Raw genomic sequence first — 115,343 nt, forward strand, 5'->3', positions numbered from 1 at the left:
TGCGTTCCCGATCTTTGCCGCGAAGGCGGCAGGCGTCAGGTACCCCAGGCTCGAAGGTCACGCGTTCGACGTATGTGGATCTGCTCCAGGAGGGAAATTGCGGCTTTCTTCTGAGATTTATGTGCGCGCGCAGGAACGCGCCCGACCACCGCTCTCGAAGAACACTTAGGAAACTCGTGTCAGTCCACGCACCTATCATGGATTTATTGACGAGTGCCGAGGGACCGTCATAAAGAATCATTGCGGCAAGCAGCCTTGCGTCGAGCCCTACTGATAATGGGCTTAGATGGCACCTCTCCTCGCAAATTTGCGTTCAGTTTTTCGCACTGGCTTGTTCCTGAAGGGAATAAAGATTGAGGCAAGAATGACCATACGCGCGTCGCGCCTAGATGCGATGTCCGACGACGAGTTGCTGCGCTTACGCTTCTGCGACTTGCCGCTGCGTCTTAATGGGTCAGCCGTGCAGCAGCGTGCGAAGGCGGTCTTCGATGAGCTCGAAGATCGCGACATTTTCTTCAGGCCATCCATCTGGATCGCTGACGAATGGTACAATCCCGATGAGGTGGTTGGCTTTGCTGTACCGTTTTATCTCTTGCATCCAAGACTGGTTCGCCTAGAGCGAAAGATGATGTTGGAGGCCGAGGGAGTGGCCATCAACGAAGCTCTCAGCATCATTCGCCATGAAACCGGACACGCCATCGACGAAGCATTTCAACTGCGAAAATTGCCCGAATATCGAAAAGTATTTGGTAGTCCCGACCGGGCATATCCGACCGACTACGTTGCCGATTCTGATAGTCGTAGTTACGTCCACCACCTCAACGCTTGGTATGCACAGTCCCATCCGGTTGAGGACTTTGCAGAGACGTTTGCGGTTTGGCTGAAGTCGAAACGAGGCTGGCGTCGTAAGTATCGCGACTGGGCTGCGCTTGCGAAGTTGGAGCTTGTGGACGAGTGGATGCACGAACGCCGGAAAGTCGAACCAGTGATCAAGCCGCGGCGTATTGCAAACGAGCTAAAATGCTCGACTCGGACACTCGCAGAGCACTATGAACAAAAGCGTGACTTCTATGCGATAGATGCAGAAGACGAGTTCGACAGTGCGCTCCGCCGGATTTTTCAACCGTCTCGTCAACAATATCGCAGTCGAAGACGGCCTTCGGCGGCCAGTCTTTTGGCATCACATCGCACGCGCTTACGTCGTCGCACGGCCCAACCGCTCGGTGTACCGGCTTATGTTGTCGATCAGGTCCTGCGCCAGTTCATGTACAGGGCCCGCATTCTGAATTTGAAGCAAACCCAGCCCGAGGCCGAAACGATCTCCAAGCTCTTCCGTCTTGTGACACGCGCTACCGTCGCAATTATTCGAAATGGCCCAAGGTTGCCGCTATGACCGCCATACGGAAAATGAAAAAAAAGCTGAGGGTCATTCTTCTGGCAGATGAGAGATTATTGCCAACTGGCGATCTCTCGCAGTTCAGCGACAAGCAACAGCTATTGCGAAAAACCGAATTCAATGTGAAGGAGGCGATTGAATCACTTGGACATGAACTCATAGCTGTTGGTGTTTCAGACGATCTTTCGACGATCCGCGGTGCGATCGACGCGCACCGGCCTGACATCGTATTCAACCTAGCCGAGGAGTTTAGCGGCATCGGGCATTTTGATCAGCACGTTGTAAGTTTCCTGGAACTGCTGCATCAACCCTACACAGGTTGCAATCCGCGCGGCCTCACTATTGCTCGTGATAAGGCTTTGACGAAAAAAATTCTGGCTTATGACGGCTTTAATGTTCCGGAATTTGCGATCTTCCCAATGAAGCGGGCGACAAAGCGACCGCGAACACTTGGCTTCCCGTTGTTTGTAAAGTCACTCTCGGAGGAAGGATCAGTCGGCATATCGAGTGCATCAATCGTTTGGGACGACTCAAAGTTGATGGAACGGGTGGCTTACGTTCATCGTACGGCCGGGACTGCTGCACTGGCAGAGCAATACATTGAGGGCCGGGAAATGTACGTTGGCGTGATGGGCAATGAGCGTGTCACTGTTCTTCCGGTATGGGAGTTCTTTCTAGAGAAAAAGCCTGAGGGGGCGCCCTTGATCGCAACAGACCGCGGCAAATGGGATCCAGACTATCAGGAGCAGGTTGGCGCGGTGACCGGCCCAGCAGAGATCAGCGATAAACTAGCAGCCAAACTGCAGAAGTTGTCCCGCGAAATATACCGCCTTCTTGGACTGAGTGGCTACGCCCGGTTGGATTTTCGCGTCACGCCCTCTGAAGAAGCATTCCTTCTAGAAGCCAACCCAAACCCGCAAATTGGACGTGATGATGAATTTGCCAGTTCGGCAGAGCATGCTGGCATCGGATATCCTGAATTAATCGAACAGCTCATCCGCTACGGCATGAACTTTAATCAGGAACGAATGATCATTTGAGATTAGGCAGCGGACTTGAATTGCTCCATGGGGGTAACGTTGTCGGCAAGGCGCGTGAGATCATCGAGGTCAAGGATGATGATACCGGTGATGCGATTTTCGCGCGGCAGTATACCATCTGCCGATCGAAACAGCTGAGGAAAAGTTTTCAATGACTTCAAGCCTTGCAGGCGAGGATCTGCCCCCCGTAGCCGGCAATGGCATTTGGACCGACGCATTCTGCTTAAGGGCGGACTTATAATAACGACTGCCGCTTTGACTGGCGGTACGGCGGCGGCAGAAGAAACCGCGAAAAGGTCCCTTGATCCAGCTAATCCACCTTGGTTGCACAAGCCCGGACAGCCGTTCTCGATTTACGGCAAGCCGTCGAGATTCGAAAATGAAACCATTCGTCCCATAGGCGCGAACAGCTGCTTTGAGACGGCTTGCGGCGTGAAGGACTGGAGGCTCCGGGTCAGGTTGGGTTGAGATTTAAGCTGCGGATTTGAAGTGGTCAATCTGCGGTGTTGGATTGTCTCTCGCTTGATCTTCTCCCTCATGGTCAGGATTTTGCGACCGCGCCCGAAGTACACGTCGGCCGGCGTCAGATTGCCCAGGCTCTCGTGGTAGCGGGCGTGGTTGTAGTGTTCGACGAAGCGATGCACGGCGTGCTCGATAGCAGGATGCGGTTTTTCAAGGTCTGATGCCAGCGCTCGATCTTGCCTTGCGTCTGCGGATGGTTCGGGGCACCACGCACATGCCCATGCCGTTTCCGTCGAGCCATTCGGCAAGTTCGGCAGAGACATAGCTCGAGCCGTTGTCGCTCAACAGCCGCGGCTTGTGCACGACGCGGGCGTTGTCGCAGCCTGACGCGGCCAGCGCCAGCTGCAGCGTATCCGTGACGTCCTCGGCCTTCATCGTCGCGCACAGCTTCCAGGCGATGATGTAACGCGAGAAGTCGTCGAGGATCGTCGACAGATAGAACCACCCCCAGCCGATGACCTTCAGATACGTGAAGTCGGTCTGCCAGAGCTGGTTGGGCGCGGTCGTCTTGTCGCGGAACTCGTCCGCTGCCTTGATGACGATGAAGGCCGGACTGGTGATCAGGTCGTGGGCCTTCAAGAGCCGATACACGGAGGCCTCGGACACGTAATATTTGCGCGTGTGTCAATTGCAACGTGCTACAGAGTATTTCTAGAAACCGAAAGGCAAACAAATTGGCAAATCCAAAGTACAGAATTGGCCAGATGGTCGACTTCAATCCAGCACGCCCCACGCTTCCTGCCTCGATCCGCGAGTACAAAGTACTGAAGCTACTGCCTCGGGACCGAGGAGAGCAGGAGTATCGCATCAAGTCATCTACCGAAGTCTACGAGCGGATAGCAAAGGAATCAGAGCTATCCCCTCATTCCTAACAGCAGCTCGTCGCAACTGATCCGTGCCATCCAGAACCACTGAAGCGGCGATCACCTCAAACAGATGATTGGACTTGTGGTTGGATAACGGCTACGGTGTTCGATAGTCACGCCGTATTTGACCGGGTTGCTCTTTCGAAAGAGACATAGCTCGAAAACATCGAGTCCCTCGCGTCGTTGAACTGCATCAAGCGCTAAAATCTAGAAATGTTCCGGCAAACCGATGTGGATGCTGGCGACCTAAGGCCGTTCGGTCAAGCCTGCATCTGGAGTTGACGATGAACGCACCCTGAAAGAGGCCAGGTCAGGTTCAGTGAATTCGCCCGAGCTAAGGAAATAATCAATGTCTTTGTCAGTGTCCCATCAGGTTATTCACGTCAGTCGCACATCCAGTGGAGCATGGGCTGTAACGGGTCAACGCCAGTACTCTTATAAGAACCCGAAGGATTTTCGCGTGAAGTCTCACGCAGTTGCTTATGCCCGCGCCCTCGCTTGGTCGCGCCGATCCCTCCTCTTAGTAGACAACGATTTTGGCATGCCTGTTTGCCAGTCCCGTGCAAGCATGACCTATCCAATTCGTCTCGATTAAACGTAGCGATTTGCAGGAGTACCCGAGATGAGTCCGAAAGACGTCAAATTCGGCCGCGACGCGCGCGATCGAATGTTACGGGGCGTTGAGATCCTTGCCTATGCAGTCAGTGCGACGCTCGGGCCTAAGGGACGCAACGTTGTCATTGCTAAATCCTTTGGCGCGCCGCGCATCACCAAAGACGGTGTGACGGTAGCCAAGGAGATTGAGCTCGAAGACAAATTCGAGAACATGGGCGCGCAGATGCTAAAGGAAGTCGCCTCTAAGACATCTGAAGTGGCCGGCGATGGCACCACAACCGCAACCGTCCTCGCTCATGCAATAATGAGAGAAGGCGCCAAGTCAGTCGCTGCCGGCGCTAATCCAATGGACCTCAAGCGGGGTATTGATCTGGCCGTGTCGGCCGTCGTTTCGGATCTCAAGGTCAAGGCTAAGAAGGTGACCTCCAACGACGAGATCGCCCAGGTTGGAACCATTTCGGCGAACGGGGACGCTGAAATTGGCGCCAGAATTGCGGAAGCGATGAAAAAAGTCGGCAATGAGGGAGTGATTACGGTCGAGGAATCAAAAAGCCTCGAGACTCAGCTCGATGTCGTCGAGGGCATGCAGTTCGACCGCGGCTATCTCTCGCCTTATTTCATCACCAATTCGGAAAAGATGACGGTCGAACTTGAAGACCCCTACGTTCTGGTTCACGAAAAGAAGCTTTCGGGTCTCCAACCCATCCTTCCCTTGCTCGAAGCCATCGTTCAGACGGGCAAGCCGATCTTGATAATCTCCGAGGATGTTGAGGGCGAAGCGCTTGCAACTCTCGTGGTGAATAAGCTGCGTGGCGGACTAAAGGTAGCCGCCGTCAAGGCCCCCGGCTTCGGCGATCGCCGAAAGGCCATGCTTGAGGACATCGCGATCCTCACGGCCGGCACCGTGATCTCTGAAGACCTCGGCATCAAGCTTGAGACCGTGACGCTCAACATGCTCGGACGTGCCAAGAGAGTGACGATCGATAAGGAGAACACAACGCTGGTAGACGGAGCCGGCAAGAAGACTGATATCGAAGCTCGCGTGAAGCAGATCAAAGCCCAGATCGAAGACACGACGTCGGATTATGACCGAGAGAAGTTGCAGGAGCGTTTGGCGAAGCTTGCAGGAGGAGTGGCCGTTATCAAGGTTGGCGGAGCGACTGAGGTCGAGGTGAAGGAACGTAAGGATCGCGTCGACGACGCGCTGCACGCCACCCGCGCAGCCGTTGAAGAGGGCATCGTTCCGGGCGGCGGCGTGGCGCTCCTTCGTTCCATCAAGGCACTTGAAACGCTTGAATCTGACAACGAGGATCAAAAGGTCGGAATCCAGATTGTGCGGAAGGCGCTCCAGGCCCCGGCCCGCCAGATCTTCGAAAATGCCGGTGAGGATGGTTCGGTTATTGTCGGCAAGATTCTCGAGAACGCCAAGTATGCCTACGGCTACAACGCCCAGTCGGGCCAGTATGGTGACCTAGTTGCCGAGGGCGTGATAGATCCGGCCAAGGTCGCACGTTGCGCGCTACAGGACGCGGCCTCTATCGCAGGCCTGCTTGTGACGACAGAGGCGATGGTTGCCGAGTTGCCGCAGTCGGAGGCTGGCTCCGCGCAGCCACAAATGGGCGGTGGAGGCATGGGTTTCTGAGCCGAGACCCACGGGTAAAGCGGCAGAAACGTCCTGCTTGGCAAATGCAATTAATGAACTGTGATATCAAGGTGCGAGCCCGCTTCTTTTGCTTGCAGCTGAAGCGAAGGTATGTGCGTGGTATGCGCTCATCGGTGCCAGAAGCGATACCGGCCTTAGACCAATCGACCGCGGACACAGTCTGATATGCGCTAGCTTTTACGCAATAAGGAGATCCAGCGTGATTCATTGGAAGCAGATTGACGAGTTCATTGAGCCAAACTGGGAGAAGGTGGGTGCGGAAGGGCCGCCCAGCCTCTTCTGGCGTGGTTCCAAGTCGGCGGCGGTTTTCGGTTTTATTCGCGACGGAGAGCTCTTCGACTATAAATGGCTCTACGTCTGCGACTCCAACAAAGTGACACACTTTTCCGAAGTAAATGGACCTGATAGCAACGTGGTGGAATTGGGAAACTTCAGGCCCTGAGATGGTGAGTGACCGTAATCGCCGAAAATGTCCGACCATGTTTTTCAGCCATGGGCCGCGCGCGCAGTTTGGTGCACCCCAGCGCAAGTCCATGGTCGAAATTAGTTCACAAATCATTCACACATAGAATTTTAACATCTATCCTGTTGTGTTTCCAGTTCTCCAAGCGCTAATCGCTTCCTGCGCCTGGATTGCCCATTGGGGTTTGAACAAATCAGAAGGGCCGTCCGATGGGACGGCCCTTTCGGCATCTGATCGTGCGAAAACCAATCAGGCTCGCAGCACTCATTTTCTGATGCGCGAAATCTTAGAACCTTCGAGCGTCAGATTGTACATCAGCCCCTTGGGATCGATGATGAACCCGACGATAGGGCTCGTGATGCGCTCCGTATCAATCGAGCCGCCAACACCAACCGTGATAATGGCGACCGAGCCGTCCACGCCGACCTTCCAGCCATCCGTTCGCCTGAAGCTCTCAAGTGCCTGGTGGTTCATAAACATAATGATGACCGACCGCGCCTGCACGCCGAGCTGAAAGCCCACTGAAGCCGAGATCGTGTTGTAATAGCTATTAGGTCGCCCACGTTCGAACAGAACGCCCTCTCCGTATTCGCCGCCAATACCAAAGCCTGCTTTGACGACCGAAGGGAACACCAGCATTCCAACCGACTTCTGAGCCAGATCGCGCGCGCCTCCGACATGGCGATAGAAGCGCTCCAGTGTGTCCTGAGCATCGGCCTCAAGTGCCGCTGCCGATGCCGCCATGGCAGGTGGCGCCGCCGAGATCCAAACCGCAAAAGCTGCGAAAATTGCCGGAATTATCGACCTGATTATCATTTGCGACCCCCATCCGAGCGCCAAAATTGCCCCGGAAAATACCCTTGGGAACGATAGCGGCAAGACCATGACCTAAGGCAATTTGGCCGTACCCCGACTGCATCCAATGAGCGCAATCATAGTGTTTTGCAGACTTGCAGACTTGCCCTCCGGCCGGGCCGATGCCACATACCGCGCGATCAGAATGATTGAAATGAGGCCGCAGGGCATGCGGCCTTCACGGGAGCCCGCACAGCCATGGAATTCATCCTCAGCAATTTAGGTTCGATGGTCGACACTGTTGTTACCGACATAGGCCTCGTGCTCTCGCCGGAGTGGTGGCGCACGCATTGGGTGGCTCTGTTCAACATCCTGATGATCGACCTGACGCTCGCGGGAGACAACGCCATCGTCGTCGGCATGGCGGCCTCCAAGGTCCGCAAGGACATCCGGAACAAGGTCATCTTCTGGGGTATCGCGGGTGCGGTCGTCCTGCGCATTCTGTTTTCAAGCATCGCCCAACAGATGCTTCAAGTTATCGGTCTCACGCTCGCCGGCGGACTGCTTCTGCTGTTTGTCTGTTGGAAGATGTACCGCCAGATCGTCGACGAGAATAACGAGTCCATCGAGACAATCGAACACAACCTCGCATCCGACCATGTGAAGGGCCACGAGGCGACCTTCTGGTCTGCTCTGTGGACGATCATTCTCGCCGACCTTTCCATGTCGATGGACAACGTTCTGGCCGTTGCCGGCGCGGCTGGCGAGTCGACGCTTGTGCTCGTCATCGGCTTGGCGATTGCCATCGTGCTGATGGCCGTCGCTTCTACCTATGTCGCTAAGCTGCTCCACCGATATCCTTGGATTGCATGGGTCGGGTTGCTCATCATCCTCTACGTTGCTCTGGACATGATCTATCGCGATCTCCACCAGATCGCTTGCCGGACCTACGGAATCGGGTGCTCTGAGACCATCTTCCAGGGCATCAAGCACCGGCTCGGATTTGGAGGCTGAGATGGCGGCAGGCGCACACGGCGGCACGGCAAAGATCTTTATCGACGGCGAGGCCGGGACGACCGGCCTTCAGATCCGCGAGCGGCTCGCCAAAGAGCCCGGCATCGAGGTCGTCAGCATCGATCCCGCCAAACGCAAGGACGCCCAGGCGCGCAAGGACATGATGCGCGCTTGCGATCTTGTCGTGCTGTGCCTACCGGACGATGCCGCCAAGGAAGCCGTTGCGCTTGCCGCCGAACTTGGCCAGCACGCTCCCAAAATCGTCGATGCCTCCACCGCTCACCGGGTTGCGCCCGGCTGGATCTACGGCTTTGCGGAACTCGATGCAGATCAGGCGGGCCGTATCGCAAAGGCTAAGCTCGTCGCCAACCCGGGCTGCTATCCAACAGGCGCAATTGCACTTTTGCGCCCGCTCGCCGATGCCGGTCTTCTCCCTGCCGACTTCCCCGTCTGCGTCAATGCAGTGTCGGGGTATTCGGGCGGCGGCAAGAGCATGATCGAAAGCTACGAGGTGTCGAAGACAGCGCCCGCTTTTGAGCTCTATGGCCTGGGACTTGAGCACAAGCACATTCCCGAGTTGATGGCGTATGCGCGATTGGACCGGCGACCGATTTTTATTCCCAGCGTCGGCAACTTCAAACAGGGTATGCTGGTCTCCATCCCGCTGCATCTCGACCTGCTGCCGGGCAACGTCACCATCAAGCTGCTCGAAGAGGTGCTGAGCGCGCATTACGCCAACGCCTCCCAGGTCCGTCTCGTGCGCGATGCCGCCTCCAAGATCGGCCGCCTCGACCCGCTTGCGCTCAACGACACCGATGCGCTTGAATTGTACGTATTCGGCAAGAGCGCGCTAAACCAGGCTGTACTCGTTGCTCGATTGGACAATCTTGGAAAAGGTGCAGCCGGCGCGGCCGTGCAGAACCTGAAACTTATGCTTAACCTCACCGGACCCTAGACCCTATCGAACCAATTAAGGGTATGAAACGTATCCAAGTGGACGCCGCCGCTATGCGCGTTACTTGGCTTGCTTAACTGAACCGGCAAGATGGAGACTCTCTCATGCCGATCACCGCATTTTACACCGCTCTTCTGGCGCCGCTTTTCCTCTACCTTTCTGTGCGAGTCATCGGCCGGCGACGTGAAGCCAAGGTCGCCCTTGGCCCGGGTGACGACTCCATTCTGTTGCGGCGTATGCGCGTCCACGCGAACTTTGCCGAGTATGTGCCCTTCACATTGCTGAGCATGGGGCTGGCCGAAGGTGTTGGAGTTGCCTCTCTCGTGATCCACATCATCGGCGTCGTGCTAGTAGCGGGACGCTATATCCATGCCTACGGCGTTTCGCAGCAGCCGGAAAATTTCAAGCTGCGCGTAACTGGCATGACGGCAACCTTCACCGCCATTGCGCTTTCGGCCATCATGATCCTGGTGAAGGTCTTGCCGGTTGTGTTTGCGCTGTAAGTCGTCAAACCTTGCGCGCGTCGCGCACGGCGAACAGGTGCCAGACCGCGACGCCCAGTACGATCACCGCGCCGGCTTGATGCAGCACGCCGAGTTCGAGCGGCACATGCCAAACCAACGTCAAAATGCCTACGACAGCTTGGGTGAGCGTTACCAGCAAAAGCATCAAACCGGATTGCTTTGCCATCGAGGTCGCACCGCCCCTTACGATGGCGATGACTTGAACGAGCGCGGCCGCGAGCACGATGTAGGCCACCATCCGGTGATTGAACTGCGCTGCGGCATGACTTTCAAAAAAGCTCATCAGAGTCTGCCCGGAGATCCAGTAATCTGATGGGATGAACTGCCCATCCATCGACGGCCATGTATTGTAGATAAGGCCCGCTTTGAGGCCGGCAACGAAGGCCCCCAGAACTGTTTGCAAGAACACCAGGCCGAGTATCACGGCGGCCATTGCTCGCACGAAGGGCGTGACAATCGCGGCCGATCCGCCGCGCCGCGCCCTACGCTCATCGAGTGCCAGCCAGACCAGCAGCGAGAAGATCGCCAGCGCACCAGAAAGGTGCAACGCCAAGCGGTATTGGCTCACGGAGACGCGCTCAGACAAACCCGACGACACCATGTACCAGCCGATGGCGCCTTGGACAGCGCCCAGCGCGAACAATGCCGCGTATTTTCTCGCAGTGCCCTTCCGCAGCCATCCCCGCCACCAGAAGAACACAAGCGGAAGTGCAAACACGACGCCGACGACGCGGCCGAGAAGGCGATGTCCCCATTCCCACCAGAAAATGCCTTTGAACTGCGCAAGCGACATGCCTTCGTTGATGAGCTTGTACTGCGGGATCTGCTTGTACTTCTCGAACGCGGCGAGCCAGTCGGCTTCATTGAGGGGTGGAATTGCGCCGATGATCGGCTTCCATTCCGTGATGGAAAGCCCGCTCCCGGTCAGCCGCGTTGCGCCGCCGACGGCAACCATAGCGAACACAAGGATAGCGACGAGCCACAGCCAGGCTTCGACAGCCGCGTGGCCGGTCTCCTCACGAAGCGCGCGAGATGCGCCTGTGTTGGCAGCCCCGTTTGCCATGCTCGATGATCTCCTAGTGACATTCCGGATCGGCGATTACTTGCGTAGCCCCTGATAATGGGCCATCACTGCGCCCGCAATGCGCGCCGGGCCGCACCCTGTCGATTATGGCCCCCGCGTTAGGGACGATTATTCATGACTCAGCGTCAGCGAAAATTTGCGGGAGCCATCCTGCTCATCCTACTCATTACGGTCTATGCGCTGCTCGCGCTCGCAGTCGCCGTCGTTTTGCAAATCCGGCAAGCCAATGGCTTCGTCGAGTTCGCATATTACGTCGTCGCCGGCCTATTGTGGGTATTGCCAGCGGGCGCGTTGATCAAGTGGATGGCAAAGCCTGATGCGCCCAAGATGCCAAAGGCCCGACAAGGAAGCTGATGGGCCTACGCGCGTCCGGGTAACAGGTCGCCTGTCAACTTGTCACGCCCCAGCGCCTTGAACACGGTCGAGACGATCCCATCTGCGCCAAGCCCCGCAGCCTTGTACATTTCTTCGGGCTTGCCGTGATCAATAAACATATCCGGCAACACCATCGTGCGGGTCTTCAGCCCCCGATCGAGCAAGCCCTCTTGCGCGAGGTACTGAAGAACGAACGAGCCGAAGCCGCCGACCGAGCCCTCCTCGATCGTGACCAACACCTCATGATTGGCAGCTAGCTTTCTGATGAGTGCTGTGTCGAGAGGCTTGGCAAAACGAGCATCGGCGACGGTCGTTGAAAGCCCGAAGGCAGCCAACTGCTCAGCCGCGCGCAACGCCTCAGCCAGCCGCGTCCCCAGCGACAGAATGGCAACCGTTGAGCCCTCGCGTACGATGCGTCCCTTGCCGATTTCCAGCGGACGGCCTTCCTCCGGAAGCTCTACGCCGACCCCCTCGCCGCGCGGATAGCGCAGCGCGCTCGGGCCGTCATCGATCGCAGCCTGCGTGGCGACCATGTGCACCAACTCGGCTTCGTCTGCAGCCGCCATCAAGATCATATGCGGCACGCACCCCAGATAAGCGATATCGAAGGCGCCCGCATGTGTCGCGCCATCCGCGCCGACAAGCCCCGCGCGATCGAGCGCGAAGCGTACCGGCAAACGCTGAATAGCCACGTCATGCACCACCTGATCGTAGGCGCGCTGAAGGAAGGTGGAGTAAATCGCGACGAACGGCTTGTAGCCTTCCGCGGCTAACCCGGCAGCGAATGTAACAGCGTGCTGCTCGGCAATTCCCACGTCGAACGTCCGTTGGGGAAAGCGAGTTCCGAACAGATCAAGTCCGGTGCCATCCGGCATGGCGGCGGTAATGGCAACGATCTTGTCGTCTTTCTCAGCTTGCTTGATTAAGCTCTCCGCAAACACCCGCGTGTAGGTTGGGGCATTAGGTTTGGGCTTCACTTGTGCGCCGGTGACGACGTTGAACTTCGACACGCCATGATACTTGTCGGCGGAGGCTTCAGCCGGCGCGTACCCCTTACCCTTCTTCGTAACCACATGGATAAGGATGGGACCCTGCTTGGCGTCACGCACATTCTTCAAAACAGGAATGAGTTGGTTGAAGTCGTGCCCATCGATAGGGCCGATGTAATAGAAGCCGAGTTCCTCAAACCACTGCCCGCCCTGCCAGAGGTGGCGGGTATATTCTTCCATGCGCGCCGCGCGCCGCTCCCACTTCTTCGGCAGCATCTTGGCAAGCTGCTTTGCGTAGTCGCGCAAGTGCAGATACGTACCCGATGAGGTGACGCGGGCGAGATAGGCCGACAGCGCACCCGTGGGCGGCGCAATCGACATGTCGTTGTCGTTGAGGATGACGATGAGGCGTTCATCGCGCGCACCAGCGTTGTTTATCGCCTCATAGGCCATCCCGGCGCTCATGGCACCATCGCCGATCACCGCGATCACGTTGTTGTCGCCGCCTGATAGGTCGCGCGCCACAGCCATGCCAAGACCAGCGGATATCGAGGTGGAGGAGTGAGCAGCGCCGAAGGGATCGTATTCGCTCTCGTCGCGCTTGGTGAAGCCCGATAGTCCGCCTGGCTGGCGAAGCGTCCGAATACGATCGCGGCGGCCCGTGATGATCTTGTGCGGATAGGCTTGATGGCCGACGTCCCAGATCAGACGGTCACGCGGCGTGTCGAATACCCAATGGAGCGCGACCGTCAACTCTACGACACCCAGCCCGGCGCCGAGATGCCCGCCCGTCACCGACACCGCATCAATCGTCTCGGTCCGCAGCTCATCAGCGAACTGAACCAAAGCGGATTCGGGCAGGGCCCGGAGATCCTCAGGCGTTTTGACGGTATCTAGAAGGGGCGTCTTGCTCACGAACCTCAATCCCTGCCGGTGCGACGGCGCCAATTATGACAGTTCAACCGTTATGGCAGATATGGAGGCCCCGCAAGGGACCAATCCACGCATATTCCGGCCTCTGAACGGCCAGGATCGCCAGATCCCGCACAGGTTTGGCGGTCGCTGCCCGTCCGAAGTTAGTGCTCTTTGGGACGATTGAGTTCGTAGGCGGCGAGCTGTTCGGGCCTCGCCTCGGTCTGGTGCTTGGCCCGCCATTCGGCATAGGGCATTCCGTAGACCAGCTCGCGAGCGGCGTCCTTGCTCATGTCGATACCCTTTTCCTTGGCCGCGTCTTGCATCCAGTTCGAAAGGCAGTTGCGGCAAAAGCCTGCCAGATTCATCATGTCGATGTTCTGGACGTCTGTGCGTGCGCGCAGATGCTCGACCAGCCGTCGGTAGACCGCCGCCTCAAGCGCCTCGGTTGTTTTGGGGTCCATCGTCATCGCTTCGTCTCCTCGTGGCCTGTGACAGCCGGTTTTGTGATCTTAAGGGGTGCGCCGCACCGCTTTTGGCCTCTGGCGCTTGGGGGATAGGATGGCTCCTGCCCATTTGGATTGCCAAGCCCTGGCTGCGGCTTCCTATTCCTTGACGCTTTCCGGGCTATCCCGCAAACCAAGACTAAAGAACAATGCGACCCAGCGCGAGCCCCAAGCGAGGGCCGGGCACGCAGAAGAAAAAGAGACCGGGAGGATACATGGCCGAGGCGACCAATACGGCGGCGCGGAAGTTGCTTATGGCCCTGTACGAGGCTGCTTATTCCACCGCCCACCCTCGCGTGTGTCTTCCTCCCCATCTGCCCGCGTTGCCTGAGGGTGGAAAGATCATCATCATCGGCGCAGGCAAAGGCACTGCAGCTATGGCGGTCGCGACCGAGGGCCACTACATCGCGGCCGGGCAGCAGGAGAAGATCTCCGGCCTCATCTCCACGCGCCACGGTTTTGGCCTGCCGACCAAGATCATCAAGATCATCGAGGCCGGACATCCGGTCCCCGACGCCAACTCCATCGAAGGCGCCAAACAAGCTATTGCGCTGGCCAAGACTGCCGGCCCGAACGATCTCGTCTTGTGCCTTTTGTCGGGCGGCGCCTCCGCACTTTGGGCCGCCCCCGTTGACGGCGTGACCTTCGAAGCCAAGCAGCAACTCACCAAGCAGTTATTGAAGTCGGGCGCGCCAATTTCGGAGATGAATTGCGTACGCAAGCACCTCTCCCAGATCAAAGGCGGCAAACTGGCCGCAGCTGCCTATCCTGCACGCCTCCTCACCCTCGCTATTTCGGACGTCCCGGGCGATCATCCCGACGAAATCGGATCGGGCCCAACCGTTGCGGATCGGTCCACGTTGCGCGATGCACGCCACGTGCTGGAGCGCTGGAAGATCACGCCTTCAACGGAGATAGCGGCTGCTCTGGCGAATGAGGCCAACGAAACCCTCAAGGCGGGCGATCCCAGGCTTGCGAACTCGAAATACGAGATCGTCGCCGCCCCCAAGGCGTCCATCGAAGCGGCGGCGACGATTGCCCGCAACTCCGGTTATCGGGTTGAAATCCTCGGCGACAGCCTGGAGGGGGAGGCCCGCGAAGTTGCAGAAAAACATGCTGCCATGGCCCTCGACGCCAAGAAGCGGGGTGAAAAACTGGCCATCATGTCGGGCGGCGAGCTGACTGTGACTGTAAGCGGCAACGGATCAGGCGGACCAAATCAGGAATATGCGCTCGGCCTTGCCATCTCCCTTGAAGGGGCTAAGGGAATCTCGGCGCTTGCGGGGGATACGGACGGCACCGACGGGGGTGGCGGAAATGCCGACGACCCGGCTGGTGCGATGGTTTTTCCAGATACCATCGACCGGGCGACCAAAATCAATCAAAATGCCGCCAATTTCCTGGCCAACAACGATTCGACGGGATTCTTCAAACCGCTAGGCGATCTTATCCTGTGCGGCCCCACCCAAACAAACGTCAACGACTTCCGCGTAATTCTCGTCGACCCTTGAGGCCAGTAGAGGGTGTGGCGGCAAGGCACGCTGGCCCGATTTGAGCACGAGGGGGATTTAGAGGGTTGATCTACACCCAACGAAGTGGGGCGCGCCGTGCCGCGTTCGGACTGGGACTAGCCCTTTGCCTGGCGGGCGCGGCCGACGCGCGCGCAGACCTGAAGCTTTGCAATTCGACTGCTAGCCGAGTCGGCGTCTCAATCGGCTATCAAGACAACACCGGATGGGCCACCGAGGGCTGGTGGAACATCGCGTCACAAACGTGTGAAACACTGCTCAAAGGTCCCGTACCAAGCCGCTTCGTGTATGTGCACGCGGTCGACTATGACCGTGGCGGGGAATGGGGCGGCAAGAACGAGATGTGCACCGCGGATAAGTCGTTTGCAATCAGGGGGGTTCAGGATTGCGCCAAACGCGGATATAAGCGCACCGGGTTTTTTGAAGTGGACACCGGGGAGGCGAAGGAGTGGACTATTCGCCTAACAGACCCCGATGCGCAGGGAAGTGAAGAAAAATGAGACGTAATCGCCGGGTCAAGATTGTAGCAACGCTTGGCCCCGCGTCCGCCGCCCCCGAAATGGTCGAGCGGCTTTTCCTGGCCGGAGTCGATGTATTCCGCATCAATATGAGCCATTCGACACCTGACGGCTCAAAGACGCTTTATAACACCGTGCGTGCATGTGCAGCGCGCCACCGCCATCCGATTGGGATCCTTGCCGACTTGCAGGGGCCAAAGTTCCGTATCGGCGAATTCGGCACCGGCCGTGTGCATCTGCCGGAGAAGGCGACTTTCATTTTCGACCGTGAAGAGGTGCCCGGCACCAATGGCCGCGTATTCCTTCCTCACGAGCAGATCTTCGACGCCATCGATGTGGGGCACAACCTGGTGCTCGACGATGGCAAGATCCGCATGACGGTCATCGAGAAGTCCAACAACAAGATTGCCGCGGAGGTGAAGGTTGGAGGAATGCTGGCTTCTCGTAAGGGCATTTCGATGCCCGACACGCTGCTGGCCATTTCGCCGCTGACCGAAAAAGACAAGGTCGACCTGACACACGTCCTGAAACTCGGCGTGGATTGGATCGCACTGTCCTTCGTGCAGCGCGCGGAGGATCTGCATGAGGTCCGCAAACTGATTGGAACGCGCGCGGCCATTTTATCCAAAATCGAAAAGCCGTCCGCCGTGACCGATCTGGAAAACGTCATTGCCGCCTCCGACGGCATCATGGTGGCACGCGGTGACCTTGGCGTCGAAATGCCGGTCGAGAAGGTCCCGGGCCTGCAAAAGAAGATCACCCGCCTCGCGCGCGCCGCCGGTAAGCCCGTCATTGTCGCCACGCAGATGCTGGAGAGCATGATCTCCTCGCCCATGCCGACGCGCGCGGAAGTGTCAGACGTTGCAACCGCCGTGTTCGACGGCGCCGATGCCGTCATGCTCTCCGCCGAGAGCGCCGTTGGGCAATATCCGGTCGAAGCAATCTCGACCATGAATCGGATCGCGATTGAGGTTGAATCCGATCCGCTTTACGAACCGATCCTTCACGCGACCCACACCGAGCCTCAGCCAACGGGTGCTGACGCCATTGCGCACGCGGCGTCAGCCATTGCCGATACGGTGCGCCTCGGCGCTATCGTCTGCTACACGGCGACGGGCTCTACGGTGCTTCGCGTCATCCGCGAACGGCCAGGCCTTCCCGTTATCGGTCTGACGCCAATTGAATCGACCGCACGACGCCTTTCACTGGCATGGGGCGTCCAGTGCATCATGACAGGAGATCCCGAAAACCTCGCTCACATGGTGCGCAAAGCTTGCCGCATCGCGTTCGAGGAAGGGCTCGTCTCTGCACGCGATGGACTTCTGATTACAGCAGGTGTGCCGCTCGGTTCACCGGGCGCGACAAACATGATCCGCATTGCCTTCGTCGACGACAGTGGCGCTCCCATTGCCGAGGAAGTCTGACACCTGCATCGTTAATCTTTGAAGCCAAACCCGGCGCTGCGCCGGCCCTACGCAGACAATAACGCGCGGAACTCTCAGCAATTGCCAAACGTTTCAACGGGCAACTGCGACTGAGAAGGAGAGTTCTGTGAAAGCCACAATTTTCGCAATCTGTACCGGCCTTACGGCGATTACTGCGTCAGCAGCAATGGCTGCACCAACCACTCACAGTGCTGACATCAAATCAGCTATGAAAGCTGAAAGCGGAATCACACACGTACGAGATTTCGATGACGAGCGCGGTCATCGCCGGTGGCACCGGCGCCACGGTGACCGCGACTATAACAGGTATCGTGGATGGCACCGCTATCACTACCGTCCGCGGGGATGGAGAGCGCGTGGTTGTGTCATCGTTGGGCCGGTTTGGTTCTGCCCGTAATATAATAGTGTGAAGCAAAAACGCGGCGGATCGTCACCCACCGCGTTTTTCTTTCATCACGCCTCGCCGTAGCTTATCAGTCTTCAACCATCAGACCACGACGTACCATCTCGGAGATCTCTTTGTAAGTCTTGCGCATGGGCAGCATGATGCCATGCATCTTGTTCTTCTCAATCAGCATGTCGTGAAGCGCGAGATAGTCGATACCGGTCCCCAAAAAACAATTGATCGCGTCCTGAGGCGACTCGACGATCGGTTCGCCCTTCACGTTGAACGAAGTATTGATCAGGACCGGAACGCCGGTGATCTTGTCGAACTCCTTCAAGAGCCTGTGCAGCTTGGGATTTTGATCTTCACGTACTGTCTGCACGCGCGCCGTGCCATCGACGTGCACAATCGCCGGAATTTTATCCTTCCACTCCGGCCTCACCTTCATGGCCATGAGCATGAATGGTGAATCGATTTCACCTTCGAAAATTTCCTTGGCACGCTCGGCAAGCACGATGGGCGCGAACGGGCGAAACGCCTGACGGAATTTCACGCGCTTGTTGAGGATGTCCTTCATCTCAGCAGTGCGTGGATCGGCCAGGATGGACCTATTGCCGAGCGATCTTGGACCAAATTCGGAGCGTCCCTGGAACCATCCAAAGACTTTGCCCTCCGACAACAAGCGCGCCGTCTCTGCGCAGATATCATCGCTGTCTTTGACCGCCGTTTCGATTTTTACGCGCGGATTGTCGACTGCCTTGCGCGAAATCTCTGGTGCGTAGTCCTTACCGAAATAAGCGTCGTTAATGACATAGCCGCGCGGCTTCTTGAGGATCTCAAGCCAACCGTACAAAGCGCAGCCGATCGCAATGCCATCATCACCGGCAGCCGGCTGAACCCAGATATCTTCAAATCCCGACAACTCGGCGAGCTTGCCGTTGGCAACGCAATTGAGGCCGACCCCGCCGGCGATGCAAAGGTACTTCGCGCCGGTCTTCTCGCGCAGCCATCGAGCGCGTTCCAGAAGAACCTTCTCAGTATCGTCCTGCACGCGCCAAGCCATATCCTCCCAGTGCTTGACGTCAGGGCTCGCTTCCCAATTGGGATCGACTTCCGGGGCCCATGCCTTGTTGAAATCCGCCGTCCATTCCGGAACAGAGATCTCACCATCCTTGATATTTATGAGAGGCTGGAAAGCGTCAGGACGTCCGTAGGGCGCCAAGCCCATAATCTCTCCGCACTTGTTCCAGTCAGCGAAGATGTAACTGGAGACCCGGCTGTAGATCGCACCCAGCCCCTCCATGAAAAAGAACTCATCGCTCAAGAAACCACGGACAGGCTCAAGCCATACCTTCTTCAAGGTTGTGAGTTCGCTACCCTTGAATGCGTAATAGCTCTCCGACTCGCGCGCCAGCGGCGTCGCCCCTTCAGTCATCTGGCCGGGTTCCTTGACATCCACGGCATAGCTTCCAACGCCGTCGACGATCATGATCACGCCCTCATTGAACGGGCAGGCAGCAAATGCGCTGTAGGCGTGAGCGAGATGATGAGACAGCGTGATGACTTTGTCAGATTTAGGCAGATAGAGTGGATGGACCTTGGCCTGCACACGCTCTTCGTCGCTCAAGAACTCCGGTACGCTTTCGTAAGCCAAGCGAGTTTCAAGATCCTCCATCGGCAGGACGTAGCAGTTGCGAACCACCAGATCGACATCGTCGAGGGTGATACCCTCAGCATTGAGACAATAATCGACGACTTCCTTGAAGAAGCCCGTCGCGTGCTTCTGGCGTGTAATGCGTTCCTTTTCGATCGCGTAGGCGATTTTCCCATCGCGCAGCAAACATGCGCTCACGTCGTGATCGTAGCCATTGATACCAAGAACATACGTATGTTTTTTCGACATCGAGGAAACTATCCAGCTTTACGGGAGTAAACAGTTGACGACCGCGAGGATCACCGAAGTGCTTGGCTCTCTCGCGGATAAGTTTTTGTGAGGAATTGTGAGGTGAATAAGTTCTCCTATCAAACAAAGCTCTACGATTGCTGTGCGGCTGAGCACGTGCAGCATGAGCATATTAGATTGCCGCGTATCAGTGGCAAAATATGGAAGGTAAATGTGATTACCCAAGCCCTGCGGTGACGGGTTGTCGAGACAGCGTCCTGTCTGTAAGCTTAGAGGTTGTGATCTGACGATATTGGTTTCCGTTTTTTCCCAATTTACTAATTCAGGGTGGAGCCAAGTCCCAAGATTTCAAGAACCGAGCACCTTTTTGCCGTGCATTCGGCGCATGGCCAAGCACTCTTTAAGACGTCGCTACGCGTCAGTAGCGGTATTGAGAGAAAGGCGGTGAAATGAAAGAAATTACGTCCAACCCACGTGGTGCAGTGCAGAAGGTCTCGACCTTCGGCATGACCATCGCGCGCAACGTCCGCAAGGTCGTCGTGGGCACTGTCGCGGTCGTCGCAATGATGGTCGCATACGGTGTCAGCACGATTGGCTCTATGGGCGCAACCGCGCTTGGCATCGCGGGCGTGACGAGTGTCGCAACCTTAACGGCTGCTTCGACACCCGCACACGCATACCGTTATCGCCGTCGTAGACGTGCTCGTCGGCGCCGTCGGCGTCGTCGTCGTCGTGGCGGCTGGTATTGGTACTTCTACTGATAAAACCGTAGCGCTCGCGCGGTTTTCATCAGACTAAAAACAGACAAACGAAAAGAGCGGCCTCTCGGCCGCTCTTTTTGTTGAAAGAGGAATCTCTCGCCAAGAGGGCGCGGGCGATCGAGGTCCGAAACTTCCGACCCGTCCCGCGATTAGATGCCCTGACCCTCTACTTCCTTCTTGAGGTTGTCGATCGAGGTCTTCGCGCCGGGCGTATTCGGATTGATACGATAGAGCTGCTCTAGCGCCTTGAGTGCGCCCTTCTTCTGCCCCTGCTCCTCGAGAATCTTGGAAAGGCCTTCAAGGGCCTTGAAGTGATTGGGCTCAAGGGCAAGGGTACGGCGCAAATCGCCAAGCGCGCGCGGGGTATCGCCCCTCAGATAATAGACAAATGCGCGACGGCTCCAGGCTTCGGCGTAGTCCGGCGCCAGATCGACAGCCGCATCAAGCAGCTTGAGTGCAAGTTCAGGATTGTTCTTGTTCGCGGCGTCGGCGGCCCGATCAAGCAGGAGATTGACGGTATCGCCGCCGGGCAGCCGCCAAATCCGCTCGATCGTCTCCATCACTTTGGTCGCAAGGAGAGGATCTTCCATCTTCGACAGCGCGGCAAACAGCTTTCCCAGGACGAGTGTCGCCTCGTCCTGGTTGCGCGGGAAATTCAGGCCCATCAAGCCAGGATCACCCTGATAGCCCTTTCGCGCCGAACGATAGCGCTCGCGCAAACCGGGACCGTCAATTTCAGGCGCTGGTGCAGGTGCCTCTTTGGCTCCGGGCTCCGCAGGATCGTTCGGCGCCGCCCCATTTGGGGCGTCGGCAACTGCCGGAGGCTTGGGCTCCTCAGCTATTGATGGCGTCGCAGCCAAAGCGGCGAGCGACAGAAAGGAACAACCGAGCAGGAGTTGGGCGCGCTTTTTCATGCCTGCAAACCTAGCCAAAGGCGCTTGGAGCGTCAAAGTACAGAATTTTAATTTAGCCAAAAGCACGAGCATGTGCGCACAGCAAAGCTGGGCCGTGAGGCCCAGCGCCGCGCGTAAAACAGCGTGATCAGGCGCTTAGCCCTGGCGAGCCTTGAAGCGCTTCTGCGTCTTGTTGATGACGTAGACGCGGCCCTTGCGGCGCACGACGCGGTTATCGCGGTGCCGCGAGCGCAGGGATTTCAAAGAGTTTCTGACTTTCATAACGACACCAGTTCTTCAATTGCAATCAGGCACTTCGCCAAAGGGAAGGCCCAAGATGGACGGTTTGGAGGAGGGTCTAGCGCATCATGTGTCAACAAACAATGGGAGGCACCACATTATTTCGTTGTCAACATGGGCTCCGCCGGTATCCTTGTTGGCGGACAGTCGCGCGTAGACGCCCCAGTTTCTTACTTTTAGGAGAAACGATCATGCGCGCAGTGACTCGGCTGCCTCGTCTCATCCAGTTCGGCCTCAGGCAAGTTCTACGATCTCTAACTCGACAGCCTACCGACCGAAGCCAGACCTGGGACTGGGCTATTCGCTAACCTAACCTATTGTTTAGTCAACGATTTTCCAGAAACCCTTCCGGACCCCAGACCTCCAGAGCTTAGAAGCCCCGCGCCCTGGCCCGTTGGTTGCGAACGTCATCATGCAATCCAAGTTTAGAGAGTTTCTTGCCCTGCCCTTGCCGGGGCTCGTAGTGCACCGCAAACTCAAAAGCAATATTGGCGAATCCAAGCCAACTGTCGTTGCGTCAATTACGCACAACTTTTGCGTGCATATTAGCTAAGCAAACAACCTCTCACACTATTGCAGATGCGGCTTTTGGCGCCTCACGTTTAACTCGTCGGGCTGCAAGCCCCCAACAGGAGGTCTTGCGGGCCCACCACACCGGGCGCATCAATCTGTGTACTCAGTCTCCAAGAAGGCGTGCTTTTCCACAAAACGAGAGTCTGTAGCGAGGAGCCTCAGATAAAAAGAGGGCCATTTGAGAGGACGGTCTTTGTAGTGAGAACAAACTCAGTTGCTCTCGTCACCGGCGGCAACCGGGGTCTTGGAAAGGAAATCGCCAGGCAGCTCTCGCGCCTTGGTATGCGCACGATTATCGGAGCGCGCGACGAAAAGAAGGGTGCCGACGCTGCCGCCGAGCTAACGTCCAATGGTTTCCAGACGGCCAGCGTTGTTCTCGATGTTGACCTTGCCGACAGCGTCAGTGAAGCCGTCAGCCGTGTCACGGCAGATTTCGGGAACATCGAAATCCTGATCAACAATGCCGGGATCGCCATCGAAAGCCTAAATCCAATCCTCTCCACTTTTCTCTCAATCTCGCCCGAGGTCGCACTCAAAACGTTCTCAACGAACACACTTGGCCCGATGCGCATGATGCAAGCCGTGTTGCCTCACATGGCCGAAAACAACTACGGGCGCATCGTCAACGTGTCGTCGAGAGCGGGGCAGCTCCAGGAACTGCGGCAGGGGCTTGCAGCCTATCGCATATCTAAAACTGCCCTCAACAGCCTCACCCGAGCCGTGGCCGCCGAATATGCGCAGCAGAACATCAAAATTAACTGCATGTGCCCGGGCTGGATACGCACCGCCATGGGCGGCAACGCTGCGCCGCTGACGGCGGAGGAAGGAGCAGACACAGCCATCTGGCTCGCGACTCTTCCTTCAGATGGACCCACCGGCGGTTTTTACAGATCCCGGCAACTCCTCCAATGGTGAGCTAGATCTTCTGTACGTCTGCTACGTCGTTTGGGTACCTCGATACGTCGGAGGTCGCCGTTCAAAGGCGGGCGCAAGAATTGATAGTGTGATGGGACTATCTTCCAACGCGGAGACCCAGCCTCGGGCCCCTCGCGTTTCTCGCTTAGTCGTCGAAAGCGACTAACCATTCTCGAATTAATGCGCACGAGAGAGACTAGATTATGAGAGTTCTGCTTACCGGTCATCTTGGCTACATCGGTACGATCATGGCGCCTGCGCTGATCGCCGCCGGCCACGACGTATTGGGCTGCGATAGCAATATCTACCAGCGGTGCAGTTTCGACGTCGGTGGCCCGATTGCAGACGTGCCCTGGCTGCACAAGGATGTACGCGATCTGGAGCGACGCGATCTGAAGGGCATCGACGCAGTAATCCACCTTGCGGCGCTCTCCAACGATCCCCTGAGCGATCTGAACCCGGACGTCACTTTCGAAATCAATCACCGCGCCAGCGTCAGCCTTGCGAAACTTGCGAAAAGTGCCGGTGTCGGCCGTTTCATCATGGCTTCATCGTGCAGCAACTACGGTTTGGCCGGCGACAACCTGATAGATGAGACAGGCGACCTCAATCCGGTAACGGCCTACGGCCAATCGAAGGTTTGGGCAGAACGCGATATAGCGCCGTTAGCTGACGACGATTTCTGCCCGACGTTCATGCGTCCGGCAACGGCATATGGCCTTTCGCCGCGCATGCGCTTTGACATCGTACTCAACAATCTCGTTGCATGGGCCGTCACCAAAGGGCTGATTTATTTGAAATCCGACGGAACACCGTGGCGCCCAATCGTTCACATCGAAGACATCTCGCGCGCTTTCATCGCGGCACTTGCAGCACCGCGCGAAGCGGTATTCAAGGAAGCCTTCAACGTCGGGCACACCTCCCAGAACTACCGCATCAGCGAAATTGCCAACATCGTCGCCGAGGTCGTTCCTGATTGCAGGGTGCAGTTTGCCGAGGACGCCGGCCCGGACAAGCGCTGCTATCGCGTGAGCTTCGAGAAGATCGCTCGTATCCTGCCCGACTTCAAACCACAATGGGACGCACGAAAGGGCGCTGAGCAACTCTATCAGGCATACAAGTCATCTGGCTTGACGCTCGAAGAGTTCGAGGGACCTCGCTATCAACGCATCAGTCATGTCAAGAAACTGATTAACGACGGTGTGCTCGACCAGAGTCTGCGCCACACAGATCGGGCCGCGGCGTGATCCTAGAGACCCGTCCATCATAATTTTTTCATTTCACTGGTACAGGCTTCTCGTTTCCCGGCGGACCCTTCATTATTCTCATTATACCTTAGCTTCGATCTCATCCATCGAAGGCCAGGCGAGATCGCGTTCTGAGATAACACTGACCTCAAGCGGCCAATTGATGGAAATTGCAGGATCGTCAAAGCGAATGCCTGTCGAAGCGGATGGTTCATAGAATGCCGAAATCAGATAGTTGACTTCAGTGTCGTCACTGAGCGTCTGAAAACCGTGTGCAAAGCCCTCCGGGACATAAAGGCTGCAACCGTTGGCGGCCGAAAGCTCGAAGGCTTCCCATTTTCGATAAGTCGGCGAATTTGGTCTCAGATCAACGATCACATCGTGAATCGCTCCCGAGACGCATCTAACAACCTTCACTTCACCGTGCGGCTGTAGCTGGAAATGCATGCCGCGCAAGGTGCCTCGCTTGGCAGAGAACGAGCAGCTGTGCTGTACGAACCTTGTCTCAAGACCTTGGTCTGCGAATTCTCGAATGCAGAACGTGCGGGCGAAAAAACCCCGGCTGTCGGCATGACGCTCCGGCTCGATCAATACCGCGCCATGCAGGCTAGTTTTTAGATAACGCATGCTGACTCTCGCGCCGACTATTCGAAGTTCCTGCCCGTTCAGTGCGCGGAAATTCTAACTTAGCGCTGACTCTATCATCACCGCGCCCAAAGCAAGCGCCACTTTTGTTCGCGGCGGGGACGTTTTTAATCGACAGTAAATGTGCACGTCAGCGCAGCCGAGCTACGCCAAAATCGTATCGCGCTGCGCCTTTTGATGTAGCTTGGTAGCAAATGTGCGGTGGTCCTCTAGCTCCGATCCGATTGAGCTTCCTCCTATATCAACCCTGGTGCGCGGCAACAAACTTGCCCCATGCTGCTGAGCATGGCCCGCTTTATTTTTTGGGGAAAAAAGAGCCGCGGCGATTGGATTGATGCAGAGGCCCGAATGCAAAACATCACTTTGAACGCACGCTTCTACTCGCACATTCCGACCGGAATGCAGCGCTACGGTTTGGAGATGGTCAAACGGATGTCGGGAGATCTCGACGTCGTCCGTCCAAGTCGACCGTTGAGCGGACCGGAGGGGCACCTCTGGGAGCAGTTCTATCTGCCTGCCGCCTCCCGCGGCCGTTTGCTCTGGAGCCCGAACAACACCGGACCGATCGCCGTCCAGCGCCAAGTCTGCACAATGCACGACATCATCCCCGTTGAACATCCCGAGTGGTTCAACCCTCGGTTCGCTGCTTGGTACGCGTGGCTACTGCCACGCCTATTGAAGCGCGTAGACCATCTAATCGCGGTGTCGCAGTTCACGAAAGAGCGCATTGTCGAGAAATTCGGCGTCGATCAGTCGAAGATTTCAGTCGTATGGAACGGCGTCGATGATCAGTTCCGACCGCGCACCGAAGCTGAAATCGATAACGTGCGCGAGGCTCTCGGCATAAAGAGCAAAAACTATATCCTTTGCCTTGGTTCACTCGAACCGCGCAAAAACGTTCCAAGGCTGCTGCAGGCCTGGGATCTCATTAGTCGACAATTGCCCGACGAGGTTGAGCTTGTCATATCTGGCAAGGTCGGGGCATCGAAAGTCTTTTCGAGCGCCGGCTTGAGTGAAATTCCAGAGCGTGTCCATTTTACCGGGTATGTGAACCAAGAGCAGCTTCCCGCGCTGTATTCCGGCGCGCTGGCGCTGGTTTACCCCTCGCTTTACGAAGGATTCGGCCTGCCGCCGCTGGAAGCCATGGCCTGCGGGACGGCCGTCGTAACTTCGGCCAGCACATCTCTTCAAGAGGTCGTGGGAGACGCCGCGGTACTCGTCGATCCTCTAGACATAGGCTCGATTGCAGAGAGCATTGTAGCAGTCGTCGAGAATGAAGCCCTGCGTCACGATCTAAGCAAACGCGGCCTGGAAAGAGCCCAAAATTTCACTTGGGACCGCAGCGCAGATGCGACGCGCGAGATTCTGCTGCGTTTCTGAAGAAAGGCGTTGATGAAGATCCTGTATGTGATTACACGCGCCGAGCTGGGTGGCGGCCAAACGCACTTGGTTGAACTAATGCGCGGCTTTCGGGATCGCGCAGACATCGAGCTGGCCTGCGGCGATACTGGCTATCTTACCGACGAAGCTGCCAAGCTTGGTATTAAATGCCACGTCCTAACCGGCCTCGTCCAACCCATGCAGCCACGAGATGATCTGCGTGCGCTGTGGAACTGTTATCGCCTTATCAGGAAAATCCGGCCTGACATCGTTCATGCGCATACCTCGAAAGCCGGTTTCATTGCCCGCCTCGCTGCAACTGCGGCACGCGTGCCGTCCGTCTTCACGGCGCATACGTGGTGCTTCACGGAAGGTACGTCACGGAAATGGAAGCTTATCGGGGTTCCGCTCGAGAGACTGGCCGGGCGGATATCCAGTAAAATTCTGACCGTCTCCGGATCCAATCGCACTCTCGCCCTCAGAAACCGAATTTGTTCTCCTGACAAGCTGGTCACTATTTACAATGGTATAGGAGATACCCCGTCACGCGCCGAGCACGGCCGAAACACAGTTCCGCGGATCGTAATGGTGGCCCGCTTCAGCGAGCAAAAGGACCAAGCTACGCTGGTTGACGCCGTACGCGGATTGGATATGCCTTTTCAACTCATGTTCGTCGGCGACGGTCCGCTGCGACAATCAATTGAAGATCAAGTGCATCGCTCTGAACTGGACGCCAAGGTCAGTTTTGCCGGACAGCGGTTGGATATTGCTGAAATTCTCGCATCCTCCGATATCTTTGTCTTGGCTTCCCATTGGGAAGGCTTTCCGATTAGCATTCTCGAAGCCATGAGGGCTGGACTGCCCGTTGTGGCCAGCAAAGTGGACGGCGTGGGCGAAGCGGTCGTTGACGGCGTTACAGGTTATCTCACTCCCGAAGGCGACAGCGATGCGTTAAGAGACGCTCTTGCGCGCTTGGTGCTCGATCCAAGTTTACGCAAGCGCATGGGATCCGCAGGGCACCAGCACTTCATGGAGGAATTTACCGCCTCCGCGATGTTGCAGAAGACCGGGGCCGTCTATGAAGAAGTGAGCCGGCCGCATAAATTGCGCCCCAAAGTTAGGGATGAACGTCTGCTGGCCCGCAGAACGGCCAGCTAGATTGGTCGGTCACTGCTTCTCTTTCAAAATCGCCACTTCTAGCAGCGCTGTAATGAGCATATTGCGCAACCTCGCATTCTCTTCCTCTAATGATTTAATTCGTGCCGATAGCGCAGCATCTACTTTAGCAGCCTCTCTAGGCGACTGTACCTGAGACGCCTCTACCGTCCGCGGCGGAGACTGACGCTTGGGCGCTTTTTCTTGAGCAGAGGCCTTGGCTTTCCATTTGTAGAATGTCGCGCTGGAGATCCCATACTTCCGACAAATCTCCCCAACTGTCGCACCTGAAGCGTGCTCACTCACAATTGCATTGATTTGCTCATCCGAAAATTTGCTCTTGCGCATCTTGTTGATACCTGACCGGAGGACGGCCCAAGAGACAACCACCCGTGGGGAGCCAAATGCTGTTGAATCGCAGTGAGTATCGTATCGAGATGCTCGACCGGAAACATGTAAGATCAACGTAATAAATACGGCTAGAACGCGGAGCCCCCCAACCTCCAACGGCTATCGATGTAGACCTCCGCCGCACCTAAAGAAGGAGACGCACCCGCGACGAGCCCAGAAGGCTCGGCGATTGCGCGAATTTCTTGGCGAATCTTCAAGAATGTCCAACTGCCGAACAGGTCCAATTTCTATTTATGGGTGTAGATATATAGAGAGACACTTTGTTCTTCTCTGCAGGCAAGGTACCGCCACCAAACCAAAAGTTTTGAAAGCGTCTCAGGTGCGCGCACCGATATTTTTGATCTGCGCATTCCGCGGCATTGCTTGAAAATCAGACACATGGCGTTCGCCGCGCTGAATTTTCCATCGTACCATCTCCAAATTGAGTATACCCACCGGGCTCGAAAAATAAAAAAATGAGGACTAGTTTAAGAATATCCAGTTCGGCTCCGGCGGTTGCATCCTCCAAATTCTGCAAACCCCGGCGCTGTAGAGTAAGGGGTCTAGTCATGTGTACCTCACTTGGATGTTCGCATTCGCATTTTGAGCAAAGTTCCTCCAGTCATTCTGATCCAGCAAATTTCGAGCGTATGGCAGCAAGGGATTTCCCTAAAGAGGCTTCCGTTTCCCCGCAGAACCACGCTACCGTCATCATTCATCGAAGTCAGCTATACGCCGAATGCCTTATGCACGCAGTCGCTGAACCGAATGGCGATACGATACTCACGTTTCCAAAAGTAGAAACTTGGTTCGACATTCCGAATTGGCAGGCAGCGGCTCTCGTCGTTCTATGCGTCTCGGGTCTAAGCCGCGACGAGGAAGCTCAACAGATCAACGCGCTGCTGTCGTGCACCGAAGGTCTGGCACCTGTGGTGATCATGGGCGATAGTGAGAGTCCCGATTACGTGGTCAGTCTGCTCGCACGTGGTTGCCAGGGATATATACCTACGAGCTTGTCTCTAAACATGACTGTCAAAGCCCTGAGTTTCGTTCGCTCAGGCGGCGTTTTCATACCGGCTGAGATTCTTCTTGCTTCTCAACTCTCCCATAAGCCCAACGCCACCGACAAGCAGTCCGATCTGGGCATGTTCACCGCTAAACAGTCTGCCGTGATCGAGGCCATTAGGCTCGGCAAGGCGAATAAGACCATCGCGTACGAACTCAACATGTGTGAAAGCACCGTCAAAGTGCATGTTCGCAACATAATGAAGAAACTTGACGCAAAGAACCGCACGCAAGTCGCGTTCATCGCCAACCAAATGGCACGCTAGAATTTCGCCATCAGACCACAACGCTTACGCGGCACGGCATTCTGCCGCGGTGTAGGGCGCCAACATTCGGCCTACGCCCGCGCGCTATATCGAACGGTTTGGATGGCAGCGCGACGGTCATAAGGAGAGCAGCGTACAGTGACGAGCAGCACTGCAATACGTACTGATCCACCAAAGTATTAACTTTGCACCCCAAGGCATCAGCGGTCTACGCCGTTCGCTCCCATTGCGAAATTTTCCGTTTCGTCCGAACGTTTTGCTATTCGATCAGCGGATCCAAAAGGGAACTTGGACGCGAAACGCCAAGCTCAGAACATCTTCATGGGTCTTTGCACGCAATATTTCAGCGCTGTAGTGAACAGGGAATTGCCGCTACGGGAGAAGCCGTCGCCAGCGCGCGAAGGGCCTATGACGATTGATACTTTCCATGCGTCACCGACACTCGGCGGCTACCAGAAGCGAATACTCGATATCGTAGTGGCGGGCACAGCCTTGATACTCCTTGCTCCCATCATGCTGATCGTTTCAGCGCTCATAAAGCTCACCATCGGTGGCCCCGTAATTTTCGCACACCAGCGCGTCGGAGCGAATGGCGTAGCGTTTCCGTGCCTGAAATTTCGCTCAATGGTCGTCGATGGAGACGCCATACTTCAGCAGCATCTGGAATGCGACCCCGCAGCCGCGCGCGAGTGGCGCGAGACGCGCAAGCTGAAGAACGATCCGCGTGTAACACCGCTTGGCAAGCTGCTTCGTAAATCGAGCATTGATGAACTTCCACAATTGTTCAATGTCTTGCGAGGCGACATGAGCTGCGTTGGTCCGCGCCCAATTGTTGCGGCTGAATTGGAGCGCTACGGCACGCATGTGTCTGATTATCTGTGCGTGCGGCCTGGCTTAACGGGAATCTGGCAGGTTAGCGGGCGCAGCCGCCTCAGCTATCGTCACCGTGTAGCGCTCGATAGCCTCTATGTCCGCCGTTGGTCGATGGGGTTGGACATAGCCCTTCTACTAAGAACTGTCCCTGCGGTTCTGGCGTTTGAAGAAGCGGCGTAGAAGTGTAGAGCCGTATACGCCAGCCAAGTAACCAACTTGCAGGATCGCCACAAGGCAGATGATCGTGCCAGCGATTTCGATAAGGCCACGCCCAGAGATTAGGCCTTCACAAAGGCTGGCAAGCGTCACGGCAGCCGACAAAGCGAGAGCGGCTGGCACTCGGAATTTCATCCCGGCCAGAATACCCACCGCGGCTACGGCAAGAATCACCACCCTCATGTTAATTTCAATCAGCTTGGCGAAAGTCCCACAGTCGCGCCGTTGGCCGGTCGCGAGGCCAACAACACGACGCATCCCCTAGGGCTCACTGCTCGACACAGCAACGCCCCTTAGAATCGCCAGACCTTAGTATCACGTATCGCTAAGCGATGCTGCTCAACCGCTAAGCGATTTAAATCGCTTTGGTTTTCTTCTGGGCGGCAACTGATGACGTTGCGGCTCTAGATCATCAGATCATAACAGTGATGGGATGCGCATACCGTTGAGACATCGGTCTCCGTCGTCAATGGCACAGAGTTCGGCAGCTCAGACGTCAAATCATGTTCGGAGCTCGACGACTGCGCAGACAGACTGTTCGAGTTTGCATCTACCGTGCCGACGTCGGCGTTAGGAACCGCACTCTGCGTCGGTGCTCTGGCGGTATCAAACGAGATGATGTCCGTGCTCGCTGATGCTGTGAAAGCCAACAGAGTTGGATCTGTCGTCGTCGCATCAGTTGTGGTCACTGTTGTGTCACTGGTAAGCGCCGGCGAAGCAAGCAAGCTAGCCGTCGCGAGCGTTGTCGTCGTCGTTGTCTGAGCGGTGCCGCCACTTGTCGTCAAATGCGTGCCGTTCTGAGCCGTCGCGTCGAGACTGAGCAGGCGCACCTGTTGCAGGTTGGTGAGCCCGCCCGTTGCGCCGGTGAACTCCATATATGCATATTGCGAACCACCCAGATACTGCGTCGCCAGATCCTGCGTTACGCTCGCTACCTGCACACCGTCGAACGAGTAGGTCAGGGTCGTGCCTGTCCACGTCACATGGACCTGATGCCAGGCTCCATCCTCGATGTTACCGAGATCCTTGATGGTTCCGACGATCGCCTCGCTGTCGGTATTGATCAGGCTGGTGTGATCGTTGGCAATGTCGTTCGGGTCACCCGCGCTCTGATAGGTATCGAACTGAATCCCAAGGCCGTTCTGAATGTTCAGTCCGCCCATCGCGCCGCCAAGACCGCCGAGCGCGGCTAGACCACGGGCATCATTGTGCAGCACGAACATCATGCCGTCCGCACCGTTCGCGTTCTTGGTGCCGACGTTGATCTCAAACGTCACATCGAACGCCTTCGTAAGATCGATCCGGTCCTGAAGAACCACTCCTCCAGCCTGGACCGCTGCGTCCGGCGTGACCGTGTACGTAAACGTCCCCGATTGCGCCACAGCGTTCCCGATCGTAGAAAACGTCGGCAACGTGCCACCGGTTGGCTTCGGCGCAATGAGAAATCGACCAATCGTGCCGGCAAAGAGATCGGCATAATACATATAGCCGTCGGTGCCTTGAGCAAAGTGGACAGGCCCCACACCGGTTGGTGACGTGAAGATATAATTGACGGCCGTGCTGTCGAAGGCATCAACCGTATAAATGTCGCCTTGCGATATGTCGGTGAAGAAGTAGTCGTTTTGGAAAACTGCAGGGTAGGCCGACCCAGTGTAGATCGAGTTCGCTCCGACGATCGCCTGAACCTGGTAACCGGGCGCGTTGTCGTCATGCGCAAAGGCTCTGTAAGCGGGCGTTATTACTATCTGGCCGTTGGCAACCGCCGAGTAGAAAGCTTGCGCCGATGCAAAATCGCTATAGAGAGGCGTCTTCTCCGATACCCCGTTGTCACCCCCTTCATAATAAGGCCAGCCGAAATTGTTGCCAGCGCCTCCTTTGTTGATTTCCTCATAAGTGAACCAGCCGGTCTCACTGATGAGAAGTTGGCCATCCGGCCCGAAGGTCGTGGCATAAGGATTGCGCAAGCCAAGCTGCCAAACCTTTGCGGCGTTGGTATCGAGGGATGCGCCGGGGACAACAAATGGGTTGTCCGGCAAGCCATCGCCAGTCAGCGGATCAATGCGCAGTATTTTGCCAGATAGACTATTGACATCTTGCACACTAACCGCGCGCGGATCCGCGTAATTGTAAGAAACGCCATCGCCCACGCCGACATAGAGCGCGCCATCTGGCCCAAAGACCAGTGAACCTCCAGCATGAGAGAGGGAGTCGACCTTCATATAATCCTGTTTGTAAGCACCTGTCACAGGATCAACGTCAGACGCTCTCAGATTGATGTTTGCCGGGTCCGTGCTGTCGAGTGCGCCGCCGCCACTTATGTCTGACAACGATATCCCGGCGCCGCCCAACAAAATCACCGCGCTCCCGGGAACAACGGTTGTGTAGCCGGTCGCCGCATCTGCCGTATAGCGAACCAGATAGGAAAATCTGTTGCCCTGGCCGTCCTGCCCCGCGGGACCGCCTGGCGGGCCGGCATCAGGCGGATCAACCACGTAGAATGCATAGATGTAGGGGTTCTGAAGGAAATCTGGATGCACGGCGATGTCGAGCAACCCGCGATCGCCTGCCTGGTTCACCTGTCCACTAATATCTATGAAGGTGGAAATGAAAGCGCCGGTGTCAGAGTTGAAAACTTTGATCCGTCCGCCTTTCTCTGCCACAAATTCAAGCGGTGTAGACAACGGCTTTACAAACTCAAACGCGATCGGCTGGTTCAATCCCGAAATGACCGTTTGCATGGTGACCTGATAGTTGGACACCAAAGGCGGAATCGCGGGATCTGGCTGCGGTGGATTTTCGTCGTCTATAATATCGATGCGAGCCGTTCTGGGAAATAAGAGAGTGCTGCTCGCATCTACTAATTCAAGCGAGAAATTGAACGTTTCTGTCGTTTCCGAGAGATTGTCGTTGACGATCGTGACGGGGACCGTGATCGTCGATTGACCCGGTTGAAAGATTGCAGTGCCGTCGTTTTCAATGAAGTCAAGGCCGCTCGTCGCCGTTGACTCGTTCGTACCGTAGGTGACCGTCGCTGAACCCGAAATATCTCCCGTGCGCGTTATCGGTACGTAGACGATACCGTCCGCCTCATTGACGCTGAGCGCGGTGCCCGCAAGATAGATATTTCCCGTCATGACACATTACTCCAACATATGAATGCAACTTACAGCGCACGCAGATTTGAGCCGGCGGTGACTTGCGTCGAGATCCGTGTTGTTTCGGCCGTAAAACTTACGACATGTCTGTCACGACTCACGTCTCTCACAATCCGGCGCTCGCTCAGCACGATGAGCCTAAAATCGGCGCCACCTTGCGGGATCCAACCGCGTGGCTTTGGGCAGATCCGTCCGTCCCACAACCCGTAGACGTTCGGCGAATCCCGCCCCGTCAACTTCTGCTTACGGCAGAACAGCAGAAGGCTCGACGCCTCAAACGGGTAAAGCGAACTGCCAAATAAGTATGAGGCTACTCTAAAGTTATTAGGGAGAGGCTGACCAAGAATCACGACGAAGGCAAAGTTCAAAGAACTGCCGATCGGTTGCTTACGGCGCGCGGGTTGAACGGTCGGCTAAGCGCTCAATTGAGAGGTGAAGGATGTAATCACGTTCCTCACCTTCCAAAACTCAACCTTATCTTTCTCCCGAAGAACGCTTCCGCGTAACCTTCGGAAGCATTGCACTCGATGCCACGAATTCTCGCGATGGCTTCGAATGTATCTCGCGTGAACCATTGACGCTTATGTTGGCTCGGAAAACACTCCATCAAGATGTCCGTCTTCCTGCGCATTTGCGCGCGCGTGAGCGGCACGTAAGTGTTGGGCACACTTATATCACCATCGTATTTCGTAATTTCGTACTCGAGGATCAGGTGGTCCCTGAACGTGTTCCAGGTCAGTTCGTTGGTAATGCGGTGATCCTGATGAAGGTCATGCCGACGGTGCGTAAATATAACGTCGGGCTGATGAGAAATTTTGATTTGTTCGATGTAATCTTTGATGACGTCGCCAATGTAAGGGAAGTAGCTTCCCTTGAATGTCCCAACAATGATTTCTGAAGAACGGGCGCCCTCTAGCAGCCTCGACGTAGCGTCGCGCGTTTCTTGTGCTCTAAGAGGATCTGAACTCAAGGTTACACAAACAATTCTTGTTTGCGGGCATTTCTCTACGAGAGTGAGAATTGTCCCACCACAACCGATTTCGATGTCGTCGCAGTGGGCTCCCAGGAAAAGTATGCACTTTGGCTGCGTTCCTTGAGCCAGAGAGAACTCGATCATTCCCAAATCCAGACTTGTTGCGACGTAGAGATTAGATTCGCGGCTCGCCGCGCAGCAACAGTAGGAGGACGGCCCGAGAACCGCAAGTTTTCGGCAAGCCTCCATGAGATCAATCAATCAATGGACTTAACGATGGACGGACGGCCGGGTGCTAGGCGACGCCGCACTGATGATTAATAACCGACAGCTGATTAATAACAGGGCAGCTCCTCACCTGGACGTCGTCGGGCCACCGACATCGGACGTTCCGAGGCTACCTCGTATTGCTTACAGCACGGCATTCTCGACAGGTCACGAAGAACCCCTTTTTTGCCCCTTGTCGGAGCGGCCGCGGCAAGGTCATCTACAGGAGGTGCTCGCGCGCTAGCAGGCCGGGCAGCGCATCAAAAGTCGTATTGAATATGCCTCCGCAAGATTTCGATCATTCTCAGACAGAACTCCCAAGGAAGTCGTGGTATGTCCAGCGTTGATGTGGTCATCACCAGCTATCAGTATGCGCGCTTTCTAGAAATGAGCGCCCTGAGTGTCCTCAAACAGGACTTCGCCAACATTCGGCTTCTCATAATTGACAACGCTTCGACGGATGGCAGCCAGGACATAGCTCGCACGATCGCCGCACGCGATAGCCGCGTGACGCTCTTTCTCAACGAACAAAACCGCGGTCATCTGGATTCTTATAATCGCGCGGTCGATTGGGCCACCGGCGACTATTTCATACTGCTCGACGCCGATGACCTACTGGCGCCAAACTCGCTGGAGCGGGCCGTTGCATTCCTCGACGAAAGCCCAAATGTCGCCTTCGCATACGGCTGTGAAGGCCGACTCCTGGGTGACCAGCTCGATTCCGGCCGTAGCGATCCTGGAACGACACATTGGCAGGTAACCAAAGGCGGAACGTTCATACGCCGTACGTGCTGGGATTCATTCTGTGATATCGGCGCTCCGGCTGTCATAAGGCGCACTTCGGCCCAGAAAAAAGCTGGTCATTTTCGCCACAACCTGCCGCGGACTTGCGATTTTGAGATGTATCTGCGGCTAGCGATGATCGGCGACGTGGCGTGCACCAACCGTGTTCAGGGCATCCGCCGCCTGCACAGCCAGCAGATGTCATCACCCTTCAATCAACGGCCGGTGCGAGATTTCGAGGAACATGAGCGAGCCTTCGCCTCCTTCTTCGCAAATGAAGGGAGCAAACTGCACGATGCTGCGCAATTGAAATCACTGGCACGCAATAAAATGGGGGAGTATGCCTTCTGGTATGGCGTATGGCAGACCATCCGGCTGCAGCCGGACGCTAGAGAGGCGTTTCAGTTTTCCGCGTCGCGCCGTTCAATTCATCGACACTTCCCGCCCATTACGTTTCTTTGGAAGCGCCGCTGGATTCGCAGCCTGCTGCGTGGGGCTCGGAGGCTCTTCGGCCGACGGAACAAGATCGCTACACTGAACTCGTCCTTCTCAATCCGATAATAGGTTCAGTCCAGCAAACCAGTGCAACGCTCAAATTTTTCGGTCTTGGCGGTGATCGCTCCCTGCACAAACGGTGTAGCGCCAAACACAAGCGTACCTCTTTTTTGCCTTCAGCCTTCCTTCCTGAGCCACCCAATTTCACCCAATATCGCTCTACTCTCAAATTTTGAGGAAGCTATTCTTTCTCATATTGAATCTCAGCGGTTTACCCGTTCTGCCCCGGTATACGGCGGCGGCGTTTGCTGGACTTGGCAGGCCTGCCGTTTGTTGGCGCAAAATCGATCGGCAGGGCTCGCGTTTAAGGTGGGGTAGCGTGATGAAAGTCGTTTTGTTCTGCGGCGGCCTTGGCACTCGTATTCGCGAGTATTCTGACAGCATTCCAAAGCCAATGATACCGCTCGGCTATCAGCCAATGCTGTGGCACGTCATGCAGTACTACAGCCAGTATGGTTTCAAGGATTTTGTTCTCTGTCTCGGTTACAAGGCCAACATCGTAAAAGATTTTTTCATCAATTATAAGCCGCAGATCTATTCCGATTGCATAGTGTCCGACTACGGCAGGAACGTGCAGTTGATGAAGAAGCCGACCGAAGATTGGAAAATCACGCTCATAGATACCGGGGTATGGCGGAACATCGGCGAAAGACTTTGGGCTGTTCGCGAGCAAGTCGAGAACGAAGACATCTTTCTCGCCAACTACAGCGATGGGCTAACGGACGTCGATCTGACGGAAATGATCGAGAAATTCAAGAGAAGTGATAAAGTTGCAAGCTTCCTTTCGATCCGCCCGCCACTCTCCTATCATTTTGCGGATATCGGCGCTGACGGCTTGGTTCGCGAGATGCGCCCTGCTGATCAATCCGATCTTTGGATCAACGGCGGCTACTTCATTTTCCGCAAGGAGATCTTCGATTACATGCGCGAAGGCGAGGAACTCGTAATGCAACCCTTCCGCCGGCTCGTGGAGAAAAATCTCCTTATGGCGCACAAATATGAAGGCTTCTGGCGGTCGATGGACACACTTCGAGACCGTCAAGTTCTAGAGGACATGATCGAACGCGGCGAAACACCTTGGCTGTTCGAAGATTCGGCCATGCGCCGCCGCCGGCCCTTGGTAGCCGCTGCGGAGTAGTTACGGCGAGGCCAATTCAAACCTTGACTTGGAGCGATCTGCAACGCCGCCTCGCTGAGGCCTTCGAGCGACGTAAATGCTTTAACCGTCCGACAAAAGTGGACGAGGCCGCGTCGTCATCTCAATCCAGATTGAGAGTCGCTCCTCGCACCCGGCAACGCTGTGCCGGGTGGTGCAATTCTCCCTCTTAGTCCTAAACCAACAATTGCACTCTCAAGTGCCGGCCGGAGCCGCCGCTTTGGCATTGACGTTGCGATCACGAAGGATGCCTATGCCTACACCAGCAAGGCCGCCGAGCAAAAGGGCAAGAGCCAGAATGAGACCGTTTGAACGGCTTTGCGTCAACGGCCGAACTGCCTTGGTTATGACGCGGGCGTTCGAGATCGGAAACGATTGTCGCTGCACGGCAGCCATATAAGACTGCAGATAATTCTCATAAATGCGCCGATATGTATGAGCGGTCGTTTCCAGATCCTCTAACGAAACTTGCGGTGCGGAGGGACTAGGCGCTTTCGCCTCCTCCGATTGATCCGAGCCCTCTACAGGTGTGCTGCCCGCAGGCGGCGCGGTAAGAGTTCCACCAATGCTGTAGTCTTGCCGCGCCCTTTTCTCTTGCATCTTACGCGCGGCATCGTTCATCTCCGCCCGAAGTTCGTCCAAGCGCTTCTCGAGCCACTCGCTGCCGACTTTGGCGGCGTTAGCGCGCGTCTCAATCTGGAAGCGGATGTATTCTTCTGCTACGGCGTTAGCAATACGCGTAGACTTGTCGGCGTCGCTAGAGGTGAAGAACACGTCGATGGCGTAAGAGACCCCGATCCGGCGCACGATCAGGCTCCTTTGAAAAGCCGCCAGCGCGGCTCGGCGGGCGCGCTCCTGTTCAACTTGCGGTGTCGACGGGGCCGACAAGAACCAGTTCTCAAGTCTGTCTGAGAGCGAAGGCCCATTGAATTCAGGATCGTCGGCGAGATTCACGCGATCGATGACCGCCGATGCCACCCGCTCTGATCGCAGAACGGCTATCTCAGTTTCAGCCTGCTGGCTGTCCATCGCCATAGGCGGTTCGATCGTTTGATCGCGTAGCACATTGGGTAGACCTGGATCGATCAGGATCTGGGTCTGTGCTGTGTAGGTCGGCGATGCAAAATAAAGATAGGCGCAGCCCAGCACCAAGGCAGCGACCATCGACTCGACGATCGTTTTCAGATGCCTGTGCAGAAATTGACTGATGGAGTCGGACCCGAAAGCGTTTGGAGCCGCCACAGCGCCGAACCTTTTTGTTTCAGTCACGATGTTGTTGGTGTGCAATGCTGCGGTATCAGCCATAGGAACCTCGCATTTCTTCCCAAATCGACCTCACGTACGAATACGGAAGTCTTGCTTTCGGACCGCTGTCTGTCGTTCAGCGTTGAAGTCGTTTCTCGGAAACGTTGTCTCGCAAATCGAAAGGGTTTGGCGCCAACAGTGTCCAGGAATGGACCGACTTGACGCATCTCGCGTGCAAGAGATCTAAGCTCTTGCAGCGGATAAAGTTCTGTCCTTGTAGATCTCGTTGGTCAAATACGCGACTTGCGTACGATTTGAAGCCTTGAGCTTGCGCATAATCTTACGCACGTGAACCTTCACAGTGCTCTCGCACATATTCAACTCATAGGCGATGACCTTATTGGCCTTGCCTTGACGCAGGGCCTCCACAATCGAAGCTTGTCGAGCGGTGAAAAGCGCGTTTGTCGGGCTTTTTGTGCTAGCAGGGTTGCTACCCTTAACTTGCGCTGAGTTGAGCAGGCTGCTTGCTGGAACGAAAACTCCGCCGGCAACGACAAAATTGATGGCGGCAATTGCCGCCTCCAGCGTCATGCTGGTGGGAATGTAGCCTTTTACGCCGCTCTTGATCGCGCCAACGATGAATTCGGCTTCTTCATCTCCCGCGACGACGATAGTCGGAGCGTGCGCCCCAAGCTCAGCCAATCTCGCGCACTTGTCGTAGGCATTCCGCGTATCCGAAATGCAGAGTAAGAAACTCGCTACTGTGCCGAGCTTGCAAAGCTCCACGCATTCTTCCACGCCCGAAGCACAAACGACGTTGTATTCGGTTTTCGCCTGAAGGTTTCTCGCAAGGCATTCCTGGAATAATGTACGCTCTTCAATGACAACAATCGTGTGCTCGTTTGAACCTTGATGACCTACCACGCAACTAGACGTCATCGCTGGACCTCTGTCTGTCGAAAGATTTCTAGATCTAATCCTTCCTTGAGGCTTCTCGCTTCCCACAAGCTCTCTATATTTTTATTTTTTATCAATTTGATTACATCGATTATTATCTACACGCACTGAGCTCTAAGAATCAAGTGGGATACAATGCACTAAGCTCAGGCAATTCGAGTAGATATTGAGCATGCAAGCTTTGCGGTAAGGCTTCCCGCATCTCTCGGAATGGCCCACTGTCTCGGATAGGAGTTCTACGAATAGGCACTCTCTTATCCAAGATACAGGTCGACGACGGCGGCCCTCAATAGAGCCCGATGTATACGTCTCGTCGGTTGCTACTTCAGCGTTTTACCGCTGAGAAGCCCGTGCTCTAGAAGCCTGTCAGCTGCTCCAGAAACCTCCGAAAACGGCAGGTTCGCACGGCGGGCTATATCCAGAAGCGAATGGTCTCCGTCCGACAGGTTCAACACCCAAAGCATCGCCATATTGGAGGCAGCCGACGCCTTGTTACCTTCCATCGGACCAAAAAGCCCCCGCTTTCCGAGCTGTGGCTCGCACTTCGGCAATCGATTACGAAGGGTGCAATTCTTCTCAGCAATTTCAATAGCGGAAACAATAACGTCCAGTGAGGTCTTCAAATGCTCAGGCGCTATGAGGTCCAAGTTGTCGGCGCTTGTGTGATACTCTCGAAAAGCGCCCCACTGGCTGCGCTGAAAAAGACCGAAAGGTAAGTCAAATCCCGGTGAGCAGTACTGGCGCTCGTCATACCCGTAGGGTGCAAAATCGACGATGCGCGCCGAAAAACCCGAATTTGACAGCACATGCTCCATCGCATGATCGATGACCGCGTCGCCCCTTCGGCTGCGCTTGTAGTTCGGTCCGCCGCCATCGCCGACGCAGGAAACGATCAAACCGTGCTCAATGTTAGGAGTGCGAGCTTCATTCCGGGCAAGCCAAGTCACCGCACCAATGGTGCCGGGCGCAAATACAAAACGGTAACTTAGCCGCGTATGATACCTGCTAATCCATTCCGCCAGCAGCGTCAGCAAGGCTAATCCTGAACAATTGTCGTTGGCTAGCGAAGGATGGCAGATGTGCGCGGACAGGACGAATTCTCGGTCCGTGGCACCACGATGTAAGAACTCTCCATAGGTCAACGAACCGTCTACCAAGCTTGAATCGATATAGACCTCATAATCTCCATCCTCCAGTGCTTCCAGTTGGCTATGCGCGAGACAAAAGCCCCAAGTCTCTTGATAGTAGGATGTACGATAAGGAATGAGATCTGGCTTGTCGGGCAGCGAATGCAAATGCGGAAGCAATTCTGCAAGCCCCATGGTTGCGTGCACGGGCGCGCTGTAGTTCACGACATGGAGGTTTGACGCCCCAAAGTCTACAATCCGGCGGCCCGTCCCATCCTTGATGTAGGCATCGCGGATGTGCCATTCGCGCGGTACGGTCCAATCGAAAACTTGCGTTCCCGTCGCCACCTCATGCACGTCGATATCGATATGATCGGCGATCAATCTTAGCGTCTCGCGGACACCTGGTCCCGTAATACTCCTGCAAATGGGATAAAGGCGGCTTGCCAAGTCGTAAAGATCTGTGCCGGTGACGCTTGACACACTGGGAAGCGCGCTGAGCGGCCTAGAGGTGGGCCGTCCGATCAGAAACTCGTCCCCAACACTCATTATCGACGCCTTCAAGGTTTCACGCCTGGCCCGCTACGTTCGCGGGTCGACAATCTCGACGGTCGGAATGGGGACGATGAATTTGCCGCCCCAGTCTTGAATATTGCGCATCTGAGCCATGATCTCCGCCTTCAGATTCCACGGCAGGATGAGAACATAATCCGGCTTTGTGACATCTATTACTTCGACAGGATTGACCGGAATGTGCATACCCGGTGTGTAGGTCCCGTGCTTGTAGGGGTTCTTATCAACGGTGTAGTCCAGAAAGTCGACGCCGATGCCGCAGTAGTTTAGCAATGTGTTACCCTTCCCAGGCGCGCCGTATCCTACGATGCTCTTTCCTTCGTTCTTGATCCCGATCAGCACAGCAAGGAGATTCCGCTTCGTCGCCTCAACCTTGGCTCTAAAGCCGGCAAGTGTCGCGATATCATCGAGGCCGGTTGCGCGCTCTCGTTCCATAATGGTGTCGACAATTGGGGTCCTGCAGCAAACCTGCGCTCCGGGGTGAGCTGCGAATATTCGTAACGAACCACCGTGCGTGGCGACTTCCTGAACGTCAAAGATCTCCAGGCCGTGACGGCGCATAACCCTATCGGCGGTCAGCAATGAAAAATACGAAAAGTGTTCGTGATAGATCGTATCGAACTGATTTTCGGCGACGAGACGTTCAAGATGCGGGAATTCCATCGTCAAGACGCCCTCAGGCGCCAGAAGGTCATGCAGACCATCCACAAAGTCATTGAGGTCCGGAACGTGCGCTAGAACGTTGTTGCCGATGATAAGATCTGCCTTGCGAATGTCGCGAGAAATCTTGTCAGCGAGGCGAGTTCCGAAGAACTCAACCACGACCGGAATACCCTTCGCTTTTGCGGCCTCTGCCACGTTGGCGGCCGGTTCGACGCCGAGAACCGGCACACCAAGCGGCAGGAAATGTTGCAGAAGATAGCCATCATTCGCCGCGATCTCCACCGCAAAGCTCTGAGGACCAAGCGACAGCCGTTTGGTGATCATTTCGCAATACGCCTTCGCGTGCGACACCCATGACGCCGAATACGATGAGAAGTACGCGTACTCTGTAAAAATGTGGTCGGGAGCGACGTAGTCGCGCAGCTGGATCAGTTTGCATTCGCCGCACACAAGCGTGTGTAACGGGTAGAAATATTCGACTTCATCCAGCTTTGATGCAGGGACGAAGCTCTGAACCAAAGGTGACATTCCGAGATCTACGAACGTTTCTCGTAATGGCGCTCCACAGTTGCGACAGCGCGCAGTTGCCGCGTCTGCCCCATTTTGTACTTCCTCCGACGCGTCGTGCGTGAAGTCCGTTCTGAGAATATTCACCTCGACCCACCCAACACTAGCTTCTCTACACTCTATTTAATCTCACGATCTTCGATCGGATTACGAGACACTTCCAATTATAAGAGCAGCGCAACGAGATTCCTGATCTTACTTCCCGAAATCATAAGAATCTAACGGGGCGGTGCCGAGAGACGCAGCCGACGATTTCGCATCTCCAAAAGGCGTATTGTCATCCTGTTGGGGTACTCCACGCCTGTCGAAGCCTATCCAACTGAAGTCCAGACCCAAGTTCCCAGTTCAACGGCACAAGGACCACCCCTTTACTCAAGGGCAGTTGATCGTCTCGCCGTCCAACAAATTGTCCTGGCACGCGGTCAGAGCTGGCGTGCAATGGCTGGCCACGTTGACGCCCTTGCCGCCTATTTCCGACATGACGTTTGATGTCACCCGGACATTGCAAACATTCCCAAGCAGTCGAACGCCATCAAAGGCTGCGCCATCTACGCGGTTAGCGTTGATCGTAACATTTGCCACCGCGGCGGCGGGCTGGTCGTCGTCAGAATTGATTTCAATAGCGCCATGCCCGGTTCGCGTTGCCCCCCCCAACGGAGCGATTTTTTGTTGGTCGTCGATAACGACATTATGCTCGATAATGACGCTGCTCGCGCCAGGCGTATTATAAGAGGCTTCGCGCGCAACGATGATACCCGCAGCCATCGCAATTAGGCTGACACGGTTGCGACGGATCGTGACATCGGTCGAACCGATCACCGAAATGCCGCGCCCCCAGCGGATATGTTCGACAGTGTTGTTCTCTATCGTGATTGACGACGCCTGCTTATCGGAACGGTAGGAGACGACGGAAATGCCGTCGTCTCCGGAATTGTAGATGCGGTTCCACGAGACGCGGCCGTTTGTTGCGCCGTCGGTGGAATGAATGCCATCGGATTTCGTATCGACCACGTCATTGCAGGTGATGACATAATCGCGACCGCCACTGATCCAGATCCCTGCGCTCTTCGTGTTGCTGACACGAGTTCGCGCAATGCGAACGCCCTCGCCCTTCACCACGATGCCGCTTTGCAGATTAGATTGCCCTCGCGCTTCCGGACGAACTGCGCTGATCGTCAAGTTCCGCAGACCACTTCCCTTGCCTCCGATGATCACTGCCGATCGATCCGGATTAGTTGCAAAGAGCTCTGCGTCTCGTCCTTCCAGCGTGATGTTGTCGCTGGCGATCGCAATCACATCGTTATGGACGTAACGCCCGGGCGGAAAAAGCACAGTTCCGCCGCCCTTGAGCGATCGTATCGCTGCATTGATTGCTGAAGTATCGTCGTCTACACCATTGCCGCGGGCCCCAAAATTGCGCACGTCGGCGACAGCAAGATTGTCGACAATATCCGGAAGCGCGCACGATGATTTGCGCGAATTTTCGAATTGCGGACTAACCGGAACTGCCGCCACTACCGAAGAGCCCGCCGAAACCGCGCCGATTACGATTAAGAAGCTGATTAGCGCTTTCATCGTTCATGTCCGGCTGGCACTCGGGAGCGCGAGCTGTTGCTGCGGCAAAGTCTTGTCGACTGCGTGTGCCCGAAAATAAGCGGCAACCGCGAGCGTCGCGAGGATCACGGGAAAAAACCGGCTGTGCCCCCAGTAGAATACACGCAGAAGCTCTACAACTCCGGTGAACCACAGCGGATAGAACAGCATGCCGAGCAACTCCCCTCTCGCAAAGCCGGCGAACAAGCGGCCGCTGATGGCACCGAGCCCCGCGCAAAAGAGAACACCCAGGAAGTAGCCGTAGTCGAATAGCGGCATAAGGATACCGCTCGTGTTGTTGAATTCGGGATTAAGATAGGCTTCGAGATATGCCATGACATCGAAGCCTTCGGCAGACCGAGTAGGATCAATAAACTGCCAAAGCGGGAAGCTGTGATACCAGTGCGCTGTCATTACAGGTTCATACAGCGGGCCATTTTCCACGAGAAGCGCACCGTTGTTGAGGGCTGTCGCGTAATATCCCGAAAACCGGATAACAATAAATTCGAAGAATGAGCCGGGGAAGACATTCTGGTAATATTGCCACGAACGAAAATACTCTCCCAGACTGAACACAGCAAGTAAGCCGACAAGCCCTAGCAAGGGCGCCAACGGCTTCAAGTCGATCGTGCGGGTAGATTTTTCGACGTTCGCCTTCGCGTAAAGCGTCACCACCATGGCAAGCGCCAACTCGATAACCGCCAGGCGCTCCGACCACAACCAGGCACGCATGACACAAGCGAACATCACGACGAAGAAGAGAATGCGGTAGTGCGCCGGCAGTGCCGCTCCGGTCAGTAGGCGATAATTCAATATGATCACAGCAAGCAGCGATTCGACTGCAACAAAGCTTGTGACCCCGGGAATGCGATTCAACGTGGTTCGCAAGTCGTACATGGCCGTCGTCGAACCCTGCATCAAATCAATCAGGAGCTGCGGCTTAAACAGCAACGGAAACATGAAAATCGCATAGGCCCCGAGCACAAGCGCAAAGAGAACATTGACGGCGCGATCGACCGCACGCACGTCTATGCGAGCTTCTGACGCGGACTGTGCACGAACTGGCTCAAAAATCATGGAGGCAAGAGCAAACATCGCTAATGCGATGGCTCCTACGATGACGATTTCACCGCTGAAGAATTTGGTGCTGTGCTTGTAGACCGCATAAGCACTTTCGCCGAGGTAGGCACACAGGACAAAAATAGGAAAGTGGACGAATAGAACGATACGCGATGGATATGCCCACCAATAAATATTTGTATCGGCGTTACCGGGCGTACTCTGCGTTTCGCAGCGTGGTCTATCATCCATGTCTAGTTTTGCGTCCTGGGTTGGAGAGCGTCCCATCGGTCGACCGTGGCAAACGTCATGACGCGGACGGCAAAATGAAGCGAATAGGCAGCCAAGCAAATTCTTGCTTGGCTGCCTACCGATTAATTAGGGCGCGCCGATCGTGATCAGCTTAGCGGCCACAGTGTTCGTTGTGTCCAGGAGCTGTGCAATGTCCGAGGGTCCCCAGCCATAGCGGGCCATGACATGCTCTGCACTGCCTCGCGGCGGAGGGATGACCTTAACCGTATCGCCTGGCTGCAGGACCGTCGTCTCGGTTGCAGCCACCTCAACGCGCGCACCAGCTTTGTCGGTTCGTACGATCGCAAACGTGAGTTGTTCGCTGCGCGGACGATCCTCGATCGATGCCAATTGAGGGGTCGTAGCTTCCGACTGCCGCAACAGCTGTCCGGCTGTGATCATCTTCCGGCGCAGCTCATCAAGGCGAGCCTTGGTAGCACGAATGTCGGCATAAGTCTGATTGGTGCGAACGCTGCTGAGCTCGAAGGCTTCCAACTCAAGCCTGCTCAATTCTTGGCGCACTCGCGCTTTATCGCTCCTTAGACGCATCCGCTCGCTTTCGACCTGCATCAAGTTCCGAGCCACCTCAGACTTTCGCGCATTCGTCGTCAGTCTCCTTTCCAGCAGCTTGGTGAACTGATCCATCTCATCTCGAGCAAGCTGAACATAGTGATCCTGGGCTTCGAGATTAGCATTGGAGGCCTGTAGTTCCTGCTGCAGCACGGCCTTCATGCTTTCGAGTTCGGTCTTGCGCGACTCATATGCCTTGCGCCGCGCATTGAAGATGCGGTTTTCTTCGTCGAACACCGGCTCGATATCGGACGCACTACTCGATCTCATCAAAGATGCCGGATACACGATGCTCGTCTCGCCATTGGCTTCAGCTTCAAGCCGGGTTAGCTTGGCGACAAGCGAGTAGATTTCGCTCTGAATGACACGAGCATCGCCTGCAGTGGTGATGGTGTCACGGTCCGAACGCGACACTTCTGCTTGCGTCAGACGCGGCAGCCCGCCGGCGATCGAAATCGCCTGCACGATTGTCAAATTTGGACGGTACGCATACTCGCCGGGGTGTTCGACGGATCCCAAGATGTAGAAGGGACGGTACTGTACAATTTCGACCGTAGCGGAAGGCGCCTCAACAAGGCCCAACGCCTGCTTCATTCGTTGGCCCACGGCCGTCGAAAGATCGCGGACATTGCCGCCAGCTGCCGAAATATCTCCGATTAGAGGCAGTGATATCTTGCCCGACTGCCCGACAGTGTAGACATCATTCAATGCCTTCCACTCGAACACTTCATCGCGGGAGGGCCGCCACGCAAAAACTTTCAGCCTCACCTTGTCCATCGGACCAAGAAGATATTCTTCTTCGCTATTCCCAGCCACATTCTCCGCAACGCCTTGAGCGCTGACATGACCAATGCCCAAGCTCCACAGCATAACCGACAGCGCTGCAGCGAGCCCGACGGGCCGTATCAACGCGGTGACATAGGAGCGTTGGATTGTCATGATTGTTTTCTTCTCGATCATCGTCATAACGGCACCATTCCAATTTAGAAGTCGAGAGAGCCGCTTGGCCCTTTAGAAATTTTCCAATTCACTTAACCACCGGCCACAGCGAATGAGGTCCTCGAACGTCGAAACGTCTATTTAAATGCTACCCCCACTTACTCACCGTGTGTCGTGCCGAAAAAGTAGCCTGTGGCGATCCGAAAGAACGATTAAATCCCGACGCTTGCTGTGCCGCAGTACGTCTTTGGGTGAGTGACTACTCCAATTGGAGTAGTCGATCGCCGAGTCAGTGAGCGTAGTTCCAATCAGGTGTGCTTAGGCGCTTTGCCACGACATCGAATAGTCCGCCATTCCAGACGAACGGTGCCGATGGCGGCGAGAATCGCATCCGCTTTGATTTGATGACCACAGGAACTCCTGTTTCCCGCACGCGCTTGGCCTGACGTAGCAACCGGCTACGTCCTATTGTGCGATCGATATACGATAGCAGCACCAGATCAGAAGCGACCAAGTTCGCCGCACCAGATACCTCAGATCGCTCGAGAAGTTCGGCAAACACCTCGGCCAGAAATTCCGGCAGTAAAGCCCACCTCCCCGACAAAAGAACGCCTAGCCAGGCACCCGCGGAGAACAGTTCATGCGCAAAGGCCCATTGCGGGTAGATGTAAGCGCCATTGACCCTGCTGTGGATCGAGGCGACAAGTGCGTCGGCTTGTTCGCAATCGGATGTCGATTGGCAATCTCCTTCCGCGGCGCGCAGAACGCGATTAAGCGTGATGATAACTGCCACCTGATAGACGAGATACTCTCGCAAAGTGCTCGATTTTATCGATGACAGGGCCCGGCCAATCGAAATGTTTGTTTTGGGGTCCGCCATCACTCCATCGCGCAAAATGTCCGCACAAATCATGCTCATTACGCGCTCGCGTTCCGAAACGTCTTCAAAGTCGCAATGCTGCTCGAGGCTCGACGCGAGAGAACGCATGTGCGCAGCAATAGCGTTCCGGATGTGCCGCGCCGGACCTCGCTCTCCTCGGCCACCGCTCGCTAAAAGCACCGGCAAAAACATGATCAGTTCGTCGAGATCAATGCTATCCCAATCGCTCGCATACCAAGCCGTGTGCAACGACTGTTCGACGAGACCATCTCCCCAGATTGTGCCTACTTGCCGCGATTTTGACGCCCATTCATCTGCAAGTTTAATCATACTCGCCATCCCGCAGCTTGCTGCGCGGCGTGACTTGCCGCTCCCGCACGTTAGGACGCGATTATGGGCGCGTTAATTCCGCCAAAGGGGGTAAATCTCAGGCCACCAAATTGATCACCCGGTGCACGCCACGCGCTTCACGAAATTGCCGAGGTTGAGCGCGCGCCCTGTTTGCTCCAACCCACGTCAGCTCAGCCCGCTCTGGTAAGGGAAAATCGATCGGCTATTTTTCGCGGAACGCACGCTCGACCTGATCGCGCATCGGCTTCACGAGATAGGACAGGACATTGCGGTCACCCGTCTCGATGAAAGCCTCGACCGGCATACCCGGCACGAGTTTGACGTTGCCCAGACGCGCGATCTCCTCGGCGGGTAATGTAATGCGGGTCGTGTAGTAACTTTGGCCCGTTCGTTGATCAACCGAAACATCCGCCGATATCCTGCTGACCTCACCATTGATCTCAGGTGTGGTTCTCTGGTTGAAGGCGGAGAACCGCAGTGTGGCCTGCTGGCTCAACCGAAGCTGGTCAATGTCCTGCGGTAGCACTTTCGCTTCCACTGCAAGATTATCGCCTTTGGGAACGATAAGCATGATCGTCTCACCGTTCGTGCCAATCACACCACCTACTGTATGAACCGCCAGCTGATGCACTGTGCCATCCTGAGGAGCTCGAATATCAATGCGCTTCAGCTGGTCCTCGGCAGTGACCTTGCGCTCCACAAGTTCGCCGATTTTACCCTCAACTTCGCGTAAGTCCTTACCAACCTCACTGGCAAGGTCTCGATCAATCTGGGTGATCTGCAGCTCGGTCTCCGATCTTCTGTCTTTCGATTGCGCAACGGCGGCTATCAATTGACCGCGTTCACCTTCGACCCGTGTTGCCTCGCGTTCCAAGGCGGTGAGCTTGGTGATCGGCATGAGATTCTTTGCCCACAGGTCGTGCGCGCCCTGCAGCTCCCGGTTGATCAACACGATCTCTTGAGCCTTGGCCTGCTCTTGTATCGTCAAACCGTTCGTCTGTTCGTCCAGCTGATCTATGCGCTGATGAAGTTGGGCCTTCTGCCCCATTCGCGCCGAGCGGCGGATCTCAAACAACTTGCGCTCGCCCTGCATAACACGCGCAACTCCAGGATCGCTCGCACGCGCGACAAGTTCATTGGGAAAATTGAGATCGTCTTGCCCATCCCGCTCAGCTTCCAGCCGCGCCTTGCGAGCTAGAAGCTCATCAAGCCCCTTGGTGACAATGGCAAGCCCGGCTCGCGTCACTGTATCGTCAAGGCGCACCAGCACATCGCCGGACTTAACACGGTCCCCGTCACGCACGTTCAGCTCGGCGACTATGCCGCCAGTCGGATGCTGCACCTTCTTCACGCTGGAGTCGACAACGAGCGCGCCTGGGGCAATGACGGCGCCCGATATCTCCGTAGTTGCTGCCCAACTTCCCACGCCTCCAACAAGAAGCAAGAAAAGGCCTGCCCCAGCGTAAAGGTGGCGGCGTATGGATCGCAGTGTTCGTGTGCTTGGCCGAACAGTCATGATGCGACCCCCTCAAGATCGGTAACAACCTTAAGCGGCGAAACGGGGGGCGAAGGTCGTACGAGCTTCGACAGAACATCGTCTTTGGGCCCGAATGCCTGGGTGCGGCCCTGCGCCAGAACCAGAAGCAGATCGACCCCGGCGATCGCACTCGGCCTGTGCGCAATGACCACAACGACACCGCCGCGCGCCCGGATACCGACGATTGCCCGCGTTAGGGCCGCCTCCCCTTCTGCGTCGAGGTTGGAATTCGGCTCGTCCAGCACCACCAGGAACGGATCGCCGTACAGTGCCCGTGCCAACGCAATACGCTGTTGTTGACCGGCTGAAAGAGCCGAGCCCTGGTCTCCTAGCTGGGTCTCGTAGCCATCGCGCAAATTGACGATGAGATCGTGCACTCCGGCCGCATGAGCCGCTGCAATAATCATCTTAGAGTCCGCGTCAGGATCAAACCTGGCAATGTTCTGAGCCACCGTGCCTGCAAACAGCTCCACGTCCTGCGGCAGGTACCCAACATGACGGCCGAGTTCTTCGAAGTGCCATTGGTCGAGGGATGCGCCATCCAAACGTACGCTACCACGCACGGGACGCCATACGCCAACCAGCAGCCGCGCCAACGAAGACTTGCCCGATGCACTTGGTCCGATGATACCAAGCCCCTGACCACTCTTCAGGTCAAAGCTGATCTCATGGACGACAGATCTCGTATCACCCGGCGGTGACGCACTCGCGCCTTGCACCGAGAGTTTTACCTTCGGCGCAGGCAACTGCATAAGCTCATTTTGTGCGGGCAAGAAAGCCAGCAACTTATGAAGCCTCTGCCATCCCTGCCGCGCGGCAACAAACCCTCGCCAATTTGCAATCGCCAAATCGACAGGGGCGAGCGCCCTGGCCGACAAGATCGATCCCGCAATGATGATACCGGCCGTTGCTTCCTGCCTTATGACGAGATACGCGCCGATTCCTAGAATGGCCGACTGCAGCATCATACGCAGAACCTTGGAGAGAGCGCCGAGACCGCCGGAAACGTCGCTCACCCGCCGCTGACTGGCAATATAGCTTTGGTTGGCGTCACTCCAGCGTGCCCCCATGTGACCGGCCATTCCCAGGGCCAAGAGAACTTCGGCATTGCGCCGGCTGGTCTCCGCCAGGCCGTTACGATGCATGGCAGCCTCGGTGGCTGATCGCGTTGGCGTGCGGATAAACGCCTCGGTGAGCACGGTCAGGATCACTAAAACGACGGCACCACCTAGTGCAGCCATCCCGAGAATGGGGTGAAATGCGTAAATGATACAAAGATAGAGTGGCATCCACGGCATATCGAAGAGAGCGGTGGGACCGAGGCCGGATAGAAACGACCGGATGGTGTCGAGATCACGTAGTGGCTGGTTCCCCTCGCTTCGGTAGCCGGTCTTGAGCGGAAGACGAACAATCGCGTTGTAAACGCGTCCGCTCAAAGCCTCGTCGAGAGATGCGCCGATCCGCACCAGCAGACGACTCCGGATCAAATCGAGAAGTCCTTGCGCAGAGAACAGGCCGCCCGCCAGCAGTGCTAGACCCACGAGCGTCGGCACACTTCGGCTCGGCAGCACCCGGTCATACACCTCAAGCATAAAGAACGACCCCGTCAGCATGAGGACGTTGATCAAACCGGAGAAGAACGCGATGCCGATGAAAGCTGCCTTGCAAGACGTCAATGCGGCTTTGAGCTCGGAACGAGGAGTACTTACCAGGGGTAACGATTTCGACTGTCCCGAGACCTCGGTACTCGCCTCAACGGCCGATGCCACTCCATTTCGACGTCTTGCACTAATCAGGTAGAGCAATGACCCTATCGCCGCCAGCACGAGCCAAACCGGCAAATGGAGAAACTTTATGATCCCCCGATCCCAAACCGACGGTGGCAGATGTGCCTGTATCCCTTCACGCGAAACATCCAAACCTGCAGGCTGAGCCCAATTCCACAGGTCACTTAGCGTAGTGGCGGCCAAGCGGCTCTGGCCCGCCAGGGATTGCGCCACATCGAGGAAGAGCGTCGCCATGGCGCCGATAAGAAGCAAGCCGGCGAGCCCTTGCAGTGTGACGATTACAGTCGATGGACTACCTGCTTCCCTTCGGTTGAATATTGAGAAGCTCCGGCGTCCCACATGCCACAGGCCCACGCACAATAGTCCAAACACGACCCATACAGGGATGCTGACTTCCATCGCATCGCCTTGATACCAAATCGGCGGGGACAAGTGCATTCCGATTGCCTCGGACATTTCCTCAAGGAACGAAGTTGGAGGACGAAAACTCGGCCTCCGGCCGGATCAATCTGGAGAGTTTGCGACGACAACACGGTCGCAGCTTCCAAATATAATCGCGTGCATTTGCCGGAATGCGTGAGACGCCTAAAATGGAATGCCTAATATAACCAAAAGACGTACCCGACAATCGGCGCACCACCGGTGGGGCATTCCAATTGGTAAAGCTTACGGCGCCGACGCGCGACTTCATGACCTTCATTGAGAGGCGTCACGGAAGTGTAATCGGCGGTGCAGCCGAAAGTTCGCCTCGCATGTGATTGGCGGTTCAGCTTAGCTCTCACATTCTCGGAAATACGAAAAGAAGGCTTCGCTCTCCTCCTCGCCGCGGGCTGGGACGCTAAGTCCGAACGGTCGATACGTCTTTTGATCATCTTACGCGTACCAGTTGTCTATGAACAATGACTACGCACGCACCCCGGAGCCGAAATGATAAGTTTGCGCAAGGCTGTCCTGCTCGCGACCGGAGAGCAACAGTTCGCGCTTGGCGCAAATTTCGTCGTCGCCGTCGCGACTTCTCGACTGATGTCGCCCAACGAGATCGGTGTGACGGTGGTCGGGATGTCAATTGTAAACGTAGCGACCTCGCTACGCGAATATGCGACCTCAACATATCTGATAAAGCACGCCGATCTGTGCGACACACGCACGAAGGGCGCCCTTACCGGCATCCTGGCTTTCAACGTTCTTCTTACACTTGCTCTCGCGCTTGGTGCGCCGATTTTCGGCTCTCTTTATACCGATGAACGACTCACAACTTTTCTTCAGATTGTTGCGGTAGGCTTGCTCGCCGAAGCCCTGGCCCAACCCGTCGTCGCCGTCGCACGCCGCGATATGGCCGTTGACAAGGCTGCTATGATCGGGGCGGCCGGCACCGCGACTATGGCCTGCGTGACAATCGCACTTGCGGCCCTTGGCTGGGGCTATATTAGCTTTGCCATAGGCATACTCTGCGGATTCACGGCAACCGCACTTGCGGCAGCGGTTTTCAAACCCAAATTCTGGTTCTTCCGCCCCACGCTCGACGGTGCCGGTGATCTATTCAAATTTGGCAAGTACAACGGCACTCACTCAGTGTTGCGCGCGGGCTATGAGAGCGTCCCCTACCTGATACTCGGGCACATTTTGCCGCTTGAGGTGGTTGCCTACTTCCATCGCGCTCTGATGTTGTCCCAACTGCCCGGCAAGCTCCTGCTTAGCGGCGTGGACGTGCTGATGCTGCCCGCGCTCTCAGCTGAAGCGAGACAAGGCCGCGATCTGAAAAGGCCTTTCATCCGCACTCTGCAATGTGTGACTGTTGTCTATTGGCCAGCACTCATCCTATTGGCAATATTGGCGCATCCAATCGTCACGACGTTATATGGCGCAAAGTGGGACAGCGTTGCACCCGTTGCTCAGATTATGGCTCTTGGCGCCATGGCCGGCTTCCTCGGTAAATTCGATGGCTCTGTTCTAGTCGCAGCTGGCGGCCTAAGTGACATGGTTAAGCGGAGCATGGTCGCGTTTCCTTTGTGCGCGGCGATCAGCGCAGCAAGCGCATTTTTTGGAGTCTACGCGCTCGCTTGGAGCACGTGGCTCACTTATCCGCTGCAGCTTGGGATTTCGCTCTACTTTGTCAGGAAGCATGTTCCATTTACGTGGGGCGAGCTGGCGTCCGCACTATCACATAGCGCACTGGTCACCGCAGTGTGTGTTGCGTTGCCGCTCTTGATCCTAGCAATACAAGACAAAGCCACACTTTCATTCAGCGACGTCCTACTTGCGGCGCTCGCGGCGCTTGTCGGGTGGTTGGCTGCGCTGCGCTTCAACCGGCATCCTATGCTCTCCGGCCTTCAGGGGCCTCAGGTCAGCGCAAGAAGCTCGCTTTGAACTAGTTGGATACCTCGCACTACGCCATACGAGCGATAACGCCTATCCTATTGGGCAACTTCCCCAGCATTGCACAACAATAAACAATAATCTCAAACGAAGATCAATTTACCAATTTTGTTCGCACACCTTCAATTTGTAATATCGCCGACACTTTCGTTAAATACCGTCATCTTCTATCGCGACCCGCCCATGATGATCACAGGAGTGAGCTGGTGGGGTACGTACTCGGCATTTCAGCATACTACCATGACGCCGCCGCAGCGCTCGTTCGTGATGGAGAGATCATCGCGGCAGCGCAGGAAGAACGGTTTTCGCGTAAGAAGCACGACCCTCGCTTTCCTCGCCAAGCCATCAACTATTGCCTGGGTGAAGCGTTCATAGATCCCGCCGAGCTAGAAGCGGTCGCCTTCTATGATAGTCCGCTACTCACGCTGGACCGCGCGATGAAAAACGCATTGAGCGTAGCTCCATCCGGTCGCGAGCAGTTCGTTGCAGCTTGCCGTGGAATATTGGGAACGAAGGCTCAATTTGCTGCCGATGTTGAAGCCGTGCTCGGGGAGACGCCGCGTCTACTCCATACCCATCACCACATGGCGCATGCCGCCAGCTGCTTCTATCCCTCGCCTTTCAACGAAGCCGCGATCCTGACCATCGATGGCGTCGGCGAATGGGCCACGTGCACACTGGGATTCGGGAGCGGCAATAAAATAGAATTGCTGAAAGAAATACGATACCCGCACTCGCTGGGGCTTCTTTATAGCGCATTCACCTACTATTGCGGCTTCAAGGTGAATTCTGGCGAATACAAACTCATGGGCCTCGCGCCATATGGGAAGCCAATTTATGCTGATCTCATTCGAGATACCTTGATCGACGTGAAGGACGACGGTTCCTTCTGCCTTGATACGGATTACTTTGGCTTTCTTGACTCGCGTCTAATGATAAACAAGCGCTTTGAAGCGCTTTTCGGCGGCCCGGCCAGGAAACCCGACACGACGATTACGCACAAGGAGATGGACCTCGCCGCATCGATACAGCAGGTCACCGAGGACATCGTTCTGAAACTGGTCGCTCATGGCAAGGCGCTCACCGGATCCAACAATCTCGTTTTAGCAGGCGGCGTGGCACTCAACTGCGTTGCCAACGGCCGCGTACGGCGGGAGTCGGGGCTCGAGGGATTGTTTGTCCAGCCTGCGGCCGGAGACGCTGGAGGTGCGCTCGGCGCAGCGCTCTTAGTCTCGCACCAAATGTTCGGCGCGCCACGCTCTGTGAAGCCAAGCAGCGACTCGCTTATGGGCAGCTTGCTTGGCCCTCGCTTCGCTCCCCATGAAGTGGCCTCAATCATAGAGCGCCAAGACTGGCCGCACCATCACGTTACCAATTCGGACGAACGCGCGCAGATCGTTGCCGGCGCATTGGCGGATGGCAAAGTGGTTGGATACTTCCGCGGACGAATGGAGTTCGGACCGCGCTCGCTGGGATCACGATCAATTCTCGGCGATCCGCGGCGTACGGATATGCAAAGCACGATGAACCTCAAGGTGAAGTTCCGCGAGAGCTTTCGGCCATTTGCACCCGCAGTATTAGCAGAACGCGCGGCAGACCATTTTGAACTCGAATGTGAGAGCCCCTACATGCTGCTCACCGCGCCCGTAAAAGCCGAACGCCAACTTCCTATGGATTGGTCGACGTTCGATAGCGGCGACATGATACCCATTCTCCATCAGAAGCGGAGCGATATCCCGGCAGTCACGCATGTTGACTACAGTGCTCGCGTCCAAACGGTCGATGCTGAGCGCAATTCTGATTTCTTCCAGCTTCTGAGAGCGTTCGAGGAACTGACGGGTTGCCCCGTTCTCGTAAACACATCCTTCAACGTAAGGGGTGAGCCCATCGTATGCACACCTCAAGACGCCTACCGCTGCTTCATGCGCACGGAGATTGATCTGTTGGTACTTGAAGATTGCTTGCTTTGGAAGAGTGAGCAACCTGCTTGGCGGGAGAAGGACGACTGGAGGCTTGAGCATGAACTTGATTGATTCAAACGCAGTCGACCGCCTTTCCCTGGCACTGTTCGACGACATAGTGATCCCATCGGCTGAAGCGATGCGCGCGACGGGACATGAAGGGTACTTCGCCCGCGCAAGGGATGTGAAGGCGCTGACCTACTTTGGACCACCCAGCATGGCGATCATGCAATCTGCTGACTTCGATTTCCCAGGCGGAGGCGATGCGACGGGACTTATCGACGTGGCTGCACAGCATTGGATCGCCGAGGGCGAGGAGCACTTGGCGAGTATGTGCCCCTGGATGCGGAAAATTGCGCGCGCCCTGGAAGAAGAGGCAGCAGTCAGCACCGGGGATGTGGACATAATGTGTTACACGATGTTTTGAAGGCGGGAAGGAACGCGCCATGAGCGTAGAGGCGTCGATCGAAGAAACTGTAGGTCAAGACATTTGGGCTTGGCTCAAGGAATTTGTCACCGTCAAAAACGAATTCTACAAGGGAAAGTTCGCGCCCTGCCCTTACGCACTCTCGGCCATTCTCGCAGATCAGGTAGACGTGAAGGTCTATCTGCGGGGCAACGTCCGCTCATTCATTCGTCAAAAATCCATCGAGTTGCGTGACTCCAAAAATCTGTCCACCCGAGTCATGGCGTTTCCACCGAGGGTTCAGTGGCAATGGGGAATTAGCGAGTATGTTGAATCTCTCAATGCCGAATTGATTTCGGATGGCATATTCCTGAACACTGGCGTTACCAAGACAATGAATAGTTCGTACCCAGACTCGTCCGGCAACAATCCATATTTCATCGTGGTGGCGAACCGTATCAACGCTGTGTTGTCTGGCTCAAAGGCATTGCAGCGGACATCCTACTATAAGGATTGGCCACGGGAACAATACGAACTCGTCGTCGAACGGCGCGATCGAATGGCCAAGAAGTACGGCATCAAATAGGATCCACGCAAATGTGGCATTCATTATGGAGCTACCATCCTCGGATTGGTTACACTTACGTGCCAAACGTCCGATCGCGAGTTCCACTCGAGAACGGTATGCCGGGTGGCTATCTGGTGCGCACCAACTCGTCTGGATTTCGTTCGGAACGTGAGTTCGTGCGCGAACGCACGCCGAACACATTTCGCGCAATCATTTTTGGAGACTCACAAACCGCCGGTGATGGCGTATCGAATAAAGAGCGTTTCAGTGACTTGTTAGAAGAGACAATGCCCAACCTCGAAGTGTTCAACTACTCTCTAACTGGCACCGGCACAGACCAGCAGTATTTGACCTACCTTGAGTTCGGCGCTTCGGTCGATTGCGACCTACTTATAATCAGTCCCTATGCGGAGAATGTGAAGCGGGTAAACAATCGCTTCCTCACATTTCGCGATGCCAGCGGACAAGAAACCTTCTATGCAAAGCCGTACTTCAGTCTCGTTGAAGACGAACTGGAGCTGCAGAACGTCCCGGTACCGAAGAAGCCATTTACGAGCGAGACGCTCGCGCCGGAGGACGCCCGTCACGTCCATAGATTCAAAGCGATCTTGCCTGTTCCAACTGTGCTGCGCCCACTCGTTCGGCATAAGGGAGTACGCACGGCGCTTAAGAACTTGGGCATTCAGGATCTTGCGCAGACCATTACCAAGACACAGCAAGTTCCAGAGTACGATTCTCCCGATAGCCCGAGCTGGCTGCTTCTTCGCGGAATTCTTGAGAAGTGGATTCGCCAGAGCCCTGCTCCCGTCTTGCTTGCGCCAATTCCAATGTGGACGGATATCGAGGGATCGAGCGACCCCACCAATTACCAGGCGCGCTTTCGAGAATTGGCAGCCGACACGGGGTGCCACCTTTACGACATGCTGCCGGACCTCTTTCGATACACTCCAGAAGAGCGCCGGAACTTCCGCTTCAAACGCGACATGCACCTATCAGCGCAAGGGCATCAGGTCATAGCGCGATCGATGGGGGCTGTTATCGAAAGCATTATGCAAAGACACCGCGCCTACGAAACACCAGCCTAGGCCCTTCAACCACCACAGCCCAGCGCCACAACGAGGCCGCGCGCCCGTCCGCGCCTTTTCGGCTCGACTTCAAAGGACGACTGACAGCCGTGCGGTACCCGGACGGGCGTCATAGGTCGCCGCCAACATCATTGACACACGGCCGACACATGAGAAAAACGGCCAGCATCGCAAGGGTAAGGAAAACCCGAAAAGGCCAAGAAAATCTGATGGTGTAGTGGTGGGCACTAGAGGGATCGAACCTCTGACCCCTACCATGTCAAGGTAGTGCTCTACCGCTGAGCTAAGTGCCCGATAAGGGAAGTCGTGCTTCTAGAGGGTGTTCGGCGGGCTGGTCAAGCCTCCGTTGGTAAAATCAGCCCCGGAAAGCCGATTTCCCCCTGCGCCCTCAGGCCGCAAGCAGGCGATCGACCTCTTTTACAAGGTCTTTCAAATGGAAAGGCTTAGACAGAACGCGGGCGTCCTTGGGAGGCTGGTTGTCACTGTTGAGCACGACAGCCGCAAATCCGGTGATGAACATGATCTTGAGATCGGGATCTATCTCACTAGCCCGCCGAGCCAATTCGATCCCGTCCATCTTTGGCATCACGATATCGGTGAGCAGCAGCGTGAACGGTTCATCCTTCAACCGCTCAAAGGCATCTTCGCCATTGGCAAAAGCCACAACGTCGTAATTGGCCTTCTCCAGCGCCTTGACCAGGAAACCCCGCATGGAATCGTCGTCTTCCGCCAGAAGGATGCGGTGCAACGGAATGCTGGAGGGCTTCGCGGGCATAAGCGTACTCTTGCTTGAGGGAAATCTTGGAGACAATGCATGTAGCGGAATTTCGCTAAGACGCAAATCTGTCCCGAGTTTGGTAAACTTAGGATGAACCTGTGGACGAACCTAAGCCGGCAGTTGCCGTGCACACACGCTTCCCCGCGTGCCTTTCCAAAGTCTACACGCCCCGCGTTGCACAAGTACCGCGCCAGGACACGATGCAATGGACAGGAGGAAGTAACACTGGCACTGTCGTCATAAATCAGCCAGCAAGGGCCTGAAGAGAACCACACACGCCTTTTCGACGTGGCCTTGGCACTTTCCAGAATGCGGGGATCGACTGAACGAGGATGGACAACGACGCTTCCCAAGCAAACGCTGCCAGCCCCTCCTTTGAGCTCATTCGGCCTGAACGGCAGACGGCTGCGTTCGTTTTCTCCTCGCCCCACTCTGGCCGGCGATACCCTGCTGATTTCCTCGCAGCCTCCCGGCTTGACGCGATGTCGCTGCGCAAATCGGAGGATTGCTTCGTCGATCAGCTCTTTTCAGGCATGCCCGCGTTGGGCGCTCCGCTGATCGCTGCCCTCTTTCCCCGAGCCTATCTCGACCTCAACCGCGAGCCCTATGAACTCGACCCGGAGCTTGTCAGCGATCCACTCCCTTCGCACGCCAACACGCAGTCCGTACGCGTCGCAGGAGGGCTGGGCACTGTTGCGCGCATCGTTGCCGATGGCGAGGAAATCTACGAAAATCGGCTTCCGTTGACGACTGTCATGGCCCGCATAGAGCGGCTTTACTTTCCCTTCCACGCTGCACTCGCCTCACTTATTGAGGAAACACAAGCACAGTTCGGCTTTGCGGTGCTGATCGATTGCCATTCGATGCCATCCACCGCCGCAGTAGCGGGCGGTGGCGCGCGGCCCGATATAGTGATCGGAGATCGATATGGCGCTTCCTGCGATCCGAACTTCGCCCGCGCGGTGCGCGATTCCTTCCTGCGGGCCGGCTATGACGTACAGATGAACCGGCCCTATGCCGGAGGCTACATCACCGAACATCATGGCAAACCGACCCGCGGCATCCACGCGTTGCAGATCGAAATCAATCGCGGTCTGTATCTGGATGAACGTCGCCTTGTCGCCAGCAAGGGCTTCTCTGGTCTAAGGGCCGATCTCGAGACCATCTTCCAAGGGCTTATATCGAGCGCACACGAGATGTTCGGACCCTACAGCGCGGCAGCAGAATAGAACCGCCCAATCTCAACTGAAGCACCCGCACTCCCGCCTACCATTGCCGGGGCCCAAAAAAAAAGGCCGTTCGGAGAACGAACGGCCCAAGTCTAGGGAGGAAACGCCCAAGGAGGGCTACGACAGACAAGCAAGACTTGTCGATGTCGCAATGCAATAATTAAGGGTGCGGCGCACCACGAGCAACTGCAATTTTCGCAGAGCTGACATTCTCATTTGCATTTCACCAACGGGAGGAAAAGACGTTATCCTGCTGGAATATATTGTTTTTTCACGATGCCCCAACGATCTTTCCGACGAACCGGCCAGCGAAACCGATCACAATCCGCAACAAAATGAAAGAATACGCGCGCAGAACGAGCGCCGCAATGCACATCTGAAGCATGATGGTTAAGGCGGCTTCCCAGCGATTTGACGTCATTCCTCACAGGGCAGAGGCACGTTAGGGCAAGCATACCGGCCGTGAGGATCAGAGGGGGAGAATGTGTGCTCCCAACAAAAAAAGGCCGTCCGTAAATCGAACGGCCCCAAGTCTAGGGAGGAAACGCCCAAAGTGGGCAACACGATTGCGAAAGAAGCGTGTCGACCGCAACCGCAACACGAAGATGCGCCGGTTCGCGGGGCACCGCAATCATCCATAATCCTAGACCAAACACATTAACAATTCTATGTAACAGGCCGGCAACAACTGCGGTTTACAACGTAACGCTGGCGTGACCTCCGCTATCCCAAGTAAATTGAACGCCCATTCCAAAAATACTCAGATCTTCCCATAACTTCGCCATGCCCATCGACAACCGAAAGTTGAAATCCCTGCCCTTCAAGGTCCTGCTTGAAGCGGCCCACGAGTTCGCCGACCTTAGTGGTTCTGCGGTGTTGAAATCTTTTCGGCGCCCGCTCTCGATCGACAACAAGGCTGAAGGTGGCTTCGATCCGGTCACGCACGCAGATCGCGCGGCGGAAAAGGTCATTACCAAGGCGCTCAAAGCCCGCTTTCCCGATCATGCGTTGACTGGGGAGGAATTCGGCGATCTCGATGGCCTGAGTTCGTATCGCTGGATAGTCGATCCCATCGACGGGACCCGTGCCTTCATCATGGGAAGCCCCTTATGGGGCACGCTCATCGGCCTGATGGATGGCGAGGCGCCCGTGCTGGGTCTAATGAACCAGCCCTTCACGCAAGAGCGCTTCTGGTCGAGCGAGAAGCGTGCGCACATGCGCCGCGGCCCTGACGGAAAAGTCTCTACGCTGTCCACTCGTTCTTGCAAGAACCTCGCGGACGCGGTGCTGACGTCCACTCACCCCGGCCTGTTTGCAAGAGGTCGCCAACAGGACATTCTTCGCCGCTTCGAGAAGGCCGTGCGGATGACGCGCTATGGCGGCGATTGCTACGGCTATTGCCTCCTCGCTGCGGGCTTCGTCGATCTCATAATCGAACCCGATTTGAAGCCCTACGATATTGCCCCGCTCATTCCCATTATCGAGCGCGCCGGTGGCGTCGTCACCACGTGGTCAGGCTCGGCGGCGAACGCAGGCGGTGACATCATCGCAAGCGGTGACAAGCGTGTTCACGAAGCCGCACTTAAGTTGCTGGCAAAAGCATGACGAAAACGGCAGCGAAAAGCTGCCGTTTCTCTCAGTCCAGATCACAAAGCTAAATGGCTGCTTACCGCCACTTGCCCGACAAGATGTCAGCGCGGCTCGGAAGATCGACATTCTGCAGATTGCGCAAAACCCGATCCAAACGGGAACTTGGCCTACTGTTGAGCTTCCATAGCGCACCGACTGCGAACGCCAACCCGGCGGCAACAGCCAACGTCGTATAGGGGTTGCGCACGACGATATCCTTGACGTCTTCCGCCACCGTTCGCGCCTCTTTGCCTGCACGCTGAGCCATCTCAGAGACCTGGGCCTTGGCCTCTTCGACCGTGTGCTGGAATTCATCGCCAACGTAAGCGCTGCCGGACTTGGGAGCTGTCCACGTGTGTGCCTGAGCCATTTTACTGCGCCTTTCGCTTCGGTTTAGAAAAGAGAACTGAAGCACAAACGCGAATGGCGGCGGATCGTTCCTGGGGTGGACGCCGCGAGATCGTGTAACTGCCGGATTTGCTCAAACCACCGATTTAAGCGGCTGAAGGCATCGCCACGCCCATATAGGCGTCAAACGCAGCCCAGAATCGCTGCCGGATGGCGTCATCTTCTTGCAGGATCTCGTGCTTGGACCCAGGCATCAGAATGACTCCGCCAATTTTGAGCTCGACAGCAAAGTCCTCGATGGCCTGTGTGGAAACGATGTGATCCGCGCCGGCAGCGAATACCAGCAACGGGACCGCAACATATTTTGGATAGTCAGGCCGTTGCAGCAACGCGCAACTGCGCAGCGCTGATCGTAACCAGCCCACGGTTGGCGACCCCAGAGCAAGCTCCGGCGCGGTCTCCACAATCGCCTTGTTGCGCGCCCAGCGCACATGGTCGGACGTTAAGCGATTGATTTCGAAATCGACAGTCTCCTCTGGCCTGTCGTTACCACCACGGACGTAAGTGGTCGCCAGCCCAAACAGGCAGCTGGTCTCCGCATAGATCCGCGCCAGCCGCTGGCTGACGCCTAGCCTGGAGCGATTAATGGCGATCATCGGGGAGATCAGCACCATGCGTTCGAATGGCGATAGCTCGTCGTGCGAATTTCGCAGGAGGATGTTTGCGCCCATCGAATGCGCTAAGGCCGTGTAAGGCGGCGGCAGATTGGGAACGACGATTTCCGACATGAATATCGAAAGATCGCGATCGTACTCTGTAAACCCGACCACATGACCTTTGCGCGGGTTGGAAAGGGCACGTTCCGAGCCGCCCTGCCCGCGCCAGTCGTGGATGGCAACGGCATAACCGCGTCGGCGCAAGTCCGCGACAACCTCGAAGTATTTCTCAATGTATTCGCCCCGGCCGGGAAATATGCAGACTGTCCCGCGTATCGGCCCTCTTGTCGGCTGCCAGCAAGCGTAGCGCAGCTGCAGCCCGTCATAGCCCGCGAAAGCGCCGGTTACGGCGCCTGCGGGTACGGGATTTATGGCGAGAGAAACAAGTGTCATGCGCAGAGCCCGGTTCGTCGTGACCACATAAATCCATCCTAGCCATTGGCGCCGCCAGCGGCAAAGGCCATGGTCGCTCCATCCACGGCATCCATGGCGCAGAAGACGGCTTCCGCCGTCGTCTCCTGCCCTGCGCGCAAGGGACTTGAACGGGCTTTTGCGCTTACTACCTATGTGGTGTGCCCGCCTTTAGCGAGGGGGCACGCTGCAGGCTCTGCCCAATCGGGAGACCTACAAGCAGTCTGAAAATGCATGTCGCTTCTTATGGAGGATATGTCCCATGCGACACACTGATTTCACGCCCTTCTACCGTTCCGCCATTGGCTTTGACCGACTGTTCCAAATGCTCGATTCGGGCTTTGACAGCGAAAGCGGTTATCCCCCTTACAATATCGAGCGCACCGCCGATAACGCCTACCGCATCACCATGGCAGTGGCAGGCTTCACCCCTGATGAGTTGAAGGTCGAAGCCAAGGAATCGACCCTGACCGTCTCGGGCGAGAAAAAGCCTGACGACAAGGAGCGCAGCTACCTTCATCGCGGCATCGCAGCCCGTAATTTCGAACGCCGCTTCCAGCTGGCTGACTACGTTGAGGTGACCGCGGCGAGCTTCGAGAACGGTCTGCTCAACATCGACCTCCAGCGCAATATTCCCGAGCGCATGAAGCCCCGCCAGATAGCTATTAACGCTGGCGACACCCCCAAGCAGATCGAAGCCGTCAACTGACATCACAGCAAACCGTTTGGGTTTGCTTCGTTTGCGCGACGCTGAAGGGCAGGCCACAAGGCCTGCCCTTCTTTTGTTCTTTCCGCTTTAGGGTTGATAATCAGGGCGCTGCCCCATCCGCCGGCTCCGTAAATGCCCTGAAGTGTTAGCGCTTGTGCGGTGTCATTAAATCTGTAGAATTCAAAAATAGGTCAACAATGCTGTCCTTTATGATCAATGGGATCATGAGGTGGAGAGCTGTGCGCCGAGGCACCGGGCGAACGGTGTCTCGGGCCATATAAGGGCGCTGGAGAACGAACGCCGTGAGTGGGGCATGTAAACGCTTTGGACGCCGGCTAACCGGCGACGGCCCGATACAGAACGCAACCCGGCAGCCCACTGCAGAGGACGCGCGAAAACGCAGCGTCCTTTATGGCTGACGGCACGGCGGCCTCGCAAATGCCGCGAGGCCCCAACCGGTCCCTCTGCGAACGGTCTCACCAACAAACTGTTTCAACCTACTTTTTCTTGCAAGACGGCCCAGCGCCAATTGAGGACGAACGATGAGCGAAGGCTACCTTCCCCCCGCCGAAGACGAACTGATTGACGCTTCGGGCCGCCCGGCGCCTCAAGGCATGTTCGACCCGGCGCAGGAACGCGATGCATGCGGTGTTGGCTTCATCGCCGACATGAAGGGGCGCCGGTCGTACAAGATTATCTCGGACGCACTGAGCATCCTGCATAACCTGGAGCACCGCGGCGCGGTCGGTGCTGATCCGCTATCGGGCGATGGCGCGGGCATCATGATCCAGATCCCGCATGACTTTCTCGCCGACGAGACGAGTAAGCTCGGCTTTACGCTGCCCAAGCCCGGTTTCTATGCGGTCGGCCACGTCTTCATGCCGGCCGACGAACGCTTGCGTTCGCACTGCGAACGCGTGTGGGGTCGCTGCTTGAAGGAGGTGGGTCTCGATCTGCTCGGATGGCGCCTCGTTCCCGTCGACAACTCGTGCCTTTCGGACATGGTCCGGGGCGTAGAGCCGGTGCATCGTCAGGTGTTCGTTGGCCGACCCAAGAGCATCAAGACCGCAGAAGAGTTCGAGCGCCGCCTCTATCTGGTGCGCAAGGTCGTCTCCAACGCCATTCACAATGCCTATAAGGGCCGCGACATCGGTCACTACACTGTGTGCCTGTCAACGCGAACGATCGTCTACAAGGGCATGTTCCTATCTTATCAGGTCAAGGCCTACTACAAGGACCTGTCCGACGAGCGCATGACTTCAGCGCTGGCGCTCGTCCATCAACGCTTCTCCACCAATACATTCCCGTCCTGGAAGCTTGCCCATCCCTATCGCATGGTGGCGCACAACGGCGAGATCAACACGCTGCGCGGTAACGTCAACTGGATGGCCGCTCGGCAGGCTTCGGTCTCGACCCCGCTGTTTGGCGAGGATATCTCCAAGCTTTGGCCGATCTCATACGAAGGTCAGTCTGATACCGCGTGCTTCGACAACGCGCTCGAATTCCTCACCATGGGTGGTTACAGCCTTGCGCACGCCGCGATGATGCTGATTCCGGAGGCTTGGGCCGGCAACCCGACGATGGATGCCAACCGCCGTGCCTTCTACGAGTACCATGCTTGCCTGATGGAGCCGTGGGACGGTCCTGCCGCCATGGCCTTCACGGACGGCCGCCAGATTGGCGCAACCTTGGACCGTAACGGCCTGCGCCCTGCTCGCTATCTCGTCACGAAGGACGACGTCGTCATCATGTCCTCCGAGTCCGGCGTTCTGCCCGTATCGGAGGAAGACATCGTCAAAAAGTGGCGCTTGCAGCCGGGCAAGATGCTGCTGATCGATCTTGAGAAGGGCTGCATCATCTCCGACGAGGAACTGAAGGCGGAGATCTGCACTTCGCATCCCTACGACACATGGCTGAAGAGCACTCAGATCAAGGTCCACGAGTTGCCGCTGCCAGCAAAGTCTGCAGTAAGCAAGAGCAACATTGCACTGCTCGATCTGCAGCAGACATTTGGCTACACGCAGGAAAGCACCAAATTCCTGATGGCTCCGATGGCCGACAGCGGCATGGAAGCGGTAGGCTCCATGGGCACCGACACGCCGATCTCGGCGTTGTCTTCGAAGTGCAAGCTGCTTCATACCTACTTCAAGCAAAACTTTGCTCAGGTCACGAACCCGCCGATCGACTCGATCCGCGAGGAACTCGTGATGAGTCTCGTGTCGTTCATCGGTCCGCGGCCAAACATCCTCGACCTGGAAGGGACCTCCAAAGAGAAGCGGCTGGAAGTTATCCAGCCGATCCTCACCAACGAGGATCTGGAGCGCATCCGCGGCATCGGCGCAGTGAAGGACAACAATTTCGCGTCCATCACCATCGACATCACCTATCCTGCCGAGAAGGGCGAAGCGGGCATGGGTCCGGCGCTCGACGGCGTGTGCGCGGAAGCCGAAGAGTTCGTGCGCGAGGGCGATTACAACATCATCATTCTGTCGGACCGCGCTGCGGGCCCCGACCGGATCCCGATCCCCTCACTGCTGGCGACGTCGGCGGTCCATCATCATTTGATCAAGCAAGGCCTACGTACCTCCGTTGGCCTCGTAGTGGAAACCGGCGAGGCGCACGAAGTGCATCAGTTCTGCACGCTCGCAGGTTACGGCGCCGAGGCCATCAACCCCTACCTCGCTTTCGAGACCCTCTACACGATGATCGAGGACTCCAACACGACCACCGAGGAGGTCAAGAAGCGCTACATCAAGGCGATTGGTAAGGCGATCCTCAAGGTCATGGCCAAGATGGGCATCTCGACCTACCAGTCCTATTGCGGCGCTCAGATCTTCGACGCGGTTGGCCTGCGGTCCGCCTTCGTCAATAAGTACTTCACCGGAACCGCCACCAAAGTGGAGGGCGTCGGACTGCGCGAGATCGCGCGCGAAACGGTCGAGCGGCATAAAGCTGCCTTCGGCGACGTTCCGGTGCTGGAGAATGCTCTCGAAGTCGGCGGCGAGTATGCCTACCGGGTGCGCGGCGAGGCCCACGCTTGGCGGCCGGGCACGGTTGCCGACTTGCAGCACGCCGTTCGCGGAACAGAAAACGCCGACGCCATGAGTGGCGAGGTTCCTCAGAAGTATCGCGACTTCGCAAAGAGCATCAACGAGCAGTCCGAGCAGCTGATGACGCTGCGCGGCATGTTTCGCATCCGCTCGGCGGAAGGCATGGGACGCAAACCCGTAGCGCTCGAAGAAGTCGAGCCCGCCAAAGAAATCGTGAAGCGCTTCGCAACAGGCGCAATGAGCTTCGGCTCCATCAGCCGCGAAGCGCACACTACGCTCGCCATTGCCATGAACCGGATTGGCGGAAAATCGAACACCGGCGAAGGCGGCGAGGAAACCGATCGCTTCAAGCCGATGCAGAATGGCGACTCCATGCGCTCTGCCATCAAGCAGGTGGCATCGGGCCGCTTCGGCGTTACGACGGAGTACCTCATCAACTCCGACATGATCCAGATTAAGATGGCCCAGGGCGCCAAGCCGGGCGAAGGTGGTCAGCTACCGGGTCATAAGGTCGACGCCACCATCGCGAGGGTCCGGCATTCGACACCGGGCGTCGGTCTCATCTCGCCCCCGCCACACCACGACATCTACTCGATCGAGGACTTGGCGCAGCTCATCTATGACCTGAAGAACGTCAATCCGCGGGCGGCCATTTCGGTCAAGCTCGTATCCGAGGTTGGCGTCGGCACCGTCGCCGCAGGTGTTGCGAAGGCACGCGCCGATCACGTAACCATCTCGGGCTTTGAAGGCGGTACGGGTGCGTCACCCCTTACCTCCATCAAGCACGCAGGCTCGCCGTGGGAAATCGGTCTTGCTGAAACGCACCAGACTCTTGTCGCAAACAAGCTTCGCGGCCGCATCGCCGTGCAGGTAGATGGCGGCCTGCGCACTGGTCGCGACGTTGTCGTCGGCGCACTACTTGGCGCCGATGAGTTTGGCTTTGCAACCGCTCCGCTCATCGCAGCCGGCTGCATCATGATGCGCAAGTGTCATCTCAATACTTGCCCCGTCGGTGTCGCTACCCAAGACCCGGTCTTGCGCGCGCGCTTCACCGGCAAGCCCGAGCACGTCATCAACTACTTCTTCTTCGTTGCTGAAGAAGTGCGCGAGCTTATGGCACAGATGGGCTTCCGCACCTTTGATGAGATGGTTGGTCAAAGCGATTGCCTCGACAAGGACCGCGCCATCGAACATTGGAAGGCGCGCGGGCTGGACTTCACCAAACTGCTTCACAAGCCGAGCCCAGAACCGGGCGTCGCGATCTACCATTGCGAGTCGCAGGATCACGGTCTCGACAGTGTTCTCGATCGCAAGCTGATCGAGCTGGCCAGGCCCGCACTCGATTCAAAGAAGCCCGTGAAGGCGGACGTTGAGATCATCAACGTCAATCGTTCGGCTGGCGCCATGCTGTCTGGTGAAGTCGCCAAACGCTATGGACACGCGGGCCTGCCGGAAGACACCATCTGGTTCACATTGACTGGCACCGCAGGTCAGGCTTTCGGCGCCTGGGTCGCGGCTGGCGTCACCATGGATCTCGTCGGCGAAGGCAATGACTACGTCGGCAAGGGGCTTTCGGGTGGCAAGCTGATCGTTCGCCCGCATCCGAAGTCCGGCATCTCGCCTGAAGACAGCATAATCGTCGGCAACACCGTGCTCTACGGCGCCATCTTGGGTGAATGCTACTTCCGCGGCGTGGCGGGTGAGCGTTTCGCCGTTCGCAACTCGGGCGCTTATGCCGTTGTCGAAGGCACAGGCGATCACGGCTGCGAATACATGACGGGCGGCGTTGTCGTCGTCCTGGGACCGACCGGACGCAACTTCGCTGCCGGCATGTCAGGCGGCATCGCCTACGTTCTGGACGAGGCCGGCGACTTCGAGACCAAGCTGAACAAGGAGATGGTGCAGCTTGAAAGCTTTGAGGCAGATCCCGGCTCGCTAAGAGCTATGGCCGAACAAGGCGGCGATGTCGCCGTAGCGCTCAAGAACGTCATGCTCGACATGCGCGAGCAGGATGCTGAACGGCTCTTCGCTCTGATCAGCCGACACGCGCATTACACGAACTCTGCCAAGGCACAGACGATCTTGAAGGATTTCGCGAGCTACCTGCCGAAGTTCAAGAAGGTGATGCCGGTCGAATACCGCCGCGCGCTGACCGAACTCGCCAAGGCAAAGGAAGCCGAAGCCAGCCAGACGGAAGAACAGGTCAAGCAGTAATCGAGGGGCACGCGACGCCTCAACCAGAGAAACGAGCGCGCCAGGCGCACCGAAGGATCAAGAAGAGAAGACCATGGGCAAGCCGACAGGATTTCTGGAACTCGACCGCGAAGACCGCAAGTACAAGCCGGTCGAGGAACGCCTGAAACACTATCACGAATTCGTCGTTCCGTTGCCTGAAGCAGGGGTCAAGAAGCAAGCTTCACGCTGCATGGATTGCGGCATTCCGTATTGCCACAGCGGTTGCCCTGTCAACAACCAGATCCCAGACTGGAACGACCTCGTCTATCATGGCGACTGGAAGCAGGCGGCGCTAAACCTGCACTCAACCAACAACTTCCCCGATGTGACAGGCCGCATCTGCCCCGCGCCTTGCGAGGCGGCTTGCACGCTCAACATCGATGATAAGCCTGTCACGATCAAAACCATCGAGTACACGATTGCCGAACGCGCCTGGGATGAAGGCTGGATCCAGCCGCACCCTGCCGAGACGAAGACCGGCAAAAAAGTAGCCGTCATCGGATCGGGCCCGGCCGGGCTTGCTGCCGCCCAGCAGCTGGCGCGCGCGGGTCACGAAGTGCACGTCTATGAAAAGAATGCGCGGCCCGGCGGGCTGCTCGTTTATGGCATTCCCGACTTCAAGATGGAAAAGAGCGTCATCGCCCGGCGCATCAAGCAGATGGAAGCCGAAGGCGTCACGTTCCACTGCGGCGTTCACGTCGGCAACGAACTGTCGTTGAAGTACCTGCTCGGCAAGAACGACGCTGTCCTGCTGGCCATCGGGTCCGAGCAGCCCTTCGACTTCTTCGCCAAGTCGCCCGGCCGAAATCTCGACGGCATTCACTACGCGATGGACTTCCTGCCTCAGCAGAACCGCCGCGTTGCAGGCGAACAGCAGAAGCCTAAGACGCAGGAAATTCTTGCTAACGACAAGCACGTCATCGTCATCGGCGGCGGCGATACCGGCTCCGACTGCATCGGCACGTCCTTGCGTCAGGGTGCAAAGAGCGTGACGCAGCTTGAGATCATGCCAAAGCCTCCGGTCAAGGAGAACAAGGGTCTATCGTGGCCGCATTGGCCGCTGAAGCTGCGCATCTCGTCCTCGCAGGCAGAAGGCGCGATGACGGAGTATTCTATTTCGACCACCGGCTTTTCCGGCGAGGGCGGCAATATCAAGAAGCTTCACTACACGCGCGTGAATGCCAACATGCAGCCGATTGCAGGCACCGAGGGCACGCTGGATGCGGACCTCGTGCTGCTCGCCATGGGCTTTTCCGGCCCGATCGAGAGCGATGTCGTCAAAGAAATGGGTTTGCGGGTTGTTCCACGTGGTCGTTTCAAGGGACTTGATGCCAACGACCGCGATTACAAACTCAACGGCCACCCCAAGCTGTTCTGCGCGGGTGACATCCGCCGCGGTCAGAGCCTCGTCGTTTGGGCAATCCGCGAAGGCCGTCAGGCGGCGCACGCGATCGACAAAGAACTGATGGGCGAGACTACGCTGCCGCGTTGACCTCAAAAACGCCAGAAAAACGCGCCCGGCAGCAACAGCCCCGGGCGCTTTTTCATTTTTGAGAACACCAAATCTGGACTGCCTAGCCCTTCGCAGTCACCACTACCTTGCCAAGCTGCGCGTTGCTTTCCAGGTAGCGGTGCGCTTCCGCGATGTCGGCAAGCTCAAAGACCTTGGATACGATGGGCTTGAAGGCTTTCGCCTCGAAGCCGCGGTAGATAAAGTCCGCGCCCTTTTCTATCTTCTTGCGGTCGGGCGTGAACTCAAACAGCGTGTAACCGCGAATGGTAAGGCCTTTGCCCAGAGCGGCAAACAACGGATAAGGCGTCGGCTCCGGACTCAGGGCGCCATACACGATGATGATGCCCATCGGAGCGGTGGCTTCCGCCAGCTTTTCGAGCATGGGACCGCCGACAGGATCATAGACAATACGCGCACCTTTACCGTTGGTAATTGCCATTACCCTCTCTGCGAGGTCTTCCTCATCGGTCACGACCACATGCTGCGCGCCCTGGCGTTTCAGCTCCTCCGCCTTGGCGCGCGTGCGCGTTGCGGCGATTGAGATGCCTCCGAGATAGTTCACCATCTGGATGGCAGCGATGCCAACGCTGGAGGAAGCCGCCGTGATGATCACGGCATCGCCCTTCTGCGCGTGCGCGATGTCGATGAGGGCCCCCCACGTCGTGATGTAGGCCATCCACACCGCTGCTGCTTCTACAGCCGTCAATCCCGGCGGGCGCTTCACGCAAGCGTGCGCCGGCACGATCGCTACATCGGCATAGACGCCATACTTATTCAGGTGCAACGCCGGAATGACACTGATGGGCTCGCCGACGGAGAAGCCGGACACGCCGGGCCCGATGGCATCGACAATTGCTGAGGCCTCATACCCGTTAGTAGACGGAAAAATCGGCGGATGAAGGTACATGCCAGAACGGAACATAGCCTCGGCGCGGTTGAGACCGATGGCTTCTATCCGAACGCGCATCTCGCCCTCACCGGGCGCGCCGACCTCTAGATCCTCGATCTTTAGAACTTCCGGCCCACCGGCCTCGTGAAAGCGAACAACACGGGTCACTCTTAGCGTCTCCATTTCTCAGGGCATCACTTGCGGCCCAATTTCTCAACAAACAAATATGATCGCCCTTTTGACGGGCAATGGTCCAAAAGTTGATAGGGTTTGCAATCAGCCGCGCGGCGCAGAGGGTCGACGCTCGAGCGAGGACGTGTCGGGCTTCTGCCAAGTAAAGTCGTCGGCCCGACCGGGTTTCGGTTGCAGACGCTCGCCCTTCACCAACAGGCGGAAATAAGGTGCTTGAGAGGGGCTGAGCTTGCCAGGGCCTTTCTGACCCGAAGGCGTTACCGAATTCATTAACGTGAGCCCGTCACCAATCTGGTCAACGAGCTGATCGCCCATCTGGCCGGAGGCCTGCCTCCGCGTCATCAGCGCAACTACAGATGCGGGAATGGGCGGACGCACAATCTCCAATGAGACGGTCTCTGGCCGGCCGTTATTGCCAGTGACCACCATGGAAATCTTAGCGTTATCCGCCGCAACATCTCCCGACGGATCCGCCACGGGCGCGCTAATCAGAGTCTTCTTCTCTTCTTGTGCCGGCTTTTCGGCGGCCGCAGGCGAGGATGGCGCTGGCGACTTCACCGCGTTTTCGGGATTGATCAGTGCTTGCTCCGCCTCATTGCCAGCTAGCGGGATCGAGCGATCCGCCTTCGCCCTGTTGAGATCGCGGCGCATTTCCTTTTCCACGAAATGCGCTAGCTTCGCGTTGCCTGCGTCGGTGAAGTGCACGCCGTCGCCTTGGCGCAGAACACGGATCTTTCCCGCAAGGTCGGGGCCGTAAGCAGAATAGGAACCACTCTCGTCGGTGAACCCGGCAAAGGCATCGATGTAGCGGAACCCATTTTGATAGGCGCGCTCGCGGATGACTTCATTCATTCCCTGAGCCTGATCGTTGGCGATCGGCCGGGATAGATTGGGCAGCCCCACCCAATACACACCCGCGTTCTTGATCTTGACGGCCTTCATGATCTTGTCGAGCCGGCGGACGTACTCGGTACGCCATTCGGGGCTCATAACAGCGACACGGCGATTGTCGGAGGTCCGCAAGGTTACGCGGTCGCTGTCGCCAACCATGACCACCACGATGTCGGCTTTCTCGTTCGCCATCGCCTGAGCGAACTCATCCGCCTTATTATCGAACTTGGAACTCATGATGCCGGAAAGGGGCCGGATCTGCTTCGGCAGCTCCAGGCGCGAGTCGTTGCCGAAGCTCTCCGCCAATCCACTGAGCAGGCCATCGGCGAAGTCATCGCCCACAACGAGAACTTTGTAGACCTCGCCTTCGGGGAAAGGATTGAGAAAGCTGCCGCCTGTGTCGTCATCGGCTGCGCGCGCGCCAGCACAGCCCAGAAGGACTGCGGCGATTACCGCGATACCTATGCTTGCAAGACGGCGTATCATCAAACGTGTCGCGAACCGATTTGTGTCCTCACCGGGACCTGCACTCAAAGTTGCTCTCCGGGCTCTCGTTCAGGAATGCCCGTTACGCGGCAAATCACACGTGCATCTTAGCCCTTCAGGCCCCCACGGTGCAAACGCACCTAACGCTCAGCCTTTGTATTTGCGTGGCTAAGTACGGGCTCGGATGGCCAGCAGTCGATTTTCAAGCCGTTAGACTTCTGATAAAGCCCAATTTGCTTGCGTGTGTTGGATCCAATTTTTCCGTCGATCTTATCCATGGGATAGCCCAGCGCCTTCAGACGCGCTTGCAGGTCATGCACCGTGCGCGTCCGCGGCTGATTAAATTCGGCCCACGGCGTTGCGAAATCGCCACCACCGCGAATCCGGTCAGACAGGTGGCCGACGAACAGCGCATAGAGATCCGATGTGTTGTAGAGGCGGATGACCTTGAAATTCTCCGACGCGAGAAACTGTGGACCATAAGTGCCCGCCGGGCTCATGAGGTATGCCACCTCGGCCTTTTGCGACTTGGTGAAAGGCTTGCCGTCCGCACGCCGGAAGCCAAGGTCGATCCATTTTGAAATGGTGCGTTCGTCAGGCGGTCCCTCGAGCGAGCAATCAGCACCACGACCATAGACGACTTCATACCCCCAGCCCTGTCCGCGCTTCCAGCCTTTGCCTTCGAGCTGGCGGGCGGCCGATGCGAGAGCGTCGGGTATCGAACGCCAGATGTCTGCCTTGCCGTCGCCATCGCCATCGTCGGCATATTTGAGGTATTCGCTCGGCATGAATTGGGTGAGACCAACTGCACCCGCCCATGAGGATTTCATATCGGAGCGAGGGACACCCATCTGCAACATGCGCAAGGCCGCGATCAGCTCGTTGCGAAACATATCCTTGCGGCGTCCGGTATACGCCAGCGTGGAAAGGACGCGGATCGCGTCGTGCGGGAGCTTATGATAGCCGTAAGCCGTCTCACGCCCCCAGATGGCGACGAGGATGTAGGGATCGACCCCCGTCTTGCGTTCGATCTCTTTTAGAGGCCCCTTATACTTGGCAAAGAAGCTGCGCCCTTGCGACGACAGCTTCTCCATGTAGGGCTTGGAGATGTAATCGGCAGCTGTTTTTGTAAATTCCGCCTGACCCGAGTTATCGACCTTGGGCTTACCCGGTAAAGCGAGATCGGGCAGCTTGTAATCCGGCGTGACCCCTTTCATCGCCGCATCGAATGTTGCGCGCGACACGCCGGCCTTGGAAGCATCCGGCCACAGCCCGGCAACAAAAACGTCGAACGTCTCAGCGCGCGCGGGCGCGCCTGCGAAGAGCAGAGCGGCGGCAGCGAAAAGCACATGCATCAGCCGAGCCCGATAGATCACAAAGCAGCCCTCCCAGTCTTGCGTAGCGCCCTGCCGCAGCAGACCAATTCGGATGCTGGGCGGGCGCACAGTCTTGGTAACGGGATGCTAGGATTTGAGGGCTTTTTTGCGACCTCAAGCGGCGTTCGGAGGCATTGGACCAGAAAGTTTGCGTTCCCACGCAAGGGCTTGGGAAACGATCTGGTCGAGATCGTCGTTTTCTGGTTTCCAGCCGAGCTGTTCACGGATCTTGGCGCTGCCAGCTACGATGGCAGCCGGATCGCCCGGACGGCGCGGCGACAACTTCACGGGGAAGTCGACACTAGAGGCGCGCTTCACGGCCTCGATCACCTCTAGCACTGAATACCCCTTGGAATACCCGCAGTTGAAGATGTTGGTCGTCCCGCCCTGCCGCAGGTACGACAGCGCCGACATATGGGCTCGCGCAAGATCCTTGACGTGGATGTAGTCGCGCACGCAGGTGCCGTCGGGAGTAGGATAGTCGGTGCCGAACACTTCCATGCCCGCCCGTTTGCCGAGGGCGGTCTCGCAGGCAACTTTGATGAGGTGCGTTGCGCGCGGCGTCGATTGACCGGAGCGGCCCTTCGGATCAGCGCCAGCCACGTTGAAGTAGCGCAAGGCGACAGCGTTGAAATCGTACGCCCGCGAGGCGTCCTGCAGCATGATTTCCGTCATCAGCTTCGACGATCCGTAGGGCGACATAGGCGCAGGCGTCGCAGCTTCCGAAACAGGGTTCTCCTTCGGATTGCCGTAAACGGCCGCAGTTGATGAGAAGATGAAGTTCTTCACCCCTGCATCGACAGCCGACTGAATCAAAGCCCGAGACTTGACGGTGTTGTTGAGATAGTAGCCCAGCGGATCGGCTACTGAATCCGGCACCACGATCGAACCGGCGAAATGAATGATGGCCGTGACACCATGCTTGTGAATAACGGCTTTAACCAAGTCCTCATCGCCGGCGTCACCAACGACCAGTGTCGCCGGTTCAGCAACGGCCCATTTAAAGCCGGTCGAAAGATTGTCGACGACAACGACACGCTCGCCCGCATCAAGCAATTCCAGAACCATGTGGCTGCCGATGTACCCGGCGCCCCCCGTGACCAATACGCTCATCGTTCCTTCCCGCTTGACCTTGCGTACCCAAACCATCAGGTCTTGTCCCAGTCTTGAACAAGCCTTTCCGGCGATGAAATAGTGTCTTTACCTTCGAAGGTGAGACACCGCACCATTGTTCAAATTGTGTTCCACTTGAGTTAGCACATCAAACTTGAAATCCTGTTGCCTCGATCGGGAGACTTAGAAATGTCCAGTGGTTCCAAGCGCATCCGTAAGGCCGTCTTCCCCGTGGCCGGTCTTGGCACCCGCTTCCTGCCTGCTACCAAGGCGGTGCCCAAGGAAATGCTGACCGTAGTCGATCGCCCGGTCATCCAACACGTAGTCGACGAGGCGCGCGAAGCCGGGATCGAGCACTTCATATTCGTCACTGGACGCAACAAGGGCGTGATCGAAGATCACTTCGACAGTCAGTTCGAGCTGGAACGCACGTTGAGCGAGCGCAACAAGCGCAACGAACTCGATCTCCTGGCACGCGACCTGCCGGGTCCTGGACAGACGAGCTTCACGCGCCAGCAAGCCCCACTCGGCCTGGGACATGCGGTGTGGTGCGCGAGAGAGATCGTCGGCAGCGAGCCCTTCGCGCTGCTGCTCCCGGATATGCTTCATCATGCAGAGCGTCCTTGCCTCGCCGATATGATCGCGGCGTACAACGAACATGGCGGCAACTTGATTGCCGTTTCCCCCGTGCCTGAAGATCAGACGCATCAGTATGGCATCGTCGGCGTCACCGATCGCAAGGCAAAGGTCTCCTCCATCACGGGAATGGTCGAGAAGCCGCCGCGCGGGACCGCGCCGTCCAACCTGCACATCACAGGGCGCTACATCCTCCAGCCTGAGATCTTCGACTTGCTGGCCGATCAGGAGCGCGGTGCGGGCGGTGAAATCCAGCTCACCGACAGCATGATCCGTCTCATGGAGGAACTGAAGCAGCCCTTCCATGCCGTGCGCTTCGATGGACGTATTTACGATTGCGGATCGAAGATCGGGTTCCTCGCCGCCAACATCGCCTATGCGATGGCGCGGGACGATCTTGCCCCATCCCTGCAGGCAGAGCTGCGGCGTCTCCTCGGCTAGGGCACTAACGCCGGATAATCATGCCAATGTGAACCTCATCGGAATTGTAATCGCTCTCGATGCCGATCGCGTTGAACTTGGTGTGCGCGTATCGCGTAAACAGGGAGGTCTCTCGGTTGAGGTAATACTCCGCACCAAGCGTGGCTCGATATTCCTTGTCTTCAATGATGCCGTCTTGCGAATTCTGCGTGGTGTACGAGAGCCCGGCTGATCCGATCAGGTAGGGACGGAAGGCGTGTCGCGCCTCAAGTCCGAGATAGCGATAGAAAGCACCGCCCACATCAACCGTTGTGGTTTCGGACACATCCGAGCTTGCGTAAAACAGCAGCGAAGTCAGTTCGGTGACGCGCCAGGCGACGTTGCCGTCGATGATAAGCCCGTCCAAAGATTTCAGCCGATGGTCATCGGGCGTCTGAACGCCATAGCCGAGCGAAATCTCGCCACGCAAAATGCGCCCCGTGTTACCGAATGAGAGCCCGAACCGGTAACGCTGGCCATCGGAGGAGCGATTTATGAGGTCCGTCTGCGCGACTTCGCCATAGTTGCGCTGATTGACGGCAACTTCTGTAAACGCCGACAGCGTCGGCTTGAATTCCCAAGAAACGCGACCGGTCTCTTCCGTTGACGTGTAGTCGCGGTCGGCGTTGGAGAACGTCTGGCCTGCGTTCTGCACATCGCCGAATGTGTAGTCGGAAACCGAGCCTCGAAACTGCAACGACAGCCGATTGAAGCGGTGATTAAACGACGCTTCACCATGATCCACTGTCTGGTTTGCGCGCGAGCCGACGCTCAACGCATCGAGCGCAGAGCGGCTTTCCTGACTGAATTGACGGTTGACGATGGCCTGCAGGTTGGTACGGCTCGTGAAGTCGAGACGCCCGCGTGTCTCCAACTGATAGGCGCGATCGTTTTCGGAGTCATATTCACCATAGTAGCTCAGATCGCCTATCGCTCGGAACTCCAGCGCATGGCGGTCCCAATTGGACACTAGACGGGCCGCCGGCGCCAAGTCGAGCGCCCAATCCGAAACCGCATTGGGCGCGCGAAACACGTTGGAATACGACGACGAACCTATTTCGGCTTCGGGGAACAGAACGAAGCTGCCGATCCTGATGCCGACGGGATCATAAGGATCCAGACTTGCCAGTCGGCGCACCAGTCGGTCGTTCTTGGCCGGATCGACATCCTCGACTTGAAACAGGAGCGGGTTGTAACCGGCGGGCGGGTTCTCGAAGACTGCGATATCTTCCGTATCGCGCGTATCGACGACGCTCGGATCGGTACCGTCCTGAGGCGCCACGGGTTCTGAAACATCCACCACCCCGTCGAGCGGCTGGGTGGGCTCACTGGGATAGTTTGGATCGCCGTCTTGCACCACCGCGCGCTGCCCCTCGCCGGGCACCGGATCAAGCCCATCGCTTTCTTCAGTCTCAGCAGTGGGATCGTCACTGGGAACGGGAGGCGGGATACCAGGTGCGGCATAATTGTCGTCGAGATCAGCTGACGGCTGGCGACTTGTGCTGGGGAGCGAGGGCCCGGCGGGGAAGGTTGAGCGCAATGGCAGCGTTTCCTGCGCGTGCGCAGGCACGGGCCCCAACAGCACTCCTAGGAGGCTGGCGGCCGCAAACCCCAATAAAAACCAGGCAAATTGCCGGCGGCCCATTGCCGAAGCGTCCCCACGAACTTCTCTTCACGCGAACGCCACAGACACCACCGCCGACACTAAAAAGGCCCGGTTAATTCGGACTTAAGGGGATTACGCTGTAGCCCAGGTGGCCACGGGGGCGGTCCTTTGCTAGACACGACTCTTAAAGGGCAACCGCCCTGCCCTGAACCTGCCCTGTAGGCCCAGCGCCTCAACATGAGCGGTCGTCGATATGCAAAAAGCCCTTACCCAACCGCGCCCGCGAACCCGCACGGCGGCAAAGCGCGCAAAGCCAGTCCAAAGCGCGGCTGTGAGCTCGGCGCTGCGGACACTGGCCCTCGAAAAAGAGGGACTAAGCCAGCTTTCCGAGGACCTTGCTGCCTCTCTTGCCCCAGCTTTCCGAGACGCCGTGGATAGGCTCGTGGCCGTGCGTGGGCGCGTCATCGTCACCGGCATCGGCAAGAGCGGACATGTCGGTCAGAAGATCGCCGCAACGTTCGCCTCGACGGGGACGCCGGCCTTCTTTGTCCACCCCAGCGAGGCTTCGCATGGCGATCTCGGCATGATCACGCCGCAGGACCTTATCCTGGCGCTCTCGTGGTCGGGTGAAACGGTCGAGCTCAAACCGCTGATCATCTATTCTCGCCGGTTTGCTGTGCCACTCGTCTCGATTACATCGCGCGCAGATTCGGCGCTCGGCAGCCAGTCCGACGTCGCGCTTGTACTACCGCGCTCCAAAGAAGCCTGCCCACATGGCTTGGCCCCCACCACGTCCACGACCATGCAGCTTGCGCTCGGCGACTGCCTCGCTATTGCGCTGCTGGAAGCAAAGGGCTTCACCGCGCACGATTTCAAGATCTTCCATCCCGGCGGTTCGCTCGGGGCGAACCTCAAGCATGTCAGCGACATCATGCATAAGGCCGACAAGCTACCGCTGACCGGACCGAACGAGATGATGTCGACCGCAGTGCTGACCATGACCGCCAAGAGCTTTGGATGCCTTGGCATCATAGATGGCAAGGGGAGGCTCGTCGGGGTCATCACCGACGGCGACTTACGCCGTCATATCGATACCGATATGCGCAAGGCGCGCACAGGCGATATCATGACCCGCAAGCCGAAGTCCGTAAGACCTAATATGCTGGCGTCAGCGGCACTCGAATTCATGAATGCGTCTTGCATCACGTCGCTGTTCGTTGTGGATAAAAGCAAGCCGGTTGGTATCATCCACGTTCACGACCTGCTGCGTGCTGGCGTCGTTTAAGCGCGTCCCCAGCAGCATCGCAGCTACGATAGCGGCGTGACGACCAGGACCGTTCCGTTGACACCTGTCACGCGCACTTCCGCGCCTTGGGCCGCGTCGTCGCCTTCCGCCGTCCAGACTGTGTCGCCGACACGTACCTTGCCGCGGCCGTTTCGAATGGCATCCACGACCTCGACTTTTCGGCCGACATATTGCGCGCCGCGCACGTTGAGCGTCGGTTCGTCAGCCACCTCGTCACCCGCATAGCGACGAACCCAGAACACGGTCGCAACCGAGATGATCGCAAAGGCTACGATTTGCCAGGGCCAGGCAATCGGAAGCAGAAGTGCCAGGACCCCGATAATGGCAGCGGCAATGCCAAACCACAGGAAATGGATGCCGGGCACAAGTGTCTCCAGCACCATCAACAAAGCTGCCAGCGCAAACCACAGCCAGGGGCCAAATTGCGCGATCAGGTGGGAAACGGATTGCATGGCGCTATCCTCGAGTTACCGGGTCTTGCCGGGCATGTTTGGGCGCTGGAAAAATTTCTCAAGCCGGCGGCACGCTAGGGCGTGAGGGCCCCTTGGGCGCTGGACGTCCGGGCTGGCCGCCGGCCCCACCCCCGCCGAAGGCTTCTCCGGTGATCTGAGCAAGACCTGCCAACGAGCCGATGACGGAAGCTGCTTCAAGCGGCATCATCAACACTTTCTGGTTGGGTGCGCTCGCCAGTTTCTCCAGAGCTTTGACGTAGTTGTTGGCAACGAAGTAGTTGATCGCCTGGACATTGCCCTCGGCAATCGCCTGCGAAACCATCGCTGTCGCTTTCGCTTCAGCCTCGGCAGCACGTTCGCGTGCTTCAGCGTCACGGAACGCAGCCTCGCGGCGGCCTTCGGCTTCAAGCACGACCGCCTGTTTGTCACCTTCCGCCGACAGGATCGAAGCCTGCTTCTCGCCTTCCGCCTTCAGGATCGCGGACTGCCGCAAGCCTTCCGATTCCAGGATTTGGGCACGCTTTTCCCGCTCCGCTTTCATCTGGCGAGCCATGCTGTCGATCAGATCGCGCGGCGGTGCGATATCCTTGATCTCGATGCGCGTCACCTTCACGCCCCACGCCTCAGTTGCTGCATCAACGACTTGGAGCAGGCGAGCGTTGATCTGATCACGGTTGGACAGCAATTCGTCGAGATCCATCGAGCCCATGACGGTACGAATATTCGTCATCGTCAGGTTGATGATCGAATGTTCCAGCGCGTCGACCTCGTAGGCAGCCTTCGCGGCGTTCAAGATCTGAAAGAACGCGACGCCGTCGACGCGAACCATGGCGTTATCGCGCGTGATGACATCCTGGCTCGGGATGTCCATCACCTGCTCTTTCATGTTCATCTGATGGACGACCCGCTCCAGAACCGGCATCAGGATGTGCATTCCAGGATTTAGTGTGCGCGTGTACCGGCCTAGATTCTCAACGGTGTAGTTGAAACCCTGCGGCACGATCTTGATCGTGGACCATAAAATCCACACTGCCAGCGCAAGGAGCGCGAATCCGAAGATCTCAAAACCGCCGAAAATGCCGTCCATGGTGTGTCCCTCCCGAGGGGCCAATCGCTCCAAAGAAAATAGGTTCGCCAATTGTGTTTTGAAGTCCGAATCGGAAAAACTTTGTAAACAGAACGTCAAAAACATGCATTAAACAGTACAATGGAGAAAATTGCCGTTTTCCACATCCAGCGGGCAATTGTTCGGATTACCTTTTTCGATTTGGTCGGCTTCTATTTGGGGAGTTATATCCACCCCATTAATTCGCGACGGACGACATCCTCAATTACGTCCATACCCTCGGCGCTATCGTTGAGAGCCGGCAGGTAAGCGAATTTCTCTCCGCCATTGCTTTCAAATATGTGGCGGTTTTCGACATCCAACTCCTCAAGTGTCTCAAGACAATCGGCCGAGAAGCCGGGCGCGACGAGAACGAGCTTCTTCACGCCTGATTTGGCGAGCGCCATAATGGTTTCATCCGTATACGGCTGAAGCCAGGGATCGTTGCCGAAACGGGACTGGAAGGTCGTCAGCCAACGATCTTTGTTAACGTCCAGTTTTTCGCGCAGCAAGCGCGAGGTCTTTTGACACTGGCAATGATAGGGGTCGCCCGCTTCAAGATACTTTTGCGGCATTCCATGAAATGTCGCGATGATCTTTTCAGGTTCGAAATCGAGCTTGGACAAATGCGTGCGCATGGAGCGCGCCAGCGCATCGATATAGGCAGAATTGTCGTGATAGGATGGTGCAACACGCACCGCTGGCTGCCAACGCATCTTTATGAGCGCTCGAAAAGCCTGGTCAGCGGCTGTTGCCGTCGTTGCCGCCGCATATTGCGGATAGAGCGGCAGCAATAGAATACGGTCGCAGCCTTGATCCATCAAAGCTTTGATCCGGCTTTCTGTCGTCGGATTGGCGTAACGCATTGCCCAATCGACAACGACGTTGGGTTGATCGGCCAATCGCGCTGTCAATTTATCTGACTGGCTGCGGGTAATGGTCTTGAGCGGCCCCTCATTGCGATCGTTGTTCCAGATCGACGCGTAGTCTTTTCCCTTCTTGGAGGGGCGAACCGTCAGAATGATGAGGTTGAGGATTGGCCACCACTTCCAGCGCGGCTCCTCGATCACCCGCGTATCGGATAGGAACTCCTTGAGATAGCGACGCATCGGCCAGTAACTCGTCCCATCCGGCGTTCCGAGATTGAGCAGCAGAACGCCTATACGACCGTACTTCACCTGCGGATGGCCTGCAGGCCAATGTTGCTTGTCGCTTTCCGTTGATGGGGATCGTGGTGCGTCGTTCATTCAGATCTCCTCGCCGACGTGCTTGACGGCGGGCGGACCTTAGCGGATCACGAGGCGAATGCGAACAGTCCTATTTGGGCGCCTTCGCCGCTAATCTCGGAGCGCCGGCATCACTCTGCGCTTTAGGACGTACCGCAGAACCGCCTCCGTCCGAGCCGATCTTGAGAGGCGTCACCATGCGAGTATCTGGTTGTGAACGCGGCGTAGACGAGATCAACGGCGCGGCGTTCCAATAGCATTCCATACGTCGCGCGAACGCTGCCGGTCTTTCCGCAAATAACCGCTCCGAAAGAGCCCGCGCGGCCGAGCGCAGTTCGGCTTGACGATTGCGGGCAAGCGCCACGATCCCCGAGGTGTCCAGGGTATCGTCACCACGACGTTCAACCAGGTCTATAAGCTCGGACAGGTCGTGGTCGTCGCCCAGCAACTCCGCAAGCTCGCGGCACGCTGCGATCCGCATATTGAAAAATTCCGGCCACGCGCGAGACAGCAACGCCATGTGCCTCTGGTGCCATTGCACGGCCTTGCGAAGCTCATGGAACAACTCATCCTCTGGCTTGGAATAAGCATGCGCAAAGGCCCTTCTGGCCTTCCGATATGTCCCTTCCAGCCCGCCAACAATGCAAGCAAAACCTGTGCGCTTCACCTTGAGCTTGTCCAGCTTGCGCCTTTGCCGAGCGAAGCCATCGATAACGCGCTTCGCGCGTGCCGCGTCGAGGTGCGGAGCATGCCCTTCCACTTCGCAGGCAAACATCGACTTAAGCGGTGCCAGCGTCGCATTTGCATTTGAACCGAAATGAGCTTCGAGCTTATCGACAGTTTCGCGCAGAACATGCGCCCCACGCGCCCCGGCCAATTGGTCGCCAAGACCGCCGATCGCCTTGTATAGCGCAGCAAGCTCTTTATTGCGCAGCGTCGGATCGAGCAAACGCAGCAGCGATCGCAACCGCTTAACGACTTTGCGCGCTTCGTGGACGCCTGTGGGCGGCACAGGATCTTGAGACAAGACCGCGACCGCGCGCATCACCTGCTCACGAGCAATAGCGCGTATCGATTTGGCTTTGATGTTTGACGGCTTAAGCCTGTAGGCCATGGAGTGACTCGTGCCGCGCATTTCGCAGGCGCTTAAAATAGCAACCACAGCTCGTTGTCACAATCTAACGGCGAGGCCATGCATGGTTAACATGCCGGATTCTAAGGTGCGACAGAAAAGACCTAAAATTTCAAAAGGTAGGCCGGGACCACGCAACCCAAGTGCGCACACGGTTCTCCGGTGACGGGTGGGTGAAAAAATCGGTGATCACGGCAACCGACGTTGCACCGGCGGCGATAACTGGGCTCGCCCTTTCCGGGGTAATGCCGCCGATGGCAACAAGTGGCAGCGAACCGATCCGCCGGCGCCACTGACCGATGCGCTCCAGCCCTTGCGGCGCCCACTTCATTTCCTTCAACTTAGTCTCGTAGATCGGACCGAGGGCAACATAGTCGGGCTCGGCAGCAAGCGCGGTCTCAAGTTCCTCTTCGCTGTGCGTGGAAATGCCTAGACGCATTCCGGCTTTCTTGATTGCGGGAAGATCCGCCGCAGCCAAGTCTTCCTGCCCCAAATGTATGTACCGGGCCCCCTCATCGATAGCCGCCTGCCAGTAATCGTTGACGATCAACTGACAGCCGTAGCGCCGTGTCAGCGCCAAGCTATCGGCAATCTGACTGCTCACTTCTTCGAGGCTGGCATCCTTGAGGCGCAACTGCACCGTCCTAACGCCAAGCGGTACGATGCGCATCAACCACTGAAAATCTGGAACGATAGGATAAAAAGGGTCTAGTCCGTGGGAAATCTCAGGCATCAGTTCTCATTCAATCTCAAAAAATGGAGTTCCGGCGACAGGCGTCGAAGGCACGGCCATGTCGCGCGGCGCCATGAGGCCGGCTTCATAACCCCTCCTTCCGGCTTTCACGGCAATTGCGAAAGCCTGCGCCATGCCGACCGGATCGGTAGCTTTGGCAATAGCAGTATTAAGCAGAACGGCGTCGTAACCCAATTCCATTGCTTCGGCAGCGTGGGAAGGCGCGCCAATACCAGCATCAACGACAAGCGGGACCCCGGGGAAATATGCACGCAAGGTCACAAGCGCCTGCTTGTTGGCCAAACCACGGCCCGTTCCGATGGGCGCACCCCAAGGCATGATCACCTGACAGCCCGCGGCAAGAAGGCGTTCGGCCACGGACAGGTCTTCGGTTGTATACGGGAAGACCTTGAAGCCGCTCGACACCAGTGTCTTCGCAGCCTCCACAAGACCGAACACGTCAGGCTGAAGCGTATCATCGTTGGCGATGACCTCAAGCTTGACCCAATCGGTGCCAAACAGTTCGCGCGCCATTTCGGCAGTCGTGATCGCGTCGCGCGGTGTGCGGCAACCGGCCGTATTCGGAAGCACTTTGACGCCGAGACCGGAGATAAGATCGAGAAATTCTGCGCCCATGCGCCCACCGGCTGTTTCCCGGCGCAGAGAGACCGTGATGATGTCTGCCTTCGCAGCCTTGACGGCGTCGGCGAGCACATGAGGCGAAGGATAGCCTGCAGTTCCCACGAATAGGCGCGACTCGAGAGGCGTGCCGTAAACGACAAGCGGCGCCACCTTGGGCTTTTGTTGAGCGCGCAAATTCATAGCCTCTTTTCTTCTGCCAGATGCAAAAGCTTTATCTGATCAACCACCCTGTCGGGGTGAGACGATCTCGATCTTGTCGCCATCATGGAGCAGCGCGCCACTACGGGCGCTTGCAGCCACGAACTGGCCATTCAATGCGGTCGCAATCTTCTGACCGGCCAGTTCCTGTTCGTCGATCAGCTCTTCCAAGCTGCGCGCCGACGTCTCGATTTTCTTGCCGTTGAGCATCACATCCATGACCGCGTTCATAGCCTCGGACATTCCCGAATTTCTTGCACTGTCGTGCCTGTCGGCCTTGTTGGGTGCCTGGCTGCAGCGCGCCGATATGGGTTATTAAGACTTCTTTTTCAATCCGTTGAGAGCTTTTTTACCGCCAACATCGCTAATTCAACGATCTAGTCCAGAAATCGCCGCACTTCATCCACTCCTTTTGGCCCATCCGGCCGCATCCAGCGGCTCAACGCTTGGAGCATCTGCCCAAATGTTTGCCTCCCTGATGAAGGCCCGCCGATTTGCGCCGCTGTTCTGGTGCCAGTTTCTGTCCGCACTGAACGACAACCTCGTGCGGAACGCCCTTGTCATTCTCATCCTCTACAAGATCGGAAACGCCCACGGTGCATCCTTGGTTGCCCTGGCAGGCACAGCGCTCATCGCGCCCTTCTTCATTCTTTCGGGTCTTGCGGGAGAGTTGGCGGATCGCTTCGACAAAGCCCGTGTCGCCGAGAGGCTCAAATTCTATGAGATGGCGATTGCCGCAATTGCTGCACTTGGCTTTCTCATGCAGTCGGTGTCTCTTCTATTCGTTGCCTTGTCGGGCTACGGTGTCGTGGCAGCCCTGTTTGGCCCGATCAAATACGGCATCCTCCCTCAGCACCTCGACGTGAAAGAGCTTCCCGCCGGCAACGCGCTGGTCGAAAGTGCCACCTTCGCCGCAATTCTTCTCGGCACAATCATCGGCGGATGGGCGGCTGCGCACTCGGAAGCCGCGCGCATCCTATCGGTCATGGTGATCGCTATGGCCGCGTTGAGCTGGATCTCTGCACGCCTCATTCCTTCAGCGCCCTCCGCCGCGCCCGGACTTACAATCAGTCGTAATCTTGCAGCCTCCACCTGGAACCTGCTGAGCGAGCTTAAGGCCGATAAGAGGCTTTGGACCGGCGGCCTCATCACGTCGTGGTTCTGGCTGATCGGTGCAGTGATGGTTGCGCTGCTGCCGCCGCTCATCAAGGATTGGATCGGCGGCAGTGAAAACGTCTACATCGTTGCCCTGCTCATCTTCACCGTTTCGATTGCCTTGGGCTCCGCGCTTGCAGCGCGCGCCAGCCGTATGCGCCCCAACCTTGCGCTTGTGCCGCTGGCCGCCCTGCTAATGGGACTGTTCGCACTTGATCTTGCTTGGCAGATTGGCAGCTACGAGAAGACCACGACAGTGCGCGGGGTCTCAGAGATCTTCGGTTCTTGGGCCGGGATACGTCTCGCCATTGATCTTGCGGGTCTTGCGATTTCCGGCGGTCTTTTCATTGTTCCGGCTTTCGCCGCCGTGCAGGCCTGGGCTCCGGTCGACAGGCGCGCGCGCGTCATAGCTGCTTGCAACGTACTTTCTGCTGGCTTCATGACGGCGGCAACGCTGGCGACAGCGGCGCTTCAGGCGGCCGGATTTGGGCCCGCGGCCATTCTCGCAATGCTAGCGGTGGGTAACCTCATCGCTCTGGTCCTGATCCTGCGCGCTTGGGGCAACGACGGGATAAAGGACATCGCCGCCTTCTTATTCAAGACCTTCTTCGGCCTGGAGGTGAAGGGCTTGGAGAACTTACCCAAGCCAGGCGAAAAGGCCATCATCGCACCGAACCACGTCAGCTTGCTTGATGCGCCGCTGATGCACGCGCTGCTTCCTTCGCACTCTGCCTATGCGGTCGATACCGGCATGGCGAATACGTGGTGGGTGAAGCCGTTCCTGAAGCTCGTCGATGCCTTCCCAATCGATCCGAGCCGTCCACTAGGAATGCGCGGATTGATTCAGACCGTTAAAGATGGCCGCTCTCTGGTCATCTTCCCGGAAGGACGCCTGACTGTCACCGGCGGCCTGATGAAGGTCTACGACGGCACGGCGATGATCGCCGACAAGGCCAACGCGCCCGTTATACCGGTGCGCATAGACGGGCTGGAACGGTCGCATTTTGGCTACCTGTCCAGCAAGCAGACGAAGAAAGCCTGGTTCCCCAAGATAACCGTAACGATCTTGCCAAAGGTCGACGTCAAGATCGACGAAACCTTACGGGGCAAGGCGCGTCGCCAGGCCGCCGGTCTTGCGTTGCAGGACATTATGACCGACAGCGCGGTGCTGACTGCCCCCATCGCTCTCACACTGTTTGAAGCACTCGACCTGGCCCACCGTACCCGCGACACCGGACAACCCGCTATTCAGGATCCGCTCGGCGGGCGGCTCTCGTACAAGAAACTAATCACGGGAGCGCAGGTTTTGGGTGCGAAAATCGCGCCGCTGGCACCCCAAGGCTCTACCGTTGGCGTTCTGCTGCCGAACTCCGCTGGCGTTGCCGTCACCTTCTTTGCCTTGCAGACCATCGGCCGCGTGGCGGCCATGCTGAATTTTACCGCTGGTCCGAAGAATGTGGTCTCCGCGTGCACGGCTGCAAAGATCTCGGTCGTTCTTACATCACGCACCTTCGTCGAGAAGGGACACTTGGAAAATCTAATCGCCGCTTTGTCTGAGACGGTCAAGATCGTCTATCTGGAGGACGTGCGAACGACCATCTCGTTTGCCGACAAGGTCAAAGGGTTGATGCAGGGCGGCAAGCCCATCGTGCGCACGAACCCCGACGCGCCCGCTGCCATTCTTTTCACCTCTGGCTCGGAAGGCACGCCCAAAGGCGTCGTGCTCTCTCACAAGAATTTGTTGGCCAATTGCGCTCAGAGCCTGACGCGCGTGGCCTGCAATGGTTCAGACAAAGTCTTCAATGCACTGCCCGTGTTCCATTCCTTTGGACTGACGGCAGGACTACTGATGCCCCTCGTCGGCGGCATCCCGGTCTATCTCTACCCGACGCCGCTGCATTACCGCATCATTCCCGAACTGGTCTACAGTTCCAACGCCACTATTCTATTCGGCACCGACACCTTCCTCTCAGGCTATGCGCGGGTCGCGCACCCTTACGATTTTGCGCGCTTGCGACTCGTTCTGGCGGGTGCTGAAGCGGTCAAGGATCGCACGCGTCAGCTCTACATGGATCGCTTCGGCGTGCGCATCCTGGAAGGCTACGGCGTGACGGAAACCGCGCCAGTGCTCGCGATAAATACGCCGCTTTCCAACAAGGCTGGAACTGTCGGCCGTCTGTCACCGCTGATGGAGGCGCGACTGGATCCCGTAGCTGGCATCACTGAAGGTGGACGTCTGCATGTGCGCGGCCCCAACGTCATGCTCGGTTACTATCGCGCCGAAAATCCTGGCGTGCTCGAACCTCCGGCGAACGGCTGGCACGACACCGGCGATATCGTCACCATAGATCCCCAGGGCTTCATCGCCATTCGCGGACGCGCCAAACGTTTTGCAAAAATCGCCGGTGAGATGGTGTCACTTTCGGCCGTCGAAGCTTTGGCGGCCGAACTCTGGCCGCAGCTAATCACGGTTGTCGTGGCACTGCCCGATGCTCGCAAAGGCGAACGCCTCGTTCTGCTGACGACAGACGCCAAATGCACGCGCGAAGCGTTCTCGCAGTTCGCCCGGCGCAAGGGCGCAACCGAACTCATGGTTCCCGCCGAAATTCTGCTTGTCTCAAGCATTCCGCTGCTGGGCTCCGGCAAGCCCGACCACGTGGCGGCGTTGGCGCTTGCCAAGGACCGCCCGGCCATCAAGACCGCGGCAGCTGATGCTCCTGCGCTAACGCCGGTTTGACAAGCCACGAAAGGCCGCTACTCACGCAATCAATGGGTGATCCCGGCGACCTTCGGCAACGAAAGCCGCGACAGCGGCGGCAAGAATCGGTGAAAGAAGGAAGCCGTGGCGGTATGCGCCATTCACGCGAATGGTTCTGCCGCCATCCTCGATAAGTATGCGCGGCACGTTATCGGCGAAAGCGGGACGAACGCCTGCGCCCATATCGAGGATTGCAGCCTCCGCGAATGCAGGATGCAGTGCATAAGCCGATCCCAGCAATTCGAGCGCCGAGCGCAACGTCATGGGACCATCGTCCTCGCGCTCGATCACCGTCGCACCGACGACGAAGCGTCCATCCCCCTGCGGGACGACGTAAATCGGTTGGCGCGGATGCAGCAAACGCACCGGGCGCGCGAGGGTAACCTCACGCGACTTCACCAGCACACGCTCTCCGCGCACACCACGCAAGCCTTGCACTGCATCGCGCGCAGAAAGTCCGCGACAGTCGATGACAAGATCCGCACGGCGCGTCTCTCGGGTCCAATGGGTGCCGAATTCCACGGTCACGCCAGCAACACGGGCAGCGCCGAGAACGGCGCTCATACCTGCTATGCAATCGAAGTGCGCTTCATGCGGAAAAAACAACGCCGATGCGAAACGTCCAGCGAGGTCAGGCTCCAGAGAACCGATTGCCGCTTCTCCCAACCGTTCATGTTGGCGTGTCGCGCGGGCGAAGCGGTCGAGTTCCGAGAGATCGCGCGCACTCGCCGTTACCAGCGTTCCGTTGCGCGCCACACCGTCATAGACACCATGCCACAAATCATACGATGCCTGCCCCAGATCGCGCACGATTTCGGGCGCCGATTCCGCTTCGCAGTCGGGTGCAAGCATAGCCCCCGCCCAACGGCTCGCCGCGGTCGCGAAGGCGACTTCACTCTGTTCGACCAGCGTAACGGCATGGCCAAGTTTCGCGAGCGTAAGCGCTTGCCACAGACCGAGCACGCCCGCACCGACGACTGTAACTTTGATCTTTGTCACGTGTTCTAATTCCGAATTTGCGCTTTGTTAGCAATCTGCCGACGACGAGGCTACTCGCCGCTCGCGAACTTGCCCTGATGTCGATCACGCCAAAATCAATCACCAAGCGCGATACCTTCACGACGTGGATCTGCTCCGCCCTCCAGGCGGCCATCACGCCGTACGATGGTGTGTATTCCCGACGTCATCGGCATATGCACGACCTCCTGGCCATAGCTTTTCAAAACCAGAGTTAGCCAGAAGTCGGATACGCCTTCCTCCAACTGGACCGGACCGCCTTCGCTGCCAAAATTCTCTAGAGCCGCAGCATCGCTTGCATTCATGTCCCAGTCGATAAGCGCCACGAGCGTCTTGACCATAAACAGTATGATGCGGCTCCCGCCGGGTGAACCCGTTACCGCATAGAGTTTTCCGTCGGGTGCGAACACGATCAGCGGCGCCATAGAGCTGCGTGGACGTTTGTTGCCTTCCACACGGTTTGCCGCAGGCACCCCGTCGTTTCCGGCCGGTCGGAAAGAGAAGTCCGTCAGCTCGTTATTGAGCAGGAATCCGTGCGTCATCAGATGAGAGCCAAATGCGCTCTCGATCGTCGTGGTCATAGAGAGAGCGTTGCCTTCAGCATCGACAATGGAGATGTGACTGGTGCCGTGCTGCTCGTGCGTTCCATCTATCCCAAAGGTCCGCTTTGAAACGCCCGGCGGCAAACCTGCCTGCGGCTTCTCCATCGTCGTGGCGCGACTGATGAGATTACGCCGCTCCGCCAGATAGCCTGCATCAAGAAATCCGCGCGGAACCGTGACGAAGTCGGGATCGGCTATGTAGCGATTGCGATCTGCAAACGCGAGCTTTTCAGCTTCCGCAATCAAGTGGACGGCCTGCGGCGCCATCCGCGCATTTCTGCCTTCGATGCCGCCCAACGGCTCGATCAGTTTGAGCGTTTGAGCGACCGTCAACGTGCCCGAGGATGGCGGAGGCATACCGCAGATTTTGCGAATGCGGTAGGCAAAGCACGTCGCCTCCCGCTCCTTGGACTTGTATCCGCTAACGTCCTCAACCGTCATGCCCCCCGATGCAAACGGCGCCTGCGCGACAGCATCCACGATGCCTTGCGCGATATCACCCTCATAGAAGGCCCCGGCGCCTTCGGTTGCAATTCGCGCAAGTGTGGCTTCGTACTCTGGATTGCGTAACAGCGACCCCACAGCGCGTGGCGCACCAGCTTCGTCGAAGAAATAGTGCTTGGCAGGTTCAGAAAATCGATCCGGTCCCTCGATCGTCAAAAGCGCGTTGAGCCGCTCGCCGACAGGAAAGCCCTCGCGCGCCAATTTGCGCGCAGGTTCGAACAATGTAGCCCAAGACAGTTTGCCGTACTTCCTGTGCGCCATCTCGAGCGCGCGCAGGACGCCGGGAACTCCGACGCTGAGGCCGGAGCGCACGGCCGTGTCGAAGGGAATAGGGTTGCCCGCCGCATCGAGAAATCGGTCAGGCTTTGCCGAGGCTGGCGCCATTTCGCGCCCATCGAAAGTCGTCACGGCTTTTGCAGCCTGATCCCAATGCACGATGAAAGCACCGCCGCCGAGCCCAGAAGACTGAGGCTCGACGAGACCGAGGACCATCTGCACCGCGATTGCTGCATCAACCGCCGACCCGCCCTTGCGCAGCATCTCTCGCCCCGCCTCGGCCGCCAAAGGATGGGCAGCCACCACCATGTCCTTGTGCGCAATCACAAGACCTTTTTCGCTGCGTCCGCTTTCCGCCTCGGGCGCCAACGACACACCCTGCGCTAGGGAACAAGGTGCAAAAAGAAGAGACAAGGCGAAGAGAAAGCAGCCCAAAACAATCATCAGAGTGTTCAAGTCCAGATTAGACGAAGGGATTGACCCGCTTGGCAACGGCTCGCAGACGCGTTTCATTAGCCTGCTTTTGGCAGACCTGACGAGGCAAGTCATGCTCAAGTTGAATGAACTTTCTTTACCGCGCGCGCGCATCGGCTTCGCACTGTCGATTACGGCAGCCTTTGCGGCAGGCTACGCGCTAAGTTCGGCGCGTGCCGCCACCGGCGTCCACTTCGAGCCATTGGTAGCATCCAGCGAAACCATCTTAGGCGAGTCCTTCGCTTATCCGTCAGGCAAGCCGAAGATCACCACAGGCATTCTCTCGCTTGAACCGGGTGCGGAAACTGGCTGGCACACCCATGGCGCGCCTCCAACGGGCATCATTCTGGACGGTGAGTTGACGGTCGATTACGGCGAAAAGGGCAAGCGCACATATCGCAAAGGCGACTCGCTGATCGAGACTATGGCGACCGCCCACAACGGAAAGAACACCGGCGAAGGCGTCATGCGCTTGTTCGTCGTGTTCGTCGGCGCTGAAGGCATCACAAACACCACGCCATTGAAGAAGTAACCGTGCGGGGCGGCTTGGGTCTTTGCCTTACACTAATATGAGGTAGAGTGCCGGTCTTATCTGGAGCCGGCATGTGAACTCCTGAACCCCGCTCTTAGTCTATGGGAAGTCAGCGCCGCCATGTGCGATATGAATGCCATCGAACAGCACGTAAACGAGGTTGTCCTTGCTGGATCGCCTGGTTTGAAAGGCATGTTGTTGGCAGCCGCCCCTTCGGACACCGGGCTGCTCGATGGCATTTTCCAACTCCTGGCCGACCCGGCAATTCGCGGCAACTATCTCATCTTCTGCTTCGCGTTGATGGTATTGCCGATGATTGGGCTGGCCGTCTGGTACCACTCTAACATCAACAAGACCGAAGGCGGGCGGCAACTGATGGAACGCCAGAATGCTTCCAAGTTGCAGACCAAGGGCAGCATCAACACCGCCTACCGCAATGTGAACGAAGCGAGCAGCCTCGCCCGCGACATTGAAAGCGGCGCCTATGGCGAGGATGCCAAGGCCATGCAGCACAAGGTCTACTGGGTGGTGGGGCTTTGGGTCGTCGCGATCACCGTCGCGTTCGGAATCCTGATATGGGCTGATGAGGTCAACCGCGCGGTCTCCGCCGCCACCTGAAGGGCGTGCGCTTGCGATCCGCTAGTGGAAATCGCGTGACTTGGGAATAATGCGCACGTTGCGCGGATGGTGCGGCTTAGGCTCGCGCGCAAACCGCGGGTGAAGCCTTGGATCGCGTTCTTCTCCAGCCTTGGGTCGCGCCGAACCCGGCTCGGGCCGCAACACCTCGTCGGCGTTAGCATACGGCACTTTCATATCGGATGCCCACTCCGACAGCTTCAACAGCCAATCGCTACGGTCAATCAGATGCTGTACCACGATATGGATGATGTCCTCGTGACGTTGGACACGGCCTTGAATTTCAACCAGCCGCGAGGTCATGACCACTTTGCGATAAGCCTCAAGCATTTTCGGCCACACCACTGCATTAGCCACACCCGTTTCATCCTCAATGGTCATGAACACCACACCCTTTGCCGACCCTGGCCGCTGGCGCACGAGTATGACGCCGGCAACGCAAACGCGCGCGCCATCCTTCACCCCACGCAACTCGTTGCAAGTCAGCACTTGCTTTGCGCGAGAGGTGCGCGGGTTTGAAGCCCCTCTCGCCAATGCGGAAAAATCCTCTCGCAGGAAACTCATCGGATGCGCCTTCAGCGACAACCTCAGCGTCTGGTAATCGTTGACGACATGCTCGGGCAAGGCCATCTGCGGCAGCGCGACGTTCGGCTCTTCTCCCGTATCGGCCGCGTTACTCCACTGAAAAAGCGGCAACGGCGGCGCGGGCACCAGCGCGCGCACTTCCCACAGCGCCTGCCGCCGGTCGAGCCCCATGGAACGGAAGGCATCCGCTGCTGCAAGCTTCTCCAACGTCGCGCGCTTCACGCCCGCACGTACCCATAGATCTTGAACGCTGGCATATCCATCACCGCGAAGATAAACGATCCGCCGTGCATCGGCTTCTACGATTCCATCGACCTGACGCATCCCAAGTCGCAAGGCTGGCACACCTTGGACTTCTTGTCGTGCGCGCGGCCTATCCGGCACGCAAACCTCGCTCTCAAGCGTATTGTCCCAATCGGAAAAATTCACATCCACCGCGTGCGCCGTCACCCCATGCTCGCGTGCATCGCGCACAATCTGAGCGGGCGCATAAAATCCCATGGGCTGCGAATTGAGCAACGCGCAAGCGAACGCCGCCGGGTAATGACACTTGAGCCATGACGATACGTAAACAAGGTGCGCAAAGCTTGCCGCATGGCTTTCCGGAAAGCCGTATTCGCCAAAGCCCTTGATCTGCGCAAAGCAGCGCTCCGCGAATGTCTTCTCATAACCGCGCGCAACCATGCACGAGACCATCTTCTCTTCCAGAAGCCCGATGGTTCCTCGGCGGCGGAAAGTTGCCATCGCTTTGCGCAATTCGTTCACTTCCGCATCCGAGAACTTCGCCGCATCCATGGCGATACGCATCGCCTGCTCCTGAAACAGCGGCACACCCTTGGTCTTGCCGAGGATCTGGCGCAACTCGTCGGCAGGTCCATGCTCGGGCGATGGCGCGGGATAGATTTCGTCCTCAAGCCCCGAACGGCGTCGCAGATAAGGATGCACCATGTCGCCCTGAATGGGTCCCGGGCGCACGATCGCAACCTCGATAACGAGATCGTAGAAACAGCGAGGCTTGAGGCGCGGCAGCATGTTCATCTGCGCCCTGGATTCCACCTGAAATACGCCGATGGAATCGGCGCGACACAGCATGTCGTAAACTAGAGGATCTTCGCGTGGCACGCGCGCCAGGCTCATCGGTGCATCATGATGCTGCGCTAAAAGATCGAACGCCTTGCGGATGCAGGTGAGCATTCCAAGCGCAAGCACATCGACTTTCAGCAAGCCGAGCGCAGCGATATCGTCCTTGTCCCATTCGATGAAGGTACGGTCCGCCATTGCGGCGTTGCCGATCGGGACGACCTCGGTCAATGGCCCGCGCGTCAATACAAACCCGCCAACATGCTGTGACAAATGCCGTGGAAAGCCCATAAGCTCTTCGGCTAGATCAAGCACGGTGGCGAGCAACGGGTCATTGGGATCAAGACCCGCCTCACGCACATGCTTTTCCGGCAATGTTCCGCCGGAACGTGTGCCCCACACCATGCCTGCAAGCGCGGAGACCGTATCCTCCGACAATCCAAGCGCTTTGCCGACATCACGCACCGCCGAGCGTGCGCGGTAGGAGATGACGGTGGCCGCAAGGCCGGCACGGTCCCGGCCGTAGCGCGCATAGATGTACTGGATCACCTCCTCGCGCCGCTCGTGCTCGAAATCGACATCGATGTCGGGTGGCTCTCGGCGGGCCTGCGAGATGAACCGCTCAAAGAGCAGATCAACCTCGCCCGGATTTACCGCAGTAACGCCCAGGCAGTAACAGACGATGGAATTTGCCGCCGAGCCGCGTCCCTGACAAAGAATATCGCAGCCCCGCGCAAAGCTCACGATATCGTGGACGGTGAGAAAGTAAGGCGCGTATTGCAGCTCGGCGATGAGCTTCAATTCCTTGACAATGGTGGCACGCACCTTTTCTGGAAGACCGCCGGAAAAGCGCGCCTCCGCTCCCTGCCAGGTGAGATCTTCCAAATGCTGCTGAGGAGTCTTGTCTGGCGGCACGGGCTCGTCGGGATATTCATAGACAAGCTCATCAAGCGAGAACCGGCAGGCTTCGGCAATCTCGACTGTGCGTGCAAGGGCATCCTCGTAGCCTTTGAACAGCCGTGCCATTTCTCCAGGCCGCTTCAGGTGACGCTCGGCATTGGCTTCCAGCGCAAACCCCGCCTGGGCGATGGTCGTATGCGCACGCACGCACGTGAGAACGTCCTGCAGCTGGCGGCGATGGGGAGCGTGATAAAGAACGTCATTGGTGGCCACGAGCGGCGTGCCACAGCGCCCGGAGATCTCACGCAACGCGCCAAGGCGCGCACGGTCGTCGCCGCGATAGAGGTGAGAAGCCGCAAGATAAAGCGGCGCAGCCCCCAGCATGCCTTTCAAGCGCAACAGCGCCTCTTCAAACTGAAGAGGCGTGCCTTCGATATCTTCCACGACTTCCAGACAAGACGCGCGCGATGCTCCCGAAGGGAAAGAAACGACCGCACCTGAGGATCCCGTGCGGGCGAGAGGAACACCTAAAGCCTCCCGCCAATCCCAATCTTCCGGCGCCAATGCAATAAAGATATTGCCTTCAGCATGTGCAGCGACATCGGCGAGAAAGAGACTGCATTTGCCTTTTTCCGCGCGCCCCTGCCCAAGCGAGAGCAAGCGGCACAGACGGCCATAGGCCCTGCGGTCGGTCGGATAACAAAGCAAGCTCGGCGCATCTTCCAGATCGAGCCGCGCGCCAATGACAAGGCGCAAGCTCGCGTCCTTAGCGGCCACATACGCCCGCACGACACCGGCAAGGGTGTTGCGATCGGTGATGGCAATGGCTGCAAGCCCCAGCGCCTTGGCCTGCGCGGCGAGCTCATCGGCATGCGAGGCACCGCGCAAGAATGAGAAGTTCGAGGTTACGTTGAGCTCGGCGTAGGTCATGTTCAGCAAAACAGCCCATGCAGAAACCAACGCGGAGGAGCGGCTTCTTCATCTCCCTCTTCTTGAGCGCCTCCAAACAGGCCGTTGCGAAACACCCAATATGCCGCGCCGCCTTCATCCTCGATCTCGTAATAGTCGCGGATACGCGCAGGCCGCGACATGCCGATTGTGCGCCACCATTCTGGCGCAATGCGCCGGGGACCTTGGGCCCGCGCGATGCGGCGCTCCACGCGACGCCAGATGAAACGGGCGGGCGGGCCGTCGGGCACTTCGGCAACGACGTCGATGGGCTCAGGCCGCGCTAACAGGAAAGGCGGGCGACGTGGGCCATCTTTGCCGTAGGGCCACGGCGGTGTGTAGGCAGAGGAAATGCTTGAATTCTTTCTCGCGTCTTTGCTAGCGCGCGCCGCCTTCTGCTTGGTCTTCGGCGTAGTTTGCAAAGGACGGTTTTCGCCTGCTATCGGCACGGCCGGAACGCGCGCCTGGCTGCGCTCGGGCACATGCGAGTCGCGAGGAGAGAGCATGTATACCGCCGTCTGCCCCAGACGGTTCGACAGCGCATCGATAAGCGGACCTGGATCGTAGGCGGCCGCGCCCTCCTCGGCAAACCCTGGCTGTGTCCCCTTATGCGGGCCAACAAGCGTAGCCTCCAGGGAAAGCAGATCGATACCGAAGCCGGCGTCGATCTTTTCAAGTTTAGGCGCGAGTAGCAGTCTGAAATGCGCGCCATCATTGCTGTGCGCACGCATCATCGTGCCGGTGACGCCGGCTGTGCCGTCGGCGCGGAAGTAGCGCAGCATAAGAGCGCGCGTCCCCATATCCTTGTCCTTCAGAGCCTCCGCCAGTTCGTCGCAAAGCTCATTGATCACCCCTTCAAGCGGCTGCGAAGAAATCAGCGGCTCGGAGAAGGTTCGGCGCACCACGAATGGAGACAGTTCAAAGAACGGAATGAGAGGCTCAGCCGAACGACCCAAGGCCTGATCGAGCCGCTCCAGCACACGTTGTGCTGCATCGCTTGACGCAAAACGATGCGCCAGACTGATACGCGGAATGGAATAAAGATCGCCGATGCGCCGCAATCCCAGGCGCTTCAAAAGAACGATGCAATCTTCGTCGAGCCGCAAGGCATCCACCGGCAGAGGTGCCAGCGCGGCACGCAAGGCGCCCGGCGCAACGATCCTCCATGCACTCTTCTTTTGGACGGCGAAACGGGCAAGCCCGAAGGCCGCGGCGTAGGTATCGGCCAGAGCCGCGCAGGCGGGGATGCCAAACGCATCGAGCCTGGCGATGAGATCGCGCATCAACCCCTCTTCGCCGCCGTAAAGATGAGCCACGCCGGTTATGTCGATCCAAAAACCGTCCTCGCGGTCGTGGCCGCGGCTGGGACCGTATCGGCCTGCCCACTGCCCCAGCTTGAACAGCACGCGCGCATCCTCGGAATGCTCCCCGGGACGTACACGCAGCGACGGCAAAGCAGCGCGCGCATCGGTGAGCGCCATGCCCGGCGAGATGCCCTCACGCGCGGCAGGAGAGTTAACCGCGGTGACGACGATGCCGCGAGGGCCTGCAAGATCCACAAGTGCGAAAGGTTCCGCGTCAGGAACCGTACGCGGCTCGGCGCGGGCGAGCCGCGTCATTGGCCAGTTGGGAAGCCATACGGAAACGAAGCGTTTCATCACACCACTCCACGACAAAAGACGCAGCATCCGTGCTCTGCGGACGACGGCGACAGCGTTCCAGCGCAAGCCTGAAGCGGGGAGCGCCGGGCGATTTGGGATCGAAAAGGTGGGGCCCGCTGGGAGCCCGCGCGACCCGCCAGCGTGTGGCGGTCGCCGCAGCACCGTGGGCGGCTGGATGAGTTGCAAGAAGGCAAGGCGTACCGCGCGCACCTGCTGCAAGGCTGAGGCGGCGTCCTGCATTAAGATCGACGTCTTTGACGATGCCGGCCGCCAGAGCCAGCCTCCCCGACTTCAGACCTTCTTCAAGCGCCGTCAGGGCATCGGACTGGCGCGGCGTCTCAACGATGAGTACGCGGGCCGGATCTATCCCCAGATGGATCAGTCCTTGAAGTGACAGGCGTCCAAACTCATTGGCGAAGGCTTGCGGCCAGCACCACAGCATCATGGCTTGGTCACGGCCTGCTCCCTCAAGCTGATGAAAGCGCAACGCAGCAAGACGCAGGGCAAAACCAAGCCCCGCCATCCAGTCTGCGGCCGAGGCGCTGCCCCTGGCCGAGCCTGCCGGCTTGATCTCATGCACGGCGCCCAGCGCCAGCCCACCCTCGGGCAACAACGCATCAGCCTCAGAACAGCCGAGCTGCCAGCGCCCCCTAGACGCCGTGACGCGAGGCGAGGCGGGACGCAGCATGGGCCTTTCAAGATTGGCGATGGTCGCGCGCAACGCCTGAAGCACGCCTGCCCGCCCAACAGGCTCCGTTGCCAGAGCAGTCTTAGCCATGACCCCACTTTCCCCCCTTGCCGGAACGGCAGAGGGGAGGTCCGCCGTTCCGGCCGGCCCGGCAAAGCCGGGCCTGCGAGACCCGCGCGGGGGCAGCAGGGAGAAGGGGGAGTGAGCCGCCGGTTCCACGAGAGACGCCTCGCTACAAAGAAGATGAAGGGCCTGGGAAATACCCCCGGTGGATAAAACACCCGCCAGAAAGTTCCTATTTTGTTCTAGATCATCCGCCCCACACACGTCAATCAAAAAGAACGCAATGAGAACAGTCGGCAAGCGACCAAAAAACAGCCATCCAGAAAGCGGAATTGTCTGAGATGTCATCAATTTGCGGGCGCGGAGGAATGTTACCCACAGGCGCATTCCTGGTCTCAGTGTGGCTTCCCTGCTCTGCCGCCAAAATCGAGACTGAGGTATACGCTGTGTTCACCATCGTTGCGCAGGATGATTTTTTTCATCTGCGCCCCCATGGCTTCCGAACAAGGAGCATCCCCCGATGACCTTTCGTGCACGTATGAATTCGTTTGCCTGTGCTGCCGTGGCGGCGCTTGCCGTCGCCCTTTCGCCACACTCAGCAAGCGCTCAAGGCTTTGATTTTCTCTGGGGCGGCACCGAAGAATTCGGTGGCGGCCGCGGCGTCGTGAGCTTCAGCCCGCAGTACAAGCCAGGCGAGATTATCGTCTCGTTTTCCGACCGTCGGCTCTATCTCATCACCAAGCCCGGACAGGCCATTACCTATCCGGTAGCCGTTCCCACGGGCGAGGCACGCTGGCAGGGCAAGACCTACGTGTCCAACAAGCGCGTCAACCCGCCGTGGACTCCGACGCCCGAAATGGTCGCCAAGAACCCGCGCCTGCCGCGTTGGGTACCCGGCGGCCACCCGATGAATCCGCTGGGTGTGCGCGCCCTGTACCTGGGCTCCTCTGCCTATCGTATTCATGGTACCGACGCGCCTTGGACGATTGGTCAGGCCGTGTCGCATGGCTGCATCCGCATGCTCAACCAGGACGTGCTCGATCTTTATCCGCGCGTTCCCGTCGGCACTCGCGTGACGGTGACCTGGCAGCACTTCAACACTTCGTCGGCATCTAACTCAAGTTCGCCGTCCAGCTCGAAGAGCGCCAGCAGCTCTAGCAGCAGCGGTGGCTCCTTGAGCGACCTGTTCTTCTACGACGATGAGCCTGCAAAGCAACCGGCATCGCGCAAGAGCTACCGTTCAAGCGTGCAGAGGTCAGCAGCGGCCGAGTAAGCGCTCTTTTCAAAAGATCACTCATCAAAAAAGCGGCGGGCCTCGGCCTGCCGCTTTTTCTTTTTTCTTCGCTCTCACCAATAGCCCTCGCTTTGTCGGCCTTATGGCCATCGCGCGACACACCGGCGAATGTCAGCGCGCTGCCGGGGCGTTCAGACAGGCGACGAGATTATGCGCCAGCTCTTGCAAGAGCTGATCGTAGAGCTGCGGGCCGGGCTCCAACGTCTGACCGACGGGATCAAGCTCACCTATGCGCGCTCCCGTATCTTCCGTCACTGTAGCCAGGAGCTTTGGCTGGAACGTCGGTTCGGCAAAAACGCAGCCAGCCTTCAACTCGCGGATCTTGGCGCGCACCTCTGTCAGGCGCTTGGCTGAAGGCTGCTGATCGGGACTTACGGTTATGGACCCAACCGCCGACAAGCCAAAGTGGCTGTCGAAGTACTGATATGCGTCGTGAAAGACGACGAATGGCTTGCTCTGCACGCTCTTCAGCTGATTGGCAATATCGGCGTCCAGGGCGTCGATGCGCGCGCGCGTCTTCTCAGCATTGGTTTGGAACTTGTCTTTGTATTCGGGCCATTTCTCACTCAGTACGCGGGCGACAGCTGTGACGATTGACTTGGCATTATCCGGATCGAGCCAGATGTGAGGATCCTTCACCTCGCCGGCTTCGTGGTCGTGATCGTCGTCTCCCTCCTCACCCTGCTCTGGCTCTTTCCCCTCATGCTCGCCTTCGTGATCATGATGATGCGGTTCAAACGTGCCCGTCTGACGCATATCGAGCAATTTTACGCCAAGGCTCTGGTCCGCCAACGTCAGCAAGGTCACGGAGTCCGGTAGACCCTCAACGAGCTTGCGCGTAAACGGCTCCAGATGTTCCGACACGCGGACAAAGACCTGGGCCTTGGAAATGGCACTCGCGCTCGAAGGCTTGAGCGTAAATGTGTGGGGAGAGGCACTACCTTGCACGATCAGAACAGGCTTACCGACGCCTTCCATGACCTCACTGACCAACGCATGGATAGGCTTGATCGTCACAACAACATCGGGCTCGTCTGCGGCAACCGCTGGCGCCGCGAATACGTGTCCTGCTGCCCAGGCCAACGCCAAAAAGCCTCCCAATCTCTTCAGTCTGCTCTGTTCCATCGCCACCCCAGTCTGAGCTCACCGGAAACACCTAAACCTTGATCCGACCCTGATTTCGTATGTTATAACAACCGATTGGGCAACACTAAATTTGCCGGGAGCGCATCCACTCCCCACATACTGGAGGCGCGGTCGTAGAACGGCCATTTTTATTGTCCGAAGAAGAGGATCGGGGGGGGGTAGCCACTGCGGTATAGATGTTCGCAGCGGCTGCAATAGCCCTTCTCAACAGGGGATGCATCCACATGCGAGCAAGACTGTTTAGCGCCTTCGCATCGATCGCGCTGATCATCTTTGGGCTGGCACCTGCCGCGCACGCGCATCCGCACGTGTGGATCACGTACCAGACGACGGTCGCTTACGACAAAGGTTCGATCATCGGTTTCGACCATGTTTGGACCTTCGACGACATGTACACAGCCATGGCCATCGAGGGCCTCGATAAGAATGGCGACGGCGTCTACACGCGCGAAGAACTTGCCGAGCTTGCCAAAGTTAACATGGAAGGTCTCAAGGACTTCGATTATTTCACGTACGCCAAACTTGGCGACACTGATCTCAAGATGGCGCCGCCCCAAGACGCTTGGCTCGAACACAAGAACGGGATTTTGAGCCTTCATTTCCGTTTGCCGCTGGAAAAGGCTGTGCCACCGGACGCCAAAGGCTTCACGTTTGCCGTTTACGATCCTTCCTTCTTCATCGCCTTCGAACCTCAGAAGAATGACCCCATCAAACTTGCTGCTGGTGCACCGGCAAACTGCAAGGCGACGATCAACGCCCCCAAGTCCGATGAAAAAACCGATGATCTGAAAACCCAGTTGCTGAACGACGCATTCGCCCAGCAGCTCGGACAGTCGACCAACATCGGCGCCGGCTTCACCCCAACGTTCTCCGTGAGCTGCGGAAAGTCATAATGATTGTGGACGGGTTCGCGGGTGCCTGCCTCGTGTTCGTCATCGGATCGGCGTCCGTCGTGACGTCTCAGCAGGGCCGCACTTCGCGCTGATCAGCCTGGGACACAGGTTAACCAGCGATTAAGATTTGCCCGACACGGCCCATCCAGAAGAGATAGATTGAAGATCTCGCGCGCCGTCTAGCCGCGCTCTCAAGGATGCCGTTTCAGGAAAGTCGTAAAGCGTATGCGAAGCAGCACACTGGCTCTTCTGGCTTTTGCAGCACTGTTTGTACTGGGCCTCAGCAAGACCTCGGTTAAGGCCGGTCTGGATCTTGAAGCTCCCGCCTCACAGAACGACAACTTGGAGCTTGTGGTCATGGAGGCCCCAGGTTGCATTTATTGCACCTTGTTCCGGCGCGACGTGCTTCCAGCTTACGAGTCTTCTCCGAAAGCCAAGGAACTGCCTATCCGCTTCGTCGATATCAACGATGAAGCTGCCGATGCGCTTGGCATCGATTACCCCGTCGACATCGTTCCGACCTTCGTGGTGTTGAAGAACAATAAGGAAGTGGGTCGTATTCCAGGCTACACAGGCCCTGAATTCTTTTTTCACACAATCAATTACCTCCTTTCTACCGCACCTTGACCGCATATCGTTTGTCATTAGCGCTCTGATCGGCTTTGATCTGGCGCGATTGACACGCCGCGCTTGCAGCCACCATGCGCGGCTTGCGGCGAGGTACGAGGATGGATCGGCGCACTTTCATTGTCACCGCTAGCGCTGCAACCGCGGCCACATGCATTGGTTCGGTATGCGCGCTTGCAAAGCCGGCAGCGCTCGCGCGACGCGCCGAACGGCTCGTGCTGGCGTGCCCAGCGCCGGAGAATACCGGCGGTCTGTTCGATGATGCCCGACTTCTCGCCCGCGCCCTCGAACGGACCCTGCAAGAGCATTCAGCCGCCGCCCAAGTGAAGATCGAAGTTGTCCCTGGCCCTGCGGCATCTATCGCGGCCCTCGCGGATGGGCACGCCGATTTGTTCTACGGTCCTGAGCACGCCAACAGCGCCCATATTCCCGCACTTGGCTTCGTGGCTGGCGTACCTGGCCACTTGGCCTTGAACGCTCAAGGTCTGCGCATCTTCATGCAAGGCACTGGAGCTGACCTGTGGAGGTCCAGTCTGGCTTCCTATGGCGTCGTGCCCATCTACGCGGGCCATCGCGGTGAGAGCCCGACGTTGTGGTCTCGTGTGCGGATCGACAACCTGAAAGGCCTAAAGATCGCAACGGAGGGATTGAATGCCCAGGTCGTTGCAGGCCTTGGAGGCCTACCCAAATCACTCAAACCGGAAGACATCACCCCGGCACTTGCCGCGGGCGAGATCGATGCCGCCGAGATCGCAACTTTGACGGATGCGCTCGCTCTCGGGCTGCCTAAGATAGCCGGCTTCGCGGCGCGCGCACCGATTGCCGATCATGCCGGCGCCATGTCTCTCGCTATGTCGGACCGAACTTGGCGAACTTTGTCGTCGCAGGCTCAATCATCCATTCTGTCGTGTGTTCAGGCCCATGCTCAGGCGCGAGAGACACGCGACGCCAATTCGAAGATGGTCCTGGAGGACGCGCTCAGCAGAGCCCATGGGGCTGTGTTCTACGCTTGTGGCGACGCTCAACACGTCCGCCGCGTAAGCGAAGCGGTGACCGCCGAACTCGCTGCAAAATGTGATCAAACGCGCCAATTTAGTGATGCTTACATGGCAGCCTGGCACTTACGCGGATAACTGTAGTTCAAGTCTTGCCCAACTGAACGACGTTTATGTTTGCCATGGGCCAACTCCTAACTTAGTCACCCATCATAGTTCCTCCGCGTTCGTCCCAATCGGACCGGACTGACCTCAGATTTGTTCATCAACCCACGGTCGGATCCAGGTCTCGCATGTCCTGAATCAGGCCCGGGCGCACACGGCAATGTGCTTTCAGAGAGGACTATATGACCACCAAGTATGTTGATGAGATCAAGCGCTATCAGCCCAACGTGAACGAGGTAGCAGTCGCTGCAATCGTTAAGCATCTGGGAATTGCGCTGAAGAGCGCGGATGCCTCAATGGTCTCATGCTCCAGCAAGGAAGAGCTCGCTCGCGTGCGCGAGAGCTGGCTGAAGAAGAAGCTTGCCATGAAAGACGAGGACGCTGCCCTCGACAAATTCATCGCCGACATCTGCGCGCAGATGAAGGGAGACAACAAGAAATCCCGCGTGACCTTCTACTACCTGCTGGCAGAAAAAGTGGGCAAGCTGTCCTCGCTAGGTTGATGCCGGCCGTTCGACACCAAACAACGGCTGCGGCAACCAGAGCGACCGCAGCCGTTCCTTGCCGGGGACGCCTACCCCGCGGTTTCCCAAATTTCGCGCTTTTCTCAGACTTTTCGTAACCTTTTGAAACCCCACAAGGTATACACCCCTGTCAAATATGATAGGCTGTTGGACGAATGGCTAACCATCAGTTTTTCCGGATTACGAGAACGCGCCATGAATGCGCCTTCCTTTGACGAACTTCGCAATGGGCGTGACCTCTCCGACGAGAAGATGGAGCAGGTCCGCGAGCTCCTGTTTGGGGACGCAGTCAGGCTCTTAGAGGCCCGGATGCGACACATGGAGGTGCGGCTGGCAGACTTGGAGTCCAGCCTCAACCGGCAGTTCAATGCGGTCGAAACACGGCTGCAAGCCTTGACGAGCTCTTCGGAAACAGACCGTCGCGCAGCCTTTGAAGCGCTCGCTAGCAGCATCTTGGACCTGGGCGAGCAGGTTCGCCGCATCTCGCGGGGATAATTCTTACAGCTGGCGCGCGGCAACGCGTGTCGGCCCCAGAGCCAGTAATGTCGCAGTCCGTCAACCGCCTTAAGGAATTGTTGTTCGAACCGGAGGCCCAGGCCTTAGCGGCACTCGAACGGCGCGTTTCGGAGATCGACAGGCTTGGCATCGAAGATCGCGAGGCTCTGCGGACCCAGGTTGCGCAGGTCCTTGAACGTGCTGGAAGCACCGAACAGTTCACGCAGAGTGTCGCCGACACGATCGACGAAGCCCTGCGTCGTGCGGAAGTGCACAGACACTCGGAGTTATCGCTATCGATTGCGCCACTCGTCGTCACCACGATCAAGGCCGAGCTGAAGAACAGCCAGGATGAGATGGTCGAGGCGCTCTACCCCATCACCGGCCGCCTGGTGAAAGCCTACGTCGCGAGCGCCATCAAAGATCTCACCGAGGAGATGAACCGCAGGCTTGAGCTCAATCCCGTGATGCTTCGCCTGCAAAGCCTTACGACCGGCCGCTCTGTCGGCGAGATTGCGCTGGCCGCAACCCAGGATTTCCAGATCCTCGAACTGTTCCTCATTCGACGTGGTTCGGGCGAACTCGTCGAGCACTGGCCGCAGACGGCAAGTGGCCGCGAGCATTTGATGAGCGGGGTTCTTGCCGCGGTCAATGCTTTCGCCAACGAGGCTTTGTCAGCCGACGAAGGTGTGCTCCGCCAAATCGACCTTGGCGATGAAACGGTCTATCTGCGCGGTTCGCAGCTTTATCTCCTGGCCGCAAAATGCTCGGGAACCGCACCAAAGCGCATCGAGCAGACCCTTGACGATGCATTCCTCGCAACAATCGAGAAGGAACTGCAAGAAGTCGATAAGCTGGAACCATCTGACAACATACCAGTTCATGGCGCGACGCTGCTGAACGATCTGGGCACAGACCTCAAATCTCGTATCGAGGCACAGAAGTCGGCGCTTCGGCCATCTGGAAAACCGCTGAAAGTGCTCGCGGTCTTGATCCTGCTGCCATTACTGGCGTGGACCGGATGGCATTATTGGGTCAATTTCGCCAACCAACACACGCGCGAGGCAGCCACGGCCGTCATTGCCCAGACGACAGAGATGCAAGGTTATCCAACCCATCTGGAAGCCAGCGCTGCCGGACAGACCTTGAGCATCTCGGGATTGACCCCCTCCCAAAACGTCAAAGCGCAGGTTATCGCGCGCATCGGCGACGCACTGCCTAAAGTTCATATCATCGACGAACTGACCGTCGTTCCGGGAAGCGACATCGCCATCCCCGACGCAACACCACAACTTGATGCGCTCCGCACCAAAATCGCCAATCTACAAGGCAACTTCACACTCTCGTTGCTGCGACGCGCAGGAGATCGCGCGGCCCAGCGTGTAGGACTTGCAGCACGCGATCTGAAGGAAGCTGCCGAAGGACTTTTGTCGGAAGAAAAGCGCTCTATTCTAATCAAGGCCTCGGGCGATCTTTCCGCCATTTCGAAAGACCTTTCTGCTCTGAACACCCGTATTGCCGACACGCAAGTGTTGTCGAGTGAAACGGCTGAAAGCCTGAACGCGGATATGGACCGTATCAGCGCCCAGTTAAGCCTCACCAACGACATTTTGGGGACCCTGATCGGTGCGGCTCAGGCCAAAGAACCAGCCGTGCGCACGTCAGAGCCATCAGCTGCAGCTGACGCCCTGGCCACCAATGCGGAACGTTTATCTTCGATCACGTCAGCCCTGCTGGCCGTCAATAGCATCAAGCTCCCAGAGCCTAAGGTGGTCGTGCAGCCTGCACCCAAGCCAGATGCCATAACGCTGCTGAGCGCATATATAGCCCGCCACGCCATCTTCTTTGCCAATGGAACCGACTACCGCGACACTGCTATCGCGGAGAAGACGCTCGAACAGCTTGCGGCTTTGATGCGCGAGGCCGACGTGCATGTTCGCATCGTGGGCTACACCGACGAGCTTGGCAACAATCCTTCCAATTCCACGCTTGCTGGCAATCGGTCCAAAAAAGTTCGCGATGATCTCATCGGGCTTGGAGTGCCCGCAGAACTTCTCATTTCTATTGGACGGCAAGATGCACGTGACATCAGTCCGATCACCGGACCAAACAGCCCGAACCGACGCGTGAACTTTGAACTTGCCTACGAGGACGAGGCGCCGCAATGAGCGCCCGAAAGGTTATGCTGCTGGGCGAAATCGGTGTGGGCAAGTCATCGCTTGCCCGCAGACTCGTGTTCGACAAGTTCGAGTTTGACTACAAGCCCACGATCGGCGTCGACATCTATCGTTATGAAGCACCAGCCAGTGCGACACGGCCGGCCACGACGCTCATCATCTGGGATACTGACGGCAACTTCGGCGACGCCATTTTCCGCCACGTTTACATGAAAGAGGCGGCTGGTGCGCTGATCGTCGGCGACATTGCCAGACCGCCGACAATGGAAACGATGGTCAAACTAGCGACGGGGTTCCGGGATGCCTTTCCCGGTCGCCACCATTCTTTCATCGTCAACAAGACCGACCTCGTACCCGACGCCGAAAGCGCGCCTTTACTTTCCGCACTCACGCAATCTGGTTCGCCTCTCATCCGCACGAGCGCAAAGACGGGCAGCAATGTCGAAAGAGCATTTATCGAATCCGCCGACGTCATCGCCCGGCGCGGACATTAAAGAGGATGTCGACACCGGCGTTCCCATGCCACGGGCGCTTGCCGAGGCGACCGCCCGGCTCGCTGATTCCGGGCTTTACGGGTTGGTGTGGCTCAACAAGGATCTGACCGTAGAACTCACCTACGGCCCACTCGTCGACTTCGTCACGCACAACAAGCCCCTGTCTGACAGCGTTCTCGCCCTCATCGGGTTTGAAGACGAAATTCTTGCATTGCGTAACCATCCCCATAAACGCATAGAACTGCCCGCTGTAGCACTCGCCTCACCTACCGGGCACGACAAGCGGCTCAACTTTATTGTGTTCTGGTTGCCCGACGAAGATCGGCCCATGGTCCTGGCCTACCAGGCAAACTCGCAGACCGAACTTGAGCTTGAGCTGTCACGCCAGATTCGCGCGCGATTGATGGCGGAAGCCGAGATCTCGGCAAAGTCGCGCGAGCTGGCACGTGCCAACGCAGATCTTGAGAGCTTCGCGGCAATCGTCTCGCACGATCTCAAGGCGCCGCTGCGCCACATGCGCATGATCGCTGACGAAGCCATCATCAAGGCTTCCGAGTTGGCGCAAGGCGCAGATATTTCGAGCCACCTTCACCAGCTTCAGGATCTGTCCCGCCGCATGTCGCATATGCTGACGGAGCTGTTTGATTACGCCAGCCTTGGCCGAAAATACGAAGCCCTCGCCCCGCTCGACACCCGCCAACTCGTCCAAGACATCGCCGACTCCCTTCCTGAAAGCGGAATGCAGATTAAGATCGAAGGAAACTGGCCGACGGTGACGACCTTGGCTGCCCCGCTAGATCTCACCTTGCGCAACCTTATACAGAATGCTGTTCAGCATCACGACAGGACCACCGGAACCATCACGCTTAAGTGCGCGGAGTTGCCGGATCACTTAGAGTTCTCTGTGTCCGATGACGGCCCCGGCATACCAACCAAACACCACGCCGCCGCGTTCCTGCCGTTCCGCACGCTCGAGTCTGGAAATGCAAAGGCCGGGACTGGCATGGGTCTCGCTATGGTAAAAAAGATGGTGGAGACAGCCGGCGGAACAATCACCCTTACGTCTGATCCGCAGCAATGCCGGGGCACCACAATTTGCGTGAATTGGCCGCGAATTGTGCCGCTCTAACAGCTGTATTTTTCATCCACCATATTAGGTCCTTATACTGGCCCCGCTTTTGCCTCGCGATTATTCATAGTTACTAAAAGGCGTGACACGGCGTGGTTTTCCTGCAAACTGCCGGTCCATTCGTACCCCAGAGGCACCAGGACTTCGCCTCATCAAGAACATCACAAAGGCAACAATGGCAGCGTCGTCTACAGGTTCAGGCGGAGATTTTCTCGCCCGCAAGAGTGAGCTTATGCGCGCACGCGGCACCCTGCGCCCACTCAAGAACGTATTAATCGTTGAAGACGAGAACCTCGACGCGGAGCGCATGTTTGCCACCTTGCGCGTCATGTTCGGCTACGCGCTTGAAGTACGCCGCGCCAGCACGCTCGCCAGCGCAATCGACTCTGTCTTGGAGTTGAAGCCCGAACTTATTTTCCTGGATGATATTCTAAAGCCCTCCGACGACGCGACACAGACGATCCCGTTTCTGCGCCACGCAGGATACGAAGGCCCCATCATAGTGGTGAGCGGCCAAGCGACACGCAATCGTCGATCAGTATTGCTCGCGGCGGGCGCTCAGGAAGTCATTCATAAGGACGATGTGGACAGCGTTCGCCTTACAGAAGCATTAGAGCGCGTGTTCAAGTCCGCGCCCGACGCGACCTGAATCTATCCAGCTTTCTGATCCATAACGCATCGACGCCGCGGGATCGTCGCAGAGGAAGCGTGAGGGTCACGAACATGCAGACGATCCGCTGAATTCGTAAACCATCATAACCATTCGTGTTTCAGTTTGTGACCCAACATAGCTAGCTTGCCGGCCGTAGGGCGTGAGCGGGGGCTATTGCGCGACCTTGTGGGGAATTGTCCGTGGTTAACGGTCGCGGGGGCAATTGCCGCCTTAATCCGAAGCTCGTCGGCGTGCATTTTGGCGCGCAATTCGAGAATTGATAATGAAGCGGAGGAATTGCGTTTTGGGACGCATTATCAGAGTTACAGGTCTTGCAATGTTCAGTGCTTTGGCACCCTTACCGTTGAGCGCAGGCGAAGAAGATATCAAGCTGCCGCCTGAAGTGACGCCGCAGCTTCGCGCGGCCTGCGAAAAAGACGTTCGCCGCCTCTGCATTGGTGTCAATCCGACCATCGCGAAAGTCAAAGTATGCGTGGCGAGCAAGTTTCTTCAGCTTGGCCGCCGATGCCAAATGCAGCTCGCTCTAGCCGGCTTCAAGCGCTAGACCGCTTCGCTCAGAAGCGCGTTGAGATCATCGATCACGCGCACGGGGGGAAACTCAGGATATTCATCGGGCGCGCGCGATCGATTGACCCAGATCGGATTCATGCCGAACGCGCGTGCGCCCGCGATGTCCCAACGGTTTGAGGACATGAAGGTCAATTGCGCGGCCTTCACGCCGAACTGGCGCTCGCAAAGCGCATAGACCTGCGGGGCGGGCTTGAATGTGCCGGCCGCTTGTACCGACAGCACGGCATCAAAAAGATCGGTAAGACCAGCGTTGCCGACCAGCTCGTCGAGCATGTCTGGATCGCCGTTCGATAAGATCGCCAAGTTGTCGCCGCGCTCCTTCAAGGTGCGCAGAACGGCTGGGACTTCCGGGAAGGGCGCGAGCCGCGCATAGGCCGCCACAACGCCAGGGGCAATGTTCTTATCCAGCCCCGTCACCTGAAGTGCGTAGATAAGCCCGAGCCTTGTCGCCTCTCGAAACGACATGTGCCGTCCGATACCGGCATAGATCCAAGAGTATTCCAGCTGCTTATTGCGCCAGACCTCAGAAACGCGAGGCCATTGAGGGCCGATGATATCCGCACACTCGCGCGCAGCGGAGTGGACATCGAAGAGCGTGCCAAAGGCGTCAAAGACAAAATGCCGTCCAGCCTGCGCCACGCTCTCTGACCTCCTGAAGCCTACTCCGCCGCAACCAGCTCAGGCGTGCGCGCAGTCTCTGCAAGATAGCTCATTGCTGCTTGCACGCCGCCCTTCTTGTAGGGCACCCCAGCCAGCTCGAACCCCATCTCGACCCCCGTCAAAGCCCCCATGACGGTCAGCTCGTTGGTGTCGCCAAGATGCCCGATGCGGAACGCCTTGCCCGCAATCTTGTTGAGGCCGGTTCCCAGCGACATGTTGAAGTTGTCGAGCACGACCTTGCGATAGGCATCGGCGTTATGCCCCTCTGGCATCATCACGGTGGTAACGGCCGACGAATAGAACTTCGGATCGCGACACTGGATTTCCAGCCCCCAGGCGCGAACGGCACGGCGCGTCGCCTCGGCGAGGCGATAGTGACGCGCAAAAACGTTCTCCAAGCCTTCCTCGTTGATCATGTCGATTGCTTCCGCCAGGCCGTACAGCAGGCCGGTGGCGGGCGTGTAGGGGAAGAACCCGTTGGCGTTGTTAGCCAGCATGTCGTCCCATGCAAAATAAGAACGCTTCAGCTGGGCTGTCCTGGAGGCCGTCAGCGCCTTGTCGGAGATTGCGGTAAACGACAAGCCGGGTGGCAACATCATGCCCTTCTGAGAGCCCGAGACGGTTACGTCGATGCCCCATTCGTCGTGACGCAAATCCGTGCAGGCCAACGAGGAAATGGTGTCGACCATCAACAAAGCTGGATGATTTGCTGCGTCCAGCGCTTTGCGGATTTCGTCGATGCGGGAGCAGCAGCCGGTCGAAGTTTCGTTGTGCACCACGCAGACGGCTTTGATCTCGTGCGCCTTATCGGCACGCAGTTTGGCTTCCAACGTGTTGCCGTCAACAGCAACGCGCCAGTCGGTCGGGACTACATCCGTTACCAGACCCAGTTTCTGCGCCATGCCGTTCCAAAGAACGGCGAACTGGCCGGTCTCGCACATCAGAACCTTGTCGCCGGGCGAAAGCGTGTTGGTCAACGCGGCTTCCCAGGCGCCGGTACCCGACGAAGGATAAATGATGACGTGATGCGCGGTCTTGAACAGCCCTTTGACGCCTTGAAGAACACGCTTGCCAAGCTTCTGAAATTCCAGGCCTCGATGATCGAGCATCTGGCGCGACATCGCTGCCAGGATGCGCTCAGGCACGGGCGTAGGACCAGGGATCTGAAGGAAATGGCGGCCTGGGCGGCGGGGCTCGATCGACATAGGCGTCCTCTGACTTATCTGATCTGATCGTCAAAAATGGTGCGAACACACTGCGGCCGCCAAGCCTTAATCGACCTAGCGACGGTGGTACGTGCGCCAAATCAAGTGTCCCTGGAACAGACCTGCAAAGGACCGTTCTCTTGAGGGTAAACGCGCCCTCCGTCAAGAGCATCTGCCCACAGGCTAGGCTCTAGTGCCTTGAAAGTCAGCACAACCTGACGCATCAGAGATACGACATTAGTACCACGCCAATCGCCGACGCTCTTCAGCGCGGAAAACCACGAGGACTACTTGATGGACGCCATCGATCCGACCCGCATGACTGCGGCCGAAGCTGCCGCCGCGCTTAAGGCCGGGACGCTGACCACCCATGACCTCGTCTCTGCTTGCATCCAGCGCATTGATGAGCGAGATCAAGAGGTTAGAGCGTGGCAATTTCTGGATCGCGAACGGGTCTTGCGAGAAGCGCGCGAGGCCGATGCGCTTCGCAAGAGTGGTGCACCGCTTCCCCCGCTCGCAGGGCTGCCGGTTGGCGTCAAGGACATCATCGATACAGCCGAGTACCCGACGGAGTATGGCTGTCAGGTCTTCAAGGATAATTTCCCGAGCACTGATGCCAACGTAGTTGGAGAACTCAAGCGTGCTGGTGCAATTATTCTAGGCAAGACGGTTACTACAGAGCTGGCATTCTTCGGACCAGGCAAAACACGCAATCCACATAACATCGAGCACACGCCCGGCGGGTCTTCGTCGGGATCGGCAGCGGCCGTTGCGGATTTTCAGGTGCCTCTGGCGCTAGGAACGCAGACCGCCGGGTCTGTCATTCGACCCGCGTCGTTTTGCGGCACCATCGGATTCAAACCTTCGTTCGGCTACATCTCTCGCACCGGCATCATGCCCCAGTCGTCGCCGCTCGACACTGTCGGCACTTACGCGCGCAGCGTAGACGACATCGCGCTGCTGACCGATGCCATTTCAGCGTTCGATCCGCGCGATGGAGACATGACGTCGAGTCCAAGACCGTCTCTGGCCGCAGGACTGGCGACACCAATCGACCGGGCCCCACGCTTCGCCTTCGTCATCGCGCCGGCAGGCGCTGTCGCTGAACCCGACGCAATCGCCGCCTACGAGCATTTCGCATCGAACTTTGGCGCACGCGCAGAGGTCGTGGTGACCCAGCTGCCATCCGAGTTCGACGGTGCGCTGCGGTTGCACAGGATTGTGCAGTTCTCCGACATCGCCAAGAATTTCGGCACCATCGCCGACAAGAACCCGGACGCCGTCACGGAGAAATTAAAAGAAGCGATTGCCGAAGGGCGCACATTCTCGCAAGCCGACATCGCAGCAGCGCGCGCAGAGCGCGATCCATTGTACGATGCTCTGCGACCGATCCTGATCAACTACGATGCTATCCTGACACCGTCAGCACCCGGACCGGCGCCCCACGGGCTTGCTGGAACGGGAAACCCAATGTTCAACGCACTATGGACCTATCTCGGAATGCCGTGCATGTCATTGCCATTGCTCAAGGTCGGCGGATTGCCGCTCGGCGTGCAACTGGTGGCGGCTCGCGGCAATGACGCGGGACTGCTGAGGGTCGCTAAGTGTCTTTATCCCGGCAACGGCCGCGACGCATAACCCGCCGCGCAATCTCTTTGAGGCTAACGAACGGACCATCGCTCAAACAAGAGCGGAGTGCGCCCCGCTGAACGCACTCCGCTAAAGTCGATTTCGTAGGCTCGTTGATACGAGACGACCGCTCTTACTTGGAGGTCTTCGCCACAAGAGCGTCGACACCCGCAGCATAGACGCCATTCATGGTCTTGAGGGACTCGTCGTCCGCAACGCCCTTCTTGGCGTCGAAGTGTCCGGACCAGTCGTAGGTCGCACCATCACCCTTCGCCACCACCTTGAGCGTGGACTTGTAGTTGGCGACCGGCAGCACACCATCGAGGATGATATAGGTCTGGGTCATGGTCTTGTCGTTCTGCTCGACAAGCTCTTCCAAGACCGTGCCGCCGCCCTTCAGATGAAGCGTGCGCAGGGTCTTGCCGTCCTTGCTGGACAGCTCGCACTTCTCAAGTGCGGGATGCCAATTCTGAATGCCGCAGAAGTCGCCGATTGCGGCCCACGCATCGGCTGCCGACCCGGTGGTGTCCTTGCTGTAATGCGCATCCAAGGCAAGAGCCGAGCCTGCCGAAGAAATGGCGAATAGGGCTGCTATGGCAAAACGTTTCATGGGTGATCCTCCCTCTGCTCCGGCTTTGTGACGGTACGCACCTGCGCCCGATCCGGCATTTTTACGACCGCGACTATCCATGAGCCCTGCCGCGTGATGGTCAGGAGCCGGAAAGAAGTTTGTAAGAAAATTGTCAGGCTTGAGCTGCCGGACCGACCGAAGAAGGTGGGTCAGGGATCGAACCTATAGCCGGCGCCGTGCACCGTCGCGATGATGCGAGGGGCGCCGGGATCTATCTCGATTTTGCGACGCAGCGCCGAAATGAACTGGTCGAGCGCGCGGCTGTTGGCGTAGTGCTCGCGCCCCCAACAAGCGTCGTAAAGCGCATCGCGCGTCACAACCTGACCCGCATGGGCGTGAAAATATCTGAGCACGTTCAGCTCGCGCTGGCTGAGATCGATCACATCCTTGCCCCGATGCGCACGCGATGCCCTGCTGTCGATTTTGAGATCACACATGGAGAAGACATCGCTGCCAGTGTGGGCTACGGCTGCCGACCGTGCACCCGATCGTCGCGCAATGGCTTTGATACGCGCAATAAGCTCGTGGGCGCTGAAAGGCTTTCCAAGGTAGTCGTCCGCGCCTAATCCGAATCCAAGTACGCGGTCGATCTCGTCGGTGCGTGCGGTCAAAAGCAAAATCGGAACGTCCTCGCGTTGGGCACGCATTCGCTTGCAGACCTCAAAACCGTCGAGGCCCGGCATGTTGACATCCAAAATACAGAAGTCTGGATCTCGCTCGGCAAACAGCTCCAGCGCACTGATACCGCACGCAGCCGAAACCGTCTCGAAGTCTTCAAGCTGCAGCAGTTCTGCTAGTCCGCGCCTCAGATTGGCGTCGTCCTCAGCGATCAAAATCAACATTTGCCGGCGTCCTCCCCGGCTTCAAGAGGCATTACATTCATCGTTACGACGAAGCGGGCACCCGAAGTCGCATCCTCTACCCAACAGTTGCCGCCGTTCTGTTGCGCCAACGTACGCACCGCTGCAAGTCCCAAGCCGAAGCCAGAGGCGACTTTGCCGGTGCCGCGCGAAAATGGCTCGAATATTTGCTCCTTGTCCGGTCCACTAATGCCGGGACCACCGTCTGTTACCTCAAGACGCAAGAGCCCCGAATCTAGCTGGGTTGTTATCGTGATCGGCGCTCCTGGCGCATATTTTTGGGCATTATCGACGAGGTTGATGAGGCAGCGCTCCCAGGATGGGCGATCGAAGCGGCAAGGTGCGCCAGCATCGCACACGAGCTGAGGCGCGCATTTCGCGTCCGTTAAGGTCGGTGCATAGCGCGCCAGAACTGCACGCACGCATTCGTCGGGCACAGCGACCTCCAGACGCCGCCCGGTTACTGCACCGCGCGCCACGTCGATAGCGTTCTCGGCAAGTTGCGCCAGGCGACCGATCTCGCTCGACAGCACTGTTGCGTAGCGCGTGACGGCCCCACGATCGTCCGGCTTCCTCTGCAAGAGATCAACGTGAAGCTGAAGATTGGCGAGCGGCGTGCGCAGCTCGTGCGCCAA

General features: G+C 57.6%; 96 protein-coding genes, 1 tRNA gene and 2 pseudogenes (1 of these 99 running past the window's edge). 48 read left to right on the plus strand and 51 right to left on the minus strand.

From position 1 onward, the window contains the following. Nucleotides 1-364 precede the first annotated feature (364 nt). Both R3D51_16035 and R3D51_16040 read left to right on the plus strand, forming a co-directional pair. Nucleotides 365-1,393: a putative zinc-binding metallopeptidase gene (locus tag R3D51_16035; protein MEZ5900993.1), complete on the plus strand. Its 1,029-nt coding sequence runs from the start codon at nucleotides 365-367 to the stop codon at nucleotides 1,391-1,393. Between the two features lie 14 nt (nucleotides 1,394-1,407). Beyond that, nucleotides 1,408-2,436, plus strand: coding sequence for an ATP-grasp domain-containing protein (locus R3D51_16040; GenBank protein MEZ5900994.1), 1,029 nt, complete (start codon nucleotides 1,408-1,410; stop codon nucleotides 2,434-2,436). A 2-nt stretch (nucleotides 2,437-2,438) separates the two neighbouring features. On the opposite strand, the gene R3D51_16045 is transcribed toward R3D51_16040, so the two are convergent. After that, on the minus strand, nucleotides 2,439-2,588 hold the full coding sequence (locus tag R3D51_16045; GenBank protein MEZ5900995.1) for a hypothetical protein: 150 nt from the start codon (nucleotides 2,586-2,588) through the stop codon (nucleotides 2,439-2,441). 342 nt (nucleotides 2,589-2,930) lie between these two features. Then, nucleotides 2,931-3,576 (minus strand): annotated as a pseudogene (locus tag R3D51_16050) (DDE-type integrase/transposase/recombinase). A gap of 870 nt (nucleotides 3,577-4,446) precedes the next feature. Between R3D51_16050 and groL the strand changes: the two are divergent. Together groL and R3D51_16060 are read left to right on the plus strand one after the other, a co-directional pair. After that, the gene (gene groL / locus R3D51_16055) at nucleotides 4,447-6,081 is read left to right on the plus strand and encodes a chaperonin GroEL (protein ID MEZ5900996.1); all 1,635 of its coding nucleotides are present in this window, start codon (nucleotides 4,447-4,449) and stop codon (nucleotides 6,079-6,081) included. Nucleotides 6,082-6,301: 220 nt separating this feature from the next. Then, a complete protein-coding gene (locus tag R3D51_16060) occupies nucleotides 6,302-6,544 on the plus strand; it encodes a hypothetical protein (GenBank protein ID MEZ5900997.1) in 243 nt (80 codons plus the stop codon). 285 nt (nucleotides 6,545-6,829) lie between these two features. Here R3D51_16060 and R3D51_16065 read toward each other — a convergent pair whose 3' ends face one another. Next, entirely contained in the window at nucleotides 6,830-7,309 is a 480-nt protein-coding gene (locus R3D51_16065; protein MEZ5900998.1) for a YSC84-related protein, read from the minus strand. On the opposite strand from R3D51_16065, the gene R3D51_16070 reads away from it, so the two are divergent. The 4 genes from R3D51_16070 to R3D51_16085 all read left to right on the plus strand — a co-directional run bounded on the left by R3D51_16070 (nucleotide 7,308) and on the right by R3D51_16085 (nucleotide 9,832). Next, on the plus strand, nucleotides 7,308-7,457 hold the full coding sequence (locus R3D51_16070) for a hypothetical protein (protein ID MEZ5900999.1): 150 nt from the start codon (nucleotides 7,308-7,310) through the stop codon (nucleotides 7,455-7,457). The genes R3D51_16065 and R3D51_16070 overlap by 2 nt on opposite strands. A 161-nt stretch (nucleotides 7,458-7,618) precedes the next feature. After that, nucleotides 7,619-8,374: a TerC family protein gene (locus R3D51_16075; protein MEZ5901000.1), complete on the plus strand. Its 756-nt coding sequence runs from the start codon at nucleotides 7,619-7,621 to the stop codon at nucleotides 8,372-8,374. 1 nt (nucleotide 8,375) lies between these two features. Beyond that, complete coding sequence (argC, locus tag R3D51_16080) at nucleotides 8,376-9,329, plus strand: N-acetyl-gamma-glutamyl-phosphate reductase (protein ID MEZ5901001.1); 954 nt, start codon at nucleotides 8,376-8,378, stop codon at nucleotides 9,327-9,329. Nucleotides 9,330-9,433: 104 nt separating this feature from the next. Continuing rightward, a complete protein-coding gene (locus R3D51_16085; protein MEZ5901002.1) occupies nucleotides 9,434-9,832 on the plus strand; it encodes an MAPEG family protein in 399 nt (132 codons plus the stop codon). 4 nt (nucleotides 9,833-9,836) lie between these two features. Here R3D51_16085 and R3D51_16090 read toward each other — a convergent pair whose 3' ends face one another. Further along, complete coding sequence (locus tag R3D51_16090; protein ID MEZ5901003.1) at nucleotides 9,837-10,916, minus strand: COX15/CtaA family protein; 1,080 nt, start codon at nucleotides 10,914-10,916, stop codon at nucleotides 9,837-9,839. 135 nt (nucleotides 10,917-11,051) lie between these two features. Here R3D51_16090 and R3D51_16095 point away from each other — a divergent pair, with 135 nt between their 5' ends. Then, nucleotides 11,052-11,291, plus strand: a complete 240-nt coding sequence (locus tag R3D51_16095) for a DUF2842 domain-containing protein (GenBank protein MEZ5901004.1) — start codon at nucleotides 11,052-11,054, stop codon at nucleotides 11,289-11,291. Between the two features lie 5 nt (nucleotides 11,292-11,296). On the opposite strand, the gene dxs is transcribed toward R3D51_16095, so the two are convergent. Beyond that, nucleotides 11,297-13,216, minus strand: a complete 1,920-nt coding sequence (gene dxs / locus R3D51_16100; protein MEZ5901005.1) for a 1-deoxy-D-xylulose-5-phosphate synthase — start codon at nucleotides 13,214-13,216, stop codon at nucleotides 11,297-11,299. 161 nt (nucleotides 13,217-13,377) lie between these two features. After that, nucleotides 13,378-13,677 carry a DUF1244 domain-containing protein gene (locus R3D51_16105; protein ID MEZ5901006.1) on the minus strand — a complete coding sequence of 100 codons (300 nt, stop codon included), beginning with the start codon at nucleotides 13,675-13,677 and terminating at the stop codon, nucleotides 13,378-13,380. A gap of 257 nt (nucleotides 13,678-13,934) precedes the next feature. On the opposite strand from R3D51_16105, the gene R3D51_16110 reads away from it, so the two are divergent. From R3D51_16110 to pyk, 3 genes are all read left to right on the plus strand, one after another. Continuing rightward, on the plus strand, nucleotides 13,935-15,230 hold the full coding sequence (locus tag R3D51_16110) for a glycerate kinase (GenBank protein MEZ5901007.1): 1,296 nt from the start codon (nucleotides 13,935-13,937) through the stop codon (nucleotides 15,228-15,230). Nucleotides 15,231-15,340: 110 nt separating this feature from the next. Further along, nucleotides 15,341-15,748, plus strand: a complete 408-nt coding sequence (locus tag R3D51_16115; GenBank protein ID MEZ5901008.1) for a DUF1036 domain-containing protein — start codon at nucleotides 15,341-15,343, stop codon at nucleotides 15,746-15,748. After that, nucleotides 15,745-17,190: a pyruvate kinase gene (gene pyk / locus R3D51_16120; GenBank protein ID MEZ5901009.1), complete on the plus strand. Its 1,446-nt coding sequence runs from the start codon at nucleotides 15,745-15,747 to the stop codon at nucleotides 17,188-17,190. Before R3D51_16115 ends, pyk begins: the two co-directional genes overlap by 4 nt. 494 nt (nucleotides 17,191-17,684) lie before the next feature. On the opposite strand, the gene R3D51_16125 is transcribed toward pyk, so the two are convergent. After that, on the minus strand, nucleotides 17,685-19,499 hold the full coding sequence (locus tag R3D51_16125) for a carbamoyltransferase C-terminal domain-containing protein (GenBank protein ID MEZ5901010.1): 1,815 nt from the start codon (nucleotides 19,497-19,499) through the stop codon (nucleotides 17,685-17,687). 449 nt (nucleotides 19,500-19,948) lie between these two features. On the opposite strand from R3D51_16125, the gene R3D51_16130 reads away from it, so the two are divergent. Then, on the plus strand, nucleotides 19,949-20,260 hold the full coding sequence (locus R3D51_16130) for a hypothetical protein (GenBank protein ID MEZ5901011.1): 312 nt from the start codon (nucleotides 19,949-19,951) through the stop codon (nucleotides 20,258-20,260). A 149-nt stretch (nucleotides 20,261-20,409) separates the two neighbouring features. Here the strand turns inward: R3D51_16130 and R3D51_16135 are convergent, their stop codons facing one another. Next, nucleotides 20,410-21,174: a tetratricopeptide repeat protein gene (locus R3D51_16135; protein MEZ5901012.1), complete on the minus strand. Its 765-nt coding sequence runs from the start codon at nucleotides 21,172-21,174 to the stop codon at nucleotides 20,410-20,412. Nucleotides 21,175-21,309: 135 nt separating this feature from the next. Continuing rightward, nucleotides 21,310-21,435 carry a type B 50S ribosomal protein L36 gene (gene ykgO / locus R3D51_16140; protein MEZ5901013.1) on the minus strand — a complete coding sequence of 42 codons (126 nt, stop codon included), beginning with the start codon at nucleotides 21,433-21,435 and terminating at the stop codon, nucleotides 21,310-21,312. A 789-nt stretch (nucleotides 21,436-22,224) separates the two neighbouring features. On the opposite strand from ykgO, the gene R3D51_16145 reads away from it, so the two are divergent. Next, nucleotides 22,225-22,941: an SDR family NAD(P)-dependent oxidoreductase gene (locus R3D51_16145; protein ID MEZ5901014.1), complete on the plus strand. Its 717-nt coding sequence runs from the start codon at nucleotides 22,225-22,227 to the stop codon at nucleotides 22,939-22,941. Nucleotides 22,942-23,144: 203 nt separating this feature from the next. Then, on the plus strand, nucleotides 23,145-24,188 hold the full coding sequence (locus tag R3D51_16150; protein MEZ5901015.1) for an NAD(P)-dependent oxidoreductase: 1,044 nt from the start codon (nucleotides 23,145-23,147) through the stop codon (nucleotides 24,186-24,188). A gap of 81 nt (nucleotides 24,189-24,269) precedes the next feature. Here R3D51_16150 and rfbC read toward each other — a convergent pair whose 3' ends face one another. Then, the gene (gene rfbC / locus R3D51_16155; GenBank protein ID MEZ5901016.1) at nucleotides 24,270-24,815 is read right to left on the minus strand and encodes a dTDP-4-dehydrorhamnose 3,5-epimerase; all 546 of its coding nucleotides are present in this window, start codon (nucleotides 24,813-24,815) and stop codon (nucleotides 24,270-24,272) included. A 366-nt stretch (nucleotides 24,816-25,181) separates the two neighbouring features. Here rfbC and R3D51_16160 point away from each other — a divergent pair, with 366 nt between their 5' ends. Continuing rightward, complete coding sequence (locus R3D51_16160) at nucleotides 25,182-26,213, plus strand: glycosyltransferase family 1 protein (protein ID MEZ5901017.1); 1,032 nt, start codon at nucleotides 25,182-25,184, stop codon at nucleotides 26,211-26,213. Nucleotides 26,214-26,225: 12 nt separating this feature from the next. Then, nucleotides 26,226-27,371, plus strand: a complete 1,146-nt coding sequence (locus tag R3D51_16165) for a glycosyltransferase family 4 protein (protein MEZ5901018.1) — start codon at nucleotides 26,226-26,228, stop codon at nucleotides 27,369-27,371. A gap of 9 nt (nucleotides 27,372-27,380) precedes the next feature. Here the strand turns inward: R3D51_16165 and R3D51_16170 are convergent, their stop codons facing one another. Further along, entirely contained in the window at nucleotides 27,381-27,716 is a 336-nt protein-coding gene (locus tag R3D51_16170; protein ID MEZ5901019.1) for a transposase, read from the minus strand. Between the two features lie 692 nt (nucleotides 27,717-28,408). Between R3D51_16170 and R3D51_16175 the strand changes: the two genes are divergently transcribed. Both R3D51_16175 and R3D51_16180 read left to right on the plus strand, forming a co-directional pair. After that, nucleotides 28,409-29,089: a response regulator transcription factor gene (locus tag R3D51_16175; protein MEZ5901020.1), complete on the plus strand. Its 681-nt coding sequence runs from the start codon at nucleotides 28,409-28,411 to the stop codon at nucleotides 29,087-29,089. 408 nt (nucleotides 29,090-29,497) lie between these two features. Next, nucleotides 29,498-30,142: a sugar transferase gene (locus R3D51_16180; protein ID MEZ5901021.1), complete on the plus strand. Its 645-nt coding sequence runs from the start codon at nucleotides 29,498-29,500 to the stop codon at nucleotides 30,140-30,142. Here the strand turns inward: R3D51_16180 and R3D51_16185 are convergent. From R3D51_16185 to R3D51_16195, 3 genes are all read right to left on the minus strand, one after another. Continuing rightward, nucleotides 30,098-30,436 (minus strand): hypothetical protein, encoded by a 339-nt coding sequence (locus R3D51_16185; GenBank protein MEZ5901022.1) that lies wholly within the window; start codon nucleotides 30,434-30,436, stop codon nucleotides 30,098-30,100. The genes R3D51_16180 and R3D51_16185 overlap by 45 nt on opposite strands. Before the next feature lie 146 nt (nucleotides 30,437-30,582). Continuing rightward, nucleotides 30,583-33,312, minus strand: a complete 2,730-nt coding sequence (locus tag R3D51_16190) for a PQQ-dependent sugar dehydrogenase (protein ID MEZ5901023.1) — start codon at nucleotides 33,310-33,312, stop codon at nucleotides 30,583-30,585. Between the two features lie 475 nt (nucleotides 33,313-33,787). After that, nucleotides 33,788-34,450 carry a PIG-L deacetylase family protein gene (locus tag R3D51_16195; protein MEZ5901024.1) on the minus strand — a complete coding sequence of 221 codons (663 nt, stop codon included), beginning with the start codon at nucleotides 34,448-34,450 and terminating at the stop codon, nucleotides 33,788-33,790. Nucleotides 34,451-34,906: 456 nt separating this feature from the next. Here R3D51_16195 and R3D51_16200 point away from each other — a divergent pair, with 456 nt between their 5' ends. Further along, the gene (locus R3D51_16200) at nucleotides 34,907-35,917 is read left to right on the plus strand and encodes a glycosyltransferase (protein ID MEZ5901025.1); all 1,011 of its coding nucleotides are present in this window, start codon (nucleotides 34,907-34,909) and stop codon (nucleotides 35,915-35,917) included. 316 nt (nucleotides 35,918-36,233) lie between these two features. Beyond that, nucleotides 36,234-37,049 carry a sugar phosphate nucleotidyltransferase gene (locus R3D51_16205; protein ID MEZ5901026.1) on the plus strand — a complete coding sequence of 272 codons (816 nt, stop codon included), beginning with the start codon at nucleotides 36,234-36,236 and terminating at the stop codon, nucleotides 37,047-37,049. Between the two features lie 213 nt (nucleotides 37,050-37,262). Here the strand turns inward: R3D51_16205 and R3D51_16210 are convergent, their stop codons facing one another. The 10 genes and pseudogenes from R3D51_16210 to R3D51_16255 form a co-directional block, all read right to left on the minus strand. Further along, on the minus strand, nucleotides 37,263-38,372 hold the full coding sequence (locus R3D51_16210) for a Wzz/FepE/Etk N-terminal domain-containing protein (protein ID MEZ5901027.1): 1,110 nt from the start codon (nucleotides 38,370-38,372) through the stop codon (nucleotides 37,263-37,265). Nucleotides 38,373-38,555: 183 nt separating this feature from the next. Further along, nucleotides 38,556-39,251: a response regulator transcription factor gene (locus R3D51_16215; protein ID MEZ5901028.1), complete on the minus strand. Its 696-nt coding sequence runs from the start codon at nucleotides 39,249-39,251 to the stop codon at nucleotides 38,556-38,558. 338 nt (nucleotides 39,252-39,589) lie between these two features. After that, nucleotides 39,590-40,945, minus strand: coding sequence for a DUF4910 domain-containing protein (locus R3D51_16220; protein MEZ5901029.1), 1,356 nt, complete (start codon nucleotides 40,943-40,945; stop codon nucleotides 39,590-39,592). Nucleotides 40,946-40,978: 33 nt separating this feature from the next. Next, a pseudogene (locus R3D51_16225) lies at nucleotides 40,979-42,208 on the minus strand (class I SAM-dependent methyltransferase). A 363-nt stretch (nucleotides 42,209-42,571) separates the two neighbouring features. Beyond that, nucleotides 42,572-43,774 (minus strand): right-handed parallel beta-helix repeat-containing protein, encoded by a 1,203-nt coding sequence (locus R3D51_16230; GenBank protein ID MEZ5901030.1) that lies wholly within the window; start codon nucleotides 43,772-43,774, stop codon nucleotides 42,572-42,574. A 3-nt stretch (nucleotides 43,775-43,777) separates the two neighbouring features. Continuing rightward, nucleotides 43,778-45,103 carry an O-antigen polymerase gene (locus R3D51_16235; GenBank protein ID MEZ5901031.1) on the minus strand — a complete coding sequence of 442 codons (1,326 nt, stop codon included), beginning with the start codon at nucleotides 45,101-45,103 and terminating at the stop codon, nucleotides 43,778-43,780. A 126-nt stretch (nucleotides 45,104-45,229) separates the two neighbouring features. Continuing rightward, the gene (locus R3D51_16240) at nucleotides 45,230-46,651 is read right to left on the minus strand and encodes a polysaccharide biosynthesis/export family protein (GenBank protein ID MEZ5901032.1); all 1,422 of its coding nucleotides are present in this window, start codon (nucleotides 46,649-46,651) and stop codon (nucleotides 45,230-45,232) included. A gap of 289 nt (nucleotides 46,652-46,940) precedes the next feature. Further along, on the minus strand, nucleotides 46,941-47,861 hold the full coding sequence (locus R3D51_16245) for a hypothetical protein (protein MEZ5901033.1): 921 nt from the start codon (nucleotides 47,859-47,861) through the stop codon (nucleotides 46,941-46,943). A 223-nt stretch (nucleotides 47,862-48,084) separates the two neighbouring features. Further along, complete coding sequence (locus R3D51_16250; protein ID MEZ5901034.1) at nucleotides 48,085-49,398, minus strand: HlyD family type I secretion periplasmic adaptor subunit; 1,314 nt, start codon at nucleotides 49,396-49,398, stop codon at nucleotides 48,085-48,087. Continuing rightward, on the minus strand, nucleotides 49,395-51,131 hold the full coding sequence (locus R3D51_16255; GenBank protein ID MEZ5901035.1) for a type I secretion system permease/ATPase: 1,737 nt from the start codon (nucleotides 51,129-51,131) through the stop codon (nucleotides 49,395-49,397). The genes R3D51_16250 and R3D51_16255 overlap by 4 nt, the downstream gene beginning before the upstream one ends. 1,002 nt (nucleotides 51,132-52,133) lie before the next feature. Between R3D51_16255 and R3D51_16260 the strand changes: the two genes are divergently transcribed. The 5 genes from R3D51_16260 to R3D51_16280 all read left to right on the plus strand — a co-directional run bounded on the left by R3D51_16260 (nucleotide 52,134) and on the right by R3D51_16280 (nucleotide 57,602). After that, the gene (locus R3D51_16260; GenBank protein MEZ5901036.1) at nucleotides 52,134-53,573 is read left to right on the plus strand and encodes an oligosaccharide flippase family protein; all 1,440 of its coding nucleotides are present in this window, start codon (nucleotides 52,134-52,136) and stop codon (nucleotides 53,571-53,573) included. Between the two features lie 215 nt (nucleotides 53,574-53,788). Continuing rightward, nucleotides 53,789-55,615, plus strand: coding sequence for a carbamoyltransferase N-terminal domain-containing protein (locus tag R3D51_16265; protein MEZ5901037.1), 1,827 nt, complete (start codon nucleotides 53,789-53,791; stop codon nucleotides 55,613-55,615). Continuing rightward, a complete protein-coding gene (locus R3D51_16270; protein ID MEZ5901038.1) occupies nucleotides 55,602-55,970 on the plus strand; it encodes a hypothetical protein in 369 nt (122 codons plus the stop codon). Before R3D51_16265 ends, R3D51_16270 begins: the two co-directional genes overlap by 14 nt. A gap of 19 nt (nucleotides 55,971-55,989) precedes the next feature. Continuing rightward, on the plus strand, nucleotides 55,990-56,535 hold the full coding sequence (locus R3D51_16275; protein MEZ5901039.1) for a hypothetical protein: 546 nt from the start codon (nucleotides 55,990-55,992) through the stop codon (nucleotides 56,533-56,535). A 158-nt stretch (nucleotides 56,536-56,693) separates the two neighbouring features. Then, a complete protein-coding gene (locus R3D51_16280) occupies nucleotides 56,694-57,602 on the plus strand; it encodes an SGNH/GDSL hydrolase family protein (protein ID MEZ5901040.1) in 909 nt (302 codons plus the stop codon). Between the two features lie 218 nt (nucleotides 57,603-57,820). On the opposite strand, the gene R3D51_16285 is transcribed toward R3D51_16280, so the two are convergent. After that, a tRNA-Val gene (locus R3D51_16285) sits at nucleotides 57,821-57,895 on the minus strand. A 95-nt stretch (nucleotides 57,896-57,990) separates the two neighbouring features. Continuing rightward, nucleotides 57,991-58,377, minus strand: a complete 387-nt coding sequence (locus R3D51_16290) for a response regulator (protein MEZ5901041.1) — start codon at nucleotides 58,375-58,377, stop codon at nucleotides 57,991-57,993. Between the two features lie 335 nt (nucleotides 58,378-58,712). Between R3D51_16290 and R3D51_16295 the strand changes: the two genes are divergently transcribed. Then, the gene (locus R3D51_16295; GenBank protein MEZ5901042.1) at nucleotides 58,713-59,609 is read left to right on the plus strand and encodes an N-formylglutamate amidohydrolase; all 897 of its coding nucleotides are present in this window, start codon (nucleotides 58,713-58,715) and stop codon (nucleotides 59,607-59,609) included. A gap of 783 nt (nucleotides 59,610-60,392) precedes the next feature. Continuing rightward, nucleotides 60,393-61,214 (plus strand): histidinol-phosphatase, encoded by an 822-nt coding sequence (gene hisN, locus R3D51_16300; protein MEZ5901043.1) that lies wholly within the window; start codon nucleotides 60,393-60,395, stop codon nucleotides 61,212-61,214. A gap of 61 nt (nucleotides 61,215-61,275) precedes the next feature. Here hisN and R3D51_16305 read toward each other — a convergent pair whose 3' ends face one another. Together R3D51_16305 and R3D51_16310 are read right to left on the minus strand one after the other, a co-directional pair. Further along, the gene (locus R3D51_16305) at nucleotides 61,276-61,608 is read right to left on the minus strand and encodes a hypothetical protein (protein ID MEZ5901044.1); all 333 of its coding nucleotides are present in this window, start codon (nucleotides 61,606-61,608) and stop codon (nucleotides 61,276-61,278) included. A 124-nt stretch (nucleotides 61,609-61,732) separates the two neighbouring features. Next, nucleotides 61,733-62,722 (minus strand): alpha/beta hydrolase, encoded by a 990-nt coding sequence (locus R3D51_16310; GenBank protein MEZ5901045.1) that lies wholly within the window; start codon nucleotides 62,720-62,722, stop codon nucleotides 61,733-61,735. A 253-nt stretch (nucleotides 62,723-62,975) separates the two neighbouring features. Between R3D51_16310 and R3D51_16315 the strand changes: the two genes are divergently transcribed. From R3D51_16315 to R3D51_16325, 3 genes are all read left to right on the plus strand, one after another. After that, nucleotides 62,976-63,422, plus strand: a complete 447-nt coding sequence (locus R3D51_16315; protein MEZ5901046.1) for an Hsp20 family protein — start codon at nucleotides 62,976-62,978, stop codon at nucleotides 63,420-63,422. 542 nt (nucleotides 63,423-63,964) lie between these two features. Then, complete coding sequence (gene gltB / locus R3D51_16320) at nucleotides 63,965-68,686, plus strand: glutamate synthase large subunit (protein MEZ5901047.1); 4,722 nt, start codon at nucleotides 63,965-63,967, stop codon at nucleotides 68,684-68,686. 73 nt (nucleotides 68,687-68,759) lie between these two features. After that, nucleotides 68,760-70,199, plus strand: coding sequence for a glutamate synthase subunit beta (locus R3D51_16325; GenBank protein MEZ5901048.1), 1,440 nt, complete (start codon nucleotides 68,760-68,762; stop codon nucleotides 70,197-70,199). Nucleotides 70,200-70,281: 82 nt separating this feature from the next. On the opposite strand, the gene R3D51_16330 is transcribed toward R3D51_16325, so the two are convergent. The 4 genes from R3D51_16330 to galE form a co-directional block, all read right to left on the minus strand. Further along, nucleotides 70,282-71,277, minus strand: coding sequence for a zinc-dependent alcohol dehydrogenase family protein (locus R3D51_16330; protein MEZ5901049.1), 996 nt, complete (start codon nucleotides 71,275-71,277; stop codon nucleotides 70,282-70,284). Between the two features lie 108 nt (nucleotides 71,278-71,385). Next, the gene (locus R3D51_16335) at nucleotides 71,386-72,726 is read right to left on the minus strand and encodes a GDSL-type esterase/lipase family protein (protein MEZ5901050.1); all 1,341 of its coding nucleotides are present in this window, start codon (nucleotides 72,724-72,726) and stop codon (nucleotides 71,386-71,388) included. Nucleotides 72,727-72,818: 92 nt separating this feature from the next. Then, a complete protein-coding gene (locus R3D51_16340) occupies nucleotides 72,819-74,054 on the minus strand; it encodes a lytic murein transglycosylase (protein ID MEZ5901051.1) in 1,236 nt (411 codons plus the stop codon). Nucleotides 74,055-74,168: 114 nt separating this feature from the next. Beyond that, entirely contained in the window at nucleotides 74,169-75,167 is a 999-nt protein-coding gene (gene galE / locus R3D51_16345; GenBank protein ID MEZ5901052.1) for a UDP-glucose 4-epimerase GalE, read from the minus strand. A 189-nt stretch (nucleotides 75,168-75,356) separates the two neighbouring features. Between galE and galU the strand changes: the two genes are divergently transcribed. Then, entirely contained in the window at nucleotides 75,357-76,244 is an 888-nt protein-coding gene (gene galU, locus R3D51_16350) for a UTP--glucose-1-phosphate uridylyltransferase GalU (GenBank protein MEZ5901053.1), read from the plus strand. A 4-nt stretch (nucleotides 76,245-76,248) separates the two neighbouring features. Here galU and R3D51_16355 read toward each other — a convergent pair whose 3' ends face one another. Then, a complete protein-coding gene (locus R3D51_16355; protein MEZ5901054.1) occupies nucleotides 76,249-77,832 on the minus strand; it encodes an outer membrane beta-barrel protein in 1,584 nt (527 codons plus the stop codon). A 289-nt stretch (nucleotides 77,833-78,121) separates the two neighbouring features. Here R3D51_16355 and R3D51_16360 point away from each other — a divergent pair, with 289 nt between their 5' ends. After that, the gene (locus R3D51_16360; GenBank protein MEZ5901055.1) at nucleotides 78,122-79,153 is read left to right on the plus strand and encodes a KpsF/GutQ family sugar-phosphate isomerase; all 1,032 of its coding nucleotides are present in this window, start codon (nucleotides 78,122-78,124) and stop codon (nucleotides 79,151-79,153) included. 23 nt (nucleotides 79,154-79,176) lie between these two features. Here the strand turns inward: R3D51_16360 and R3D51_16365 are convergent, their stop codons facing one another. The 7 genes from R3D51_16365 to thiS all read right to left on the minus strand — a co-directional run bounded on the left by R3D51_16365 (nucleotide 79,177) and on the right by thiS (nucleotide 84,905). Further along, nucleotides 79,177-79,626 carry an NfeD family protein gene (locus R3D51_16365; GenBank protein ID MEZ5901056.1) on the minus strand — a complete coding sequence of 150 codons (450 nt, stop codon included), beginning with the start codon at nucleotides 79,624-79,626 and terminating at the stop codon, nucleotides 79,177-79,179. Nucleotides 79,627-79,684: 58 nt separating this feature from the next. Next, nucleotides 79,685-80,713, minus strand: coding sequence for an SPFH domain-containing protein (locus tag R3D51_16370; protein MEZ5901057.1), 1,029 nt, complete (start codon nucleotides 80,711-80,713; stop codon nucleotides 79,685-79,687). 203 nt (nucleotides 80,714-80,916) lie between these two features. Further along, nucleotides 80,917-81,978: a ferrochelatase gene (hemH, locus tag R3D51_16375; GenBank protein ID MEZ5901058.1), complete on the minus strand. Its 1,062-nt coding sequence runs from the start codon at nucleotides 81,976-81,978 to the stop codon at nucleotides 80,917-80,919. Between the two features lie 70 nt (nucleotides 81,979-82,048). Continuing rightward, nucleotides 82,049-83,071: a CHAD domain-containing protein gene (locus R3D51_16380; protein ID MEZ5901059.1), complete on the minus strand. Its 1,023-nt coding sequence runs from the start codon at nucleotides 83,069-83,071 to the stop codon at nucleotides 82,049-82,051. Nucleotides 83,072-83,201: 130 nt separating this feature from the next. After that, nucleotides 83,202-83,822 (minus strand): thiamine phosphate synthase, encoded by a 621-nt coding sequence (locus tag R3D51_16385; protein MEZ5901060.1) that lies wholly within the window; start codon nucleotides 83,820-83,822, stop codon nucleotides 83,202-83,204. Between the two features lie 6 nt (nucleotides 83,823-83,828). Further along, nucleotides 83,829-84,644 (minus strand): thiazole synthase, encoded by an 816-nt coding sequence (locus R3D51_16390; protein ID MEZ5901061.1) that lies wholly within the window; start codon nucleotides 84,642-84,644, stop codon nucleotides 83,829-83,831. Between the two features lie 39 nt (nucleotides 84,645-84,683). Beyond that, complete coding sequence (gene thiS / locus R3D51_16395; protein ID MEZ5901062.1) at nucleotides 84,684-84,905, minus strand: sulfur carrier protein ThiS; 222 nt, start codon at nucleotides 84,903-84,905, stop codon at nucleotides 84,684-84,686. A gap of 220 nt (nucleotides 84,906-85,125) precedes the next feature. On the opposite strand from thiS, the gene R3D51_16400 reads away from it, so the two are divergent. Further along, nucleotides 85,126-88,554, plus strand: coding sequence for an acyl-[ACP]--phospholipid O-acyltransferase (locus R3D51_16400; protein ID MEZ5901063.1), 3,429 nt, complete (start codon nucleotides 85,126-85,128; stop codon nucleotides 88,552-88,554). A gap of 21 nt (nucleotides 88,555-88,575) precedes the next feature. On the opposite strand, the gene R3D51_16405 is transcribed toward R3D51_16400, so the two are convergent. Then, nucleotides 88,576-89,574 (minus strand): FAD-dependent oxidoreductase, encoded by a 999-nt coding sequence (locus R3D51_16405; protein MEZ5901064.1) that lies wholly within the window; start codon nucleotides 89,572-89,574, stop codon nucleotides 88,576-88,578. A gap of 95 nt (nucleotides 89,575-89,669) precedes the next feature. Further along, nucleotides 89,670-91,349, minus strand: coding sequence for a gamma-glutamyltransferase (gene ggt / locus R3D51_16410; protein ID MEZ5901065.1), 1,680 nt, complete (start codon nucleotides 91,347-91,349; stop codon nucleotides 89,670-89,672). Between the two features lie 172 nt (nucleotides 91,350-91,521). Here ggt and R3D51_16415 point away from each other — a divergent pair, with 172 nt between their 5' ends. Further along, a complete protein-coding gene (locus tag R3D51_16415) occupies nucleotides 91,522-91,980 on the plus strand; it encodes a cupin domain-containing protein (protein MEZ5901066.1) in 459 nt (152 codons plus the stop codon). 129 nt (nucleotides 91,981-92,109) lie between these two features. Beyond that, on the plus strand, nucleotides 92,110-92,598 hold the full coding sequence (locus tag R3D51_16420; protein MEZ5901067.1) for a hypothetical protein: 489 nt from the start codon (nucleotides 92,110-92,112) through the stop codon (nucleotides 92,596-92,598). Nucleotides 92,599-92,619: 21 nt separating this feature from the next. On the opposite strand, the gene R3D51_16425 is transcribed toward R3D51_16420, so the two are convergent. The 3 genes from R3D51_16425 to R3D51_16435 are packed head-to-tail and all read right to left on the minus strand — an operon-like array spanning nucleotide 92,620 to nucleotide 98,568. Beyond that, nucleotides 92,620-96,111 carry an error-prone DNA polymerase gene (locus R3D51_16425; protein MEZ5901068.1) on the minus strand — a complete coding sequence of 1,164 codons (3,492 nt, stop codon included), beginning with the start codon at nucleotides 96,109-96,111 and terminating at the stop codon, nucleotides 92,620-92,622. A gap of 2 nt (nucleotides 96,112-96,113) precedes the next feature. Then, entirely contained in the window at nucleotides 96,114-97,787 is a 1,674-nt protein-coding gene (locus R3D51_16430; protein ID MEZ5901069.1) for a DNA polymerase Y family protein, read from the minus strand. Next, complete coding sequence (locus R3D51_16435) at nucleotides 97,708-98,568, minus strand: hypothetical protein (GenBank protein MEZ5901070.1); 861 nt, start codon at nucleotides 98,566-98,568, stop codon at nucleotides 97,708-97,710. Before R3D51_16435 ends, R3D51_16430 begins: the two co-directional genes overlap by 80 nt. A gap of 493 nt (nucleotides 98,569-99,061) precedes the next feature. Between R3D51_16435 and R3D51_16440 the strand changes: the two genes are divergently transcribed. Beyond that, complete coding sequence (locus R3D51_16440; protein MEZ5901071.1) at nucleotides 99,062-99,814, plus strand: L,D-transpeptidase; 753 nt, start codon at nucleotides 99,062-99,064, stop codon at nucleotides 99,812-99,814. Nucleotides 99,815-99,946: 132 nt separating this feature from the next. On the opposite strand, the gene R3D51_16445 is transcribed toward R3D51_16440, so the two are convergent. Then, the gene (locus tag R3D51_16445) at nucleotides 99,947-100,960 is read right to left on the minus strand and encodes a zinc ABC transporter substrate-binding protein (protein ID MEZ5901072.1); all 1,014 of its coding nucleotides are present in this window, start codon (nucleotides 100,958-100,960) and stop codon (nucleotides 99,947-99,949) included. Between the two features lie 245 nt (nucleotides 100,961-101,205). Here R3D51_16445 and R3D51_16450 point away from each other — a divergent pair, with 245 nt between their 5' ends. The 10 genes from R3D51_16450 (at nucleotide 101,206) to R3D51_16495 (ending at nucleotide 109,697) form a co-directional block, all read left to right on the plus strand. Further along, nucleotides 101,206-101,874 (plus strand): DUF1007 family protein, encoded by a 669-nt coding sequence (locus R3D51_16450; protein ID MEZ5901073.1) that lies wholly within the window; start codon nucleotides 101,206-101,208, stop codon nucleotides 101,872-101,874. A 225-nt stretch (nucleotides 101,875-102,099) separates the two neighbouring features. Beyond that, complete coding sequence (locus R3D51_16455; protein MEZ5901074.1) at nucleotides 102,100-102,501, plus strand: thioredoxin fold domain-containing protein; 402 nt, start codon at nucleotides 102,100-102,102, stop codon at nucleotides 102,499-102,501. A 101-nt stretch (nucleotides 102,502-102,602) separates the two neighbouring features. Further along, complete coding sequence (locus tag R3D51_16460; GenBank protein ID MEZ5901075.1) at nucleotides 102,603-103,634, plus strand: hypothetical protein; 1,032 nt, start codon at nucleotides 102,603-102,605, stop codon at nucleotides 103,632-103,634. A 209-nt stretch (nucleotides 103,635-103,843) separates the two neighbouring features. Continuing rightward, nucleotides 103,844-104,164, plus strand: a complete 321-nt coding sequence (locus tag R3D51_16465; GenBank protein MEZ5901076.1) for a DUF2853 family protein — start codon at nucleotides 103,844-103,846, stop codon at nucleotides 104,162-104,164. A 216-nt stretch (nucleotides 104,165-104,380) separates the two neighbouring features. Further along, a complete protein-coding gene (locus R3D51_16470) occupies nucleotides 104,381-104,680 on the plus strand; it encodes a hypothetical protein (GenBank protein MEZ5901077.1) in 300 nt (99 codons plus the stop codon). Nucleotides 104,681-104,727: 47 nt separating this feature from the next. Next, complete coding sequence (locus R3D51_16475) at nucleotides 104,728-106,848, plus strand: OmpA family protein (protein ID MEZ5901078.1); 2,121 nt, start codon at nucleotides 104,728-104,730, stop codon at nucleotides 106,846-106,848. After that, complete coding sequence (locus R3D51_16480; GenBank protein ID MEZ5901079.1) at nucleotides 106,845-107,351, plus strand: GTP-binding protein; 507 nt, start codon at nucleotides 106,845-106,847, stop codon at nucleotides 107,349-107,351. Before R3D51_16475 ends, R3D51_16480 begins: the two co-directional genes overlap by 4 nt. After that, a complete protein-coding gene (locus tag R3D51_16485) occupies nucleotides 107,296-108,480 on the plus strand; it encodes a HAMP domain-containing sensor histidine kinase (GenBank protein ID MEZ5901080.1) in 1,185 nt (394 codons plus the stop codon). Before R3D51_16480 ends, R3D51_16485 begins: the two co-directional genes overlap by 56 nt. A 175-nt stretch (nucleotides 108,481-108,655) precedes the next feature. Further along, nucleotides 108,656-109,129: a response regulator gene (locus tag R3D51_16490; GenBank protein MEZ5901081.1), complete on the plus strand. Its 474-nt coding sequence runs from the start codon at nucleotides 108,656-108,658 to the stop codon at nucleotides 109,127-109,129. 286 nt (nucleotides 109,130-109,415) lie between these two features. After that, nucleotides 109,416-109,697, plus strand: coding sequence for a hypothetical protein (locus R3D51_16495; protein ID MEZ5901082.1), 282 nt, complete (start codon nucleotides 109,416-109,418; stop codon nucleotides 109,695-109,697). On the opposite strand, the gene R3D51_16500 is transcribed toward R3D51_16495, so the two are convergent. Both R3D51_16500 and R3D51_16505 read right to left on the minus strand, forming a co-directional pair. Next, on the minus strand, nucleotides 109,694-110,362 hold the full coding sequence (locus R3D51_16500) for a haloacid dehalogenase type II (GenBank protein MEZ5901083.1): 669 nt from the start codon (nucleotides 110,360-110,362) through the stop codon (nucleotides 109,694-109,696). The genes R3D51_16495 and R3D51_16500 overlap by 4 nt on opposite strands. Before the next feature lie 20 nt (nucleotides 110,363-110,382). Beyond that, the gene (locus R3D51_16505; GenBank protein MEZ5901084.1) at nucleotides 110,383-111,588 is read right to left on the minus strand and encodes an aminotransferase class V-fold PLP-dependent enzyme; all 1,206 of its coding nucleotides are present in this window, start codon (nucleotides 111,586-111,588) and stop codon (nucleotides 110,383-110,385) included. Nucleotides 111,589-111,882: 294 nt separating this feature from the next. Here R3D51_16505 and R3D51_16510 point away from each other — a divergent pair, with 294 nt between their 5' ends. After that, entirely contained in the window at nucleotides 111,883-113,226 is a 1,344-nt protein-coding gene (locus R3D51_16510; protein MEZ5901085.1) for an amidase, read from the plus strand. Between the two features lie 124 nt (nucleotides 113,227-113,350). Here R3D51_16510 and R3D51_16515 read toward each other — a convergent pair whose 3' ends face one another. The 3 genes from R3D51_16515 to R3D51_16525 all read right to left on the minus strand — a co-directional run. Beyond that, entirely contained in the window at nucleotides 113,351-113,827 is a 477-nt protein-coding gene (locus tag R3D51_16515) for an SRPBCC family protein (protein ID MEZ5901086.1), read from the minus strand. Nucleotides 113,828-113,997: 170 nt separating this feature from the next. Continuing rightward, nucleotides 113,998-114,690, minus strand: coding sequence for a response regulator transcription factor (locus tag R3D51_16520; protein MEZ5901087.1), 693 nt, complete (start codon nucleotides 114,688-114,690; stop codon nucleotides 113,998-114,000). Next, nucleotides 114,684-115,343, minus strand: partial view of a HAMP domain-containing sensor histidine kinase gene (locus R3D51_16525; GenBank protein ID MEZ5901088.1) — the 3' end only. The gene runs 831 nt beyond the window's last position; 660 of the gene's 1,491 nt are visible here — the last part of the coding sequence; the start codon falls outside the window, past its right edge; it ends in the stop codon at nucleotides 114,684-114,686. The genes R3D51_16520 and R3D51_16525 overlap by 7 nt, the downstream gene beginning before the upstream one ends.

This window comes from Hyphomicrobiaceae bacterium (genome assembly GCA_041397645.1).
GTDB lineage: Bacteria > Pseudomonadota > Alphaproteobacteria > Rhizobiales > Hyphomicrobiaceae > Hyphomicrobium_B.

Coding starts and splice junctions, on each gene's coding strand:
- R3D51_16035 (MEZ5900993.1), top strand. CDS start 365: ATGACCATACGCGCGTCGCGCCTAGATGCGATGTCCGACGACGAGTTG.
- R3D51_16040 (MEZ5900994.1), top strand. CDS start 1,408: ATGAAAAAAAAGCTGAGGGTCATTCTTCTGGCAGATGAGAGATTATTG.
- groL (MEZ5900996.1), top strand. CDS start 4,447: ATGAGTCCGAAAGACGTCAAATTCGGCCGCGACGCGCGCGATCGAATG.
- R3D51_16070 (MEZ5900999.1), top strand. CDS start 7,308: ATGGCAGGTGGCGCCGCCGAGATCCAAACCGCAAAAGCTGCGAAAATT.
- R3D51_16065 (MEZ5900998.1), bottom strand. CDS start 7,309: ATGGCGGCATCGGCAGCGGCACTTGAGGCCGATGCTCAGGACACACTG.
- R3D51_16075 (MEZ5901000.1), top strand. CDS start 7,619: ATGGAATTCATCCTCAGCAATTTAGGTTCGATGGTCGACACTGTTGTT.
- argC (MEZ5901001.1), top strand. CDS start 8,376: ATGGCGGCAGGCGCACACGGCGGCACGGCAAAGATCTTTATCGACGGC.
- R3D51_16085 (MEZ5901002.1), top strand. CDS start 9,434: ATGCCGATCACCGCATTTTACACCGCTCTTCTGGCGCCGCTTTTCCTC.
- R3D51_16090 (MEZ5901003.1), bottom strand. CDS start 10,916: ATGGCAAACGGGGCTGCCAACACAGGCGCATCTCGCGCGCTTCGTGAG.
- R3D51_16095 (MEZ5901004.1), top strand. CDS start 11,052: ATGACTCAGCGTCAGCGAAAATTTGCGGGAGCCATCCTGCTCATCCTA.
- R3D51_16105 (MEZ5901006.1), bottom strand. CDS start 13,677: ATGGACCCCAAAACAACCGAGGCGCTTGAGGCGGCGGTCTACCGACGG.
- R3D51_16110 (MEZ5901007.1), top strand. CDS start 13,935: ATGGCCGAGGCGACCAATACGGCGGCGCGGAAGTTGCTTATGGCCCTG.
- pyk (MEZ5901009.1), top strand. CDS start 15,745: ATGAGACGTAATCGCCGGGTCAAGATTGTAGCAACGCTTGGCCCCGCG.
- R3D51_16125 (MEZ5901010.1), bottom strand. CDS start 19,499: ATGTCGAAAAAACATACGTATGTTCTTGGTATCAATGGCTACGATCAC.
- R3D51_16130 (MEZ5901011.1), top strand. CDS start 19,949: ATGAAAGAAATTACGTCCAACCCACGTGGTGCAGTGCAGAAGGTCTCG.
- R3D51_16135 (MEZ5901012.1), bottom strand. CDS start 21,174: ATGAAAAAGCGCGCCCAACTCCTGCTCGGTTGTTCCTTTCTGTCGCTC.
- ykgO (MEZ5901013.1), bottom strand. CDS start 21,435: ATGAAAGTCAGAAACTCTTTGAAATCCCTGCGCTCGCGGCACCGCGAT.
- R3D51_16150 (MEZ5901015.1), top strand. CDS start 23,145: ATGAGAGTTCTGCTTACCGGTCATCTTGGCTACATCGGTACGATCATG.
- rfbC (MEZ5901016.1), bottom strand. CDS start 24,815: ATGCGTTATCTAAAAACTAGCCTGCATGGCGCGGTATTGATCGAGCCG.
- R3D51_16160 (MEZ5901017.1), top strand. CDS start 25,182: ATGCAAAACATCACTTTGAACGCACGCTTCTACTCGCACATTCCGACC.
- R3D51_16165 (MEZ5901018.1), top strand. CDS start 26,226: ATGAAGATCCTGTATGTGATTACACGCGCCGAGCTGGGTGGCGGCCAA.
- R3D51_16170 (MEZ5901019.1), bottom strand. CDS start 27,716: ATGCGCAAGAGCAAATTTTCGGATGAGCAAATCAATGCAATTGTGAGT.
- R3D51_16175 (MEZ5901020.1), top strand. CDS start 28,409: ATGGCAGCAAGGGATTTCCCTAAAGAGGCTTCCGTTTCCCCGCAGAAC.
- R3D51_16180 (MEZ5901021.1), top strand. CDS start 29,498: ATGACGATTGATACTTTCCATGCGTCACCGACACTCGGCGGCTACCAG.
- R3D51_16185 (MEZ5901022.1), bottom strand. CDS start 30,436: ATGCGTCGTGTTGTTGGCCTCGCGACCGGCCAACGGCGCGACTGTGGG.
- R3D51_16190 (MEZ5901023.1), bottom strand. CDS start 33,312: ATGACGGGAAATATCTATCTTGCGGGCACCGCGCTCAGCGTCAATGAG.
- R3D51_16195 (MEZ5901024.1), bottom strand. CDS start 34,450: ATGATCGAGTTCTCTCTGGCTCAAGGAACGCAGCCAAAGTGCATACTT.
- R3D51_16200 (MEZ5901025.1), top strand. CDS start 34,907: ATGTCCAGCGTTGATGTGGTCATCACCAGCTATCAGTATGCGCGCTTT.
- R3D51_16205 (MEZ5901026.1), top strand. CDS start 36,234: ATGAAAGTCGTTTTGTTCTGCGGCGGCCTTGGCACTCGTATTCGCGAG.
- R3D51_16210 (MEZ5901027.1), bottom strand. CDS start 38,372: ATGGCTGATACCGCAGCATTGCACACCAACAACATCGTGACTGAAACA.
- R3D51_16215 (MEZ5901028.1), bottom strand. CDS start 39,251: ATGACGTCTAGTTGCGTGGTAGGTCATCAAGGTTCAAACGAGCACACG.
- R3D51_16220 (MEZ5901029.1), bottom strand. CDS start 40,945: ATGAGTGTTGGGGACGAGTTTCTGATCGGACGGCCCACCTCTAGGCCG.
- R3D51_16230 (MEZ5901030.1), bottom strand. CDS start 43,774: ATGAAAGCGCTAATCAGCTTCTTAATCGTAATCGGCGCGGTTTCGGCG.
- R3D51_16235 (MEZ5901031.1), bottom strand. CDS start 45,103: ATGGATGATAGACCACGCTGCGAAACGCAGAGTACGCCCGGTAACGCC.
- R3D51_16240 (MEZ5901032.1), bottom strand. CDS start 46,651: ATGACAATCCAACGCTCCTATGTCACCGCGTTGATACGGCCCGTCGGG.
- R3D51_16245 (MEZ5901033.1), bottom strand. CDS start 47,861: ATGATTAAACTTGCAGATGAATGGGCGTCAAAATCGCGGCAAGTAGGC.
- R3D51_16250 (MEZ5901034.1), bottom strand. CDS start 49,398: ATGACTGTTCGGCCAAGCACACGAACACTGCGATCCATACGCCGCCAC.
- R3D51_16260 (MEZ5901036.1), top strand. CDS start 52,134: ATGATAAGTTTGCGCAAGGCTGTCCTGCTCGCGACCGGAGAGCAACAG.
- R3D51_16270 (MEZ5901038.1), top strand. CDS start 55,602: ATGAACTTGATTGATTCAAACGCAGTCGACCGCCTTTCCCTGGCACTG.
- R3D51_16275 (MEZ5901039.1), top strand. CDS start 55,990: ATGAGCGTAGAGGCGTCGATCGAAGAAACTGTAGGTCAAGACATTTGG.
- R3D51_16290 (MEZ5901041.1), bottom strand. CDS start 58,377: ATGCCCGCGAAGCCCTCCAGCATTCCGTTGCACCGCATCCTTCTGGCG.
- R3D51_16295 (MEZ5901042.1), top strand. CDS start 58,713: ATGGACAACGACGCTTCCCAAGCAAACGCTGCCAGCCCCTCCTTTGAG.
- hisN (MEZ5901043.1), top strand. CDS start 60,393: ATGCCCATCGACAACCGAAAGTTGAAATCCCTGCCCTTCAAGGTCCTG.
- R3D51_16305 (MEZ5901044.1), bottom strand. CDS start 61,608: ATGGCTCAGGCACACACGTGGACAGCTCCCAAGTCCGGCAGCGCTTAC.
- R3D51_16315 (MEZ5901046.1), top strand. CDS start 62,976: ATGCGACACACTGATTTCACGCCCTTCTACCGTTCCGCCATTGGCTTT.
- gltB (MEZ5901047.1), top strand. CDS start 63,965: ATGAGCGAAGGCTACCTTCCCCCCGCCGAAGACGAACTGATTGACGCT.
- R3D51_16325 (MEZ5901048.1), top strand. CDS start 68,760: ATGGGCAAGCCGACAGGATTTCTGGAACTCGACCGCGAAGACCGCAAG.
- galE (MEZ5901052.1), bottom strand. CDS start 75,167: ATGAGCGTATTGGTCACGGGGGGCGCCGGGTACATCGGCAGCCACATG.
- galU (MEZ5901053.1), top strand. CDS start 75,357: ATGTCCAGTGGTTCCAAGCGCATCCGTAAGGCCGTCTTCCCCGTGGCC.
- R3D51_16360 (MEZ5901055.1), top strand. CDS start 78,122: ATGCAAAAAGCCCTTACCCAACCGCGCCCGCGAACCCGCACGGCGGCA.
- R3D51_16365 (MEZ5901056.1), bottom strand. CDS start 79,626: ATGCAATCCGTTTCCCACCTGATCGCGCAATTTGGCCCCTGGCTGTGG.
- R3D51_16370 (MEZ5901057.1), bottom strand. CDS start 80,713: ATGGACGGCATTTTCGGCGGTTTTGAGATCTTCGGATTCGCGCTCCTT.
- hemH (MEZ5901058.1), bottom strand. CDS start 81,978: ATGAACGACGCACCACGATCCCCATCAACGGAAAGCGACAAGCAACAT.
- R3D51_16380 (MEZ5901059.1), bottom strand. CDS start 83,071: ATGGCCTACAGGCTTAAGCCGTCAAACATCAAAGCCAAATCGATACGC.
- R3D51_16385 (MEZ5901060.1), bottom strand. CDS start 83,822: ATGCCTGAGATTTCCCACGGACTAGACCCTTTTTATCCTATCGTTCCA.
- R3D51_16390 (MEZ5901061.1), bottom strand. CDS start 84,644: ATGAATTTGCGCGCTCAACAAAAGCCCAAGGTGGCGCCGCTTGTCGTT.
- thiS (MEZ5901062.1), bottom strand. CDS start 84,905: ATGTCCGAGGCTATGAACGCGGTCATGGATGTGATGCTCAACGGCAAG.
- R3D51_16400 (MEZ5901063.1), top strand. CDS start 85,126: ATGTTTGCCTCCCTGATGAAGGCCCGCCGATTTGCGCCGCTGTTCTGG.
- R3D51_16415 (MEZ5901066.1), top strand. CDS start 91,522: ATGCTCAAGTTGAATGAACTTTCTTTACCGCGCGCGCGCATCGGCTTC.
- R3D51_16420 (MEZ5901067.1), top strand. CDS start 92,110: ATGAATGCCATCGAACAGCACGTAAACGAGGTTGTCCTTGCTGGATCG.
- R3D51_16425 (MEZ5901068.1), bottom strand. CDS start 96,111: ATGACCTACGCCGAGCTCAACGTAACCTCGAACTTCTCATTCTTGCGC.
- R3D51_16430 (MEZ5901069.1), bottom strand. CDS start 97,787: ATGAAACGCTTCGTTTCCGTATGGCTTCCCAACTGGCCAATGACGCGG.
- R3D51_16435 (MEZ5901070.1), bottom strand. CDS start 98,568: ATGGCTAAGACTGCTCTGGCAACGGAGCCTGTTGGGCGGGCAGGCGTG.
- R3D51_16440 (MEZ5901071.1), top strand. CDS start 99,062: ATGACCTTTCGTGCACGTATGAATTCGTTTGCCTGTGCTGCCGTGGCG.
- R3D51_16445 (MEZ5901072.1), bottom strand. CDS start 100,960: ATGGAACAGAGCAGACTGAAGAGATTGGGAGGCTTTTTGGCGTTGGCC.
- R3D51_16450 (MEZ5901073.1), top strand. CDS start 101,206: ATGCGAGCAAGACTGTTTAGCGCCTTCGCATCGATCGCGCTGATCATC.
- R3D51_16455 (MEZ5901074.1), top strand. CDS start 102,100: ATGCGAAGCAGCACACTGGCTCTTCTGGCTTTTGCAGCACTGTTTGTA.
- R3D51_16460 (MEZ5901075.1), top strand. CDS start 102,603: ATGGATCGGCGCACTTTCATTGTCACCGCTAGCGCTGCAACCGCGGCC.
- R3D51_16465 (MEZ5901076.1), top strand. CDS start 103,844: ATGACCACCAAGTATGTTGATGAGATCAAGCGCTATCAGCCCAACGTG.
- R3D51_16470 (MEZ5901077.1), top strand. CDS start 104,381: ATGAATGCGCCTTCCTTTGACGAACTTCGCAATGGGCGTGACCTCTCC.
- R3D51_16475 (MEZ5901078.1), top strand. CDS start 104,728: ATGTCGCAGTCCGTCAACCGCCTTAAGGAATTGTTGTTCGAACCGGAG.
- R3D51_16480 (MEZ5901079.1), top strand. CDS start 106,845: ATGAGCGCCCGAAAGGTTATGCTGCTGGGCGAAATCGGTGTGGGCAAG.
- R3D51_16485 (MEZ5901080.1), top strand. CDS start 107,296: ATGTCGAAAGAGCATTTATCGAATCCGCCGACGTCATCGCCCGGCGCG.
- R3D51_16490 (MEZ5901081.1), top strand. CDS start 108,656: ATGGCAGCGTCGTCTACAGGTTCAGGCGGAGATTTTCTCGCCCGCAAG.
- R3D51_16495 (MEZ5901082.1), top strand. CDS start 109,416: ATGAAGCGGAGGAATTGCGTTTTGGGACGCATTATCAGAGTTACAGGT.
- R3D51_16505 (MEZ5901084.1), bottom strand. CDS start 111,588: ATGTCGATCGAGCCCCGCCGCCCAGGCCGCCATTTCCTTCAGATCCCT.
- R3D51_16510 (MEZ5901085.1), top strand. CDS start 111,883: ATGGACGCCATCGATCCGACCCGCATGACTGCGGCCGAAGCTGCCGCC.
- R3D51_16515 (MEZ5901086.1), bottom strand. CDS start 113,827: ATGAAACGTTTTGCCATAGCAGCCCTATTCGCCATTTCTTCGGCAGGC.
- R3D51_16520 (MEZ5901087.1), bottom strand. CDS start 114,690: ATGTTGATTTTGATCGCTGAGGACGACGCCAATCTGAGGCGCGGACTA.